The 109,493-nt window shown below is 55.7% G+C and carries 137 protein-coding genes, 3 tRNA genes, 2 other RNA genes and 1 riboswitch (1 of these 143 running past the window's edge); of the genes, 55 read left to right on the top strand and 87 right to left on the bottom strand.

All coding sequences use genetic code 11. The annotated features are described in order from the left end of the window. Positions 1-77 precede the first annotated feature (77 nt). From GKG36_RS05910 to GKG36_RS05930, 5 genes are all read left to right on the top strand, one after another. Entirely contained in the window at positions 78-311 is a 234-nt protein-coding gene (locus tag GKG36_RS05910) for a tyrosine-type recombinase/integrase (protein ID WP_223387763.1), read from the top strand. 129 nt (positions 312-440) lie between these two features. Then, entirely contained in the window at positions 441-2,036 is a 1,596-nt protein-coding gene (locus GKG36_RS05915; RefSeq protein WP_154259655.1) for a penicillin-binding protein 2, read from the top strand. Between the two features lie 102 nt (positions 2,037-2,138). Beyond that, complete coding sequence (gene secG, locus GKG36_RS05920) at positions 2,139-2,390, top strand: preprotein translocase subunit SecG (RefSeq protein ID WP_005937305.1); 252 nt, start codon at positions 2,139-2,141, stop codon at positions 2,388-2,390. Positions 2,391-2,556: 166 nt separating this feature from the next. Beyond that, complete coding sequence (rnr, locus tag GKG36_RS05925) at positions 2,557-4,677, top strand: ribonuclease R (RefSeq protein ID WP_154259657.1); 2,121 nt, start codon at positions 2,557-2,559, stop codon at positions 4,675-4,677. A 103-nt stretch (positions 4,678-4,780) separates the two neighbouring features. After that, positions 4,781-6,025: a glycerate kinase gene (locus GKG36_RS05930; protein ID WP_154259659.1), complete on the top strand. Its 1,245-nt coding sequence runs from the start codon at positions 4,781-4,783 to the stop codon at positions 6,023-6,025. Between the two features lie 228 nt (positions 6,026-6,253). Here GKG36_RS05930 and GKG36_RS05935 read toward each other — a convergent pair whose 3' ends face one another. The 5 genes from GKG36_RS05935 to GKG36_RS05955 all read right to left on the bottom strand — a co-directional run bounded on the left by GKG36_RS05935 (position 6,254) and on the right by GKG36_RS05955 (position 14,017). After that, positions 6,254-7,897 (bottom strand): CTP synthase, encoded by a 1,644-nt coding sequence (locus tag GKG36_RS05935; RefSeq protein WP_154259661.1) that lies wholly within the window; start codon positions 7,895-7,897, stop codon positions 6,254-6,256. A gap of 138 nt (positions 7,898-8,035) precedes the next feature. Next, positions 8,036-8,614 (bottom strand): ANTAR domain-containing protein, encoded by a 579-nt coding sequence (locus GKG36_RS05940; protein WP_005937320.1) that lies wholly within the window; start codon positions 8,612-8,614, stop codon positions 8,036-8,038. Positions 8,615-8,655: 41 nt separating this feature from the next. Then, positions 8,656-9,975, bottom strand: coding sequence for a glutamine synthetase family protein (locus GKG36_RS05945; RefSeq protein ID WP_005937322.1), 1,320 nt, complete (start codon positions 9,973-9,975; stop codon positions 8,656-8,658). 149 nt (positions 9,976-10,124) lie between these two features. Further along, positions 10,125-12,212: a glutamine synthetase III gene (locus GKG36_RS05950; protein WP_118527006.1), complete on the bottom strand. Its 2,088-nt coding sequence runs from the start codon at positions 12,210-12,212 to the stop codon at positions 10,125-10,127. A gap of 578 nt (positions 12,213-12,790) precedes the next feature. Next, entirely contained in the window at positions 12,791-14,017 is a 1,227-nt protein-coding gene (locus GKG36_RS05955) for a class I SAM-dependent rRNA methyltransferase (RefSeq protein WP_154259663.1), read from the bottom strand. 196 nt (positions 14,018-14,213) lie between these two features. Here GKG36_RS05955 and GKG36_RS05960 point away from each other — a divergent pair, with 196 nt between their 5' ends. Both GKG36_RS05960 and GKG36_RS05965 read left to right on the top strand, forming a co-directional pair. Beyond that, positions 14,214-14,702 carry a CYTH domain-containing protein gene (locus GKG36_RS05960; protein WP_044953662.1) on the top strand — a complete coding sequence of 163 codons (489 nt, stop codon included), beginning with the start codon at positions 14,214-14,216 and terminating at the stop codon, positions 14,700-14,702. After that, positions 14,699-15,331 (top strand): rhomboid family intramembrane serine protease, encoded by a 633-nt coding sequence (locus tag GKG36_RS05965; protein WP_005941761.1) that lies wholly within the window; start codon positions 14,699-14,701, stop codon positions 15,329-15,331. The genes GKG36_RS05960 and GKG36_RS05965 overlap by 4 nt, the downstream gene beginning before the upstream one ends. Positions 15,332-15,922: 591 nt before the next feature. Here GKG36_RS05965 and GKG36_RS05970 read toward each other — a convergent pair. Further along, positions 15,923-16,600 carry a TENA/THI-4 family protein gene (locus GKG36_RS05970; protein ID WP_173012898.1) on the bottom strand — a complete coding sequence of 226 codons (678 nt, stop codon included), beginning with the start codon at positions 16,598-16,600 and terminating at the stop codon, positions 15,923-15,925. Beyond that, a complete protein-coding gene (gene thiD / locus GKG36_RS05975) occupies positions 16,593-17,393 on the bottom strand; it encodes a bifunctional hydroxymethylpyrimidine kinase/phosphomethylpyrimidine kinase (RefSeq protein ID WP_154259667.1) in 801 nt (266 codons plus the stop codon). The genes GKG36_RS05970 and thiD overlap by 8 nt, the downstream gene beginning before the upstream one ends. Positions 17,394-17,451: 58 nt before the next feature. Further along, positions 17,452-17,558: riboswitch (TPP riboswitch) on the bottom strand. A 97-nt stretch (positions 17,559-17,655) separates the two neighbouring features. On the opposite strand from thiD, the gene GKG36_RS05980 reads away from it, so the two are divergent. Next, the gene (locus GKG36_RS05980; protein ID WP_154259669.1) at positions 17,656-18,192 is read left to right on the top strand and encodes a TIGR00730 family Rossman fold protein; all 537 of its coding nucleotides are present in this window, start codon (positions 17,656-17,658) and stop codon (positions 18,190-18,192) included. A 41-nt stretch (positions 18,193-18,233) separates the two neighbouring features. Here the strand turns inward: GKG36_RS05980 and GKG36_RS05985 are convergent, their stop codons facing one another. Next, the gene (locus tag GKG36_RS05985; protein WP_097781839.1) at positions 18,234-19,130 is read right to left on the bottom strand and encodes an NAD(P)-dependent oxidoreductase; all 897 of its coding nucleotides are present in this window, start codon (positions 19,128-19,130) and stop codon (positions 18,234-18,236) included. 15 nt (positions 19,131-19,145) lie between these two features. After that, positions 19,146-19,946, bottom strand: a complete 801-nt coding sequence (locus tag GKG36_RS05990; protein WP_154259671.1) for an aspartate dehydrogenase domain-containing protein — start codon at positions 19,944-19,946, stop codon at positions 19,146-19,148. A 108-nt stretch (positions 19,947-20,054) separates the two neighbouring features. Here GKG36_RS05990 and GKG36_RS05995 point away from each other — a divergent pair, with 108 nt between their 5' ends. Both GKG36_RS05995 and GKG36_RS06000 read left to right on the top strand, forming a co-directional pair. After that, complete coding sequence (locus GKG36_RS05995) at positions 20,055-20,627, top strand: chromate transporter (protein ID WP_154259673.1); 573 nt, start codon at positions 20,055-20,057, stop codon at positions 20,625-20,627. Further along, positions 20,624-21,196, top strand: coding sequence for a chromate transporter (locus tag GKG36_RS06000; protein WP_173012899.1), 573 nt, complete (start codon positions 20,624-20,626; stop codon positions 21,194-21,196). The genes GKG36_RS05995 and GKG36_RS06000 overlap by 4 nt, the downstream gene beginning before the upstream one ends. 127 nt (positions 21,197-21,323) lie before the next feature. Here GKG36_RS06000 and GKG36_RS06005 read toward each other — a convergent pair whose 3' ends face one another. Beyond that, positions 21,324-21,599, bottom strand: coding sequence for a hypothetical protein (locus GKG36_RS06005; RefSeq protein WP_044953661.1), 276 nt, complete (start codon positions 21,597-21,599; stop codon positions 21,324-21,326). Between the two features lie 558 nt (positions 21,600-22,157). On the opposite strand from GKG36_RS06005, the gene GKG36_RS06010 reads away from it, so the two are divergent. The 8 genes from GKG36_RS06010 to ssrA all read left to right on the top strand — a co-directional run bounded on the left by GKG36_RS06010 (position 22,158) and on the right by ssrA (position 27,686). After that, complete coding sequence (locus tag GKG36_RS06010) at positions 22,158-22,532, top strand: HIRAN domain-containing protein (protein ID WP_154259675.1); 375 nt, start codon at positions 22,158-22,160, stop codon at positions 22,530-22,532. 92 nt (positions 22,533-22,624) lie between these two features. After that, positions 22,625-23,377, top strand: coding sequence for a ZIP family metal transporter (locus GKG36_RS06015; protein WP_101956485.1), 753 nt, complete (start codon positions 22,625-22,627; stop codon positions 23,375-23,377). A gap of 273 nt (positions 23,378-23,650) precedes the next feature. Continuing rightward, an RNA gene (gene ffs, locus GKG36_RS06020) (signal recognition particle sRNA small type) lies at positions 23,651-23,749 on the top strand. Between the two features lie 77 nt (positions 23,750-23,826). After that, complete coding sequence (gene dnaX, locus GKG36_RS06025; RefSeq protein ID WP_154259677.1) at positions 23,827-25,692, top strand: DNA polymerase III subunit gamma/tau; 1,866 nt, start codon at positions 23,827-23,829, stop codon at positions 25,690-25,692. 31 nt (positions 25,693-25,723) lie between these two features. Continuing rightward, positions 25,724-26,062, top strand: a complete 339-nt coding sequence (locus GKG36_RS06030; RefSeq protein WP_097774953.1) for a YbaB/EbfC family nucleoid-associated protein — start codon at positions 25,724-25,726, stop codon at positions 26,060-26,062. Positions 26,063-26,081: 19 nt separating this feature from the next. Beyond that, entirely contained in the window at positions 26,082-26,681 is a 600-nt protein-coding gene (gene recR / locus GKG36_RS06035) for a recombination mediator RecR (RefSeq protein ID WP_005941730.1), read from the top strand. 102 nt (positions 26,682-26,783) lie between these two features. Further along, the gene (smpB, locus tag GKG36_RS06040) at positions 26,784-27,266 is read left to right on the top strand and encodes an SsrA-binding protein SmpB (protein ID WP_005941729.1); all 483 of its coding nucleotides are present in this window, start codon (positions 26,784-26,786) and stop codon (positions 27,264-27,266) included. A gap of 70 nt (positions 27,267-27,336) precedes the next feature. Continuing rightward, positions 27,337-27,686, top strand: a transfer-messenger RNA (tmRNA) gene (ssrA, locus tag GKG36_RS06045). Between the two features lie 88 nt (positions 27,687-27,774). Here ssrA and GKG36_RS06050 read toward each other — a convergent pair. From GKG36_RS06050 to GKG36_RS14560, 13 genes are all read right to left on the bottom strand, one after another. Further along, the gene (locus tag GKG36_RS06050; protein WP_154259678.1) at positions 27,775-28,035 is read right to left on the bottom strand and encodes a hypothetical protein; all 261 of its coding nucleotides are present in this window, start codon (positions 28,033-28,035) and stop codon (positions 27,775-27,777) included. A gap of 4 nt (positions 28,036-28,039) precedes the next feature. Next, positions 28,040-29,410 carry a PBSX family phage terminase large subunit gene (locus GKG36_RS06055; RefSeq protein ID WP_154259680.1) on the bottom strand — a complete coding sequence of 457 codons (1,371 nt, stop codon included), beginning with the start codon at positions 29,408-29,410 and terminating at the stop codon, positions 28,040-28,042. Further along, positions 29,400-29,612, bottom strand: coding sequence for a hypothetical protein (locus tag GKG36_RS06060; protein WP_154259682.1), 213 nt, complete (start codon positions 29,610-29,612; stop codon positions 29,400-29,402). Before GKG36_RS06060 ends, GKG36_RS06055 begins: the two co-directional genes overlap by 11 nt. A gap of 62 nt (positions 29,613-29,674) precedes the next feature. After that, positions 29,675-30,514: a hypothetical protein gene (locus GKG36_RS06065; RefSeq protein ID WP_154259684.1), complete on the bottom strand. Its 840-nt coding sequence runs from the start codon at positions 30,512-30,514 to the stop codon at positions 29,675-29,677. Positions 30,515-30,528: 14 nt separating this feature from the next. After that, positions 30,529-30,999, bottom strand: coding sequence for a DUF4355 domain-containing protein (locus GKG36_RS06070; protein ID WP_173012900.1), 471 nt, complete (start codon positions 30,997-30,999; stop codon positions 30,529-30,531). Positions 31,000-31,268: 269 nt separating this feature from the next. Beyond that, positions 31,269-31,541, bottom strand: a complete 273-nt coding sequence (locus GKG36_RS06075) for a hypothetical protein (RefSeq protein ID WP_154259688.1) — start codon at positions 31,539-31,541, stop codon at positions 31,269-31,271. Positions 31,542-31,745: 204 nt separating this feature from the next. After that, positions 31,746-32,006 (bottom strand): hypothetical protein, encoded by a 261-nt coding sequence (locus tag GKG36_RS06080; protein ID WP_154259690.1) that lies wholly within the window; start codon positions 32,004-32,006, stop codon positions 31,746-31,748. 239 nt (positions 32,007-32,245) lie between these two features. Further along, entirely contained in the window at positions 32,246-32,767 is a 522-nt protein-coding gene (locus GKG36_RS06085; protein WP_154259692.1) for a hypothetical protein, read from the bottom strand. A 72-nt stretch (positions 32,768-32,839) separates the two neighbouring features. Further along, a complete protein-coding gene (locus GKG36_RS14945) occupies positions 32,840-32,962 on the bottom strand; it encodes a hypothetical protein (protein WP_279236550.1) in 123 nt (40 codons plus the stop codon). Positions 32,963-32,974: 12 nt separating this feature from the next. After that, complete coding sequence (locus GKG36_RS06090) at positions 32,975-33,574, bottom strand: hypothetical protein (RefSeq protein WP_154259694.1); 600 nt, start codon at positions 33,572-33,574, stop codon at positions 32,975-32,977. Beyond that, on the bottom strand, positions 33,571-34,380 hold the full coding sequence (locus tag GKG36_RS06095; protein WP_154259697.1) for a hypothetical protein: 810 nt from the start codon (positions 34,378-34,380) through the stop codon (positions 33,571-33,573). Before GKG36_RS06095 ends, GKG36_RS06090 begins: the two co-directional genes overlap by 4 nt. After that, positions 34,380-34,613, bottom strand: coding sequence for a DUF739 family protein (locus tag GKG36_RS06100; protein WP_154259699.1), 234 nt, complete (start codon positions 34,611-34,613; stop codon positions 34,380-34,382). The genes GKG36_RS06095 and GKG36_RS06100 overlap by 1 nt, the downstream gene beginning before the upstream one ends. After that, a complete protein-coding gene (locus GKG36_RS14560; protein ID WP_173012901.1) occupies positions 34,614-34,763 on the bottom strand; it encodes a hypothetical protein in 150 nt (49 codons plus the stop codon). Between the two features lie 205 nt (positions 34,764-34,968). Here GKG36_RS14560 and GKG36_RS06105 point away from each other — a divergent pair, with 205 nt between their 5' ends. From GKG36_RS06105 to GKG36_RS06120, 4 genes are all read left to right on the top strand, one after another. Continuing rightward, on the top strand, positions 34,969-35,559 hold the full coding sequence (locus GKG36_RS06105; RefSeq protein ID WP_154259700.1) for a helix-turn-helix transcriptional regulator: 591 nt from the start codon (positions 34,969-34,971) through the stop codon (positions 35,557-35,559). A gap of 93 nt (positions 35,560-35,652) precedes the next feature. Further along, positions 35,653-35,976: a DUF4258 domain-containing protein gene (locus GKG36_RS06110; protein ID WP_154259702.1), complete on the top strand. Its 324-nt coding sequence runs from the start codon at positions 35,653-35,655 to the stop codon at positions 35,974-35,976. 3 nt (positions 35,977-35,979) lie between these two features. After that, positions 35,980-36,210 (top strand): type II toxin-antitoxin system MqsA family antitoxin, encoded by a 231-nt coding sequence (locus GKG36_RS06115; RefSeq protein WP_154259704.1) that lies wholly within the window; start codon positions 35,980-35,982, stop codon positions 36,208-36,210. Between the two features lie 56 nt (positions 36,211-36,266). Further along, complete coding sequence (locus GKG36_RS06120; RefSeq protein ID WP_173014051.1) at positions 36,267-37,280, top strand: tyrosine-type recombinase/integrase; 1,014 nt, start codon at positions 36,267-36,269, stop codon at positions 37,278-37,280. A 241-nt stretch (positions 37,281-37,521) separates the two neighbouring features. On the opposite strand, the gene GKG36_RS06125 is transcribed toward GKG36_RS06120, so the two are convergent. The 58 genes from GKG36_RS06125 to GKG36_RS06405 all read right to left on the bottom strand — a co-directional run bounded on the left by GKG36_RS06125 (position 37,522) and on the right by GKG36_RS06405 (position 71,514). Then, positions 37,522-37,863, bottom strand: a complete 342-nt coding sequence (locus tag GKG36_RS06125; protein WP_097774954.1) for a sporulation initiation factor Spo0A C-terminal domain-containing protein — start codon at positions 37,861-37,863, stop codon at positions 37,522-37,524. A 170-nt stretch (positions 37,864-38,033) separates the two neighbouring features. Next, on the bottom strand, positions 38,034-38,300 hold the full coding sequence (locus GKG36_RS06130) for a phage holin (RefSeq protein WP_097781834.1): 267 nt from the start codon (positions 38,298-38,300) through the stop codon (positions 38,034-38,036). 2 nt (positions 38,301-38,302) lie between these two features. Beyond that, positions 38,303-38,536 (bottom strand): hypothetical protein, encoded by a 234-nt coding sequence (locus GKG36_RS06135; protein WP_173012902.1) that lies wholly within the window; start codon positions 38,534-38,536, stop codon positions 38,303-38,305. Between the two features lie 13 nt (positions 38,537-38,549). Continuing rightward, positions 38,550-38,963 (bottom strand): D-Ala-D-Ala carboxypeptidase family metallohydrolase, encoded by a 414-nt coding sequence (locus GKG36_RS06140; protein ID WP_154259708.1) that lies wholly within the window; start codon positions 38,961-38,963, stop codon positions 38,550-38,552. 26 nt (positions 38,964-38,989) lie between these two features. Beyond that, a complete protein-coding gene (locus GKG36_RS14565) occupies positions 38,990-39,142 on the bottom strand; it encodes a hypothetical protein (RefSeq protein ID WP_173012897.1) in 153 nt (50 codons plus the stop codon). Between the two features lie 19 nt (positions 39,143-39,161). Then, on the bottom strand, positions 39,162-39,590 hold the full coding sequence (locus tag GKG36_RS06145; protein WP_154259710.1) for a hypothetical protein: 429 nt from the start codon (positions 39,588-39,590) through the stop codon (positions 39,162-39,164). Further along, positions 39,587-39,889, bottom strand: a complete 303-nt coding sequence (locus tag GKG36_RS06150; RefSeq protein WP_154259712.1) for a hypothetical protein — start codon at positions 39,887-39,889, stop codon at positions 39,587-39,589. Before GKG36_RS06150 ends, GKG36_RS06145 begins: the two co-directional genes overlap by 4 nt. Positions 39,890-39,907: 18 nt before the next feature. Further along, positions 39,908-40,897, bottom strand: coding sequence for a hypothetical protein (locus GKG36_RS06155; protein ID WP_154259714.1), 990 nt, complete (start codon positions 40,895-40,897; stop codon positions 39,908-39,910). A gap of 12 nt (positions 40,898-40,909) precedes the next feature. Next, entirely contained in the window at positions 40,910-41,902 is a 993-nt protein-coding gene (locus GKG36_RS06160) for a siphovirus ReqiPepy6 Gp37-like family protein (protein ID WP_243139002.1), read from the bottom strand. An 11-nt stretch (positions 41,903-41,913) separates the two neighbouring features. Continuing rightward, complete coding sequence (locus GKG36_RS06165) at positions 41,914-42,777, bottom strand: hypothetical protein (RefSeq protein WP_154259718.1); 864 nt, start codon at positions 42,775-42,777, stop codon at positions 41,914-41,916. Positions 42,778-42,789: 12 nt separating this feature from the next. After that, positions 42,790-46,275 carry a phage tail tape measure protein gene (locus GKG36_RS06170; RefSeq protein ID WP_154259720.1) on the bottom strand — a complete coding sequence of 1,162 codons (3,486 nt, stop codon included), beginning with the start codon at positions 46,273-46,275 and terminating at the stop codon, positions 42,790-42,792. Positions 46,276-46,453: 178 nt separating this feature from the next. Then, positions 46,454-47,065 carry a Gp15 family bacteriophage protein gene (locus GKG36_RS06175; RefSeq protein ID WP_173012903.1) on the bottom strand — a complete coding sequence of 204 codons (612 nt, stop codon included), beginning with the start codon at positions 47,063-47,065 and terminating at the stop codon, positions 46,454-46,456. After that, positions 47,058-47,621: a hypothetical protein gene (locus GKG36_RS06180; RefSeq protein WP_154259724.1), complete on the bottom strand. Its 564-nt coding sequence runs from the start codon at positions 47,619-47,621 to the stop codon at positions 47,058-47,060. Before GKG36_RS06180 ends, GKG36_RS06175 begins: the two co-directional genes overlap by 8 nt. A gap of 115 nt (positions 47,622-47,736) precedes the next feature. Further along, positions 47,737-48,246 (bottom strand): hypothetical protein, encoded by a 510-nt coding sequence (locus GKG36_RS06185; protein ID WP_154259726.1) that lies wholly within the window; start codon positions 48,244-48,246, stop codon positions 47,737-47,739. 13 nt (positions 48,247-48,259) lie between these two features. After that, complete coding sequence (locus GKG36_RS06190) at positions 48,260-48,718, bottom strand: hypothetical protein (RefSeq protein ID WP_154259728.1); 459 nt, start codon at positions 48,716-48,718, stop codon at positions 48,260-48,262. After that, positions 48,715-49,134 (bottom strand): minor capsid protein, encoded by a 420-nt coding sequence (locus GKG36_RS06195; protein ID WP_154259730.1) that lies wholly within the window; start codon positions 49,132-49,134, stop codon positions 48,715-48,717. Before GKG36_RS06195 ends, GKG36_RS06190 begins: the two co-directional genes overlap by 4 nt. 4 nt (positions 49,135-49,138) lie before the next feature. Beyond that, positions 49,139-49,540: a hypothetical protein gene (locus GKG36_RS06200; protein ID WP_154259732.1), complete on the bottom strand. Its 402-nt coding sequence runs from the start codon at positions 49,538-49,540 to the stop codon at positions 49,139-49,141. Further along, positions 49,540-49,914 (bottom strand): hypothetical protein, encoded by a 375-nt coding sequence (locus GKG36_RS06205; protein ID WP_154259734.1) that lies wholly within the window; start codon positions 49,912-49,914, stop codon positions 49,540-49,542. Before GKG36_RS06205 ends, GKG36_RS06200 begins: the two co-directional genes overlap by 1 nt. A gap of 4 nt (positions 49,915-49,918) precedes the next feature. Continuing rightward, on the bottom strand, positions 49,919-50,779 hold the full coding sequence (locus tag GKG36_RS06210; protein WP_154259736.1) for a hypothetical protein: 861 nt from the start codon (positions 50,777-50,779) through the stop codon (positions 49,919-49,921). Between the two features lie 18 nt (positions 50,780-50,797). Then, positions 50,798-51,346: a phage scaffolding protein gene (locus GKG36_RS06215; RefSeq protein WP_154259738.1), complete on the bottom strand. Its 549-nt coding sequence runs from the start codon at positions 51,344-51,346 to the stop codon at positions 50,798-50,800. 92 nt (positions 51,347-51,438) lie between these two features. Next, positions 51,439-51,515, bottom strand: a tRNA-Trp gene (locus GKG36_RS06220). Between the two features lie 73 nt (positions 51,516-51,588). Continuing rightward, positions 51,589-51,738, bottom strand: coding sequence for a hypothetical protein (locus GKG36_RS06225; protein WP_154259740.1), 150 nt, complete (start codon positions 51,736-51,738; stop codon positions 51,589-51,591). Between the two features lie 60 nt (positions 51,739-51,798). After that, on the bottom strand, positions 51,799-51,987 hold the full coding sequence (locus GKG36_RS06230) for a hypothetical protein (protein WP_154259742.1): 189 nt from the start codon (positions 51,985-51,987) through the stop codon (positions 51,799-51,801). Further along, complete coding sequence (locus tag GKG36_RS06235; protein ID WP_243139003.1) at positions 51,980-53,737, bottom strand: phage minor capsid protein; 1,758 nt, start codon at positions 53,735-53,737, stop codon at positions 51,980-51,982. The genes GKG36_RS06230 and GKG36_RS06235 overlap by 8 nt, the downstream gene beginning before the upstream one ends. Continuing rightward, positions 53,737-55,167 carry a capsid protein gene (locus tag GKG36_RS06240; RefSeq protein ID WP_154259744.1) on the bottom strand — a complete coding sequence of 477 codons (1,431 nt, stop codon included), beginning with the start codon at positions 55,165-55,167 and terminating at the stop codon, positions 53,737-53,739. The genes GKG36_RS06235 and GKG36_RS06240 overlap by 1 nt, the downstream gene beginning before the upstream one ends. Then, complete coding sequence (locus tag GKG36_RS06245) at positions 55,167-56,441, bottom strand: PBSX family phage terminase large subunit (protein WP_154259746.1); 1,275 nt, start codon at positions 56,439-56,441, stop codon at positions 55,167-55,169. Before GKG36_RS06245 ends, GKG36_RS06240 begins: the two co-directional genes overlap by 1 nt. After that, on the bottom strand, positions 56,438-56,905 hold the full coding sequence (locus GKG36_RS06250; RefSeq protein ID WP_154259748.1) for a helix-turn-helix transcriptional regulator: 468 nt from the start codon (positions 56,903-56,905) through the stop codon (positions 56,438-56,440). The genes GKG36_RS06245 and GKG36_RS06250 overlap by 4 nt, the downstream gene beginning before the upstream one ends. A gap of 56 nt (positions 56,906-56,961) precedes the next feature. Then, positions 56,962-57,750, bottom strand: a complete 789-nt coding sequence (locus tag GKG36_RS06255; RefSeq protein WP_206671178.1) for a radical SAM protein — start codon at positions 57,748-57,750, stop codon at positions 56,962-56,964. A gap of 222 nt (positions 57,751-57,972) precedes the next feature. Next, complete coding sequence (locus GKG36_RS06260) at positions 57,973-58,557, bottom strand: ParB N-terminal domain-containing protein (RefSeq protein ID WP_173012904.1); 585 nt, start codon at positions 58,555-58,557, stop codon at positions 57,973-57,975. A gap of 56 nt (positions 58,558-58,613) precedes the next feature. After that, positions 58,614-58,749: transfer RNA gene (locus GKG36_RS06265), tRNA-Lys, on the bottom strand. A gap of 711 nt (positions 58,750-59,460) precedes the next feature. Continuing rightward, the gene (locus GKG36_RS06270) at positions 59,461-59,940 is read right to left on the bottom strand and encodes a hypothetical protein (protein ID WP_154259752.1); all 480 of its coding nucleotides are present in this window, start codon (positions 59,938-59,940) and stop codon (positions 59,461-59,463) included. Beyond that, on the bottom strand, positions 59,918-60,481 hold the full coding sequence (locus GKG36_RS06275) for a Holliday junction resolvase RecU (RefSeq protein WP_154259754.1): 564 nt from the start codon (positions 60,479-60,481) through the stop codon (positions 59,918-59,920). The genes GKG36_RS06270 and GKG36_RS06275 overlap by 23 nt, the downstream gene beginning before the upstream one ends. Further along, entirely contained in the window at positions 60,474-60,959 is a 486-nt protein-coding gene (locus tag GKG36_RS06280; protein ID WP_154259756.1) for a hypothetical protein, read from the bottom strand. The genes GKG36_RS06275 and GKG36_RS06280 overlap by 8 nt, the downstream gene beginning before the upstream one ends. Positions 60,960-60,973: 14 nt before the next feature. Beyond that, positions 60,974-61,324: a hypothetical protein gene (locus tag GKG36_RS06285; protein WP_154259758.1), complete on the bottom strand. Its 351-nt coding sequence runs from the start codon at positions 61,322-61,324 to the stop codon at positions 60,974-60,976. Between the two features lie 16 nt (positions 61,325-61,340). Then, entirely contained in the window at positions 61,341-61,535 is a 195-nt protein-coding gene (locus tag GKG36_RS06290; RefSeq protein WP_044954339.1) for a hypothetical protein, read from the bottom strand. Beyond that, on the bottom strand, positions 61,528-61,692 hold the full coding sequence (locus GKG36_RS06295; RefSeq protein ID WP_005946577.1) for a hypothetical protein: 165 nt from the start codon (positions 61,690-61,692) through the stop codon (positions 61,528-61,530). Before GKG36_RS06295 ends, GKG36_RS06290 begins: the two co-directional genes overlap by 8 nt. A 63-nt stretch (positions 61,693-61,755) precedes the next feature. Then, on the bottom strand, positions 61,756-62,058 hold the full coding sequence (locus GKG36_RS06300) for a hypothetical protein (RefSeq protein ID WP_154259760.1): 303 nt from the start codon (positions 62,056-62,058) through the stop codon (positions 61,756-61,758). Continuing rightward, positions 62,058-62,282, bottom strand: coding sequence for a hypothetical protein (locus GKG36_RS06305; RefSeq protein ID WP_005946579.1), 225 nt, complete (start codon positions 62,280-62,282; stop codon positions 62,058-62,060). The genes GKG36_RS06300 and GKG36_RS06305 overlap by 1 nt, the downstream gene beginning before the upstream one ends. After that, a complete protein-coding gene (locus GKG36_RS06310; protein WP_154259762.1) occupies positions 62,279-62,572 on the bottom strand; it encodes a hypothetical protein in 294 nt (97 codons plus the stop codon). The genes GKG36_RS06305 and GKG36_RS06310 overlap by 4 nt, the downstream gene beginning before the upstream one ends. Then, positions 62,569-62,754, bottom strand: a complete 186-nt coding sequence (locus GKG36_RS06315) for a hypothetical protein (protein ID WP_154259764.1) — start codon at positions 62,752-62,754, stop codon at positions 62,569-62,571. Before GKG36_RS06315 ends, GKG36_RS06310 begins: the two co-directional genes overlap by 4 nt. Next, a complete protein-coding gene (locus tag GKG36_RS06320; protein WP_154259766.1) occupies positions 62,751-63,089 on the bottom strand; it encodes a hypothetical protein in 339 nt (112 codons plus the stop codon). The genes GKG36_RS06315 and GKG36_RS06320 overlap by 4 nt, the downstream gene beginning before the upstream one ends. Before the next feature lie 92 nt (positions 63,090-63,181). Next, the gene (locus tag GKG36_RS06325) at positions 63,182-63,646 is read right to left on the bottom strand and encodes a siphovirus Gp157 family protein (protein WP_173012905.1); all 465 of its coding nucleotides are present in this window, start codon (positions 63,644-63,646) and stop codon (positions 63,182-63,184) included. Between the two features lie 140 nt (positions 63,647-63,786). Further along, complete coding sequence (locus GKG36_RS06330; RefSeq protein ID WP_154259770.1) at positions 63,787-64,527, bottom strand: DUF6291 domain-containing protein; 741 nt, start codon at positions 64,525-64,527, stop codon at positions 63,787-63,789. Between the two features lie 71 nt (positions 64,528-64,598). Continuing rightward, positions 64,599-65,252: a hypothetical protein gene (locus GKG36_RS06335; RefSeq protein WP_154259772.1), complete on the bottom strand. Its 654-nt coding sequence runs from the start codon at positions 65,250-65,252 to the stop codon at positions 64,599-64,601. Positions 65,253-65,276: 24 nt separating this feature from the next. Then, entirely contained in the window at positions 65,277-65,741 is a 465-nt protein-coding gene (locus GKG36_RS06340; RefSeq protein WP_154259774.1) for a single-stranded DNA-binding protein, read from the bottom strand. 3 nt (positions 65,742-65,744) lie between these two features. After that, positions 65,745-66,398 (bottom strand): ERF family protein, encoded by a 654-nt coding sequence (locus tag GKG36_RS06345; RefSeq protein ID WP_154259776.1) that lies wholly within the window; start codon positions 66,396-66,398, stop codon positions 65,745-65,747. Between the two features lie 115 nt (positions 66,399-66,513). Continuing rightward, a complete protein-coding gene (locus GKG36_RS06350) occupies positions 66,514-66,825 on the bottom strand; it encodes a hypothetical protein (RefSeq protein WP_154259778.1) in 312 nt (103 codons plus the stop codon). Positions 66,826-66,881: 56 nt separating this feature from the next. Then, a complete protein-coding gene (locus GKG36_RS06355; protein WP_154259780.1) occupies positions 66,882-67,154 on the bottom strand; it encodes a hypothetical protein in 273 nt (90 codons plus the stop codon). 66 nt (positions 67,155-67,220) lie between these two features. After that, entirely contained in the window at positions 67,221-67,481 is a 261-nt protein-coding gene (locus tag GKG36_RS06360; protein ID WP_154259782.1) for a hypothetical protein, read from the bottom strand. Further along, positions 67,478-67,735: a DUF739 family protein gene (locus GKG36_RS06365; RefSeq protein WP_154259784.1), complete on the bottom strand. Its 258-nt coding sequence runs from the start codon at positions 67,733-67,735 to the stop codon at positions 67,478-67,480. The genes GKG36_RS06360 and GKG36_RS06365 overlap by 4 nt, the downstream gene beginning before the upstream one ends. A gap of 93 nt (positions 67,736-67,828) precedes the next feature. Next, positions 67,829-68,056: a helix-turn-helix domain-containing protein gene (locus GKG36_RS06370; RefSeq protein WP_173012906.1), complete on the bottom strand. Its 228-nt coding sequence runs from the start codon at positions 68,054-68,056 to the stop codon at positions 67,829-67,831. Between the two features lie 97 nt (positions 68,057-68,153). After that, positions 68,154-68,618: a Lar family restriction alleviation protein gene (locus GKG36_RS06375; RefSeq protein ID WP_154259788.1), complete on the bottom strand. Its 465-nt coding sequence runs from the start codon at positions 68,616-68,618 to the stop codon at positions 68,154-68,156. A gap of 14 nt (positions 68,619-68,632) precedes the next feature. Next, complete coding sequence (locus GKG36_RS06380; protein ID WP_154259790.1) at positions 68,633-68,779, bottom strand: hypothetical protein; 147 nt, start codon at positions 68,777-68,779, stop codon at positions 68,633-68,635. A gap of 203 nt (positions 68,780-68,982) precedes the next feature. Beyond that, a complete protein-coding gene (locus GKG36_RS06385; RefSeq protein ID WP_194167073.1) occupies positions 68,983-69,483 on the bottom strand; it encodes a hypothetical protein in 501 nt (166 codons plus the stop codon). Positions 69,484-69,495: 12 nt separating this feature from the next. Next, positions 69,496-69,693 (bottom strand): hypothetical protein, encoded by a 198-nt coding sequence (locus GKG36_RS06390; protein WP_154259792.1) that lies wholly within the window; start codon positions 69,691-69,693, stop codon positions 69,496-69,498. A gap of 253 nt (positions 69,694-69,946) precedes the next feature. Next, positions 69,947-70,873, bottom strand: coding sequence for a DUF932 domain-containing protein (locus GKG36_RS06395; protein ID WP_154259794.1), 927 nt, complete (start codon positions 70,871-70,873; stop codon positions 69,947-69,949). Positions 70,874-70,996: 123 nt separating this feature from the next. Then, positions 70,997-71,248 carry a hypothetical protein gene (locus tag GKG36_RS06400; protein ID WP_243139004.1) on the bottom strand — a complete coding sequence of 84 codons (252 nt, stop codon included), beginning with the start codon at positions 71,246-71,248 and terminating at the stop codon, positions 70,997-70,999. A gap of 20 nt (positions 71,249-71,268) precedes the next feature. Beyond that, a complete protein-coding gene (locus GKG36_RS06405) occupies positions 71,269-71,514 on the bottom strand; it encodes a hypothetical protein (RefSeq protein WP_154259796.1) in 246 nt (81 codons plus the stop codon). Positions 71,515-71,686: 172 nt separating this feature from the next. On the opposite strand from GKG36_RS06405, the gene GKG36_RS06410 reads away from it, so the two are divergent. The 5 genes from GKG36_RS06410 (at position 71,687) to GKG36_RS06430 (ending at position 74,381) form a co-directional block, all read left to right on the top strand. Then, entirely contained in the window at positions 71,687-72,295 is a 609-nt protein-coding gene (locus tag GKG36_RS06410) for a hypothetical protein (protein WP_154259798.1), read from the top strand. A gap of 96 nt (positions 72,296-72,391) precedes the next feature. Beyond that, complete coding sequence (locus GKG36_RS06415; protein ID WP_154259800.1) at positions 72,392-72,814, top strand: hypothetical protein; 423 nt, start codon at positions 72,392-72,394, stop codon at positions 72,812-72,814. 2 nt (positions 72,815-72,816) lie between these two features. After that, entirely contained in the window at positions 72,817-73,257 is a 441-nt protein-coding gene (locus GKG36_RS06420) for a helix-turn-helix domain-containing protein (RefSeq protein ID WP_206671179.1), read from the top strand. Further along, on the top strand, positions 73,238-73,696 hold the full coding sequence (locus tag GKG36_RS06425) for a hypothetical protein (RefSeq protein ID WP_005946607.1): 459 nt from the start codon (positions 73,238-73,240) through the stop codon (positions 73,694-73,696). The genes GKG36_RS06420 and GKG36_RS06425 overlap by 20 nt, the downstream gene beginning before the upstream one ends. 136 nt (positions 73,697-73,832) lie before the next feature. Continuing rightward, positions 73,833-74,381: a hypothetical protein gene (locus GKG36_RS06430; RefSeq protein ID WP_154259802.1), complete on the top strand. Its 549-nt coding sequence runs from the start codon at positions 73,833-73,835 to the stop codon at positions 74,379-74,381. Between the two features lie 46 nt (positions 74,382-74,427). On the opposite strand, the gene GKG36_RS06435 is transcribed toward GKG36_RS06430, so the two are convergent. Beyond that, positions 74,428-74,592: a hypothetical protein gene (locus GKG36_RS06435; protein ID WP_154259804.1), complete on the bottom strand. Its 165-nt coding sequence runs from the start codon at positions 74,590-74,592 to the stop codon at positions 74,428-74,430. Positions 74,593-74,607: 15 nt separating this feature from the next. Between GKG36_RS06435 and GKG36_RS06440 the strand changes: the two genes are divergently transcribed. The 3 genes from GKG36_RS06440 to GKG36_RS06450 all read left to right on the top strand — a co-directional run bounded on the left by GKG36_RS06440 (position 74,608) and on the right by GKG36_RS06450 (position 80,120). Further along, a complete protein-coding gene (locus GKG36_RS06440) occupies positions 74,608-75,888 on the top strand; it encodes a tyrosine-type recombinase/integrase (protein ID WP_154259806.1) in 1,281 nt (426 codons plus the stop codon). A 432-nt stretch (positions 75,889-76,320) separates the two neighbouring features. Beyond that, positions 76,321-78,093, top strand: a complete 1,773-nt coding sequence (locus GKG36_RS06445) for an oleate hydratase (protein WP_120079241.1) — start codon at positions 76,321-76,323, stop codon at positions 78,091-78,093. 269 nt (positions 78,094-78,362) lie between these two features. Continuing rightward, on the top strand, positions 78,363-80,120 hold the full coding sequence (locus GKG36_RS06450) for a bifunctional UDP-sugar hydrolase/5'-nucleotidase (RefSeq protein WP_005942151.1): 1,758 nt from the start codon (positions 78,363-78,365) through the stop codon (positions 80,118-80,120). A 100-nt stretch (positions 80,121-80,220) separates the two neighbouring features. Here the strand turns inward: GKG36_RS06450 and GKG36_RS06455 are convergent. Then, a tRNA-Gln gene (locus tag GKG36_RS06455) sits at positions 80,221-80,294 on the bottom strand. Between the two features lie 224 nt (positions 80,295-80,518). On the opposite strand from GKG36_RS06455, the gene GKG36_RS06460 reads away from it, so the two are divergent. The 9 genes from GKG36_RS06460 (at position 80,519) to GKG36_RS06500 (ending at position 89,433) form a co-directional block, all read left to right on the top strand. Then, positions 80,519-80,812 carry a hypothetical protein gene (locus GKG36_RS06460; protein WP_005942150.1) on the top strand — a complete coding sequence of 98 codons (294 nt, stop codon included), beginning with the start codon at positions 80,519-80,521 and terminating at the stop codon, positions 80,810-80,812. A gap of 121 nt (positions 80,813-80,933) precedes the next feature. Then, the gene (gene scfA / locus GKG36_RS06465) at positions 80,934-81,080 is read left to right on the top strand and encodes a six-cysteine ranthipeptide SCIFF (RefSeq protein ID WP_005926683.1); all 147 of its coding nucleotides are present in this window, start codon (positions 80,934-80,936) and stop codon (positions 81,078-81,080) included. 65 nt (positions 81,081-81,145) lie between these two features. Next, complete coding sequence (gene scfB, locus GKG36_RS06470; protein ID WP_165853647.1) at positions 81,146-82,597, top strand: thioether cross-link-forming SCIFF peptide maturase; 1,452 nt, start codon at positions 81,146-81,148, stop codon at positions 82,595-82,597. Beyond that, positions 82,594-84,015, top strand: coding sequence for an amino acid decarboxylase (locus GKG36_RS06475; RefSeq protein WP_154259808.1), 1,422 nt, complete (start codon positions 82,594-82,596; stop codon positions 84,013-84,015). Before scfB ends, GKG36_RS06475 begins: the two co-directional genes overlap by 4 nt. A gap of 118 nt (positions 84,016-84,133) precedes the next feature. Beyond that, entirely contained in the window at positions 84,134-85,654 is a 1,521-nt protein-coding gene (locus GKG36_RS06480) for an SPOCS domain-containing protein (protein ID WP_154259810.1), read from the top strand. Between the two features lie 138 nt (positions 85,655-85,792). Continuing rightward, on the top strand, positions 85,793-86,578 hold the full coding sequence (locus tag GKG36_RS06485) for an AzlC family ABC transporter permease (protein ID WP_154259812.1): 786 nt from the start codon (positions 85,793-85,795) through the stop codon (positions 86,576-86,578). Continuing rightward, a complete protein-coding gene (locus tag GKG36_RS06490) occupies positions 86,568-86,873 on the top strand; it encodes an AzlD domain-containing protein (protein WP_005942135.1) in 306 nt (101 codons plus the stop codon). The genes GKG36_RS06485 and GKG36_RS06490 overlap by 11 nt, the downstream gene beginning before the upstream one ends. A 68-nt stretch (positions 86,874-86,941) precedes the next feature. Further along, positions 86,942-87,784, top strand: coding sequence for a sugar nucleotide-binding protein (locus tag GKG36_RS06495; protein WP_120079248.1), 843 nt, complete (start codon positions 86,942-86,944; stop codon positions 87,782-87,784). A 299-nt stretch (positions 87,785-88,083) separates the two neighbouring features. Then, positions 88,084-89,433, top strand: a complete 1,350-nt coding sequence (locus tag GKG36_RS06500) for a solute carrier family 23 protein (protein ID WP_173014053.1) — start codon at positions 88,084-88,086, stop codon at positions 89,431-89,433. A gap of 3 nt (positions 89,434-89,436) precedes the next feature. Here the strand turns inward: GKG36_RS06500 and GKG36_RS06505 are convergent, their stop codons facing one another. Then, positions 89,437-90,096 (bottom strand): nucleotidyltransferase family protein, encoded by a 660-nt coding sequence (locus GKG36_RS06505; RefSeq protein ID WP_005942125.1) that lies wholly within the window; start codon positions 90,094-90,096, stop codon positions 89,437-89,439. 99 nt (positions 90,097-90,195) lie between these two features. On the opposite strand from GKG36_RS06505, the gene GKG36_RS06510 reads away from it, so the two are divergent. The 10 genes from GKG36_RS06510 to yqeB are packed head-to-tail and all read left to right on the top strand — an operon-like array spanning position 90,196 to position 99,378. Beyond that, positions 90,196-90,999 (top strand): FAD binding domain-containing protein, encoded by an 804-nt coding sequence (locus GKG36_RS06510; protein ID WP_154259816.1) that lies wholly within the window; start codon positions 90,196-90,198, stop codon positions 90,997-90,999. After that, a complete protein-coding gene (locus GKG36_RS06515; RefSeq protein ID WP_005942122.1) occupies positions 91,000-91,470 on the top strand; it encodes a (2Fe-2S)-binding protein in 471 nt (156 codons plus the stop codon). Further along, positions 91,467-93,758: a molybdopterin cofactor-binding domain-containing protein gene (locus tag GKG36_RS06520; protein ID WP_154259818.1), complete on the top strand. Its 2,292-nt coding sequence runs from the start codon at positions 91,467-91,469 to the stop codon at positions 93,756-93,758. Before GKG36_RS06515 ends, GKG36_RS06520 begins: the two co-directional genes overlap by 4 nt. Next, complete coding sequence (gene yqeC / locus GKG36_RS06525; RefSeq protein ID WP_154259820.1) at positions 93,755-94,462, top strand: selenium cofactor biosynthesis protein YqeC; 708 nt, start codon at positions 93,755-93,757, stop codon at positions 94,460-94,462. Before GKG36_RS06520 ends, yqeC begins: the two co-directional genes overlap by 4 nt. Beyond that, entirely contained in the window at positions 94,459-95,493 is a 1,035-nt protein-coding gene (gene selD, locus GKG36_RS06530; protein ID WP_154259822.1) for a selenide, water dikinase SelD, read from the top strand. The genes yqeC and selD overlap by 4 nt, the downstream gene beginning before the upstream one ends. A gap of 15 nt (positions 95,494-95,508) precedes the next feature. Beyond that, a complete protein-coding gene (yedF, locus tag GKG36_RS06535; protein ID WP_337679042.1) occupies positions 95,509-96,117 on the top strand; it encodes a sulfurtransferase-like selenium metabolism protein YedF in 609 nt (202 codons plus the stop codon). After that, a complete protein-coding gene (locus GKG36_RS06540) occupies positions 96,114-97,253 on the top strand; it encodes an aminotransferase class V-fold PLP-dependent enzyme (RefSeq protein ID WP_097775511.1) in 1,140 nt (379 codons plus the stop codon). Before yedF ends, GKG36_RS06540 begins: the two co-directional genes overlap by 4 nt. Before the next feature lies 1 nt (position 97,254). Next, positions 97,255-97,485 carry a DUF3343 domain-containing protein gene (locus GKG36_RS06545; protein ID WP_097775510.1) on the top strand — a complete coding sequence of 77 codons (231 nt, stop codon included), beginning with the start codon at positions 97,255-97,257 and terminating at the stop codon, positions 97,483-97,485. A 25-nt stretch (positions 97,486-97,510) separates the two neighbouring features. Continuing rightward, positions 97,511-98,566 carry an XdhC/CoxI family protein gene (locus tag GKG36_RS06550; protein ID WP_154259824.1) on the top strand — a complete coding sequence of 352 codons (1,056 nt, stop codon included), beginning with the start codon at positions 97,511-97,513 and terminating at the stop codon, positions 98,564-98,566. Next, on the top strand, positions 98,563-99,378 hold the full coding sequence (yqeB, locus tag GKG36_RS06555; RefSeq protein WP_154259826.1) for a selenium-dependent molybdenum cofactor biosynthesis protein YqeB: 816 nt from the start codon (positions 98,563-98,565) through the stop codon (positions 99,376-99,378). Before GKG36_RS06550 ends, yqeB begins: the two co-directional genes overlap by 4 nt. Before the next feature lie 73 nt (positions 99,379-99,451). Here yqeB and GKG36_RS06560 read toward each other — a convergent pair whose 3' ends face one another. Then, positions 99,452-99,646 carry a DUF3873 family protein gene (locus tag GKG36_RS06560; protein WP_005942104.1) on the bottom strand — a complete coding sequence of 65 codons (195 nt, stop codon included), beginning with the start codon at positions 99,644-99,646 and terminating at the stop codon, positions 99,452-99,454. 356 nt (positions 99,647-100,002) lie between these two features. Here GKG36_RS06560 and GKG36_RS06565 point away from each other — a divergent pair, with 356 nt between their 5' ends. The 6 genes from GKG36_RS06565 to GKG36_RS06590 all read left to right on the top strand — a co-directional run bounded on the left by GKG36_RS06565 (position 100,003) and on the right by GKG36_RS06590 (position 106,836). Continuing rightward, positions 100,003-100,962: a PhoH family protein gene (locus GKG36_RS06565; protein ID WP_005942102.1), complete on the top strand. Its 960-nt coding sequence runs from the start codon at positions 100,003-100,005 to the stop codon at positions 100,960-100,962. Positions 100,963-101,015: 53 nt separating this feature from the next. After that, positions 101,016-101,507 carry an rRNA maturation RNase YbeY gene (gene ybeY / locus GKG36_RS06570; protein WP_097775507.1) on the top strand — a complete coding sequence of 164 codons (492 nt, stop codon included), beginning with the start codon at positions 101,016-101,018 and terminating at the stop codon, positions 101,505-101,507. 46 nt (positions 101,508-101,553) lie between these two features. Further along, a complete protein-coding gene (gene era / locus GKG36_RS06575; RefSeq protein WP_154255692.1) occupies positions 101,554-102,492 on the top strand; it encodes a GTPase Era in 939 nt (312 codons plus the stop codon). Positions 102,493-102,686: 194 nt separating this feature from the next. Beyond that, a complete protein-coding gene (gene recO, locus GKG36_RS06580; RefSeq protein WP_044953693.1) occupies positions 102,687-103,433 on the top strand; it encodes a DNA repair protein RecO in 747 nt (248 codons plus the stop codon). A gap of 15 nt (positions 103,434-103,448) precedes the next feature. After that, positions 103,449-105,860, top strand: coding sequence for an endonuclease MutS2 (locus GKG36_RS06585; RefSeq protein WP_154259828.1), 2,412 nt, complete (start codon positions 103,449-103,451; stop codon positions 105,858-105,860). 109 nt (positions 105,861-105,969) lie between these two features. Beyond that, on the top strand, positions 105,970-106,836 hold the full coding sequence (locus GKG36_RS06590) for an N-acetylmuramoyl-L-alanine amidase (RefSeq protein WP_154259830.1): 867 nt from the start codon (positions 105,970-105,972) through the stop codon (positions 106,834-106,836). A 599-nt stretch (positions 106,837-107,435) separates the two neighbouring features. Here GKG36_RS06590 and GKG36_RS06595 read toward each other — a convergent pair. Beyond that, on the bottom strand, positions 107,436-108,641 hold the full coding sequence (locus GKG36_RS06595; RefSeq protein WP_154259832.1) for a tyrosine-type recombinase/integrase: 1,206 nt from the start codon (positions 108,639-108,641) through the stop codon (positions 107,436-107,438). An 11-nt stretch (positions 108,642-108,652) separates the two neighbouring features. Next, positions 108,653-109,493, bottom strand: partial view of a DNA repair protein RadA gene (gene radA / locus GKG36_RS06600; protein ID WP_082210849.1) — the 3' portion only. The gene runs 572 nt beyond the window's last position; 841 of the gene's 1,413 nt are visible here — the last part of the coding sequence; its start codon lies beyond the right edge, outside the window — the gene reads right to left on this strand; the stop codon is at positions 108,653-108,655.

Consider the following 109,493-nt stretch of genomic DNA (forward strand, 5'->3'; position numbering starts at 1 on the left):
GACCGTGCAGGTAAAATAGCCCCACAGCACAAGGCCCCGCAGACTTTGAAAAAGGTCTGCGGGGCCGCTGTTTGTTTGTGCGTGGCGTGCAGGGAAAGTTTGAGAAGGCGTACGGCAAACCTGTTCCGCGCATTACATCTCATGTGCTGCGACACACCTTCTGCACCAATGTTCAGCAGGCCGGGTTGGATGTGAAGAGCCTGCAATACCTGATGGGACACTCCAATGCCAGTGTGACGCTGGATGTCTACACGCACAGCAGTTTTGAATCGGTTGAAAGAGCCTTTGAACAGATCGCCGGCAACCTGTGATTTTCGACGTATGAAGCGGAATTGCTTACTCAATAAGTACTTTATGGAGACGGGATCTCTTCGGAGACTCCGTCTCTTTTTGTATAGAAACCACAGATGCAGCCCACTCTATCAAAAAGGGGTGAGCAGATGTCCGGCAAACGGGTATTGGCGTTGTATGCAGCTGTTCTGCTGGGGTTTGCGGTGGTTTTGTGCCGCCTGTATTTTCTGGCAGAGAACCATACCTATGCTGCCCGGGCCGAAGCGCAGAGCACGGTCCGGCTCTCGCTGCCTGCCCGGCGGGGCAGTTTTTACGATCACAGCGGCCTGCTTCTCACCGGGCTGGAAACGCGGTATCTTGCCCTCTGCTTCCCGGGCGAAAACAACTACACACGCCTGTATGCATTTACGGACAGTGCCGGGCAGGCACTTTTGTACCGGAACCGCAACCGCTCCGCACCGTTTCTGCTGGAAGTGGACCGCGACCTTTCCGGGCGCGGCATACGCTGCTTTGCAACGGCACGGCGCTGCGCAGAAGTTCCGCTGTGCCAGCATCTGATCGGCTATCTGGATGCAGAAGGCCGCGGCACTGCCGGGCTGGAAAAGGCGCTGGACAGCCAGCTGGCCGGGACAAAGGAGCATGACACGCTGGTGTGCGCGGTCACAGCACAAGGACGGCTGCGGGCCGGGGAAACACCGCAGCTCACCCGGCAGGACAGCAGTGCGGTGGGCGTGCAGCTGACGATCTCCCGCCCGGTGCAGCGTGCCGCCGAAGCGGTGGCCGCAGACACCATGACCAGCGGCTGCATTCTGGTTCTGGACACGGCCACTGCTGCGGTTCGCGCCAGCGTCAGCGTACCGGGCTATGACCCGGATGACCTTGCCGCAAGTCTGGATGCACCGGACAGTCCGTTCCTGAACCGTGCACTGGAAAGCTATGCTGTGGGTTCAGTGTTCAAGCCGGTGCTGGCTGCGGCAGCGCTGGAGCAGGGCATCCTGCCGGAGTACGAATGCACCGGTGCTGTGGTGGTGGATGGACAGATCTTCCGCTGCGCAGGCGGTGTTCCGCACGGAACGGTGGACATGACTGCGGCTCTGGAAAAAAGCTGCAACGGCTATTTTATCCGGCTGGGGCAGCAGCTGGGGGCAGAGACGCTTTTGCAGATGTCTCGGCAGCTTGGCTTCGGGCAGGAGGTGCCGGTGGCAGGTGCGCTGCACGCCGATGCCGGAAAGCTGCCGTCTGCCGGGGAGCTTGCCCAGAGCGGCCAGCTGGCAAATTTCAGCTTTGGGCAGGGCGGTCTGCTGGCATCACCGGTACAGATCGCCGCCATGATGAACACCATTGCTTCCGGCGGGGTGTACCGCACGCCTTTCTTCGTGTGTGGCTCGGTGGATGAAACTGACGGTACGCCGCTGGAAACGCTTGCACATCCGCAGTCAAGGCGGGTGATGAGTGCGGAAAATGTAGCGCTCCTGCGTAAAATGCTGCAGCAGGTGGTGGAAGAGGGCACCGCACAGGATGCTGCCGGGCTGGAAGAAGGGGCTGGCGGCAAGACCGGTACCGCGCAGACCGGGCAGTTCACACCGGATGGCACGGAACGCAAAAACTTGTGGTTCGCAGGGTTTTACCCGGCGCAGCAGCCGCGCTACACCATTGTGGTGCTGCAGGACGGGCAGGTGAGCACGGAACATTCCAGCGCCGCCATCTTTGCCCGACTGTGCGCAATGCTGGACCTTCTGGCATAAAAATGCACGGTTTCTGCTTGCTTTTTTGCGCTTGTTATGCTACTATATATTTGTATTTCTGCGTAGTTTTTGTTGAATTAAAATAAAGGAGCGTTTCAATCCATGTCTGTTATCGAAATTGTTGGCGGTGTGATCCTGCTGATCGCTTCGCTCGTCATCGTTTTCCTCACTCTCATGCAGCACACCCACGGTCAGGGCCTTTCCGGTGCCATCAACGGCAGTATGGGCGGCGCAAACAATGCCCGTTTGACCCCGGCTGATCAGATGCTGGCCAAGACCACCCGCATTGCAGGCATTGTTTTCTTTGTGGTTGCCATTCTGGCATGTCTGTTTGCAGGCCGTCTGGCAGGTTGACAAGGTTCGTGCAGCCCCGTGTAAAGGACGGGGCTGTTTTTCTGTGTTATGATAGGATGTCGGCGGCAGTCTGGCCGCTGGGCAGGGTGGGGCAGCTGGCCCACGATTGGCAGCGCTGCGGCACGTTGGAGGCTGCGGCCATGGAAGAGCAAGGAGAAAAAATATTATGGCAATGCGCGATAAAATTGAGCACGCGATCCAGAATCAGCCGTGCACCGTCAAAGACCTCAAATCCAAATTCGGCGGGGACCGCGGCTCGGACCGCAAGGTGATGGAGGCTGTGGATCAGCTGGTGCACGAGGCGGTCATCTGCCAGCGTCAGGGCGTGTTCTTTACGGTGCGCTCCGGCCGTGCAGACAAGGCTCTGCTGTGCAAGGTGGTAAAACTGGGCAAGAATTTTGCCTTTGTCATGCTGGAGGACGGCACCAGCGATATCTTTATCCCGGGCCGTTTTACCCGCGGTGCCATGCCCGGCGACATGGTGCTTGTGGAAAAGTTTGAGCACCCCCGTGTGGAGGGCAGTGATGAAGGCGAGATCCTGGCCATTCTGGAAGAAAAGAACGATCTGGTGGGCACTGCCCGCCGCATTGAGGGCCGCCTGAAGTTCGTGCCGGACGACTGCCCGGCCATCTCCATGCAGTTGATGCGTGACTGCGAGGGCGGTGCAAAGGACGGCGACAAGGTGGCCGTGGAGATCCTGCAGCGCGGCAATCGGCAGGAAGATCACCGCGTGGGCGTTGCCATGCGGTTTGGCAGCTCGGACGAAGCAAAGCGCTGCGCAAAGGCCCTGCTCTATGCGCAGGATATCCGCAGCCGCTTCCCGGATAAGGTTCGTGAGGAAGCCAAGAAGCTGGAGAACGCTGAGGTCACTGAAAAGGACACCGAGGGCCGCATGGATCTGCGCGCCCTGCCCATCTTCACCATTGACAGTGCTGAGACCAAGGATATCGATGATGCCATCAGCCTGACCAAGACCCCGGAGGGCGGTTTTGAGCTGGGTGTCCACATTGCAGATGTTTCCAACTATGTCAAGCCCGGCAGCGAACTGGACAACGAAGCGTTTAACCGCGCAACCAGTGTCTACTATGCCGATCAGGTGGTGCCCATGCTGCCCAAGCAGCTTTCCAACGGCATCTGCAGCCTGAATGAGGGCGTGCTGCGTCTGGCCTTCTCCTGCCTGATGCATCTGGATAAGGATGGCAACCTGATCGATTACCGCTTTGTCAAGTCGGTCATCCGCAGCCGCGTCAAGGGTGTTTACTCCGAGATCAACGCCTTGCTGGCCGGCAGTGCTGACGACGAGCTGAAGGGCAAGTACCATGAAGTGCTCAGCCAGCTGCCCGCCATGAAGGAGCTGTACGGCCACCGTGCCCGCCTGCGCAAGGAGCGCGGCTGCATGGATATCGAGAGCGGCGAGGTGAAGCTGATCCTCGACGAGGACGGCCACTGCATCGATGTGAAAAAGCGCACCTCCGGCGAGAGCGAAGCTATGATCGAAGAGTTCATGCTGCTGGCCAACCAGTGCGCTGCCCACTTTGCCCGCGTGAAGCAGATCCCCTTCGTGTACCGTGTGCACGAGGAACCCAATGCTGAAAAGCTGGAGCGTCTGCACACTCTGCTGCAGGCCTGCGGCATCAACGATCACTTTGCCAAGGATGTGCCCACCCCCAAGGAGCTGAGCGCCATTCTGGAAGGTGTGCGCGGCGGCCCGTATGAGCAGATCATCAATACCGGTATGCTGCGCTGCATGTCCAAGGCTGTGTATGAGGAAAAACCCAAGGGCCACTACGGTCTGGTGCTGAAGGACTACGCTCACTTCACCAGTCCCATCCGCCGCTACCCGGATCTGGCCATCCATCGCATCATGACCGCCCAGCTCAAGGGCATGGATAAGGATACCATGGTGCTGCGCTACAGCGACTTTGCCGAGAAGGCAAGCAAGCAGTCCAGTGAGCGCGAGATCATTGCAATGCAGATCGAGCGCAAGGCCGAGGACTGCTACAAGGCCGAGTATGCCCGCCGCCATCTGGGCGAGTGCTACGAGGGCCGCATTTCCGGCGTGACCCAGCGCGGCCTGTTCATTGAGCTGGACAACGGCGTGGAGGGCTTTGTGCCGGCTTCCAGCCTGACCCCCTCCGGTACCATGCTCACCGAGGGCATCCGCCTGTCCGACCCCGTCTCCGGCAAGAACTGGAGCCTGGGCGACACCATGATGATCACCATTGTGCGTGCGGATGTGAACTTGGGCAAGATCGACTTTGAGGTTGCTCCGGCAAGCACAAAGTAAGTAAAAAGATCAGAACACCTGTACGGCGTTTTCCTGCATAGGAAGAGACTGTACAGGTGTTTTTTGTCCACGGACAAGAAGCGATGGAAAAGGGGAGAACGACATGCTGAAAAACGAAACACTGCGCAGAGATGCAGATGCCATCATCCGTGCCAGCCTGAACGCTGTTCTGCCGGACGAAGCGGTGCGCCGCGCGCTGAAAAATTTCCGGCCGCAGGGCGGCAGGGTGCTGCTGGTGGCTGCCGGTAAGGCAGCATGGCAGATGGCCCATGCTGCGGTGAAATTTCTTGGCCGGGTGGATGGCGGCGTGGTCGTGACCAAATACGGCCACGTGAAGGGCACGATCCCTGGCGTGGACTGCTGCGAAGCCGGGCACCCCGTGCCGGACGAGAATGGCTTTGCCGCCACCCGGAAAGCGCTGGAACTGGTGCAGGGCTTAACGGCAGAGGATACGGTGCTGTTTCTGCTGTCCGGCGGCGGCAGTGCACTGTTTGAGAAGCCGCTGATCCCCGGCGCAGAGCTGCAGCAGATCACGGGCCAGCTGCTTGCCAGCGGGGCCGATATCGTGGAGATGAACACCATTCGCAAGCGCCTGTCCGGGGTCAAGGGCGGGCGGTTTGCACAGAGCTGTGCGCCCGCGCAGGTGTTCAGCATCGTGCTCAGCGATATTCTGGGCGACCCGCTGGATATGATCGCCAGCGGTCCGGCGGTGCCGGATACCTCCACCTGTGCACAGGCCCTTGCCATTGCGGAAAAATATCACCTGCAGCTTTCGGCACAGGCCAAGGCTCTGCTGGCACAGGAGACTCCAAAGGTGCTGGACCATGTTGCCACGCAGATCACCGGCAGCGTGCGGGAGCTGTGCAGCGCAGCAGCCAACGCCTGCCGGGAGCTGGGCTATGAGCCGGTGATCTTGACCGACAGGCTCTGCTGTGAAGCGCGGGAGGCTGGCAGCTTCCTTGGTTCCATAGCCCGCACCCACGCGGGGCAGGGCAAAAAGCTGGCCTTTCTTGCAGGCGGTGAGACGGTCGTCCACCTGACCGGAACAGGTCTGGGTGGGCGCAATCAGGAGCTGGCCCTTGCTGCAGCACCAATGATCGCCGGGCTGGATGCAGCTGTCTTTTCGGTGGGCAGCGATGGCACCGACGGCCCAACCGATGCTGCGGGCGGCTATGTGGACGGCAGCACGGCCACGGCACTGGCGCAGAACCAGCTGAACGTGTACGATGTGCTGCAGAACAACGATGCCTACCATGCCCTCAAGGCGGTGGATGGGCTCATCATCACCGGCGCGACCGGCACGAATGTCAACGATGTGGCCGTGGTGCTGATCGGAAATCAAGGATAGAACAAAGCCACCGGGAGTTCTCTGCAAAAAGCGGAAGCGGAACGGATGGAGCTGCAGCGCCGCAAGGAACTTACGGAACAGATGTTCCACGGGATGGCCCGCATCGTGGACCGGTTTGTGGTGTGTGATCTGGAAAATGACCACTATGAATAATGCCTTGCAGGATCATGGATTATATGGGTAAAAAATAAGGTGCTGTCCGCACAGACAGCACCTTATTTTTATGGTTTACATGTGCAGCAGGCTGCGCTGCTCGCTGGCGCGGAACTTGAGTGCCGCAGCAATGAATGCCTTGAACAGCGGGTGAGCACGGTTCGGACGGCTCTTGAACTCCGGGTGGAACTGTGCGCCCAAATGGAAGTCACGGCCGGGCAGCTCTACAGTCTCTACCAGACGACCGTCGGGGCTGGTGCCGGAAATAACAAGACCGGCGTCCTGCATCTCCTGACGGAACTCGTTGTTGAACTCGTAGCGGTGGCGGTGGCGCTCCCAGATCTCGGCCTCGCCGTAGCACTCGGCCATCTTGGTGCCGGGCATCACCTTGCAGGGGTATTTACCCAGACGCATGGTGCCGCCCTTGGGAATGTTGCCCTGCTGGTCGGCCATCAGGGCGATCACATTATGCTTGCCATCCGGGGTGAATTCGCTGGAATTTGCATCCTTGTAGCCCAAAACGCCCCGGGCAAACTCCATCACCATGATCTGCATGCCAAGGCAGATGCCAAAGTAGGGAACATGGTTCTCGCGGGCATACTGTGCAGCCTGGATCATGCCCTCAATGCCGCGGTCGCCAAAGCCGCCGGGTACGATGATGCCGTCCACATCTGCAAAGGCTTCCTTGCAGGCGGCCTGGTCGGTCAGGTCCTCGCTCTCCACCCAGCGGATCTCCACCTGACTGTCGTTCTCAAAGCCGGCGTGGTACAGGCTCTCCATCACGGAGAGGTAAGCGTCGTGCAGCTTGACGTATTTGCCCACCAGCGCAATGCTGCAGGTCTTGCTGCGGGTGGCAATGCGGCTGACCACCTGCTTCCACTCGGTCAGGTCGGCAGGAGGAACGTCCAGCTTGAGCTTCTGCACCACGACCTCGTCCAGACCACCGGTGTGCAGCATCAGCGGGCACTGGTACAGGCTGGGCATGGTCAGGTTCTCAATCACACACTCAGGCTTCACATTGCAGAAAGTGCTGATCTTGCGGCGGATGTCGCCGCCCACACTGCCGTCTGCGCGCAGGATGATGATGTCCGGGTTCACGCCCATGCCCTGCAGCTCTTTCACAGAGTGCTGTGCAGGCTTGGATTTGTACTCGTCCGAGCCGGAAATGTAGGGCACCAGCACCACATGAATGTAGCAGCAGTTGTCGCGGCCCTGCTCCAGACCCACTTGACGGATGGCCTCGAGGAAGGGCTGGCTTTCAATATCACCGGTCGTGCCGCCGATCTCGGTAATGACCACGTCAGCCTCGGTGGAAGAGGCCAGATTGTAGATGTAGCTCTTGATCTCGTTGGTGATGTGGGGAATGATCTGCACGGTCTGGCCCAGATATGCACCCTGACGTTCCTTGTTCAGTACGTTCCAGTACACCTTGCCGGTGGTCAGGTTGGAGTATTTGTTCAGGTTCTCGTCGATGAAGCGCTCGTAGTGGCCCAGATCCAGATCGGTCTCGGTACCGTCATCCGTCACGAACACTTCGCCATGCTGCAGCGGGCTCATGGTGCCGGGATCCACATTCACATAGGGGTCCAGCTTCTGGCTGGCCACCTTCAGACCGCGGCACTTGAGCAGACGGCCCAGCGATGCGGCTGTGATGCCCTTGCCAAGGCCGGAGACGACACCGCCGGTGACAAAGATGAATTTGGTTTGTTTCTCTGCCATAGAATTTCCTCCTCTATTTTTGTTTTTCTGAATTTTTTCCCTTATAAACCTTTGTGAATTCTTTCAGGTGAACGGTCTTGCTCTCAGCCTCTCCCAAAATGAGCCGGTGAAAGCAAGGATACTTTTCCCAATCCAATATTATACACCCATGTCCTCATAATTTTCAAGGACTTCCTGTGCAATTTCTGTGCGGTCACGACGAGTATCCATGGCCTGTTTTTCTATGTAGCGGTGTGCCTCGGCTTCGGTCATGTGCTCGTGCTCCACAAGGCAGCATTTTGCCCGGCTCACCAGCCGCACCTGTGCGATTTTTTCCTGTAAGCGGGCGTTCTCCTGCCGGGCACGCAGCAGGCGGTGGTTGCCCGCCGCCGCCATGTGCATGGCCTGCACAAAAAAGGCGGTGCTGAAGGGCTTTGACAGCAGCAATACCCCCTGCTCGCTCAAAGGCCCCAAAAGCTGCTCAGCCTGTGCGGCCTTGACCAGAAACACGACACCGGCATCTGTTTTTTCCACAGCATTGATGCACACCTCATGCCCGAATTCATCGGGCAGGGGAGAGTTGACCACGATCAGCTCAAAATCCGATTCCGTCATGCGCCGTCGGGCTTCGGCCCCGCTGGGAATGATCACCGGGCGGCTGTAGCCCATTTCGGTCAGCCGTGCAGCGATATACTCGTTGGAGCTTGCACCGGCACTTACGATCAGTGCACGTCCCATTTCCTTCGCTCCTTTCTCCTACACACTCTCTTTTGCAGGGGTCAGATGGCGTTGAAGTAATGGGTACGCTCGTACTCAACAGGGTCGGACGCGTGTTTCAGTGCTTCGCAGCGCTTCAGTTCTTCCGTAAAGTAGCGGCTGGCAAGCTGCTCGGGCAGCACTCTGCGCAAAAATTCGCTCTCCTCCGCAGCCTGCACGGCCTCTTCCAGACTGGCGGGCAGAGTCTCAAGGCTGAGGCCCTCAGCCATAGAGGGGTCGAACAGATTCTTGTTCACGGGGGCAGAGAGCACCATGCGGTTCTCGATGCCGTCCAATCCGGCAGCCAGAACCAGACCAATGGCCAGATAGGGGTTGCAGGCAGGGTCCGGGCTGCGCAGCTCCATGCGGCAGTTGTCGCCCTTTACCTGCGGGATGCGCACCAGCTGGCTGCGGTTCTGGCGGCTCCAGCTCACATAGCGGGGCGCTTCATCGCAGCCAAAGCGCTGATAGCTGTTGGGCAGAGGGTTGGTGAACACGGTCAGCTCCCGGCTGTGGGCCAGCACGCCGGCCATAAAGCTGCCTGCAATGCTGTCCGGGGCAATGTCGCCCTCAAACAGGTTGCGGCCATCCATGTAAAGGGACAGGTTGATGTGCAGGCCGCTGCCTGCCTGATCCGGCAGGGGCTTGGGCAGGAAGCTTGCATGGATGCCGCTGCGGGTGGCAATGGCGCGCACGATCTGCTTGAACATCATCACGTTGTCGGCGGTCTTGAGGGGGCCTGCGTGGTGGCAGTCGATCTCGTTCTGGCCGTTGCCGCTTTCGTGATGGCTGTGCTGAGGGCTCATGCCCATCTGCTCCATGGTCAGGCAGATGTCCCGGCGGAGGTTCTCGCCTGCGTCCAGCGGGGCCACGTCAAAGTAGCCGCCAAAGTCGATGGGGATACGGGTGGGGCGGCCCCGGTCATCATTCTCGAACAGGTAAAACTCACACTCTGCGCCCACATTGCAGGTGATGCCCAGCTTTTTGAATTTTCGGTTCACGCTGCGCAGAAAGCCGCGGCAGTTGCCGCCAAAGGGCTGGCCGTCCGGCTTTTCCACATCACAGAAGAACTGCATCACCCGGCCCTCGGTAGGGCGCCAGGGGAGGATAGTCACGGTGGACAGATCCGGCCGCAGCACAAGGTCGCTTTCCTCCACCTTCATGAAGCCGGCAATGGAGCTGCCGTCGAAGCAGACACCGTCTTCCAGAGCTTTGGGCAGATCGTTTGCCAGCACGGCAATGTTCTTCTGAGTGCCAAAGATATCGCAGAAGGCAAAGCGCACAAATTTGACGTTATTGTCCTCCACAAAATCAAGGATGTCCTGTTGGGTCGAATAGCTCATAATGGTTTCCCTTTCAAATAAAACGCCTAAAGGCCTGCCCTCAGAATGGGAGCAGGTCTTTAGGCTGGTGTAAGAAATAGGAAAAGGAGAATGGCAATTTTAAATTCCGCAGCCTACGGATGCTATTCTGCTGTTACGCTGATGAAAGATCAGACGTAGTAGAGCATCTTGCTGTAGCTGGGCAGAGGCCAATAATCCTCACCGCAGATGGTCTCGGCGTCGTCCGCAGCGGCACGCAGAGCATCCATTGCAGGCAGCACGTTGTCGTGGAAAGCAACGGCCTTTTCTGCCTCGGTGGGCAATGCCTTGGAAGCATCCACTGCATCCTGCAGGGTATCGACAGCGTCGCTCATAGCATCGGCATCAGCAGAGAGCTTAGTCAGGGCCTTGGTCTCACTGCGCACGCTGATGTTCTCGCTGACGGCCAGCTTGGATGCTGCGGTATTGGCAAGCTCGCTCATGTAGGAGTTGACGGCAGGCAGCAGCTGCTTGCGGGCCATTTCCAGCATGGTCAGAGCCTCGATGTTGATGATCTTGGAGTAGTGCTCCATTTCCACCTCGTAGCGGCTCTCCATCTCTACCTTGGTCAGCACGCCGAACTCTTCCATCAGGGCAATGTTCTTGGGCTCGATCAGGGCAGGCAGAGCAGCGGGGGTGTTCTTCTTGTTGGGCAGACCGCGCTTTGCGGCTTCTTCTTCCCACTCGGCAGTGTAGCCGTTGCCGTTGAAGATGACGCGGCGGTGGTCGCGGATGGTGCGCTTGACCAGAGCGATCACGGCGCTGGTAAAGTCCTCAGCACTCTCCAGCTCGTCGGCGTAGCCCTTCAGTTCCTTTGCGACGGCGGTGTTCAGGATGGTGTTGGCATCACTCAGGTTCTCAGCGGAACCGGGCATACGGAACTCGAACTTGTTGCCGGTGAAGGCAAAGGGAGAGGTACGGTTGCGGTCGGTGGTATCCTTGCTGAACTTGGGCAGGACATCAACGCCCAGATCCATCTTCATCTTGACGGGGCCGGCATAGGGGGAATCGGATGCGATAGCATCGATGACAGCTTCCAGCTCTTCGCCCACGAAGATGGAAATGATAGCCGGAGGTGCCTCGTTGGCACCCAGACGGTGATCGTTGCCGGGAGTGGCAACGGAGGTGCGCAGCAGATCGGCGTACTCGTCAACAGCCTTGATGACAGCAGCCAGGAACACCAGGAACTGCAGGTTCTCCATGGGGGTGTCGCCCGGGTCGAGCAGATTCTCGTGGGTGGTGGACATGGACCAGTTGTTATGCTTGCCGCTGCCGTTCACGCCCTCAAAAGGCTTCTCATGCTGCAGGCAGACCAGACCGTACTTGGGAGCGATCTTCTTCATCATCTCCATCGTCAGCAGGTTGTGGTCGATGGCAACGTTGGTGGTGTCGAAGATGGGAGCCAGCTCATGCTGGCAGGGAGCAACTTCGTTGTGCTTGGTCTTGGCGGGAATGCCCAGTTTCCACAGCTCTTCGTCCAACTCCTTCATAAACTCGGAGACCTCGGGACGAATGACACCGAAGTAGTGCTCTTCCAGCTCCTGACCCTTGGCAGAGGGGGCACCGAACAGGGTGCGGCCGGTGAGGATCAGATCCTGACGGGCTTCGTAATCTTCCTTCTTAATAAGGAAGTACTCCTGCTCGGGGCCGACGGTGGTGGAGACGTAATCCACATCCTTGCCGAACAGCTTCAGGATGCGAACTGCCTGATTGGACAGTGCGTTCATGGAACGCAGCAGGGGGGTCTTCTTATCCAGAGCCTCGCCGGTGTAGCTGACAAAGGCGGTGGGGATGCACAGCACGTCATCCTTGACGAAGGCGTAGCTGGTGGGGTCCCATGCGGTGTAGCCGCGGGCCTCGCAGGTGGCGCGCAGGCCGCCGGAGGGGAAGGAAGATGCATCGGGCTCGCCGCGCACCAGCTCCTTGCCGGAGAACTCCATGATGGCGGTGCCGTCGCCCACGGGGGAGACGAAGCCGTCGTGCTTCTCACTGGTGATGCCGGTCAGCGGCTGGAACCAGTGGGTGTAGTGGGTGGCACCCAGCTCCATGGCCCAGCGCTTCATCACGCTGGCCACAACGTTTGCCACCTCAATGTCCAGCGGAGCACCCTTGTGCAGGGTGTTCTTCAGGCTCTTATAGGTTGCGCTCGGCAGGCGCTCCTTCATCACATGTTCGTTAAAGACCTTGCTGCCGTAGATTTCCATAACATTCGCTGCCATAAATCCTACTCCTTACTTGATCTTATTTTTCTTACCCTTTCGTCTGCATTCTGGTCTGCCGCAATGCCGCACCCAGAAGTACGAAAGCTTCTTAACAAAAACGGCGCTGCGAGTCAGGAGGTGACCCACAGCGCCGTTGCTGTCTATGGTTTGATTATAGCCCCGGCGGGCCAAAAAGGCAATTGACAAATCTGACGATTCTGTACAAACGCTCTCTGCGAATTTTGGCACAACTGAGCTTGGTATGACTTTTGAACCTTTAAACCGGAACAGAACGATTTGAAATTGCCTCCGCTTGCGCTCTGGCAATATCAGCGGAAATAATATTTTTAAATTTGCAGTTCCGGCAGGCCTGCGGGCCAGCCGGAACTGTTTTTTCACGGGAGGAGTCGTTACGGACAATTGCATTTGCAAAATCTGGGCTTATCCGTTGCGTGACAGCCGCAGATGCTACTACCCGCTACGACCCCTTTTGTGAAAATGCGTTTGGAGCGGCCCGCAGGCCGCGACAAACGCCAATATAAAAATAATATTTCCTTTAAATATGCCCAGAGCGAAGCGGAGGGCATTCTAAATGGTCAGATCACCTGGAACAAAAAGAACTTCAGATAATTCGTCTCCGGCACGCCCCACAGGATCGGATGATCCGGTGCCTGCTGTTTCACCTCGATCTGCCGCAGCTGGCGGTGCGCATCCTTTGCAGCGGCGCGCAGCATCTTGATGAACAGCTCCTCGGTGGCAAAGTGGGAGCAGCTGGCAGTTGCCAGATAGCCGCCGCGAGGCAGCAGCTTCATGGCACGGTAGTTGATCTCCTTGTAACCGCGCATGGCGTTCTCCACAGTGCGGCGCGCCTTGGTAAAGGCCGGCGGGTCCAGAATGATAAAATCGTAGGGGTGTCCCTCTCTTTCCAAGCGGGGCAGCAGCTCAAAGGTGTCCTCGCACAAAAAGTCCATATTGGTCAGACCGTTGCGCTGGGCATTGCGCTGCGCCATGGCAATGGCCTCGGCGCTGATGTCGGCGGCGGTCACACGGGCAGCGCCGCCCGCAGCGGCGTTCAGTGCAAAGCTGCCGGTGTGGGTAAAGCAGTCCAGCACGGTGTGGCCTGCAGCAAGGCGTGCCACCGCCCGGCGGTTGTACTTCTGATCAAGGAAGAAGCCGGTCTTCTGGCCGTTCTCGAAGTCCACATGATAGTAAACTCCGTTCTCACAGATCTCGGTCTGGGTGCTTGCCGGGTGAGTCTCACCGGGCAGCTCAAACCAGCCTTTGTTCTGCTCAAGACCTTCCTTTGCGCGCAGAGCCTCATCGTTGCGCTCGTAGATGCCGTCGATGGTCTGGCCGTCGGCGCGCAGGACTTCTGCCAGAATGGGGAAGAGGACGGGCTTGAGCTTTTCCATGCCCACGCTCAGGGTCTGCGTGACGAGGATGTTGCTGAACCGGTCCACAGTCAGGCCGGGGAACTGGTCGGCTTCGCCAAAAATGACGCGGCAGGCGGAAAGGTCGGCGGGCTCCAACACGGTTTTGCGGTAGTTCCATGCATATTCCACCCGGCGGCGCCAGAACGTAGCATCAAAGGTGTCGTTGGCATTGCGGGAGATCAGCCGCACGCGGATCTTGCTCTTGAGCGAGACAAAGCCGGTGCCAAGGTAGGAACCCTTGGTGCTGACCACATCGGCCAGCGTGCCGTTTTCCGGCTCATTTTCCGGGGAATGGAGGATGTCGTTCTCATACACCCAGGGGTGCCCGCCCACCAGCAGGCCCTCGGCGTGTTTGTTGACGGTATACACAGGGTAAGCGCGTTCTTTCATATGGTTCTCCTTATCATGGACGAACTCCCTTCGTCCCGCGTTCGCTCGACACGCTTACCGTGCGGGTAGGCTCCCTCACTGAGGGAGCTGGCTGCGAAGCAGACTGAAGGAGTAAAAATCTACCCTTTATAATAGCACAAAATCATGTTATTATAAATAAGAAATGCCAAAAAACCGCATGAAAGAGGGATGCATTATGGAGATCGAACGCAAATGGATGGTGAAGGGCTGGCCGGAGGGGCTGCCCCTCAGGGAGGAATTTGCCATGCGGCAGGGCTATATCAGCGTGCGGCCCACTGTGCGCATCCGGGAAGAAGCCCTCACCGGCGGCAGAACGGACTACATCCTCTGCTTCAAATCCGGGGGCGGCCTTGCCCGCGAGGAGATCGAGCGCAGCATCGACAAAGAACTGTTTGATGATCTGGAATACAAGATTATCGCTAAACCTCTCATCCCGAAGCTGCGCCGCAGCTACACCCTGCCGGACGGTTCTGTGCTGGAAGTGAACCATGTGGACGAAGGCCAGCCCACCGAGTTCTGGTATGCCGAGGTGGAGTACCCCACGGTGGAAGCAGCCCTTGCATGGCAGCCGGAAAGCTGCGGCCTTGGCGATTACCTCAAGGATGAAGTGACGAACCAGCCCGGCCAGAGCATGGGCGAATACTGGGTGGAGACAAGAGGATGAAAAAAGTAAAACTCAAACTGGAACTGCAGTACAACTCCCCGGTGATCCTCACATTTTTCCTGCTGTCACTTCTGGTGCTGTTCCTCGACCAGTGGACGGACGGGTGGACGACGATGCATCTGTTCTGTGTCTACCGCTCCTCGCTGAAGGACCCGCTGTTCTACATCCGGCTGTTCGGCCATGTGCTGGGCCATGCCAGCTGGGATCACTTTCTGAATAACATGCTGCTGCTGCTCGTTGTTGGCCCGCCAATGGAAGAAAAGTACGGCAGCAAGCCGCTTTTGTGCGGCATGGTGTTCACCGCTCTGGTCACCGGCGTGCTGCAATGCGTGCTGTTCCCACGTTCGGGGCTGCTGGGCGCGTCCGGCATCGTGTTCATGCTCATCATGCTTTCGTCGCTGGCGGGCTTCTCCGGCGGCATCCCGGTCACCATGCTGCTGGTTGCAGCGCTGTACTTTGGTCAGCAGGTGTACGATATCATTTTTGTGCACGACAATGTAGCAAACTTCATGCACATTGTGGGCGGCTTATGCGGCACTGCCTTTGGCTACTACAGTGCGTTGCACAGCCGCCGCAGGCCGGCAAAAGCGGTGAAGTTTTCCAGCACGAACAGCCGCCGGAAGCGCTGAACCCACTGTGGACATAGGCTGATTTTGAAAAATTTGCAAACAGGTATTGACAAACGAAAAATCCGTGGTTTAATATAGCCAAATTCAATACACTAAACCGTTGAAGCGGAGATAACGGCGAACCATGCCTGTACAGAGAGCCTGCGCAGCTGAGAAGCAGACCGGAAACAGTTCGTCAAGGAAAGTGTGACTTTGCGTTATATTTTCCCGAAATGGACCGCTGAGGGTGCAGGGAACTGCGGAGAACTTTCGCCGCACAGTATTCTGCAACGTAGGGCATACGTCAGTTGCCGGGGATGTGTTGGCATCTCGCCAAGTGCATGGGGTCATGCCCATGAAGTCAGGGTGGCACCGCGGATAAAAGGCCAAATTTTATTCGTCCTTGACAGAAGAGAGTTCTTCTGTTAGGGGCGTTTTTCTTTTCCACTCCCTCGGCAGAAGAGCCGGGGGAGTTTTTGTTTTAGGGCTCACTTATTTCCGGCACTAAGGCTCATGCCTGTGGTTGCGGCCACGAAAACCTGAACAAAACAAATGCACCCGGTTGCTGCGGTTCTGCCCACAGGCCGGGTGCATTTTATATTTTAGGAAAAATTACAGGTCACTGCGCGGGGAAGCTGCCATGGCCCAGAAGTTCAGCTCGTGCTCCGAGCAGGCATGGAAGATCTCGCGGCAGCGGGCAAGGCGCTCGTCGCTCAGGCCTTCGCAGACTTTTTCTGCAAACACGGCCCAGTCGCGGCAGGCCGCCTCATAGCCCTTGTCAGCATAGTCCACCACCAGTGTACCATAAAGGGTATCCTGCACGGAAGGCTTTTCTTCCAGCAGTTTCTGGAAGATCCAGCCATAGCTCAGCATACAGGGCAGGCAGGCCATCATGCACTCGGCTGCGCCCTCGCCATTTTTGGCGGCTTCGATCATAGAGTCCACATAGGCACGGTTCTCCGGCCGCAGCGGCAGGCTCTGGATGCCTTCATCGGTCAGTCCAAAGTGCTTGAGATAGTGCAGGCGGGCTGCATCCTCGCTCTCATTCACGAAGGAAAGCAGGGAATAGTAGGTGCGGATGGTCTGCATATCCTTTGCCTTGGTCATGCCCCAGGCAAACACCTTGGCATATTCCCGCAGGTAAAGACTGTCCTCCACGATGTAGCCCTTGAAGCAGGCTTCATCCAGTGTGCCATCCGCAAGGTGGGTCAGAAATTCTGAGTGCAGGCATTTCTCCCACACAGGCAGGCTTTCCTGTACCAGCTGCTGCACAAAGGTCTGCTCACTCACCCACAAACTCTCCCTTCAGTGCAAACATGTGGTTCATGGGGCCGGAGCCATGGCCCAGATCCAGCATGGCAGAAAGACAGCCGGAAATGTAGGCCTTTGCGCGCTCCACAGATGCATCCAGATCATAGCCCTTTGCCAGATTGGACGCAATGGCGCTGGATAGGGTGCAGCCGGTGCCGTGGGTATTGGGGTTTGCAATGCGCTTACCGCGGAACCATTTGCCGCAGCCGTCCCGCCACAGAAGGTCGTCGGCATCATTGATCTGGTGGCCGCCCTTGCACAGCACGGCACAGTGGTATTTCTCGCTGATCAGCTTTGCAGCGGCCTCCATTCCGGCCGCATCGGTGATCTTCATGCCGGAAAGGATCTCAGTCTCCGGAATGTTGGGGGTGACCACCTCTGCCATGGGCAGCAGCTTTTCGGTCAGTGCCTGCACGGCATCGTCCCGCAGCAGCTTGGAGCCGGAGGTGGCAACCATCACCGGGTCCACCACGATATGCTTTGCGCCGTAGGTGTGCAGCTTTTCGGCGATCACACTGATCAGCTCTGCCGAGGATACCATGCCGATCTTGACGGCATCCGGGTAGATGTCGGTAAAAATGGCATCGATCTCCTGTGCCAGAAATTCGGGCGTGGCTTCAAAAATGCCGGTCACACCTGTGGTGTTCTGGGCAGTCAGTGCGGTAATGGCGCTCATGGCGTACACGCCGTTTGCAGTCATGGTTTTGATATCGGCCTGGATGCCAGCACCGCCGCTGGAATCGCTGCCGGCAATCGTCAATGCAGTTTTCATGGTTACAACTTCCTTTGCAAAAAAGTGCGGAAATGCCAGCAAGGAGGCACCTCCGCACTTTGAAGCAGCAGTATCTCCCTACGTTGGCATTGTCCAAATCAGGTCACAGGTCTGGGCAAACAGCCCACTCTCAGCCTGCTTTTGCAGGCTCCCTTTTTTCTGCGTTCAAGAATACCACAGTGCCGCTGCATTTGCAAGGGGATGGCCCTTTTCAATCGGCCCGCTGCGTGGTAAAATGGAAAAAAACAAAGGGGGAAATACCATGAACATCACGGTCTATCTTGGAGCAAATGCGGGCAATGATCCTGTGCTGGCGGCAGCTGTCCGGGAACTGGGCAGCTGGATCGGTGCAAACGGGCACCGCCTTGTGTACGGCGGCTCCCGCAGCGGCCTGATGGGTCAGCTTGCCCAGAGCGCGCTGGACGCAGGCGGCACAGTGACCGGTGTGGAACCGCAGTTCTTTGTGCAGCAGGAGCTGCAGCACGATGGCCTGACCGAGCTGATCGTCACCAAGGACATGACCGAGCGCAAGACGAAGATGATCGAGCTGGGCGATGCCTTCATCGCATTCCCCGGCGGCACCGGCACGCTGGAAGAGATCGCAGAGGTAATGTCCAAGGTCTCGCTGGGCCAGTTGGACGCGCCCTGCATCCTGTATGATCTGAACGGCTACTACGACAGCCTGAAAGCACTGCTTGCCAAAATGATCGAGAAAGGCCTTTCCACGCCGCAGCGCCAGCAGGGCATCCGATTTGCGGCGAATCTGGAAGAGATCACAACGATTTTGAATAAAGCCTAAAAGGAAACGCTTCCCCGGCCGGGAAGCGTTTCCTTTTTATATCATTCTCCCAGTGCAGTGCGGATATTTGCCAGCACCTTCTGGCTCAGCAGCACAAAAGCCTGCTTGGTGCGTCCGGCAGAAACATTCGCGCAATGCACATTCTCACGGGCAAAGAAGTCTTCACCCACCGGGCCGGCAGCGGCACGGGTGTCACAGAAAAAGTGGGTGCCCGGCAGAGCAAGCCACTGTTCCAGAGCAGCAGAGTCAAAGCCCGGGCCGATGGAAGTGTTGAACAGCACCTTGCCTGCGCCCAGCTGTGCAAATTCGTCCTTGCCCAACAGCAGTACGTTCTTGTTCAGGCAGGTGAACACCACCTCGCTCTCGGTCAGCAGCTGTGCCAGCGGCTTATAGGCCATGCCCACAGCTTCGGCATCCGGCTTGCGGGTGCGGCTGTAATAGGCAATGTCGGCACCCATGAACTGCAGCGCGTCGGCGATCATTTTGCCGGACACACCCAGCCCGATGATGCCTGCCTTCAGCCCGGTGATCTCCACCGGCTCGTCCCGCAGCATGGGCATCCTAAAACCGTGCAGGATGCCGGTGAGCTCATGCAGGACGTACTCCACAACGCCGCGGTCGCCGTAGTCCCGGATGCCCAGCACTTTGATGCCGCGGGTGCGGGCGTAGGCGATATCCACATTGGCGCTTTCCTCGGAATACAGGCTGCAGCACATGCCGATGTAACGGATATTCGGGCAGCGCTCGATCACATTTTTGCCCATGCGGGAGGTGTAGCTCAGAAGTACAGCATCGGCATCTCCGATGCGCTGCACGATCTGGTCATCGCTGGCCGGGATATCGCGGTACAGCACCACTTCTTTTGCGTACTGATGCAGCGCTTCCTCGGCGGAAGGAATCAGGCTTACCGGCTCAATGGCCACCAGTTTGTTGAACATCAGTAAAGTCCTCCTTTAATAGAAGCATACGGGGGAGGAGAGGTTGCGCAGCAGGGCAACTACGCTCCAACCGGCAATGGCGCTGGTGGAAGAGCAGATATCCACCACGGCCTTCACGCCCTCGATCTCGGCGGTGATGCGGTGGTCGTCGCCCACCCAGCCGGGTACCGAGTGCATGGTCACGCCGGTGATCTCCGGGCCGGTGGTGGCCAGCGAGGTGGCAACAGCCACATTCACGCGGCGAGGGAAGGTGGCAATGGCCTGCTTGGCATTGCCGGTGAACACGGTGGTCTTTTCGGTATCGGTTAGCAGGTGGTCGGCCCATACCGGCGTGTTGCGGAAGCCCTTGGCTCCGGTGTGGGTCTCAATGCCTGCCGTCTCGGCCAGCTTCTGCGCCTCGGCCATCAGAGTGACGGTCTGCAGCACATCAAAGCCGCCGATGGCACCGCTTGCCAGATGCACCTTGGCACCGCCCTCCACGGCAGCGGCCTTGACCTGCCCGTAAAAATCAAGGTCCGCAAAGGCACCAATGGAAATAATGACCAGGTTCACACCTTTTTTCAGCACAGGCACAGCCATGGCGCGCACAGCCTCCACCGAAGCAGTCTCCACAATGTATTCCGGCTGCAGTGTCAGCAGGGTATCCACATCGTCACACACGGCACAGCCCACCGTTTCGGCAGTCTTTTCCGCCGAAGCACGGGTGCGGCTGGTCACGCCCACCAGCTCATAGTCCGGCAGCAGACCGTTCTTCCATGCGTTGGCCACAATGTTGCCCAGAAATCCGCAGCCTACGATACCAAATTTTATTTTCATATCCTAAACTCCTTTTTCTGCTTTTTCCAAAGAAAGCAGCATATTCCATTAAAGTATATCATATCAAAACAAAAAATGATATAATAAGGCGCAAGAAAGGAGAAAGCTATGTCGAAAACAAAGGAGCTTTTCTGGACGTTTTTCAAAATTGGAGCGTTCACGTTTGGCGGCGGCTACGCCATGGTAGCCCTGCTGCAAAATGAGTTTGTAGAAGAAAAAAAGTGGGTAACAAAAGAAGAATTTCTGGACATGGTGGCAATTGCGGAGTCTACGCCCGGCCCGGTGGCGGTGAACAGTGCCACCTATATCGGCTACAAGATCGAGGGTACGGCAGGTGCGGCAGCGTCCACGGTGGCGGTATGTCTTCCGTCCTTCGCGGTCATTTATCTGATCTCGCTGTTCTTTGACCAGTTCCTCCGCCTTTCGGTGGTGGCAAGTGCGTTCCACGGCATTCAGGTGTGTGTGATCTATCTGATCCTCTCGGCGGGCCTGAAAATGCTGAAGCAGCTGGAACGGAGTGCTTTCAATATTGTCATCCTGACCACGGTTGCGGCAGCGATGGTGGGCTGTTCCATTGCAGCAGTGTCCTTCTCTTCCATTTTTTACATCCTGTTCAGCGGTGCGGCCGGGCTGCTGGTGTATGCAGTACAGCAGCTGCGGAAGGGGGAGAAGAAGCCGTGATCTATGTAGAACTTTTCTGGAATTTCCTCATGATCGGTGCGCTGTCCTTCGGCGGCGGCTACGGGATGATCTCGCTGGTGCGGGAAACGGTCTTAGGACACGGCTGGCTGACGGAAGGCGAATTCCTCAGCTTCATTGCCGTGTCGGAATCCACACCCGGCCCGCTGGCCATCAATATGGCCACCTTCATCGGTGCTTCACAGGGCGGCTTCTGGGGCGCGCTGTGTGCCACGCTGGGGGTGGTGCTACCGTCTTTTGTGATCATTCTGCTCATTGCATCGGTGCTGCAGAACCTGATGAAGTATGCGGGAGTCAACGCAGTTCTTGGCGGCGTTCGTCCCTGTGTGGTGGCGATGATCCTGGCAACTGCAGTCAACATGGCGCTTTCTACGCTGGCCGGGTTTGCAGCGGACAAGGCAGGCATTGCGCCGGATCTCCGTTCCATTGTGGTGTTCCTGCTGCTGTGGGGGCTGCATGCCCTTTGCCGCCGGAAAAAGGGCAAAGCACCATCGCCCATTGGGATGATCCTGCTCTCTGCAGGACTGGGCATCCTGTTCTGGGGAGCATAAAAAATAACGCGCCGGGTGGTTCTCGTTGAACGATCCGGTGCGTTTTGTTGTAAAAAGCCGGGCACAGGAAAACTCATGGCTCCCTGTGCCCGGCTTCAGCTTTTATTGGAATTTAGGCGCTGTGCGATCAAGCGGCAACAGAAGAAGCAGCTTCGCTGGAAGCAGCCTCACTGGAAGCGGCCTCAGAAGAAGCGGCCTCGCTGGAAGCAGCCTCAGAAGAAGAACCGTTCTCCTCTGCAACAGCGGAAGAAGCGCTCTCCTCGGCCTCAGCAGCAACAGAAGTGCTGGTAGAAGCAGCCTCGGAAGAGGATGCAGCAGTGGAGGAAGCAGAACCGCCGCAAGCGGTCATGCCAACAGCCAGAGCCAGAGCAACAACAGCAACACAAACATTCTTGAGTTTCATATCTAAAATCTCCTTGCCATACGCAAATGTATTTTGCAGAAGGCCCTACAGGAAGTGCCTTTCTGCAAGTGGATATTCTAGTCTTTTTTGCGAAAAAATCAAGAGTTTTTTTGGCTAAGAAGTGAGATTTCAATGATAATCTACGATTTTGTTATAATTTATCGCTAAAAGTCAAAGAGTTTTTGTTAAACTGATCGAAGCGCAGAGAAACTCAGGAAAGAATTTTTTACCGCGTTGTAATCACTTTGTAATTTCTTTCATTGTTTGTTCACTTAAATCAAGACGGGAATGCATGTTTCTTAAAGAGAAATAAAGAAATGCAAAAGTGAGGATGATGCGGCTCCGGAAACGGAAAAGAACCATTTGTCACCTGACAGTGGACCTGCGGAGAAAGAAAAGATGGTAAACTTTGTGCAGCGAACCTGAACAAAAATATCAAAGAATGACAAGTGTTATTTGAAAGTGATTTTTATTGGACATAAAAAGTGGATAATACAGACACAGCAGGGGATGAACGGGCTCCCTGAAAATAAAACATGTGTTTTGGAGGAAATAAAGATGAAGTACTATGTTACATTGACCGGACTCAACTACCGCTTCGGCACTCAGCCGTTTACAGTAGGCCAGAAGGTAAAACTGGTCAAAGAGCCGGAGAATGACTTTGACCACGAAGCCATCCGCGCAGAACTGCCGGGTCTGGGCAAGGTGGGTTATGTGGCCAACAGCACTCACACCGTGCTGGGCGACTGTTACAGCGCAGGCCGCATCTATGATAAGATCGGCGCTGCTGCCACCGCAAAGGTGAAGTATGTGCTTGCCAATGCGGTGGTATGCAGCGTAAAGGCAGCGGATATGGGGCAGACTGGCCTGCCGCCGGTCGATCCGGCTACGGGTCTGCCCTTTGGCAGCGAAGAAGATGACATCGCATTCTGACAGAAAAGCCCATCACACTGTATTTTGTGTGACGGGCTTTTCTGCACCTTTTTGCTTCGGCGCACATACACCGGGCAAAGGGGGAATGTATCGTGAACCAGATTGTTTTCACTGCGTGGGTGCTGCTGTTCCCGGCGGCGTGCACTACACTGGGGGCAGCAGGCGTGTTTTTGCTGCGGCGGCAGTCGCGGCCCTGCACGCAGCGCATCCTGTGCGGCATGGCAGCGGGCATCATGCTGGCGGCCAGTGTGTGGAGCCTGCTGCTGCCTGCTATCCAGCGCGGACAGACTTTGCCGCTTCCGGCATGGATCCCATCGGCAGTGGGGCTTGTGCTGGGCGCAGTGGGCCTTTTGCAGGTGGAACAGTTTGCCGGGCAACTGCTGGCAGGCGGGGCCGGGCACGGCGGACGTATGGTGCTGGCTGTAACATTGCACAACCTGCCCGAGGGTATGGTGGCGGGCCTTGCCGCTGCACTGGCATTGACCGGGGAGCCGGATGCCATCAGCGGTGCACTGGCGCTGAGCCTTGGCATCGGCCTGCAGAATATCCCGGAAGGTGCAGCAGTCAGCCTGCCGCTGGCCCATAACGGCCGCACCCGCAGTCAGGCGTTTTTTGCGGGAGCGGCTTCCGGGCTGGTAGAGCCGTTGGGGGCATTGCTTGCCTTTGCCCTGGCCGAATGGGTCAGTACTGCGCTGCCGTGGCTGCTCAGCGCGGCGGCGGGCTGCATGGTGTGCGTGACCGCACAGGAGATGATCCCGCAGGCCGTGGAGGGCGACGAGCCTGTCGGTGTTGTAAGCATCGTGCTGGGATTTGCGCTGATGATGGCACTGGATGTGGCATTGTAAGAAAAAAAGGCTGCTGCAAAATCAATGCCGTTAAAATAACAGGATAAAAGCAAAGCGCAGTACAAAACGCGAAAGCGCAGAGAATGTACTGCGCTTTTTGGATTTTAGAGAACATCACATTTTCTGACGTTGGGATATCCTATTTGATCGTTTCATGCGTGGGCCGTGAAATGATACCTCCCACCCCTTGCAATCTGCCTGCGTTTATGGTACAATATTCTGGCATTCAGAAGGATGTGTCGGACAGCGCCTGCTGCGTGGTTCGGCATACGGATGCGGGTCCTGTACGATGGATTCGCTGTGAACCAGGTCAGGTGGGGAACCAAGCAGCCTTAAGCAGTGCGTTTGTGCGTTTCAGTAAGCCTGCATCCGTATGCCGAGTTACGCAAGGCGGGGACAAAACCCCGTCAGCGCTGTCCTTTTTATTTTGCAGGAAAGGGGAGAGAACCATGTACCGTGCCTTGTACCGCAAATGGAGACCGCAGCGTTTTGAGGATGTGGTAGGCCAGCGGGCCATTGTTACTGCGCTGAAAAACCAGATCACGGCAAACCGTGTGGGCCATGCCTACCTGTTTACCGGCGTGCGCGGCACCGGCAAAACCACCTGCGCCAAGATCTTTGCAAAGGCAGTCAACTGCCTGCATCCGGTCAATGGAGACCCCTGCGGCGAGTGTGAGATCTGCAAGGGCATCGATAACGGCAGCATTCTGGACGTGGTGGAGATGGATGCGGCTTCCAACAACGGTGTGGATGATATCCGCGACCTGCGCGACGAAACAGCTTACACTCCCAGCGCCTGTAAATATAAGGTATACATCATCGATGAGGTGCACATGCTGTCCACAGCGGCATTCAATGCGCTGCTCAAAACGCTGGAAGAACCGCCTGCCCACGTCATCTTTATTCTGGCAACCACTGAGATCCAGAAGGTGCCCGCCACCATTCTTTCCCGCTGCCAGCGGTACGATTTTACCCGCATCGGGCCGGAGGATATCGCCCGCCGGGTGGAATACATTGCAGGTGAGGAAAAGCTGGAGCTTTCGCCGGACGGTGCGGAACTGATCGCCCGTCTGGCCGACGGTGCACTGCGTGATGCGTTGTCCATTCTGGATACCTGCGCAGGCGTTACGGCGAAAATCGATGCCGATGTGGTGCGCCGCATGGCAGGTGTGACCGACCGCAGTTATCTGTTCCGCATTTCGGACGCACTGGAAGCGCAGGACGGTGCCACAGCACTGGCCCAGCTGGCACAGCTTCGCCAGCAGTCTGTGGATGTCAAGCGTCTGACGGAGGAATTGATCGCGCATTATCGTGCTTTGATGCTGGCAGCATTGCCGGGCGGGCAGAGCCTTCTGTCCGGCGTTTCGCCGGAGGAGGAGGCTTTGTATCTGGAAAAAGGCCCGCAGCTGGGCCAGCGGGAGGCCATTCGTGCCATCCGTGCGCTGGGCAGTGCGCTGGAACATATGACCCGCGGCAGCGACCAGCGGATCGAGCTGGAACTTGCACTGTTTGGCTTATCCGAACCGCCCCAGCAGCCGCAGGCAGTTCCTGTGCAGGCCGCGCCTGTCCGTGCTGCAGCTCAACCCGCAGCGCCGCAGCCGTTTGCCTCGGCAACTGCTGTGCAGCCCTTTGCAAGCGCTCCGACTCCCCAGCCGCCAATACCGTCCGTTCCTGTGGTGCAGCCTGCAGCGGAACCGAAACCTGTAAAGGCAGAACCTTCCGTGCCGTCGGAAATATCTGTAGAGCAGACTTCACCCGTCCAGACCGAAGAGCTGCCGCCGCTGCCGGAGGAACCGCCCGCGCAGCAGGCCGGAATGCTGCCTTGGGACGAGCCTGCCGCGCAGGCCGCACAGCCAGCTGCACCCGTGCCGGCAGAGTTGGAACCTGTTCCGCAGCCAGAACCGCCCAAACCTGCACCCACGCCCGCTGCAAAGCCTGTGCCGGAAAAGCCACAGGATGCCGGGCAGGAAGGGACTGCGCTGTATCCGTACTGGCCGCAGGTGGTACAGCAGCTGCAGGAAAAAGATCCCATGCTCTACACCTATCTGCGCAAGTCCAAGGCTTACTTTGATGGCACCCGCGTGCTGATCGACGGCGGCAAGACCTTCCGCGATTTTATCCGCGCCAACAAGGACAGCCAGCGCCTGATCAAAAAGCTGATCAAGGATGTGTCCGGTACGGCGGTGCCCATTGGTCCCTATGAACCAAAGAGCGCTGGCAAAACGGTCTCCAACGCAGAGCAGTCGCTTCGTGCACTGGAAAAGCTGGGGTTGGATGTGTCCATTGAGGATTCCGCAAGGAAAACGAGATCATAAAAATACATTGCATCAATAAGGAGAAACGATTATGAAAGCAAGAATGCCCGCAGGCTTTGGCCGCCCCGATATGAACGCCCTCATGCGTCAGGCACAGAAGATGCAGGAAGATATGAAAGCCAAACAGGCCGAGCTGGAAGCTGCCGAGTACACCGGCAGCGCTGCCGGTGAGATGGTCACTGTTAAGATGAACGGCAAGCACGAAGTGCTGTCCATCACCATCAAGCCCGAGGCTGTGGACCCGGACGATGTTGAAATGCTGGAAGATATGGTGGCTGCTGCCATCAACGCAACCGTCAAGCAGGTGGACGAAACTGCCGAAGCTGAAATGGGCAAGCTGACCGGCGGCATGAACATCCCTGGTCTCTGATCCGGCAGGAGGGAAGAACATGGGCTATACTGCTGCCCCGCTGGAAAAGCTGATCGAAGAATTCAGCAAGTTTCCGGGGATCGGGCGCAAGGGCGCTACCCGCATGGCGTATCAGGTGCTGAGCATGTCGGACGAAGATGCCGCCGCACTGGCGGGAGCCATTCAGGGTGCCCACACCAAGCTCCATCGCTGCCGTATCTGCCAGAATTATACAGAAGCGGATATCTGCCCCATCTGTGCGAGTGCAAAACGCGACCCTTCTGTGATCTGCGTGGTGGAAACGCCCCGCGATGTGCAGGCGTTTGAACGCACAAGGGAGTATCACGGCTTGTACCATGTGCTGCACGGTCTGCTCAGCCCGATGGACGGCATTACTGCCGAACAGCTGTGCGTCAAGGAACTTCTGGCCCGCCTGGGCGACGGCAAGGTGAAAGAGGTCATCATGGCCATGAACCCCACGGTGGAGGGTGAAGCCACCGCCATGTATCTGGCAAAGCTTATCAAGCCTCTGGGCATCAAGACCACACGTCTGGCCTATGGCCTGCCGGTGGGCGCAAGCCTGGAATACACTGACGAAACCACTTTGTACCGTGCACTTTCTGGCCGTGGTGAGCTGTGAATTGGGAAAAATTTACAATTTCTTCAAAAACAGCCCTTGCAAAACCATAAAAAAATGGTATACTGATACAACAAACCACAATGGAGAAAGGAGGCGCGCGGAATGGCACCCACTAAGGAGCGTCCGGCAACAAAAACCATTGCCACAAACCGTGAAGCGCGCCATGAATACTTCGTTCTGGAAGCGCTGGAAACCGGTGTTGAACTGAAAGGTACGGAGGTCAAGAGCCTGCGTGCCGGAGGGGTCAACCTGAAAGACAGCTGGGTCGATATTGAGGATGGTGAACTGCTGGTAAAGGGAATGCATATCAGTCCCTACGACCACGGAAACATGTTCAATCAGGATCCGATGCGCGTCCGGCGCCTGCTGGCACACAAAAGTGAGATCCGGCGGCTGCATCAGCAGTGCAAGCTGCAGGGATATACCCTTGTGCCGCTTTCGCTCTATTTCAAACATGGCCGCGTGAAAATGGAAGTGGGCCTTTGCAAAGGCAAAAAGCTCTACGATAAGCGTGCCGATGCCGCCCAGCGCGATGCAAAGCGTTCCATTGACCGTGCTATGAAGTCCAACGGCAAATACTATTGATTTTTTCAGACCGCTTCCTGAAGCGGAACTTTTTCAAAGCTTTTTGCACACCGCAAGGTGTGCTTTATAAGGGGGCGTAAAGGTTTCGACGGGGAGAGCGAGGTCTGGGCAGCGGGTAGCAGTGGGGGAACTGCTCTATAACTCCTCCAAAAAATTAACTGACAATAACAATTCTCAGTTGCTCGCAGCCTGAGTGCTGCGCGTTCCGCCCACTCTTGTGTCGTGTGGGGCCGGGGCGTCCTTTAGACACAGCACCTGAACGGACTTAAGCTTTGCGGACCGGCAGGAACTCATGAAGCTACCAATGCGCTAGCCTGACGATCGGCGTGGCGCGGCGGGAATGTTGTAGATCGCCTGCACCCGGAGATACCTACACTGAACTCTTTTCGGACATGGGTTCGACTCCCATCGCCTCCACCAGAAAAAAGCGCCTAGATTCGTTAAAATCTAGGTGCTTTTCTTTGCTTATACCACACTATTTACCACGTTTTCGGATTTTAGTGTGTTTTTATCCCTGTCTGATCTCGATTTTCCAGCTCTGTTTTTCAGGCGGCAGCGGTGCGCTCTCTTTGTCGTGGTTCCAATGCCGGTCAACGTCGCACAGCTCCAAAAAGCCATCTTTCAGGCGGTAACAGGCTTCTTCATCCGGGGCAGTATGGCAGCAGGGGCATTGAAAGCTCTCGTTTTCCTCGCTGTCTCTCCATAGCTGCCAGTCATAGACAACAAAAGTCTTTTTGCAGTTCGGGCAGATAAGATGCAGTTCAAGCATGATTTTACGCTCCTTCTCTCGGATTGAAAATAAGAATGGTCAAGGCATAGGCCGCTGCGTCTATCGTGTGGTTGTCACGATCTGGCACACTGGGCAGGAAATTGCCGTCTTTGTCCGTGTCGTACTCGTATTGCGAGAACTCACGGTAGATGTTGGGCGTGCGCCTGGGGTCAACAACAAGCGTCCTTTTTTGCAGCCACTTGATGCGGTAGTTCACACAGCCGGGGCGCTTGATGCAAGGGCGAGCCTGCAGGCCGTATTCCCGTAGATCGTGCACGCTCTTGGGTTCTGCACAGTCGCAATAAATAACCTGTTCCGGGGCCGTTTCTGCGCCTGTGATGGGGTTCTTTCTGGTTTCGCCCACATGGTCAAGGCTGTGCGCCCTGATCTCAGCGGCAAGGGCCTCATTCGACAGGCCGCGCTTGTAAATCTCATCCGCAAAGTAGATGGTTTCGGTGCTGCGGTCGTAGTACAGCGCCACAACGGCGGCAGGGTCAGACGCAAAACCGAAATCACAGCCCACATAGCGGTAACACTGCATTGCAAGCTCTTCGTCCGCGATCTCTCGCACTTCCAGCGTGGTGAACACCTCGCCGCCGCTGCCGGTAGGGATGCCCAGATACTCATGATCGTACACTTTGGGATTCAGAGCTTGGATGCGCTGGGCTTCGTTCAGAAACACCTCTCCCAGCCATTCAGGCGGCACCTGGGTGTAATCCGTGTGCAGGGTCAATGCTTCCTCGTTGGGCTGCTGGACGAACTTATTTGCCCAGTTATTCAGGGACACAGGCGGGTTGAAGCTGCGGAACACCACAGGCTTGCCGCCACGGCCTACAGACTGCATTACAGAGCGTACAAAATTTTCACCGGGCAGCTCGGAAAATTCCTCGAACCATACCCACCGAAAGAAGCCCTTTGCAGGCTTGATGGACTTGATCTTGCTGTTATCGTCCAGCCCTCGAAAGATGATCTGTGCGCCTGTAGGAAGGTAGGTGCAGCGCATAGGGGACACAGTGCAGGCCCACAGGTCAGACACGCCCAGCGCGTCAATAGCCCATTGGATTTGTGCAAACACGGATTCCCGCAATGTGCTGCCCCACCGTCGGAACACCACAGCAGAGCCGGTGCCGGTGGGGTCTTTCTGGATGCCGTCCACGATCTCCAATGACACAAAGGACGATTTGCAGGAGCCGCGCCCACCGGGAAGATTGTAGTAGGTGTGTGCATCGGCTGCTATATCCGCGTGGATAGCGTGGTATACAGCCGCTTCGTGCTCGGTGGGGTCGATGCCCTGCACGCGCTCAAACGTGGCAGCTCTGGCCGCTTTCCGGGCCTGTAGTGCCCGGATGCGCTTTTCCAGTCGGTCAAGCTCCATTCGCTTCCACCTCGTCCAGCAGCTTTTCCAGCTCTGCCAGCTTCTTCTGCTGTTCGTCAATGCGGATGCAGTTTAGAACGCTGTTGCAGCAATTTGTGATAGCTGTTGCCCGCTGCGGGTCGATCTGGTTATTCAGCAGCATATTTGCGATCTTGGACAGCGTGCGGCGTACCTCTGCGGGAGTTGAAAGTTTGATCTTCAAATATACTCACCTCGATACAAAAAGGGCGCACAGGTTGCCCCATGCGCCCAGATGATGCCATATCAGGCGATTGCCTGATAATAGATAGCCTTTGCCTTGTTTTCCAGAACAAACGCGTCGTAGTAAATACGGCCCTCTACCAGACTGCCAGACAGGAAAGGCGGGTCAAGGTGAATCTTGTACTCTGCCAGCTTGACCGGGGCCACAGTAGCCACGGGATGCGCGATCATGAAGCCGAACTTCTCGGGCAGGCGGTTGGACGCGATCTTGACCACGTTCAGGCCGTCCAGCTGGGCAATAACGCCCTTCTTGCGCAGTTCTGCACCAATGTCCTGATTGTCAAAGGTGGCCTTGGACTGCTTCAGGAGCGTGTAGGCGGTGGGTGTCAGAATGAGCACGCGGTCAGATGCGGGCACCTCAGCATCATCCATCTGGGCATTTGCCGTGATGATCTGCGTATAGATGTTTTCAGCGGTCAGGGCTGCGGCTTCCGGCTTAATGCCTGCATTTGCTGCCATCACGCTGTAAACATAGGAGTCAATCTCCGGGAACACCTTCTCACGCTGCTGGCGTGCCAGAGCGCTGGCTGCCGCAACCTGCATCTTGGTTTCGTCCGTGTCCATTTTGTCCACCTCGAACGTGAAAGAACGATCTTTGTTGATCGTGAATGTCTCGGTGGTGGCCTGCAGGGTGCTGATCGTGCCATACTGGGACTTGTTGCCGTCCAGAATGGGGCCGTTGCGGTTGAAGTCCTCCATATCGGTGGTTTTGACCTTATACAGCTTGATGGTCTTTGCACCGTCAAAGCTGAAATCCTTGTTGGTTACAAGGCTGGTCTTGCTCTCGGAGTAAAACTGTTCGTCTGTATATGCCTGGAACTGGGTTGCTAACTCAATAGCCATTTATAGATCCTCTTTCAGTTGTTCAGACCGAAAGCCCGCTTTAACTCAGCGTCTTTGTCTTTGCCCTGAGAAAGCCACATCGGCGGGGTGTCCACCTTTGCACCGGTGGTCGTGGTGGTGACGGTGTACCCGTTGCCGGTGACGCTCTGCACCGCCTTTACAGCAGTCTTGAACGCTTCCGGGTCGCTGGTGTCCAGCTTATCCAGCAGCGCCGTGCTGATATGGTTATCAGTCAGATACTGCTTGCAGGCTTCCCGGGCTTCCCACTGGTTGAAGCGCTGGCTTTTGGCTTCCAACGCTTCCTCGCGGGCTTTCAGATCTTTTTCTCGTGCGTCAAGGTCGCCCGCGCGCTCGGCACTCTTGGAGCGCTCACGGGCAAGCCGATCTGCAACGATGGAGTTTACTTCGTCTTGGGTAAAAGTCCGTCCAGAGCCGTTATTTTCGGCCTGCTGGGCGGCGCTGGGGGTAGGGTTGGGATTCTCCATTGATAGCACCTCATTTTCCGTATGAGTAGACGTAAAAAGCAGCAGGCGGCAAACCTTATGCCGCGCATGGTGTACCGGGGAAAGGAAAAGCCCGGTGCAAGGGGTATGTCCGCTCCTGCAATGCTGGGCGCTCTGATCGTGGGTCATGGCACACCCACAGCCAGACCGTGCAGCAAAGAGCAGTCAGGAGCCGGACGGCGCTATAAGCCGCCTGCTATGCTCAGTATACCACATTGCGTTGTAAAATGCAAATATAATGCTATACAATGTCACTTTATTGCCGCATTGCGTTTTTGCTTGGACAGCAGCAGGCTGTATTGTCCGTAGGTCATGCCCATAGCATCAGCCATTGCGGCAGCTTCACCCAGTGACAGCGGTTCGCCGTGTTCCGCATGGTATGCGGCCCATGCCAGAGTACGGACGCGGGCCCGTTCCTTTTCGTCCTGGGCTTCCCATGCTGCACATTCAAGGCAGCGGCTTTCATTGGCAAAATGCCACATCACAGCCCCACAGACAGGGCACTTCTTGAGCTTCTTCGTCATGGTATAGAATGACATCCGGCAAATAAAAAGAGCGTGCAGCAGCCTTTCCGGGGCTGTAACACGCTCTCAGGGGTGGGGGTGGCGCTATGTACTCCACGCACCACCGTTAAATTTTACGCGTTGTAATGGTCTAAAAGAGCGTTTGTATCACGCTGCTATTGTACCATAAAACGGACATAACTGCAAGAATTTCACCGTGTAGTGTCATTCTTCGGCTGCTTCCTTCTCGTAGTCGTTCAACCATGCTTCCACAGTAGGAATATTCATCGGCGGCGGGGCAACAACGGTGTTGGTCGCTGCATCTGCGATAAAGAAAGTGAAAGTGTGCTCGTCAAAACGGACGTCCAGACCAAAAGTATGGGCACGCTTCATCTGCTCAATAAGCCGGATCATCTCTCGCTGTTCGTCCTCGTCCAGCTTCTCAAAAGCCACGCACAGGACTTCTAAAGATTCTTCTCTCGTCATGTTGCAAGCCCCCTTACCGGATGCCGTTGAACCACATCACAGCGGCACCGAGGAAACAAACCAGGGCGAACGGGCCCACGACAGAAAATTGAAAAGCGGTGTAACCAATACATTGAAAATTCCTCTTCTTTCTGATAAAATGAGGGCGGGAAACATTACTGCAATGCGTTGTCCCGCTATTTGCCGCCCCTCCCTGTTGGCGCAGGGAAAGGCGGCTTTCTGTTTGTCGGCGGTCTTAATCAGGACGGCATGGAATCGTCTTTGACAGACTTCACGAGTTCTGTAAACTTCTCCGGGGTCATGTCGTGGGTGAAATCCGTATAGGCTTCAACGCCGTTCTTCACACCTTCCTGCTCTGCCTGCGCCATCAGATCAGCGGCCAGCAGTGCAATGGTGTTTTTATCCACGGTGCTGACGGGCAGGTCATTCAGAGCGTTCATCAGGGCATTCGCCGCATTAACCAGCGGTTCACACTGCATACGGACTTCACGCGGGATGATGAGCAAACCTTCTTCGCCCAAAGAAATGCCGAGAATGTCAACGCTGCAAGGCTTCACACTGGGGGCTTCTTCCTCGTCATAAAGCAGCGTTGCGATGATCTTGCCATCAGGTTTGACCGTCAGCAGGTCGGATGCGTCCGGGTTGGCGCTTTCAAACACCAGCGACACATTGCCCAGCCCATCGGGTACAATGTTCAGCAGCTTCTCACCCTGCAAGCACTCAAGAATGGTATCGCGGTCAGTGGAAATAAACGACTTCATGGTTTCGTCCTTTCTTCGCCACTACTGGCGAAACAAAAAATTATAAACACGGCCAGCTTAGGCCGGGTCGGCTTAGTTGGTGCGGGTCATGCGCTCCACATAGACCCAGATCAGGCGCAGTTTGCGTAGGTCGGCTTTTTCTAGCAGCTTCACAATAGCGTTGGTGTAGCTGGCACGGTCGGTGTTCTCGTTCACAAAATCACCCCCTCACGCGCTCTTGCTGCTGTCGCTGATCTGGGCGGCAGGCTGGATGCCCTGCGTCAGCTGGGGCAGGGGCGGTGCCTGCAAGGCTTTCACCGGGGCTTTATCCATAGCAGTCACAAAACCGCGATAACGGTTCCTTGCAAGCTCGCTACGCGAACTCTGGGTAAGTGCTTTGATCTGCGTTGCAGGCGTTCCGTAATAGTTGCGCACGGCTTCCGGCTGTCTGTCAAACATGGCCTGAATTTTCGCCTTACCGCCGCCGTGGTGAGTTCCTTCCCCGTCCGTATAGCCGATGCAGGCCGTTTCCCAGACCTCTTGCATACTGCGTGCCGTGTCCAGTGCATTTTCCCACATCCGTTCCGGGGACGGCAGCGCGTCAAGCTGGATGTCCCGGACGGCAGTTGTCCAGTCGCGGAGAAAATAGTTCAGGCACTTGCACTTAGCCAGCGCAATAAGAAACGCCTGTTCGGCAATGTCGTCCGGTACGGTGCCCAGGTTGGCCGCGTATGCTTTCAGCTGGGCGGTCACTCGCTCATCGGAAAGATGCTCGCCAAAATAGGCCATTCGCGCCTGCATAAGCTCCTGTAATTTTTCGGTCGTCATTCGATCACTCCATTCTTTCTTTTTAGGTCGTTGATAATACGGCTGATCTGGTCGCCAGCGCTTTCAAACTCTGGCACGGTGCTGGCGGGCTTGTCCTTATCCAGCGGATAGAACTTTAACCAGCCTTGCCGGGTGGCCTGCTTGATGATCTGCACCCACTCGCACCGGTGAAATTCTTCATCCAGCTGCTGGCACAAGCTGCGCCGCATGGTATCGGTCAGGCTCTTGCGCTTTTCTTTGCGCATACGGTCATAGTCCTGAAGGGCCTGCAGCAGCTCGCCGTCACCATCGGCAAAGGTTGTGAAAATATCCGCCGGGGGAGTATCAGGCTCGCCAGCCGCGACAGCGGCGTTGCTCTCCTGTTCTAACCTACACTTCTCTACACTATCCTTCACTATGCTATACTGCGGCTCCTGCTGGTTTCCGTTTTGGTTCCTGATTGGTTCCGAAATGGTTCCATTGTCAGAAAGGATGTAACGCTTTGATGCTGATTCTTTCAGCAGTGCAAGCTCGTTTTGAAACATAGTCTTGCGGTAACGGTCACTCTTGAGCGTGTTGTTTACCTTCCAGTCAGTCACAACAAGCACACCGGAACTGAACGAAATTACATAACCAGCGGCTTCCAACTGCTTCAAATCACCGGTAGTGCATCCGATGGTGCGCACGATGGTGCGGGGACTTGAAACAAACCCGTCATCATCGGCACGCATACCCAAATGAAAGTAGAGCGCCTGCGTTTTGGGCGGTAGGTCAAGAAAAGCGTCGGTTTCCACCACGTCCACCGAAAACATTCTTTTGTTTGCCATCATGCACCCTTCTTGCTCTTGGGAGACGGTTCAAAGAAAAACTCTCCGATCTGCTCCCGGGGAATGTTCAAAACAGCGGCCACGCGGGTGATCTCGTCGCTCGTCCAGGGCTGGTAGCCCTTCATGCGGGCCGTCATGGTACTCTTTGCCATGCCTGCGGCCTGCGCCACATCCCCTTGCCGCAGCTCCATTTCCGCGAACCTTACGCGGAGCCTGTGAAACGGTTGATACATTTAGTTCACCTCCTTCAAATCGTCAACGGTCACGCCCAGAGCTGCGGCCACGTGGCCTGCGGTAGTGCGCCATACGGGTTGACCCTTACGCATTTTCCATATAGCATTGCGTCCAACGCCTGCCTTTAAGGAAAGTTCCTCGGTAGTCAAGTTCTGACGCGCCATCTCCGCTACAACTTTCACGCGATCGACTGTAATTGACTTCGACAATTTATCTCACCTCGATTCAGGGACTTTTGTCCCTCTATAGCGTATTATAACAGGGCTTTTTGTCCCTGTCAATGGTTAAATTAGGGCTTTTTCTTCCTTTTGAAGAAAAAATATGATATACTACACGCTAAAGGGGGAGTTTTAGATGACAATCGGAGAAAGAATCGCCGAGGAGAGAAAGTTTGCTGGATTGACGCAAAAAGAACTCGGCGCACAAACTGGCATTGACCCATCGACAATTCGCAAATACGAATCCGGGAGACTTAACCCCAAAATTGAAACAATAAAGAGAATCGCAGAAGTCTTGAATATAAACTGGTATGTACTACTCGGAGAAGATGACGATTTACAGGGGCTTGTAAAGGCCGTTGATTCTGTTGAATATGATCCTGAAAAAGAGCGGCCAATGGTCGATGTTGATGGGAATCTTTATCTACAAGACTTAAAAACATTGGACGACTTAAAAGATCAGCAATTTAGAAAAGATCACGCGGGGCATGAGAATTGTTCACACTTGCAGATTACTGACATTGAACGAAAAAGACGCTATCTTGATGAACTGTTTTTTTGTCTGAATGACAGCGGCCAGAACTTACTAACAGAAATGGCAAAAGCTATTTGCATGTTGGACAATTACCGGATACAAGTTCTGTCTTTGTCTGGCTTTTTAACGTATGAAAAAACTATAGCTGATAAATTATCGCCACCCAGCCCATTATCGGATGATAAAAAATAAAGCCCACTGCGCAGAGCACAGCAGGCAGGGGCGTGTCGCAAAATTGCGCAACCCACTGACGGGCAATCATTGACATAGAAAGAAGGTGAACCAATGGAATTGACCATAGAGAACCTGCGCACACTGGCTCAGGGCGGGCAAATCTTTCTGACAGCCCACTCACAGGCCCGGCTTTATGAGCGCGGTATCCTGCTGGCAGACATTCGGCAGGCCATCCAGAGCGGGAAGATCATCGAATACCGTCCGGATGATTACCGCTGTCCGTCCTGTTTAGTGCTGGGGGTCAATCTGGCAGGCCGCTGGCTGCACGTTGTGTGCGGTGTTCATGAGGGTGCACTGTGGATCCTCACAGCCTACTGGCCAGATCTCGACCACTGGAACGCAACGTATACTGAACGAAAGAAGAAAGGGGAATAAATTATGACTTGCTTTTTCTGCAAGGGCGAAATGAAGCCCAGCACGACCATTCACACGGTGCAGCTGAAGAACTGCGTTGTGGTTATCAAAAATGTTCCCTGCATGGAGTGCGAACAGTGCGGTGAAGTCGTGCTGTCTGCCGATACAGTGGAAAAGATAGAGCGCATTTTGCAGACGGTCGAAAAGGCTGTTGCTGAAATTACCGTGGTCAACTTCCCGGATTGTGCAGCATGAGCAGGCGAACGAACAGCGCCGTTTGGCAGGAAGCTTACAGCCGGTGGCGGGTGGCGGTGCAGAAAGACGGCGTGCGCCGGTATTTTTACAGTAGCACTCCCGGCCGCACAGGCCAGCGGGAAGCGAACCGCAAAGCTGATGCGTGGCTTGAGGACGGCATAGGCGCGAAGGTGGGCAGGGTAGAGGATGTGTATAAACTCTGGATAGAGGGCTTAAAGCAGACCACCAGCGCAAGCAATTATGAACCGATCGAGAGCCGGTGGCGCACCTGGGTGCTGCCGATCATCGGCAAAAAGCGGGTCAATGCCCTTACAGATGCAGACTTGCAAGCCATCATCAACAAAGCCCACGCGGCAGGCAAGAGCCGTAAAACCTTGCAATCACTCGCCGGGGATCTCCGTGCCTTCTGCAAATACTGCCGCAAAAGCAAGCTGTCCACCTATCTGCCAGAGGATGTGCAGATACCCGCCGGGGCGCGTCTGAAAGGCAAAAAGGTCTTGCAGCCAGATGATCTAATAAAGCTGTTCACGCTAGATACAACGCTTTACCGGGGCAAGCGCGTGCCAGATGATTTTATTCATGCGTACAGATTCGCGGTCTTGACCGGCCTGCGTCCGGGGGAGCTGGTGGGCTTGCGCTGGGCAGATATCAAAGGGAGCACAGTCAACGTTTCCCGTGCCGTCAACGTAAAAGGGCAGGTGACGCGTGGAAAGAACGAAAATGCTTGCAGGTCGTTCGTTCTGCCCGATGTTGCAAAAGCCGTCTTGGATGCCCAAAGGGCTGTTACCGGGCATTGTGAAAGCGTGTTCTGTCTGGAAACAGAGCGCCGGTTTTATAAGCGCTGGAAAGTGTTCTGCGCTGCCAACGATTTGCAGCCGGTCAGCCTGTACGAATTGCGGCACAGCTTTGTTTCCGCAATCAAGACGCTGCCCGCCGGTGAGGTCAAGGCGCTTGTAGGTCACTCCGAAGATATGGACACATACGGCATTTACTCCCACGCCCTGACGGGTGAGGATGTGCAGACCGCGCAGGCCGTCAATGCGGTATTTATGAAGCTGTTACACGGCTGAAAAATACCACAGTTTTTACCACACTTTCGGATTTTAGGGAACTGGGTGCGGTTCTATGTGCAGAATTTAAGCCCATAGCAACGCCACATTTTCAGCCTGAAAATTGCGATTTTTTCACGATAGAACGGCGGGAATTGGTTCGACTCCCATCGCCTCCACCATGAAAAAAGAACGCCATTTCGTTAGAAATTGGCGTTCTTTTCTTTATCATGGTAACGTTTTTGGTAACACTATTAAGTTTTCAGGCTGCTCTCACCAGCGCATTATACAGCATTTCAATGAACTGTACCGCGCTTGGGCATCCGGTCAGCGGATAGCCTGCCAGCTGCTGCACATACTCCGGGTTTGTGAGCCATGCACCTTTAGCTGCCCGGCGGACAGCACTTTGAATCGCTTTTGGCTCACACCTTCTGCGGTCGGCGATAGGGGTATAGATATCTTTCTCCACGGCCTGCAGGCGGTCTTCCTGCTCACAGACCAGCTCAAGACACTGGCACAGGATACTGTAGGCGCTCAGGTTACGTGTAATGCCCATCGGGCGCAGCAGATCATTGACTTGAGTGGACAATTCGGAAACGATCATAGTTGACACATCCTTTCTATGCGTCAACTCTAACCGAAAAATACTTAAAATTTACCAATTACGTCGATATACGTCGTAAAGCGTCGAAACATGCCAAACAAAAACAGCCCCGAGGAACCGTCAGGCTCCCCGGGGCTGTTGCTATGTATGGCTATTTTGGGCAGGGCGGCTTACTTCCCCTGTGCCTTCAGCTTGTCGTAGGTCTGGTCTGCCTGAAGGGCTGCAGGAGTGAAGCTGTTGTTCTTCCACCACGCGACCAGCGCGGCCACGGTGGTGATGCCGGCGGTGACCAGCTGCTCCACGGTCTGGCTCTCGATGGGCAGCACGGGCTTGCCCAGTGCAGACAGCACCTGATTGGTCAGGGCCAGCAGCAGGCAGGCGGTGCGGGCAATGGTACCTGCGGAGATGGTGGGTGCGTTGTAGGTGTGTGCGTTCATAGTCAGTTCCTTTCTCTTTCGTGTTCGTCTGCTTCTAAATCAGCGATGCGGTGGTTGGCCACCTTCATCTGCTCTTCCAAAATGGGGACGCGGCGGGCAAAATTGTTGTGTTCCCGCACCTCGCGGGTCAGCTCTTCCAGCTTGGTGTCGGTCACGGCCTGACTGCGGCTGTTGGCGATCAGCACGCCGATCAGGGTCACCGCACCGGCAAGGATGGCTGAGATGATGCTTTCCACTGGTCTCACCCCCTCACAGTGTCCACCGGCTCTTGTTCGGGCGGGTGTCTACGTGCACCCAGCCCTTTGCCCGGCCTGCCTTGACCGGGTAGCGGCCCACGCCGCCCCAGCCGGGCATCAGGCTCTCTACGTAGGCGGCCACAGCCAGCGGGTCGGTATCCTGCACCTGAATGTCAGCGGCCCGGCCCAGCAGGTGCTGGCTGGATCTTGAGCCGCCCACCCTCGTGTTGTGGCTGGCTGTGCGGTAGCCGCTGGTGATGGTCACCGGCTTGCCGAAGTGCTCCCGGATGCACTGCAGCAGCACCACAAGGCCTTCGTCAATGAGGATGGTGTCGGTACCGTCGCGGCAGCGGAACTCCCGCACACGGAATGCGGGGGAGAGCTGCTTTGCGCCGTCCTTCTTCAGGCTGTACTGTTTGATCGCCATATGGATCACGTCCTTTCACGGCCCGGTCAGGCGCTGGTCTTTTCGTTCAGCATCTCGGTCAGCTCGGCATATTGCTCGTCGGTCAGCTTGGCGGCGGCGTAGAAGATATCCAGCTTCTTTTCCATACCGGCGGTCTGGCCGCGCTCGATCATGCGCTTGCAGGTGTTATAAAGTGCCATAGTAGTCATTCCTTTCTGTTTATGCGGTGGTTTCATCATCGGTCACGCCCAGCTCCAAAAGAGTTAGGCGGTAGTCCTGGTCAAGGTTCAAAGCGTCTGCGTCGGCAAGAGCGGCATTCAGCGCCGCCACCGTCTCCGGCAGCTTGTCCTTTGCTTCCTGCTTTTTGCGTTCTTCTTCCTGCGCGGCCAGCTCTTCGGCGGTGTAGCGGATGTATCTCTGGATGGGTACCTTTTCCACCCATTCCTCCTGCGCCTGTACGCCGAGCACATCCACCACCCGCTGCACGTCCATGCCGCCGTTCGGATACTCGGTCACGGTCTCCCAGTGCCACTGCTCCTCCACGCCCTCTACGGCAGGGTGGGTGATCTCTTCAGTGCTGGTGGTCAGATACCCAAGCGTCAGGTCCGGGTTTTCCACGACCGCGCCGGTCTCGTCAAGGATCTTCATTGTGTCACCTCCATGGGGGTCACATATTTGCCGATTCGCGAGTAAGATACTTTTCCGTCAGGACTTTCAGCCGACAGCATCCACTGTCCGCCGGTCTTGCCGGAGTCACTGCGGTTTACTTTTACGCATCCATTTTCGTCCAGCTGCATCGGGGGCACAAAGCTACCGTCGCTGCGCCGCAGGTGGAGTCTGATTTTGCAGGTTTTCCACTCTTCCGGGATGGCAAAGTGCAGACTGGTCGGGTGACCCTCACTGCCAAACTGCAATGTTGCCACAGTGTCAAATGTCACAGGGATCATCGCTCAAAACCTCCTTTCTCAGGCCACGCGCCGCCAGATGTGCACATAGTAGGCGGCAGGCTGCACGGTGGCGCTGCGGCCGTAGATGGCATTAGACTTGGACGCATCCAGACTGAACTTATATACATCAGAAAAGTTATTGTATTCGCCCGTAGTTGCGATCTCGCTGCCGGCAGTGAATGCGCCGGATACCTTATGTTCACCCTTTTTTACATCCGCGACAAAAGAGCCTGTGATGTTCGGCAGTCCGGCCTCCACGGTGGTGCCCGCTGCGTGGCCGCTGCCAGCACCCATCAGTACCCGGTTCTGCGCAATCTCCTGCCATGTACCGCCGAACAGTGCGGCAGGGCTTGTACGTGCGGTGCTCTGGTAGATGCTGCCCACGGGAAAAGGATCCACGCTTTTCAAGCTTTTCAACAGCGCATCCACCTCGGCACGGGTATAAAAGCTGCCACCCCTCATGGATTCGATCACGGCCTTCCACTGCTGCACCAGCGTGCCGGTGGGGATGCCATGCACACCATCCCGCATCACGCCGCAGACGGTCTCATCTGCGCGCGTGTCGTAGATGTCGGCGGCGGTAACGGCGGTGGAGCCTGCAGGGCGCTTGATCTCGGCAAGGCAGAGGTCGTAGATCAGCTCGGTGCGGGTGATGGCCGGGGCAGCAGGCCCGGCAGAATTCGGGACACCTTCCAGCACCTGCAGGCTGGTCTTTTTGGCGGCGGCATCGTAGCGCAGCACGATGCGGTCAATGCGGCTGCGTACAGGGTCCGCTTCGGTGAGCACCACGGTGGTGGGCTGCTCCATGATGATGCTGCGGCCCTTGAACCGTGCCGGGCGCACCCATGCCTGACCGGCGCTCACCTGTACGCTCAGGCCGCCCTGTGCCGTGACGGCAAAATCCTCCTCGGCGCTGTATACGCCGCTCAGGCGGGTGGCGAGGTAACCCGAAGCGTCGTCGGCATCGTAGGTGATGCCGTTTTCGGGGTAAGTAATGATATCAGCCATAAAGTCCTCCTTTCAGGTCTTGTGCCATGTGGGTGTGCCCAGCCGGATGGTGCGGGTTGTGCCGCTGTCCTCGCTCTGGGTGATGATGTCGGCTACCCGCACCATGGCAGTGTAGCCCAGCTGGGGCAGGCTGGCGCTCAACACGTCGCCCACCTGCAGGGTGTCGTCGTCCACGTCAAACTCGATGGACCCGGTGCGCAGCTGGGCCAGCAGCTTTTCGCCGCCCCGGTCAGCCAGCTTTGCCAGATAGCTCTGGCTGGTGCTGGTCTCGCCGTCCTCCGGCTGCACGTCACGGGCATCGACGTACATTTCCCGCCGGTCGGAGCCGGTAGCGTTCACATCGCCCACCCAGACGGTGGCGCGCTCGTCACCTTCGCCAGCGCCCTGCACAAGGGCGATGTTGGCGTAGTCGGTGTCGGCAAAGCTCCACCCGGCATTCAGCAGGTTGCCCCACCGGGGGCTGTAGCGGCGGTTTGGGTCGAAGGTAGGCCGGAAGCACTCGAAGAGCAGCTTTTTCTTACTGCCCTTGCCGTCCAGCACGATGCGGAACCCCAGATCACAGGCCTGCCCGATGGTCTTGCAGTAGTCGAACACCGTACCGCCGGAGGTCTGCTTTTCAAAGGTGGTGTCAAAGCCGTACTCGGTGCCCAGCGCAAGGCGGGGCCATGGCTTTGCGGCGCTCACAAGACTGCGCATGGCGGCTTCGGCGTTCTGGTTCTTGATGCTCACCGCAGACACCCGCTTGGTCAGCAGCCATGTTGCCGGGTAGCCGCTCACGACCAAATTCGAGTCCTCGTTCTGGTTGGCGCGGGAGCAGATGCGCATGGGGATGCGCGGACTTTCGTCGCTGCGCACCAGCCAGCGACCCTCCTGCAAAAGCTGCAGGTTCTCGGTGGTGGGGCGCACCTCAAGGGTAAAACTGCCCTCGGAGTAGTAGGGGCTGTCCCAGTAAAAAGACACCCACACATCTACCCAGCCCACGCGGGCAAGGGTGTCTGCGTCCAAAACGTCTATTCTCATAGCGGTTCGGGCAGGATGCCCGCCTCCATCGGGTAAAAGCTCACGGATGCCTGCAGGTAGCCGGAGCCGTTCTCGGCCTGCATACTCAGCATGTTATCGCCGGGCTGCAGCTCGGTGAGGGTGCTGTCCTCGTCCAGCTTTGCAAAGATGTTCTCGGTCACGCCTGCCCGGGTCAGGGTGCAGGCCAGCCGGTCGGATGTGCTGCGGTAGATTTCCAGCGTCTCGTCCGGCTGCAGGGTCAGGTCAAAGCCGATGAAGGCCCCGGTCTGCAGATCCACCACCTTGGGGTGTGTCACCGGCATGTCGCACCGCAGGGTGGCCGTGAAGGGCACCGGCAGCGAACCGTCGTTGCGCAGCACTGCCGCCGTGCCGTCCCGTTTGATGCCGTAGATGTGGCTGTCGTAGCAGACAGGAAAGCGGAACGCCTTTTCGTACCCGCCCAGCACGCTGCTGACGGCATTGAGGTCGTACCAGAAGGGCTTTTCGCTGTAGAGCATGAGCGAACAGCGCGGCTGCGGCGTGTAGCTGGAAAAGTAGGGCGTTTTCTGCAGCACGAACCGGGTGAAATAGTGGTCGCCAAAGTACAGGGTGCCCTTGGTGAAGTAGGGCAGCTTTTTGCTGAACGCCCGGGCATTGTCCAGCGCATACGCGCCCCAGAACACCACATCGAGGGTGCGGGACACGCCGGAGACGCTCTGACCCTCCACGGTGTCGCCAATCTGATTGACACCCTGCGCGGTCTGCAGGTCCACATCCACCCCGTTCAGCGGGTCGAGAACGTAAGGGGCATCGTAGTCCCAGCCCAGATGCAGGACGGCACCGGCATCAGTCACGATTTTGAGATGGTCCTTAAATAGCACAGTGTCCTCCTTTCATCGTTTGCGGGCCTTGGCCTTGTCGGCTTCCCAGCGGGTCTCGCGGGCAAGGTCGGCGGCGGTCTGAGCCTTGCTCTGGATGTACTGATTGATGGTGGTATCGCCCTCGCGGTGGTAGCTGCGGGCGGCGGACACCACCTGTGCTGTGCCGGATGCAGCCACGGTGCTGCCCAGACGCATGTTGTCGGAAAGCACCAGCGCCCCCGCCTGCCGGATCATATCGGCAAGGGCAGAGTTGGTCTTTTCCAGCGCCTTGGTGTTGGCGTTGATGGCATCTTCCAGACTGCCGGTGCCGGTGGTGATGTCCACGCTGCCCATGCCGCCGGAGCCGGACGAACCGCCGCCAGAGGAACCGCCGCCGTGGCTTACGTTCTTTTTGGAGCCGCCCATGCTGCCCACGATGGCCGCAATGGCAACGCCCAGCGCGACCGCTGCCGCTGCCACGATCAGGCCCATCGGGATGCCGAAAACAGTCGCGCTCAGCGCGGCAGAAATGGCGGTCAGCATTCCCTCAAACGCTGCGCCGATAGTGCCTACCATGGTGGCCACGCCCGCAAAAATGGTGGGGAAGCTGGACAGCAGACCGCCGCTCAGGCCCTGACTGATGGCAAGGGCCGCATTGCTCAGCGGTGTTTTTAGCCCGCCGAAGATCTCTATCAGGGTGGAGCCGAGGCCCTGCGCCTGCTGCCAGACCTCAGAGAAGCCGCCGGTCAGGCCGTTCACGATCTGCCCGCCAAGGTCGATAGCTCCCTGCACCAGCTGATCGCGGGCACCGCCCAGCGCTTTGTTGAGCTTAGTCACGATGCCAAGGGCAAAATCATTGACCTGCTTTTTCTGGTCGGCAGTCAGACCGCCGTAGATGGTGCTTGCCACCCACTTGCCGATGCTCAGCCAGTCCTGATTCTTGACGGCGGTGTACAGATCATCGAAGGTGCCCAGCACGCCGGTATCTGCTTCGGTCTGCAGCTCCTTCCACAGGCCGTCAAAGGTGTCTGCGCTGGACTTTTTGATCTGCTCTGCCACCTGCACGGTGCCGTCTGCGGCGACGGTCTTGATCTTCTCCACCGTCACAAGGGCACCGTCCACCACGTCGTCGTAGACCTCGGTGATGACCTGCTTCTGGGTCTCGGTGCCGTCGGTCAGGGTCTCGGTGACGGTCTGGGTGGTGGTCTTGACCCCGTCTGCCAGCGTCTCAAAGGTGGAAGTGACTGTCTTGGCGGTCTCGCGAACCGTCTCCATGGTCTGCTTGACGGTCTTGGTGCCGTCGGCGGCAATGCTGGTGACGGTCTTGATGTCCTTCAGCACACCGCCCACCATCTGCCGGGAAGTCTCGGTGATGACCTGCTTTTGCTGTGTCTTGCCGTTGGAGAGTGTTTCGGTGATGTTTTCGGTGGTGCGGGTGATCTTGCCGTCGATTTCGGTCGTGGTGTCCGAGATGGACTTGACGACGGACGCAGTGACGGCTTTGGTGCTGGCGCTGGCCTTTTTGCCGGAGGTGCTGACGGCAGATGCGGCTTTGCCTGCTGACTGGGAGATGGTGGAGGCGGCTTTCTGGCTTTCAGCCGCTGCAGCCTTTGCTTCGTTCTGGCGCTCAGTCCAGCTCTTGTTGCTGATGCCCTTGCCTGCCAGTGCGTCCTGATGCCGCTGGTCACGGTTCATTCCTTTGCCGTTGTAGGCTGATGCCACCGCAGAAGCAGCGCCGGACGCGACGCCGGTGGTGGCGGCATTGCTGGCCGTTCCAACGAGGTTGGCGATCAGGCCGGACACCCACGAGGTGAGCTTGCCCCACATGCCTGCAATGCCGTTGATGATGCCCTGAACGATGTTCTCACCAATATGGCCGAACTCGTCCATGTTTCCGTCCCAGACACCCACCAGCTTTGCGATGCAGGCGAGGGCTGCTTCGGCCAGATTTTCGATGCTGCGGATGATACCGTCCACCAGCGTGGTCAGCATAGCTGCACCGCACTTGAGGATGTCCGGCAGATGGGCAATCAGGGCAGCTGCCCATTTGGCGATCAAGCCAGCCGCCGACGTGATGAGCTGGGGCAGTGCTGCGGTGATGCCGGTGATAATACTCTCAACGAATTGGACACCCTTATCCATGATGTCGTCAGCGTGGTCGCCAAGGTAGTTCACCAGCTCGGAGATAATGAGTGCTGCGCAGACGATCAGCTCCGGCAGGTTGTCGATGATGCCCTGCGCCAGAGTGCCTAGCACTTCGCCTGCGGTGTCCAGCATTGCGGGCATGGCGTCAGTCAGGCTTTGGGTCAGCTGAGTAATGATGTCCACGCCGGTCTGCATCAGGCCGGGCAGCTGCTCGGCAATGCCTGCCGCCAGATCGGAGATGATCTCTCCGGCAGCGGCCAGCATGGCTTCCGGCCCGCCCTCAGACAGGGCGGTGGTCAGCTGGGTGAGACAGTCTGTGCCCCACTGAGTGGCATCGCTCAGAGAGGATTCCAGCGAGTCATACAGGGTGATGCCAAAGTTCTGGGCAGCCGTCTGCATGGTCTCCACCTTGTGCTGAAAGGTGTCGGTCATGGTCTCGTAGGCGGTCTCGGTAGCGCCTGCGCTGTTCTGCATCTGGCTGAGCACATCGTTGAAATGTTCAGCGCCGCCGGATGCCAGTGACAATGCACCGGTGCCTGCTTCCACACTCGACCACAGACCTGCAAAGGCAGTGCTGCTGCCGCCGACACTCTGATACAAAATCTGCAGAACATCGCCTAGGCTCTTGCCCTCAGCATTCAGCTGAGCAAAGCTCTTGCCGGTCTGTTTCTGCAAAATTTTGCCGACAGTAGAACCGGCATCGCCAAGTTCGTTGAGCATGGACTTGGTGTAGGTGGTGGCTTCTGCCGTGGCAATACCATTTGCGGTCATGACGGCCAGACCACTGGACAGATTTTCGACGGTCACGCCATACGCTGCAGCCAGAGGAATGACCTTGCCCATGCTGGACGAAAGCTCATCCACGCTGGTTTTGCCCAGATTCTGGGTGGTCAGCAGCACATCCGATACATGGGTGGCCTGATCTGCACTCAGGCCATAGGCATTCAGCGCGGTGGTCAGGATATCGACCGCCGAACTGCTGGAAGTGAAGCCAGCAGCAGCCAGCTTGGAAGCCTGTCCGGCAAAAGCTACGGCGTTTGCCGTATCCTGTCCGGCGCTGATGGCCTGATAGGCTGCTTCGGCAATGTCTGCGGCGGCAACGCCCATGCTGCCGGATGTATCAAGGATCTGTTTGTTCAGATCGCCCACAGAGACCTTGCTCGTGTCGGCGATGGTGCTGACCTTGGCAAGGGCTGTCTCGAACGATGCACCAATATCGACCGAGGAAGTCACCAGCTCGGCCATTTTGCTGCTGGCCGATTTTACAAAGTCAGCGATCAGATTACCAGCAGCCACCGTCATGCTGGAAATGCCATTGGTAAAACCGCTGGTATCCAGTTTGGTGTTGCCGGTAACGTCAAAATCAAATGCCACTGTGTCCACCTCTCATTCGGAGCGCGGGCACAAGGGCACAGGCTGTTATAACTTGATCTCTACCTCCCGCTTACAGGCGGGATTTTTGCATTTGACCCACACACCGGCAGCTGTGGCGTGCGGCTCTGCCCACACCGGCAGCGCCCGGCCGCAATAGGGGCAGGGCACCGGGGCGCGGCTAGTGCCGAAACCGCGCAAGGAACGCAGCGTCATGCTCTTCGACGGACACGACACGGGCTGCACCCCCTCTCAGCTCAGCAGGCAGGGCAAAGCGCTCCTGCAGGTCGGCATAGTGGGCACGCATGGAGCCTTCGTATTCCGAAAGATCCATGGTGCGCCAGCTCATGATCTTTGCCATGAGGGTATCCTCCGGCAGGGCGGCGAACAGCGCCCGGAACCGGAACCAGTGCACCTTTTCGCGGGTCAGGTCGATGCCGTAGGCCTGCTGGAATGCCGCCACGATGTAACCGGCATCACACTGGTAGTCGAAGGCAAGACCGGAAGAGGGCGCGGTACTGCTTTCAGCTGCGGCGCTTTCGGCTGCTTTTTCGCCCGCCTTATAAAACTCGATCATGTACCCGTAGGCGTCGATGATCTTCTGAGGGTCGTTCAGAAAACAGTGTGGGTCTTTGTAAAAACGCCAGAGGGCGCTGACCGCAAAACCGATGGGATCATCTCCTGTCTGGCCGCGCACATAGGTGTTGACCAGCCAGACCATGGGCCGGAAATCCGGGATGATCTCGTGTCCATGCCACCGGGTGGGCAACTCGTCCAGCAGCAGATCAGACATGGCGCTCTGCGGCGATCTGCAGTGCGTATGCCGCCAGCTGCTGCATGGCATCAGGATCATCCCGCAGGGCATTCATAGCCTGCCGGGCATCGATCAGCTGCTCGGTTTTCTGCTTTGCGGATACCTGCGCATCCACCCGCTCCACCATCCGGGAGGCAGGCGGTGCGGGATAGCTTACAGGCGGATTGTGCTTGTCCTTTTTGGCCTGTGCGCGGCGCTGCTCGCGGTTCATGGGTTGGGCGGCTCTGGCGGTATAGCGCTGTTTCTCGGCGGCGAAGGCATTGCCCAGCTCCTCGATCACGTCATAGATGGGGGCCATGTTGTTTTCATCCAGTCCCAGACGGGCGGACGAGCCTGCACCGAGGATCTCGTCGATGCAGTCCATGGCAATGCGTGCCTGTGCACGTGCATGGTCGCCCAGACGGACACCGCCGCGCCGGAACTGCTCCGACTCCTCGGCGCTCCGGCGCTGCATCCGCTCGTTGGCATCCTCAAAGCGGTCAAGGTCGTTGGCGTTCATTAGGGAAAATTCAAATTCCTGTCCACAAATAACCATGTTCTGGCTCCTTTCAGTTGAGCCGTGCCCCGGTTCTGCCCCGGAGAAAACTAATCACGGCATAAAAGATCCCCGTTCCGGTGTGGAGCGGGGAAAGATGCTGTTCCGGACGGGGTCAGCCGCCGGAAACGGTAGTGTAATCAAATTCGTCCGGCGTGCCGATGGCCTTCACGTCGCAGGCAAAGGTGGCCTTGGAACCGGCTGCACCGCCTACGTCGCTGGTGACGATGATGGCGGCGCTGCCTTTCTCGCCCTTGCCGGTGCGCAGGCTGAAATAAATGTAGGGCACAATGACATCGCTGCCGGTGCCGTACACGATCTTGTGGCTCAGCACAAAATCCTGAAAAGCATCACCCACGCAGCGGTCGCCGTTGACGGTAAGGGTGCGCTGGGTGCCGGTCTTTTCGGTGACGTTGCCGGTGCGGATGTACTGGGAATCCTCGGTGGTGGCGTTCAGGGAGCCGGAATGCTCCTTCACATGGTCGGCGCAAACCACCCACTGGCTTTCCTTGGTCTGGGTGCTCTCGATCTGGAAGGCGAGGATGAAGTCGTTCGCCGTCTCAATGCCGGTATAGGACGCGCTGGGCGTGATGCCGGACTTGGTAATGGCTTCAGATACAGTCATATCAAAACTCCTTTCATTTGGGCATGTAGTAGGTCAGACGCATTTGCAGCTGCATCTTACAGCTGCCCGCGCTGTTTGTGACGATGTAGCCGCTGTTCGTCACGGCAATGCCGGTAGGGGTCTTGCCCCCGCCGCAGGCCGAGAGGTCGGGCAGGTTATGGCGGGCATCCTGCTGCATGACCCACTCGGTGAGCTGCTCGAAAAAGCCGCTGTTCTGGATGTTAACGGAATCCATCTCGCTGTACTCACCGCGAGACAGAAAGAGGTAATTCTTCGCCATTTCCCAGCCGGAGATGTACTCGGTGATGATGGGATCACCGGGGCTGTCCTCGATGGAAAATGCTGTGGATTCTTCTTCCAGCCCGGCAATGCGGAAGGCTGCACCGGTGGCTTCCTGCTCGTCGGCGATCAGCGGGCAGGTCTTGAGCCATGCCCGCAGGGCGGCAATGGTGGGCTTTACGGTTTCGCTCATAAGTGACCCATCCCTCCCCAGAATGTGGTGACAGCCTGTGTGGCAATGTAGGCAATGGCTTCACCGTAATCGGCCAAAGCACGCTGTCCCCAGTAAGAGCCGCGCAGCCCATTTTCACCGTGCAGACATTCGCCTTCAGGGTGAAGATAGAACTGCCTGCGTGCATAAGGCGTGTTATAGACCAGCAAGCCTTCGTCAAACTTGCTGGCTTGATTCACGCTGTTTTTCAATATGCCGGTATCGAAGGGCACGTACTGGTCGATGAGAGCGGCGGCTTTCTGCGCGGTGGCAAACTGTGCTTTCTGCAAAGCAGCGGTTTTCTCTGCGCCGAAATTTGTCCGCCAGTCCAGAGACATCTGCACACCGTCTGCCCGGAAGTGATATCCGGCAGGCTGCTCAAAAATGGGCTTGCTCACAGTATCAGCTCCCTTCCACGTGCCAGTGGGGCAGCAGCGGCTCCCGGTCGTCCGAGACAGCCGCTGCCGTACAGCACAGGTGCGTTTTTTCGAGTTTGGCGTACTCGGCTTCGGTCAAGGCAGGCACCGCGCCCTGCACCAGCTTCCAGCCGCGTTTCAGGGTCCAGTGCTTGGCCTTTTCCGCCGCAGGCAGAGCCGCCCACTGAGCGTAGGGCAGATAGCCCATGGTGCACACGCTGGCCGGGATGCGGATGTGGGTGGTGCGCTCCGGGTCCTTGGCGGTGCCGGAGCCGGAGGTGTAGCGGCATTCCCGCCAGCTGCACCCCGGGAACACCCAGCACACCAGCCTGTCCGTCTCGGTGGCAGTGTCGTGGATGAGGTTCACAACAGTAACGGCTGTCTGCATCACAAAATCCCCCTGTACAGCAGATCGTGCGGGTCACTGCCCAGCGCGGTGCGGATGATCTCATAGGCTTCCTGCCGGGTGGCCGCGGTCACGCTGGCATTGCTGCCAAAGGTGACGCTGTAGCCGTCGTTGGAGACGCTGGCAGCACCCGGTACAGCGCCCGCCGCAGATGCAGCGGCCAGCAGGCCGACGATCTGGGCACAGGCATCCGCCAGCGCTGCCCGGCAGGCCTCGCACCCTGCGGCGTGGCTCTCTGCCCGGCCAAAGGTGGCGGCATCGATCATGCGGGAAGCACGGCTGCACAGCACACCGAAGGCGGCTTCCGGCACTGTGCCGCCTGCAGCTGCATACTGGTCATAGGTGCAGTAGAGCATGGCCTTACGCCTCGATGCGCTTGATGTACAGGGTCTTGGGCTTGGACACCTTGATGCCGTACACCTTGCGGCCCTGCACAGCGGATGCGCCGATGTACTTGCCGGAACCGCCCAGATCCTGCAGGTGCACCGGGGTCTGCCACTCCATGACGCGGTGGCACCAGTTGGGATGGCCGCAGATGAACTCGGTGGTGGTCTTTTTGGTGGCCACGCGGGTGGCGTTCTCAAAATCCATGTTGTTGGACTCGTACACCGCAAAGCCCGCGATCTGACCCACTGCGCCGGTCTGCACCAGCTGCTGGGACAGATCGCCCTGCTTGATGAAGCGGTCGTCCTGCATGAGGATCTCCAGATACTCGGGGCTGACGATCATCCAGCGGCCTGCCTGCGGCACGCCGTTGCGGCTCAGGGTGCGCTTTGCAGCCAGAGCCTCCTTGTAGGCGGTGGAAGCAGTGCAGGCGGTCTTGGTGGCGCTGATGTTGGCACCCTCTGCACTCTGCAGTGCCTCGATGGACTTTTTGTCGATGGACAGAGCCATGGAGTAGCCTGCGCTGTCCAGACGCTCGGCGGTGATGCCGTCGGGCACGGAAGCGGCGTCGAAGCCGTCGATGATCTCGTTCACGGCCTCGTCGTTGTCGATGTCCAGATCCAGATAGGTGGTGGTGCCGGCATCGGCATCCACGCCGTTTGCCTTGTCGTAGGCCTTGACGGCAACCTCAGTGTCGCGGACAGGGATCTTGACCTTACCGGCCTTGGGGCTGCCCTCGTAGCGGTTGTTGAAGATGGTATTGTCGCGGGTGACCAGAGTCGCACGCAGCTTTGCATCTACCAGAGCGGAATAACGCTCCTGACTTGCATGTGCCATAGAAATCTCCTTTCGTTGTTACAGGTTCAGTTCAGGGTTCAGGGATTTGAAAGCGGCTTCCACACCATCGCTCTCGTTGGCGGGAGGGGCACCGTGCTCGGCGCCGGTGGAGACCACAGCCACACCGGCTGCGCCGTCCTCGCCGAACGCCCAGGGGTTGGCCTTGGCGGCTTCGTCCAGCGCCTTGGCAATGTCGGTGCTGCGGTCGGCAGAGCCCTTCAGGGCGTCCAGATCCAGCAAAGCACGCACTGCCTTGACGCTGCGGCCCTTTTTGCCCAGGATGGCGGCGTCCAGCGCGTTATCAAAGGCAAAGCCCTCGGCCTGCGCCTTCATGTCGGCCTTCAGCTTGGTGACCTGCTCCTGCAGGCCTGCCACGTCCACGCCGTCAAAGGCTTTCAGGCCGTCCTGTGCGGTCTTGAGCTGGGCGTTTGCGTTGTCCAGCTGGGTCTGCAGGGCGGTGGCTGCAGACTTCTCCCGGTTGATGTCTGCGCCGTTCTCCTGCATGATCCAGTTCAGCTGTTCATCGGTGATGCCGGGGATCTTGTTCTTCACGTCTTCACGCTTCATGGTGGAAACTCCTTTCGTGTGTGAGACCTCAGTTTTTTACACTGTTCTCTGTCAGTATTCGGTCGTGGGCGGGGTACGCGCCGCCCGCCGCATGGCACCGTTTGCAGGACTCGAACCTGCCGCTTCCGGTTTTGGAGACCGGCGCTCTTCCGATATGAGCTAAAACGGCATGAAAAAAACCACTGTTGTGCCTTTTCGATAGCATACAGTGGTTAAAATAGGGCATTTCCATGAATGAAAGCTTACTTTTTGGGGTGCGGGTGCGGCGTGTATTTGTCGTCCTGCGCCTGCTGCACGGCGGATGCAATCATGAAGAACAGCCGGGCACCGTTCAGCAGAACAATCTCAAGCAGCGCGAGGATCATCAGAGTGATAAGAACTGTAGTAACCATAGTGTACCTCCTGAAAAATGGGCAAAAGAAAACCACCGTCCGGGTGGATGGTGGTTAAGGTTATTCGATGCCGGGCGGGAGCTTGCCAATCCCTTTCAAAGCTTCATATGCAGCACGGGAAGCAAGCTGTTCTGGCGGGGCAGGGCTGTCCAGCATGTCGCACATTTCATCATACTTGTGGTCGATCGGATGTTCAAGAAGCCACCTCTGCATTTTTTCAATGCGTTCCGGTGTAAGCCAGTTACTCATAGTATTTCACTCCATTTTCCTGAAGGTCTCCAATAGCCTGTCGGATCAGCTTCTCTGCCTGTTCAAGAAGCTTTTCGTCTGACAGTTCCGCGCGAGGGATATTTTTCAGCCGGTTTATTTCGGCATTCAGGCCCCAAACAATGCCGTTTGCAGCGGCAGCATCATAATTGATACTTTTCTCAACAGCATAGATATGACCATTGTGACCGATGGCCGTCATGAGCTTCAAATTTTTGTTTCTTGTGAAACTCAACAAATCACCGTGCGAGAAAATACCGCAGGCAGGGTGTGTGTGGATAACAACATACGGGGTATCAAAGTTGGGCAGCTGAACAGAACTTCCCTCGGCGCTTCCCGTGATGTCCTTCGTCAGCGGCTTCATCTTGATATCGAACACCCTGCCCACTTCAACATTTTCCGGCTGCTTTGAAGCGACCATGAGAAGTCGCTTGTGGGCGTTTTTCAGCTGTTGCTGCCCGGCGGCATCCAGTGTGTCACAGCTGAACGCCTTAACATTTGCAATTGACTGCATTGTAACAGGTTTCGCCTTTGTGTTCAAGCTGCTGTATGTAGAGGATGCCTTCCGCACCTGTGCGCTTGCTCTGCTGGCTTCGCTCCTGCCGAACTTCGGCACGCTGACACGGGCGCTGTCCACACGGCCACCCGTGGCCTGTGCAAACTCTGCAAGGCTCTGGCGGGCCGCTCTCAGGCGCACAGCGGCGTCGGTGGGGTCCAACCCGGCGGCGTCCTCGGCCAGATACCGCTTTTTCCAGCGGCGGACGCTGCGCTCCCGGGCACGCTGCATCTGGGATATCTCGTAGGCGGTGTACTTTTTGCCGTTCCACTCGATGTTCCGGGCGTTCAGGGTTTCCAGCTGCTCACGCGTCCACGCGGGCGGGTCGCCCAGCTCCGGGAAGCAGGCAAAGAACTGGTGTCGGCAGTTCCAGCCGCAAAGCCCTGCTCCCGTGCCGTAGCCGGTGGCGGCTTCAAAGTCCGGGTAGTGCTTGCCCTTGTAATCGACCGCGCCGCCCCGGTGGAACTGCCTGCCCTGCCACTCAGCGTGGGAAGGTCGTGCCCCGCCGTGGGCGGTGGTCTCGAAGAACTCCACGCCCATCTCGTCGGCGCGGGCCACCTGCAGCTTGCCAGCTGTCTGGTTCACGCCGGTCAGGATGGCACGGCGGGCGGCCACCTCGATGCTGTCCTTATGCCCGCTGGGGTATGTGACCATGGGCATTTCGTCTGCAAGGCTGTCCACAGCCTGTTTGACGGCGGCTTTGTAGTCAAAGGCACCGGTGCTCACTTTGAGCCACGCAGCGTCCAGTGTGCGTTCAAAGGCCCCTGTGACAGTGTTTGCCGTGGTGGCGGTCAGATTCTGCCATGTGCCGCAGGTCTGCCGCGCGCCGGCATCCAGCAGGTTGTTCAGGGCGGCACTCTCTTCAAAAGGGGGCGGCTCCATGTCGTAGTGGTAATAGATCGCGTCCTCCCGCTCCATGGCTTCGGTGGCGGCCTGCAAAAGCAGCTTGCGGATGGCCGTTTCGCTCTTGCCGGTGTACTTCGCCAGCAGCTTCACCACGTCGTTGCGCAGCGCCTCGGTCTGCTGGTAGCGCCACAGCTGCCAGTTAGCCGTGGGGGTCAGGGCTTCCATTTTGGAGATGCGCCGGGCCACGTCCCGCAGGATATCATCCTCGACCTGCTGCCAGAGCTGCACAAAGGCATCCGGCATCTGGTCGAGGTAAGACGGCGGCAGCATCAGGCACCCCCGAAGGTGAGGGCTTCAGGGCTGCGGTTCTCGGCATCCGCTTCGGCGGCAATGGCCTTGGCATCGTCCTCGCTGTAGCCCTCAAACTCCACCAGATACCGCCAGAACGGGAACTTGCCTGCGGTAACGTAGCCCCAGTACATTTGTTTGCGCTCTTTGGGGTCGGAGATGATACTGTCGTCAAAGTCAAAGGTCACGTTGCAGTCGCCCGGCGGGGAAACGGCTGTGCCGCTGTTCCACTGGGCATCCAGCAGCTTGCTGATGGAGTATACCAGATCGGTCAGCGCATTGCCCAGCGCCCGCTGCAGATCCTTGACGGTAGTGTAGCTGCGCTGCTTGCTGCTCCTGATCTCCTCGGCGGTCTTGTCCACGTTCTGTGGGTCGGACAGGGTGCCGTAGGCAAGGCCGCACTGGAACTCCACCCGCTTGAGCATGGTATCCATCCCCCGACGATAACTTTCATCGCGCAGGGCAGGGGCAAACACCTCGTAAAAGTTCCGGCCATTGGCCCCGGAACTGCCGTTCAACCAGTTGCGGTAAAGGCGCTGCTCACGCTGCGGCATAACGCTCTCGCCGTTGATGTCGGGCCGAAGGGCGGTCTGGTCAACGTCAAGGGCCAGCTGCCCGCCGTCATACTCCCACAGCAGCCGCCCATACTGTTCATCGGCATCATGGATGGTGTCAACAGCAGCGGCATAAACGCTCACGCCCAGCGGGGAGTGCCGATCAGTGGAATTTCCGCTGGACACTCTGAAATAGCCCCAAAGCGGACGGTCTACATCGGAGAACTCGGTGTGCGGCGAGATCGCGGCCCATTCCGGTACATCGGTCAGCGGCACCTCGATGCCGAGGTCTGTACTGGTCATTGAGCGGAACGCCTTGACCGTGATGCTGTACGTGCTGCCGGAAAACTCGTGATCTTCAAGACGAGTGTAAATGCGGTTGCCGCGCACCAGATGGTCATAAAAAATAGCCCCGGTCATGCGGCCAGAGCTGTCAAAGCGGGTAGGGCAGAAGCAATCCCCCTGTACAGCATCGATCTGGATGCGTCCCTCTGCATCGAGGAAGGGCCGGAACAGGATGCCGCCCAGCGCACAGCCGTATTCCACCGGGGTGCGCAGATCTGCAATGAAAGGCTGCAGCATGGTGTTGATGCTGTCGGCGCGGGCACTGCCGGAAACAATGCATTCCATTTCAAGCGTGGTCAGACGGGCCAGCTCCGATGCAACACTCTGGGCAAGCTTCAGGCTGTGCAGGGCGTTCTTGCCGCCGTGGCACCACGGTCCGCCGGTATCGTACATCTGCGCCCACAGGATGATCGCATTCTCCATGCTGTAGGACACGCTGGCGCTGACAGTAGTATTTTCACCGAACAGCAGCCGTGCTTTCTCCCGCAGCCAGAAAAGCAGTCTGTCAAACATTACTTTCGTCTCCAATCTGCCCAGCGGATCAGCGGGGCCAGTATCGTATAGCAGAAATAGCGGATGTCGTCCATGGCGTGGTCGTTCTCCTTCACGACGCGGTCCTCTTTGGCTTTGTCGTCCCACGAGTACAGGCCGAACTCCCGGCGGGATGCCGCGCAGCTCTCGTGGATGGTCACAAGCCCGGCCTGCATCAGGGATGCCACGCAGCGGATGCCGTTCAGCACGTCGTTGTCTGCAGGGATCACCAGATACTTGCCGTGCCGCCGGATGGTCTCGATGAAGGAAGCGGCGGACGGGTCAACCACCACCGCCTGAATGTAATAGCCCTTGGTCAGGCGTTCCAGCTCGGCATAGTGCTCTTCGTCCGTGCGCTGCACACGCTCGGCACGGCTGTCAAAATAGCTTTCCTTGATGCGCAGGGCCTTGCCATCATGAATGACCCACAGGCCCATGCTGCAGGGGTTGTGGGTGCCGTAGTCGATGGACACATAAAACTGCCCGTCGATGTGGGAAGCATCGCCGTGGAAGAGATAGGTGTCCTGCCCGGCGGAGAAGAAAGGGTATACAAGACCCTCGGCAGCTTTCCTTTTACCGAGGATATCACGGGCATACCAGACCGTGCTGCGGTCGTAGGTTGCAAGCACAGCCCGGAGCTGGTCGTCCGAAATGCTCATGTTATCGGCAATTGTGAAATGCCCATAGTTGAAGCCGTATTCTGGGTTCTCGTTCTGCTTCTTTTCGTGCAGATTCAGGATATTTTCATAGTACCAGTGACCCTCTGCCTTGGGGTTCAGGTCGTGAAATACCTTTCTGTCCGGGCTGGACAGGGTACGGTCGAATACTTCCTTGATGAAAGTTTCGCTGCATTCATTGGCTTCGGTGATGTACGCGGTGCCGTAGGTGTTGCCCTTGATCAGCTTTTCGTCACCGGCTTTGCCACCACCGGACACCAGCACCACCTTTTCACCGGTGGCAGTCTGGATGTACAGACAGTCGCGGTTCTGGTAGGTGCCCTCACGGCAGCGGCCCTCAAAATAGTTTTTCAGGCCGAAGCCGTCACAGTCCAGAATGTTCAGCCGGGCCGTTGCAGTTGATACGCCCGCAATGAGGTGTATTCTGCTGGGATGCTTTTCCAGAATAGTGCAGTAGGCCATAGTGATAAGCACGTTCTTACCGCCGCGTTTGCCGCCCTCAGCCACATTGAACCAGTGGTTGAAGCAGTTCCAGAAGAAACGCATCTGGTTTTGTGAAAAAGGTGCAGGGATGTTCATGTCTCAAAATCCTTGATATCGCGGTCAGGAACGGGACGCTGCAGCAGATCTGCAAGCGTCTGCATGTCGTTATTCTGGGCTTCGGTCGTGTTCTCCTGCGGTTTGTCCTTCCACTTGTCTGGCTTCCGGTTTTTCAAATAAAAAATCTGGGCCGTGACGTTTGCAGGCACAACGACCTGTTCCTCTGCATACTCAATGCGTTCTTCTTCAAGCCGCTTTTTTCCATCCACCATGACCTTTTTCAGCTTGATGGGCTTTTTTACGGTCACGGTGCGTGTCTTGCAGCTCTCGAACAGCTCATTTTCCACAATGTAATCAGCGTTTTCCCGCCCTACTTTTAAAGCGTCGGAAATGTCGGGAAATCGGCTTTTCCATTCATTCAGGGTATCGCGGTGTATTCCAATGTTCTGAGCTATTTGTTCCTGCGTCAGGCCGTCTCTAGCCCATCCACGAAGCAGCGTCAACCCTTCCGGCTCTAACCACTGCTCATACTTACCTTTGCGGCCAATCGCAGATCACCTCATTTCAGACCAAAGGTCTCGTTCACATAGTCACGCTTCGTTTTGTAGACGTTGAGCATTTCGCTTTCAAAGCTTTCCCCTCTGAGCCTTCTGGAATTGGCTGTGTTCTGGTACAGCGACTGAAAGCACATCGCTGTACCAGTTTTCTGCATCTGAGGGGTCTTTGCGGGCTTCCCACCATGAAGCAGGTGGTTCAGGTTATACTCATTCACCTTGAATCCGGGAAGGTCAGAGACACCGCAGCAACAAAGGCTGTCTCCCAGTTCTCTTGTTCTGTTTTCTCCGCTGTAAAGAGCAAGGCCAAGTTCATGCGCCCTCTGCTTCAGCTTAAGAATATCGCCCTCGATCAGGGCTTTCGGATAGGTATAGTCTCCCGCAACCTTAACAAGGCCCGGTCTTTTGCTTGCAAACTTCATGCCCTCGACAATAACGCCGTAGGCACCAGCTGCCTTGAACTTTTCAAGGTTTTCGTAAACTTCTCCGTATACCTCATGCATGTACGGCTGAATCCTGACGATCAGGCGCTTCACACTCGGAGCAACCTTTCTCGCAATTTCCAGACGTTCTTCAAACGATGGTGCGCCTTCTTCGAGCTTGTCATAGCTGCTGCACACCATGCTGATCTGCACAACGCAGTTGCACTTCTTCAGCAGTTCGAGATATTCAGGCTCTGCGATGATCCTTCCCTTTGTCGAAACAACAAAGGGGTATTTGGTTTCAGCAAAGACGCGCAGAGCGTTGTAGCTCATGCGGTAATAGCGCTCACAAGGCTGGAAAGGGTCGCTCACGCCCCCCAGTGCAACGGAATATTCCAGTCACACCAGTTGGTCTCAGACGTTCGCTTTCCCTGAATCCAGCTCATGAGGGCTTTCACGCCTTCACCTTTCTGCACCTTGCTGATGTCATACTTTCCGTTCCGCTGCACAAAGCAGTATTTGCAGCCGTGCGTGCATCCCTTGTAGGTGTCGAAACGGATAGGCATATCGCACAACCAGCATTGCGACCCGCAGTTAGGCATCTTCATCCTCCATAACGCCGCGAATACAGTTCAAGATGGCTTTTTCAAGCGGCTCCTTCGTGTTCTCGCTGATGTATCCCTTGATTTCTTCCTCGCACTCAACGGGGAACGTGAAGGTCACGGAAAATTCTTTCTTTTCCGAAGCCTTTGTGAAACCGTCCTCCATAAGGCTGTCAATGTAGGATACGCCGGCATCATCGTCCTGCGGAATGTCAAAATCAAAGTCGAAGTCGCCAAAATCGACTTCAAGCAGCTCCCGTTCCAGCTTGGAGAAATCCCAGCCGGTCATTTCGCCGGTCTTGTTCGCCAGCAGGCGGTATTTCTGTTTCTGCTCTTCCGTCAGGCCGGTGTAGCGCACCACGTCGGCCATGTCCACATTGAGCTGCATCAACGCAAGGCGGCGGGTGTGACCGCTGAGAATGACGTTGTTTTCGTCAACCTCGATGGGATCAAGTGCGCTGCACTGCTTGATGCTCTCAGCGCAAGCGTCTACAGCTGCAGGGGAGATCACGCGCGGGTTGTTCTCATACGGCACCAGATCTGAGACCGGCATTTTCAGCAGTTCTTTCTGAATCATCTTTTTTCTCCAAATAAAAAGCCGTCCGGAAATCCGAACGGTCAAAATATCGAATGTGCCGCCAGCTGGATTTGAACCAGCACCCATGGAATGGATGTGCGCAGTGGTTGGCTGTGCAGTGATGTTCCCGTGGTGTCACCAACGTTGTCCCGCCTTAAATGGGCGGCGCTCTGCCAATTGAGCTATGACGGCATATAAGCAGCACCCATGCATTCAGTTTGACGGACAGGCGTAAAACGGGCGGGTGCCGCTGCATCTGGAACTTTCGCGGCCAGATGCCCCGCTATGCTTTGCACAGCCGTCCCCCGACTGTACATTGCATGGCGCTCTGGGCAGGCCTTGAACCTGCAACCTACGGTTTTGGAGACCATCGCTCTGCCAATTGAGCTACCAGAGTAAAAAGCCGCCCTTGGAATCGAACCAGCCGTGTCTACACACACGCGCCGCGCTCCAAACTGCGCTCAGGCGGCCATATAAAAACAGCTCCGGTTCTCCGCCGGGGCTGTTGGTTGGCGCACATCCTGTCAGGAAAGCTACACCTTGGCAAGGATTCTAAGGCCTTTTCTTGGCACGGGAGGTTGCACGTGCGGCCTTTCGGGTTGTCTGGTTCATGCGCCATACGGTGCGATACGGCGGAATCGAACCGCCTCCTGTCTCTCATGAGCGGCAGGCTGCCTTTGTTTCAGTGTATCGCATAGAAGCAGTCCGCGAAACGGAAGAGAGAAAAATGCCTGCAAAGCCAAAAGGAGGAAATTATCATGGAGGTTCGTTTCGGAGACTGCGTAGAAGCGGCGCTCCGCTGTGCGCGGTTCCGCTTGTACTGATTTTACCTTACTGCACCCCGTTTCGGGAGTGCCGGGACATCACAAAATAAACGGTGTTTTTCTATGCAATTTGTACAATTCATACAGTGCTGAAGTCTAGCCAGATCTCTGCAAGAGCTTTGCAACCCCGGTTAATACGCTTCCGGACAATATCAACACCGGAAACCCCGGTTTCATCGGCAATCTGATCCTGCGTTTTTCCATTAACGTAAAAATCTACGATCGCATTTGCGCACTCTGTGGCAACGACAAGGCAATATGCCCGCTTTGTTGCCTCGTTCTGCAACGCTGTCAGCCGCTTCACCATCTCCCGGTACCGCGTCTGCTCCTCAATGATATCCACAGCAGCATTACCGATTTTGTCTCCGTTTCCTGACGCAGTAGGCATACCGGAAAGGTTCTGCGTAATCTTTGTAGCACTGCCATAGATCCTGTGAATACGTTCAAGTTGCCTATCCACGTCTATCTTGTAGTCCCTGCACTGTTGAAACCATGCCTTGACATCGCGGTAGTCTACACCGTCTCGCTTTTCATTTTCAGGTGCACATGTGAAGATCATCTTTTTTCTCCTTTACTCCCTCCAAAAATAGCAACACTCCGGGCGCTGCGAACGGGACGCGGTACTCTGCCAAATCCGCAGGGATTATGTACTTTCGGCCAAACAGGCTCTTCATGTCGCGCCAAACGGCCCACGGAACGCGGTAGAAGCATCTGCCGCTGAAAGAACAGAGGACAAAGGCAATGCCGCCGAGGGCTTCTGTGCGGCTCAAACGAAGCGCTTGTGCAGTCAATACGCGGTCAAAGGTCATTCGATCGCTATCTGTGTGCTTCGCTTCAAAATTGATGGCCCTGCCGCCTTTGAGAATGCCCTTGTAGTCCGGCTGGGCCTGTTTCGTGTAGCAGGCAAGGAACCGGCCAGCACGGTCTGGGCTTCCGATCGGACGCATAGGTTCTGGGGTCTTTTCGATGTCTGCAAGGCCGATGGATCTGTAATAGGCGCAGGCATTGTCAATGATGTGCTCAAAGCCTTCGCCCTCTGCGCGGCTTCTTGCACCGGTATAGCTGCGGCGAATACTGGCCGCCGTTCTTCGGTTATTCATTGCTCAATTCCTCCACATAGCGCCAGCTCTGGGGCGGGCGAGTGATCTCCACAGGCCGCATACCGAACCGTGTACTCTGCAAGCCTGTGAATACCCGCAGCTCGCGCGGCTGGTCATAAATCTTCAGGTCGGAGATATGCCACGCCCAGCCGTGACACTTGTTCAGGTAGCGGACAATGCGGTCTCTGTCCATGCAAGCCATTTCTTCGACATCATCCGGGGCGCGGCATATCGGTGCAAGCTCCCAAATCTTGTCGCAGACGAACTCGCCAATGACCGTACCATCCAACCGCTGCCAGCCTCTGCCGGGGACGATTCGCAGCCACCCCATCTTCGACTGTTCTTTCGTGCAGTAGATGTAGCACTTGAATGGAGGCTTCACGCCCTCCGGCTTCGTCTTGCGTACCTCCACGGTCTTTTCTTTCAGGACGATCTTGCTGCACCATACCGGCTGGATGCTCAACAACACAGCTTTCACGCTCGCGCCTCCTCTCAGTAATACTCGATTTCTACCAGCGAGGTAGACACCAGTTCAAAGCGGCCATCTTCCAGAGGGATTTGCAGGAGCTGATACTCACGCTCAGCAGATAGCTTTGGGTCAGGCAACAGCTCGCCAAAGTCCTCCACGGTAATGGTGTACTTCGGCTTACGCCTACCGGCATAGCCAACTTTTTCAATTGCAGGGGAGTAGACCGTGACATGGTAGCAGGGGTGGTCAGCAGTTTCAGCTTCAGTTTTAGTTTCAGCATCAGCAGATGTCGAACTACAGGATGTAAACCACAGCGTCACAATTAGCAATGCTGCTGACACGATAAAGCAGATCATTCTCTTTTCGGTTTTCATGCTTCACTTCTCCTCCTCAAAAGTCCCAGTCGGAAGGAACACCGAGACGGCATTCTCCATCGCCATCGTTACTGGTCGGCTTATCGAACGGGCACCCCGGGCAGCCATTTCCAGCCGCCAAATGGCAATGGCAAAAATCCATCAAATAATGGGCCATGTCCTCCGGACTCATAGTGTCGGTTTCAGGGTTAGATTTCGCTTGATCATTCATCGTCGCCCCTCCAATACTCCACAAAATAGGTCAAAGTAGATTTGCCGCTGCGCTTTTCCTTTCCCACGCGGACGGTGTAGCCGTTCATCGACAGGACGACGACCAGCGCTTTCCGGTCCTCCACCTTGTCGCAGTCAATCTTGTAATGCTGTGACATGTATTCATCCTCCGTGCCGCTACTTGTATAATCAGCAGCGGTTTATGTAACTGTGTTTGTATTTCAGACCTTGAGATCGCTTTGCGGGCGTTCCAGCCAGTCGCGGACGGTATCTTCGGACGGCGCGCCGTCGTCGCACAAGGCCAGAACCGCCGGAACCAGCTTCCGGGCCATTTCTTCGTCATCCATGTCACGGATAGCGTCTCCGATCGTGGTCTGATCGCTCGTTCTGATTTCCAGCGCCAGCTTCACGACGGAGCCGTCCTGACGGGTCCACGAGCAAATAAGGCTCTGGCCGCCGATCTTTTCCAATGTGGTCAACATCGTATCGCGACAGGCGGCGATAATCGTTTCAGCTCTTTCCATTACCTGTACTCCTTTCCGGTGGCCTTGTCCCTCAGCGGGATGCGGCCTATGATCTCGAACCCTGCGATACCGGCCATCTGGCGCAGCAGGGGAACGATGTCTCCGATTCTGTCAAGCCGGGCGGCTTCCTTCTGGTACTCGTCCCGGCAGATGTTGCGCATGGCTGCGGTCGGTGTCGGGTCTGCATAGTGCTCAGCATTCCGTCCCATATTTTCCTTGCTCATGTCCTCACCCTCTCTCTTCCCACAAACACGCCCGAGAACAGGCGTTCTCCGATGGTGTAGTGATAATACCAGTGTCCTGCCGGAACGTCGTCTGCCGTGCCATCTGCCGGTCTGAGCACCATCGGATGACTAGCGACCTGAACGACATACTCACCGCCCTGCACAAGCCGCTGCATCCAGCTTTCTGCAGGTGCAGCATCAACCCGGCTTCCATCCATGCAGCAGACCGCTACGGCAGGCGGAACAGGGGACAGCATCGTGAAAAGTGAAAGCTGTTCGACTTCAATCACGGCGCACCTCCTACTTTGTAGATCAGAGCCACAGCAAGCATCCAAATCATAAAAGCGGTAGTTGCTGCAAGAGCTATGGGGTGATCGCGCAGCAGCCAGACAAGCGCATAGCAGACTGCCATAATAGCTGCAACAACAGCAACCATAAATGTTGCGACAAACATTGCGAATCCTAATGTCATAAGTTCTCCTTCGGAAGTTCAGGCATCGGCATCCAAAGAGGAAAAGTATCCGGTGCACCTGCCACAAAATCCCACTTTGCGGCCTGTGCTGCCTTTGCCCAACGATAAAATGCGATGACCTTTCCGTATGCAGCATCATTTTCTGTCGGCGGCTCTTCTGCGGTCTTGCGCCAGCGCTGGGCATCCGGGACGACTGCCGGTTCATCTTCCAGCACATCCATTGCGTCCATAATCTGACACGCGCGGCATCTTACGCCGTTGTAATGTTCGCAGCCACAGCAATATGCCGCTTTGATGTTTGCAATGGCTTTTTCACGGTCGATAAATTCACTCATTTTTCAATCTCCCTCCTTGTCAGTTCGCTCGCCAGCAACCTTGCAGCTTCACGGGGGGCAGCGGTGATATCGGCCTGCGATCCTTCCCCCCCTCACTTCACGGACGGGTTCACACGCTCAACCAGCTCACAGCCGGGCACTGCCGTGCCGGTCTTGAGCAGGGCCGCAATGGCCGTCTTGTTGGGTGTGCGGGTGGTCATCTCGGTCATGTACTCGGCAGGGACGGCAGCTTCATCCAGCACGCAGACGGCCTTACTGCGGCGAAAGCTCACCGCGCACCGGTCACTGCTGAAGTTCTGCCCACCCAGAGCATCGGTCAGATAGTGCTTGAGACTGTCGATCTTGCGCTTTGCGGCCGCCTTGCGGTCAGCAAAAGCCTTTTCCTGTGCTTCAAAGGCCACAACATCAGCTTCGAGGTTCTTTACCCAACAGGCGATGTTGTCAACCTTCTCGGCCTTTGCCATGTTCAGCTCTTCCAGCCGGTCGATGTCCATAACTTCGCCGGTCTCCTGATCGATGCAGTCCAAAATCTGCGAGTTGATCTCATACAGGTTCATAGTGCTTTTTACCTCCATTCGTTCAGAGCACGAGAAACGGCCCTGAACGGCGTTTTGCGTTTTGTGGTATAACTTTGCCGGTTTACCCTAAAACCATGCTCAGAGGGCCGCGTATGCCGGTCTGAGCGCGTGTGTACCGGCTATTGCTTTTTTAATGGCCTTCGCCGGGCTGCGTCTGCCAGAAAATTCTTTGCATTTTCGGCTTCCTCTGCCGGGCGGCTTGCCATGAACGCCCGGTTGCGCGGGGCATTCGCCTTTTTTGCTTCATCCCTATCACGGGATATCCACCCGGATGCTGCAGCCTTCCAGTTCTTCATGGGATTCCGGCCCACCTTCCAGCCGTTGGACTCGTAGTAGGCATGGAACCGAATAGCCTGCCCTTCTGTGCCACCCTTCTCCGCAAAGTAACTTTTCACCGTTTCAACATCCGGCGGTGAAAACCTGCTTTTGGGGGTAGGGGGCAGCGCTTCAGCGCTACTACTCTCAGATACTTTAGTATCTGAGTAATTATTAGTTTTTAATTTTAGGGGGCTATCGGTTTCCGTGGGTTTCTCGGAAAACCCACGGGTTTTTATGGGTTCTTCTGCAATCCAATCGGTTTCAGCGGCTTTTCTAGGCCTGCCGCCTTTTCGACCATTTTGTCTATTCGCTAAAATAGAACGCCTGTACGTTTCAATATTTCCGTCAAGCGCTTCCCGCTGAGATTCAAATGCCACCTGCTCGATAGGCTCAAGGCCTTCCGGTTCGCTCCCGGTTTCCACATAGGCCCGCATAGCGTTCACGACATGACGGAACTCTGCATCGGGCAGAATGTCCAGTAACTTGAACGATGTGAACAGGATCAGCAGCCCTTTCGGGCGAGCCATTTCGATATCGTCCACCACAAACCACCTCCTTTCCGTTTTTGAAAACCCAATGGTTTTTGTAAAAACCGATGGGTTTTCTTGGGTTTTTACAGGTCAATGATCTTAACCTCGACCCCATAGCCGATAACGTTCCGGCACTGCTGTTTGATGCGGGGAATCGCAACAGCACTGCTTTTGAGGAACTTTTTCGTGCTGGGGGTGCAGGCCAGATACAGCGTAACGCCGTCCAGACTGGCCTTGGTTCCGCGCAGGTTGTCAGCAATGAACTTGTCACCGTAGACCTCAACACGGCGAATAACCTCTCCCCAGTTCGCAAAATCCTTGCCCGGATACTTCGTAGGGGTGGCTTCCGGTTCAGCCTGCGGGCTGTTCTTGCTCTTGAGTTCGTTCAGGGCATCCAGCATTGCCGTCATGCAGGAGCTGCACACATTGATCTCGTTCTGAAGCTCAACAAGGGCACTGTTCAGGCCCACCAGCTGGTCAATGGCCTTCTTCATGTCCTCGTTCTGCCGGTACAGGCGGCTGTCGATAGATTTCAGCAGGATGTAAACCCGGCTATCATCCGGGGTATCATTCGGTACATCCTCAAGCATGAAGTCGTATGCACCGTTGCGGATATTGACAACTGCCGACACGGAACGACCGATAATGGCTGCGACCTCTGCATCTGACAGGCCCTTACTAAGAAGAAGCTTTGCATTGCGCACCTCTTCCGGCATAATATTTCTTTTTGCTGTCATTTTTCTCTCCCTCATTTCTGCCGCTCAGAACGGCAAATCTTCATCATCGTCGATAACGGCAAAATCGTCCGTGCCGGTCTCAGCCGCCTGCTGGGCGCTCTGAGCGTTTCTAGCTTCGCTGGCATAACTTTCCGTCTGTTCATCAAAACCCCGCGTAGACGTGCTGTCAGGGGCTTTCGAGCCGCAAAAGCTGACCTCACGCACCTGAATCTCATAGGCAGTGCGGTTGTTGCCCTGCTTGTCCTGATATTTCCGGGTCTGCAAGCTGCCATTGACGGCGATCATGCTGCCCTTGTCGAAATACTGGGACACGAACTGTGCCGTTTTGCCCCATGCAACGCAGGGCAAGAAATCCGTCTCGCGCTGGCCATTTGCAGAATAGCTGCGTTCGCAGGCGATATCAAAAGAGCAGACTTCCTTGCCGCTTGTGGTGGTGCGGAGTTCCGGGGTGTGGGTCAGGCGGCCCATAATTGCGATCATGTTCAGCATAGATCAGCCCTCCTTCGGCTGTTTCTTGGCACACGTCCAGCACAGGACGCGACCAAACTTCTTCTTGGTGCTTGCGGCGGTCTCTGCTGGTTCAACGGTGCGGCCCTTATAGGTCACCGGCTGAAGTGGTTTGCCGCAGCAGGCGCAGATAAAGGGCTGTTCCTGTGCGGGCTGCTGCTTCGGAGCAGGAGCTTCACGCTTCGGAGCAGGCTGCTTCTGCGGCTTGTTCACACCTGCGGGGTTTCGACCTTCTGCCGCATGATACTCGTCCGTGTCGGCATCCTTGGTATCGTCGATGCAGAACAGGCCGTTCAGGGCATACTTGCGGGCGTAGCTGCTAGATGTTCCCGTCACCTGTGCAGCGTCCATCTTGGTTTTTTGCTCCGGCTCTCTTGCGTATGCCTTCACGGAAATGCAGCCACCATCCAGAGATTCCAATTTTGCAGTGGCTTCGATGTAGTGCCACCCCTCAAGAACCTTCGGTTCATCGGAGAGCGTAAGCAGCAGGTCATGAGCCTTGAGAATAGGCTTCACTGCTTCCAAAATGTCCTCACAGGAACGATATCTGTACCCGCCGAAGGTGTTCATCTGCCCTTTAGGGGCCTTGAGTTCGCTCTGCACAGCGGCCAGAGCGGCGTAAATGCTTGTGCTTTCCATTACTCTTCATCCTCCTGATCTTCGGTCTGTTCTGCCCCTCGCGGCAGGAAATAGTAATCATCCGGCGGCTCAAGTGCCGGGCCGTAGCCGTCAAGGGCGAGATCATACATCGGGTTCATACTGCCACCTCCGGTGCCGGGTCAATGGCGGTAGGGGAGATGTCTGGTGCGGGAATCAACTTTCCAACGGTCAAACGCTGCGGAGCAGGGGAGTGCTGCGTTTCGCTTGCGGGCTTTCCGAACTTGACATCCGCGCCCAGATCTTCAACCTCGACCGTGACGCGCAGGCGGTGCAGACCGGTAGTGTCGTTGAATGCACCCGAAACGCTGTCAAGCAGCTCGTCAACGATGCCGGGGACGTACTTGCCGTCCATAAACTTGCCGTCACTCGAAAAGCGGCCCTGAATCTCAACATAATTTTTTTCCATCTTGTAAAACCTCCGAAAATGTGTTATCTTCGGATTGATGTGACCTGTAAAATCCATCAACCCTTGCAGCCTGCCGGTGCGCCAACACCAGCGGGCTGCTTTTTCTTTTGTGCGGCCATAATCTCTTTGATGCGGCCTTTGCCGTAGGTTCCGGCGCTTGCCGTGAAACGCTCGTTGTCATCCACAAGGCCCTGATGGATTGCCTCTGCCCGCTCTTCCTGCTGGCGGATAAGTTGCTCTGTGCGCTCCCGGTAGCTCGCTTCGAGAGCTTTCACCCTGATATGTACAGCGCGGCACTCCGGGCACCGCTCCGCGCGGCGGCCCCACATTGCGCATCACCTTCCCGCAGTCAACACAGATACGTGTATAGATCATATTGTTGTTGACTGCCATGTTCAGCCCGCCTTCCTGCCGCTCTTCACGGTATTGGCCTGCGGCTGGTGAATCTTGCGGGGCCGCTTCTCACGCGCTTCGGCTGCAAAGCCCTGCAGCATGAAGAAGATTGCCAGCAGGATCAGCACCATAGCCGTAATGAACGCACCGTCCGAAATGGTGCCGCCGGTCTGACAAGTGCCCTCGAGGCCCATGCTGTACAGCAGGCCCGTCGCAAAGCTCCCCATTGCCAGCCAGTACCAAACGCCAGATTTGATTCTCATGCGGATTCTCCTTTCTCAACAGTAGGGAAGAACAGCTCCCCGATTTCATCCTGCGGGATATCAAGCGTCTTGCAAATTTCTGCGATCTCAGTGCTTGTCCAAGGCTGCTTCCCGTTCATCCGCTTGCTCATTGTGTCAGTTCCGATGCCGATTGCATTTGCAATCTCCTGATCCCGGAACCCGCAGCTGTGAAACCGGCCCCGCAGCTTCCAATACGGAATCTGCTGAAACGTTCCCTGTACGACCTTCATCATGCTTTTTTGACCTCTTTTCTTTGATGTGTGCCAGCCGTTCAGGCTGGTTCTTGTCCCAGCGGGCTTCCCGCCAGTATTTGTTGCGCCCGTTCATCAGTCGGTCTCCCTTGTGCTGACCTTTCTCAAAGGCGGCTGCTCCGGGTTGTCCCGGCTCTGCTTGTAGCGCTCAACGTCCTCAACGCGGAAGTAAAACTTGCTCTTGCTGCCCTTCTCGCCGTGAGAGTAGGCATCCAGAAGACCCTGCTTCCGAAGCTGTAAGACCCGCGAATAGCAAACGCCAAGCGCTTTGGCGGTCTCCTGAGTGGTGTAATATTTGGTCACGATATCGGTTCTCCTTTCTGTGGGTGGCTCCCACGACCATTTTCGTGGCGTGACGAAAATGGTTTCGACCATTGCCGGAGGTCATCATCAGGTGGGGTTATTCAGGGCGAGTATTCCACGCTTCAATAGTTCGTTGCCTGCCCAATTCCCCGCGATGTTCATAAAAATCGCGGGTAAATGTGATATTGCATTTCGGACATCTAATCCGAATGCCCTCAGTATTAGATTCAGTGATGGTCGTATGCTCCTGCCCGCAGAAAGGGCAAGGCTTCAGCGTTTCCTTCTCCTTAAACATCTTCACGCCAGCCACGGTGTAGTCAGCCGCCAGGCCAATATAACCGTGAGAAAAAGCAACGACCGGGTGCCATGCGCCATTGTAGTAGACTTGCAGTGCATCGCAATGCGTCTCGGCTTCCGCGCCGTGAATCCACTGGCCAGACCGGCGGCATCCCTTCCAGCGGAACCAGTTGTAACCTCTTGTGGGTACAACATAACTAACGCTGTCCGCATCAGCTACTTCCCGGATGCGCCTGCCCCGAGCTGCGTTCTCGTAAATGTCCATCGTTCAGCCCTCCCTTACTCTTTGACTTCGCACACATCGGCCAGCTCGTAGATGTCTAGACCGTGCCCGGTCTCGTCGATCAACCGCTGCACTGCCACGTTCCGGGCATCCACCGGGTCGATGGCGTTGACCTCGTAGCAGTCCCAGAACCTATCAGCCATGTTGTAGACGTACACCTTATAGCGCTTTTTTTGAGTTAATCCTGCAATGTTTTTGTCCTCCTGTTTGTTTGGTGGTACTCTCTACATTAGTTATTATACTACTTTTAAATTATTTTGTAAATAGTTTTTTATATTATTTCAGTATATTTTTATTCATAGGGAGTAAAAAATTAAGCACCAGCCTTTCAGCCGGTGCCGGATGGTCATTCTTTCGTGGGTGTTGCGGTGATAACCAAAGCGTCTTCAGCATCTTCAAGAGTAGTGCATGATGTCCTTTCAGTTGGGATATGCTCTCTCAGCCACTTCATGCTCATGTCGTGGTCGATAAAGGCCATGGTGAGACCGTGTCTTATTTCGTTGCCCATATAGGTATAGATCAGATCCATATCTTCTTCCGAGAAATCGGTGTCAAGAAAAGCATTGACCCCCGAAAGCATAAATTCGTGGAAGCGCCGGTTTCGCCACTCCTGCGAATACGGTGCGGTTTTGAATGCTGCCCGTGAAAGCCATTCCAACACCTTTGCTTCGATATCTTCAACGTAATGACAATCCTCTAAGATGAAAGACTGGTTTGTGCGCGGGTGAGCAATAAACTCGTACCCTACATCGTCAGAATCACGGATGAAACTGCCGGGAAAGCATTCAAGAAGCTTTGCACGGGCTTCTTCTACATCGGCAGCTCTCTGGTGTTCTTTTTCATTCATAGTTTTCACTCCTTAATCAAACTCCGGCATTGCAAGGATGATCTTCTTGCAGTGTTCCTCACTGACCCTGTACGGCTTGTGCCGAAGGGTGTTATCCTGCATGATTTGCCAGTAAACCATTGTCGGCAGCTCAAACAGGGCGGTGCAGCGCGAATACAGGCGCACGGCCTGATTCCTGATTTCTGCGTCAATTTCATCACGTCTTGTCATTTTCAATCAACCTCCGATTTTCTGATTTCCTCGCGCAGAACTTCGTATTTCCGCTGGTGCCCGCGCTTTTGGCTGTGCCTGATGCTGGCCCAGAATGATTTTTTGCTTGCAAAGCCGAGGGCTTTTGCACAGTCTGCCGGGCGACCACTGCATAGCAGCCGCCCCGTTTTTCTGTCCCAAACGGTATACCATGCGTAATACTTTTGTGTGTTCATAAAAGCGCCCGTAAGGCCAGATAGCACAGCCTTTTGATTTACCGGGCAACAGCCTTTGTCATTGCATCGATCAGCCAGTGACCGCCCATGACGTTGTTCCAGTTGTTGGCCTGATAGTTCTTCGTGTTACGGTGAGGAGCGCTGTGGGTAACAAAATCGCTCATGGCGTTCACCGCGCCCCATGCGGTATTGCGGAACTTTGCAAGGTCGGGGGCCATCACACAGACCATGTAGCCGTCCTTCATCTCCTGCACATGGCGCTTCTGGATGTTGCTCATGTCATCCGCTTCAGGGAACAGCTCGTCAAGGATCTTCCGCAGGCGCTCGTCAGATACGGTGGTGTTTGCCATCTGATCTGCCCGCTCAGCCAGAGCGTCCATGTACTTTCCGGCCATCTCAAGGCACTGCTGCGCTTCCACCAGCTTGGTGCTGATATCGCCCACATGGCGCACGCTCCACGCCCGCTGTGCCGTGTTCAGGGCGAGGTTCAGGGTGTTATTGCAGACCACCCGAACAGGGGTCATGCAGACGCGGACAGCGCCGGAGCCGTCATGTGTGTTGGAGAAGCAGACATAAGGCTCTGTCTTATCTCCGCAGATTTCGGAATCGGGCAGCTTTGCCAGCAGCCAGATCTTCTTGCCGTCAAGCAGGCTGCCCGCTGTCTCGTAGTGGACATCGCCACCAATCAGGGCATCCGTGAAGGCAAATGCATCAGCGTTCTGCACAATGCGGTACTTGTCGCTGACAACGCCCAGCACCTTGTTGTCAGAGCTGCGCACATTCGCCTTGTAGCCGGGAATCGGCTCATAACCGCCGTTCAGCCACATATCGCGGGCCTCAACCGTCCAGTCCAGACCGGCCAGACGCAGGGCATCAGCGCTGGTGGGCGCTTCCTGCACCATCGTTCCCAGACCGTGCCAAGGCTTCTCGCGGACATAGAACATCGTTTCAACATTTGCAGACATATTTTGTACCTCCAAAAATTATTGTGTTGTGCGGTGGCTCCCGCGACCATCCCAGTAACGTCACCGGAATGGTTTCGGCTGCTGCCGGGCAGCCATCATCAGGCGGGTCAATAGATTTCCCTTTCAAGCCTTAAACTCCGGGCATACAGAGCCACGGAAGTGAGTGAGACGGATTGCGTGCTTCAGCTCTCTGTCGCTCATGAAGGGGGTGCAGAGCTTGCTGACGAACTTGATTGCCCACCACAGGCCTTCAACAGTCTGACGGTCAAGGACCGCCCGGCGCTCGGTATCGGTCTGGGCGGCGTAGTACCGCGCTAAGGTGTTATTGCAGTCTGCAACAAAGTTGTCAGGGATGTTGATAGAAAGTGCGTTCATGTTCAGCCATCCTTTCATCATCAAACAGTGGGCATTACGCGGGCCACATAAGACCGGCGGCGGTCGTTCATGTAAACGCAAAGGTGAACGGTGCTGACATACTCGCCGCTCTCGGCGCTGTCCATCTCGCAGAGCACATCCTGCCAACCGAACACATCAGCGCCGGAATAGCTCATAGCTGCAATGAAGCAGGTCTTGCCAGATTCCTTTGCTGCGAACCGCTCTGCCTTCTTGATCTCGGAGATTTTCAGGTTGAAGTCTTTCATCGTTTTGTACCTCGCTTGTTGATTTTTTACTGATATGGTAGTATTATTTATGTAGGATATCTGCTCTTTACATTTGCAATTATACTACTATACAATTATTTTGTAAATAGTTTTCTATTATTTTTTCGTATTTTTTTATTCTTCATTAAATTTTTATTGCGAGGTGCTATTTATGGGGAACATTTCGAGGATTCGCGATCTTGCCGACAAGAATGGAGTATCCATTTCATTCCTCAGCCAAGCTATCGGAAAAAGCTCAGGATATCTGGCAAACGCAACAAGCCGCGATGCAGATGTCCCTGTGAAGTACCTCCCTGCACTTGCAACAGCGCTTGGAACGTCTGTTGACTACCTTCTTGGAAAGACGGATGATCCTTCTGCAACAGACAGTGACATGCAGATAAGTGACGATTATGGAACATTCCAGTATGATAGGTTTTACGACCTGTGCAAGAAGCAGGGGAAGATGCAGTCACACCTCTATGATCTTGTTGGCCTGCCGTCAAAAGCTGGCAGCAACCTCAAGCGCACCAAAAAGGTGAGGCCCGAAATCCTTGAGGTGTGGGCTGCAGAGTTGAACACCAGCGCAGCATACCTCAACGGTGAAACCGATGATCCTTCCCCTGTACCAGCCCCGGCTGCCCCTGAGCAAAAAGAAAAAGCCCCCCAGTCAGACGTTGACCGCCTGATGGAGGGCTTGAATGCCGAAAGTATACGGAAGCTGAGAGAATATGCAGAGCTGCTCCTGCTTGGGCAGGAAAAAGAAGAAAAGAAACCTTAAAGCGCAGACATCCTACTATAATAATAGTGTAAAAATGTATAAAAGTGTTGTAAATATCACTTATAAGTGATATAATAGTATAGCCGCAGACAGGATGTGGTCAATCTGAACGACGTATTGTTTCAAATGCTGCTAGAAGATCTTTTTGAAAGATATGGCAGCATGCTTTCTATTCACCAGCTTTTTATACCAGAACTTGTTCTCCTTTTGAGAAGAGGCGGAATTGAGCAACAGTTCATGTCAAGACTCTCTGATAATCTTGCAAAACTCCGGGATTATGGAGATGTTTGTATTCGCAAGAAAAAATCAAACATGGAATATCTTGTCGGACAATCTCCTTTGTGTTCCATGCGCTTTTTACTTCCGGGTTCAAACATACGTGTTCTATTTGTCTATCAGAATGAAATGGTTTACCTTCTAACCGCTTTTCATGAGCGCGCAGGGCATCAAAACACCGCTTATCCCAAATATACTCCTATTGCAAAGCAGCGCTTTAATGAACTTAAAAAGGGGGACTGATTATGTCTTGCAGAGCAACTTTATCTGATTTAATCAAAGCCATTACCCAAAACATGTCCGCTGCTGAGATGGCAAAAGCCGCAATAAATATTCAAATCCAGCAGATGATTCACGATACCCGCATGGAGAAAGGCTGGACACAAAAAGACCTTGCTGAAAAGATGGGGGTAAAGCAGAGCCTTGTTTCCCGCTGGGAGAGCGGAGAATGCAATTATACCATCAACACTTTGATTGACATTGCCGATGCTTTGGGGCTGTCGGTACAGTGCCCTTTGAAGCCCGATGAAAGAATCATGTCCACCGAACCTGAAAATGTGAAGTCTGATGCTGCAAACAACACAGCTTTTAAAACGCCTGACTTTTCTTCGTCAAGGTTGATTCGGTTCCCTGAAACACCTAAAAAGCCAACCGGAGGTGCACACAATGGATGCAAAGCAGTTTGAAGCTGACATTCAGTATCTTGGAAGCTTTCTTACGGAATGCTCTTTTGATAATAATATCATTGATGCTGTGTCGCAGTGTGAATTAACGCATCAGCTCTCCGTTTCTATCAGTGAGCAAGTTCCAATTGATGATCCTTCTAAGAAGGCTGCTTATGTCAGGCTCATTCTTGACGGCGTTTATTCATTGCAGGATGGCTCAGAAGCTTCCTGCAAGTATCACATGGTTATACACGGCAAGTTTATGATTGATAAGAGCGTACCTGACGAAGATTTTGAAACAAAATTGTGGTTCAACGGCTCTGCAGCGGTGTATGGCATTGCCCGTTCAAAAATGGAGGTTATGTCCTCTATGGTTCTTAATCATGGAAAAATCGAGCTTCCAATGGTCAATATGTACGAACTGCTCAAAGCTCAGTTTGAAAAAGAAAACAAAAGTTAATCCTCGTTCTATGTTTATCCTCCGGGAATGACGGGGTGCCATGTGGCGTAGAATATCATTCACTTGTAAGAGCGGGGTTTGCTGAGCGCAAGCCCTGCTTTTTGTTTTCCATTTTCTTTTTTATAGGGAGTTTACAATGGGAATTTTCAAATGGTTGAAAAAGGCTACAAAGGTCATTGGCAAGATGGCTGTTGAAGCAGCGGAAGAAGATGAACGTTCAAAATACTCACCAAATCCTGAGTGGATGGGGCAAATGGATCTTGTCAACTCTCGTGCGAATGCAAGGATATTAGCCCCTCAGCTTTTGAAACAGGCTCAAGATTGTGCCAGAATCCTCTCGTCAACCACTGAACCGTCAACGTTCTTTATGAGATACGATTTTTGCGTTGGTCGGCTTATGATGCTTGAAGATTGTAAAAAATACGGAGTGAATGCTGCTACCACCGATTCGCTGAACAAATACACAGATTTAGACTTCAGGGATGGCGCAATAGAAGAACTTATACATCGAACCCAGATAAAGTATTCTAACAAAATACTGACGCTCAAGACATCAAAGGCAAAGGAAAACTGGGCAGCAAAGTATCATCAGGCTTTTGAACCCTACCTTTCTTATATGAGCGACCGGCAAAAGACAGCCCTTGGCGAAGCAAGCGCTGAATTATTTGAACTGGCTGGAAAATAAAAGGCCCCTCGGCAAAGCCGAAGGGCCAATGTATAAAGGAACCGTTTCAATCAGTCCCTTCATGTGAGAGCTGGGTTCTTCGCAGCGCGGCAGCGTATACTTCCAGCTTTTTGCGGTTATCCTCTGAGAGAGTTCTGTACGCCTTTTCAATGTATCGCTCGTCCTCCTCAACACCCGGGGTGTTTCCGAGAACAGCCGTTTTATCCTGCATCTGCGTGTTACCTCCATGGTTCCATTTTTTGTTTTGTTGACCTCGCCAAAGCTCACAAAACAACTGCTCACAACCATATGTTACATCAAACGGTTGTTACTGTCAACAAATATCAAAAAATTTGATGCTTTTGCAATTTCAACCGAAAGGAGCAGAACGATGAAAAAGAGAACGAACACAGCGTTTTGGGTCGAAAAGGAAAAGCGCTGGTGCATCGCAGTTCAGAAGAACGGCACCCGCAAGCGCTTTTACAGCAGTACGCCGGGCCGAACAGGACAACGGGAAGCAAACGCAAAAGCGGATGCATGGCTTGATGATAGCATCAGAGACGGAAAAAAGAAGGTCAGCGCCCTTTATTCAGAGTGGGTGGAAGAGCTGAAGCTCACCTGTGGCACATCCTATGTTACGCAATGCAAGCGTTACGGGGACTGCTATATCCTGCCGACCTGCGGGAACATCCGCATTGACGAGCTGACCGAGGGCGACCTTCAAAAGGCAATCGACGTTTCGTTTCGGAAGCGATCCCAGAAGAAGAACCAGCGCAAGCCGATTTCAGACAAGCCATTGAGCCGCAAAACGCTTATGACGATTCGGGCGGCGGAAACGGCCTTTGTCAAGTGGTGCAGAAGGAACAAGTACACGACACTGCATCCTGATCTGTCTATCCCGAAGAATGCGAGAATGGGAAAACGCACAATTCTTCAGCCCACCGCTCTGAAGGTGCTGTTTAGCGTAGATACCCGTACCTACTACGGAAAGCCGGTATTTGACGAGTATATCTATGCCTATCGCTTTGCCGTTTCCACCGGCCTGCGTCCCGGAGAGCTGATTGGCTTATGGTATGGAGACATCAAAGGGAACACGGTCAACCTTCGGCGCAGCATCAACGTGCACCGGGAACAGACGACCGGAAAAAACGAAAACGCAATCCGCTCTTTTGACATGGGCAAGGAAGCTCGCGAGGCATACGAGGCACAGGTGCAGCTTCTGAAGGCTCAAGGTATACTTCTGAACTACAATACCCCGCTGTTTCAGATCCCGTCAGAACACGCGCTCTATCGCCGCTGGGAATCCTATCAGGAAGCAAACGGGCTTGAGCCGAAAGTTTCACTTTACGAGCTGCGGCACACCTTTGTCAGTGTTGAATCCAGCGTCCTGACTGACAGCCAGCTGAAGATGCTCGTGGGCCATAGCAAGAACATGGACACTGCCGGAGTGTATCGGCACGAGCTTGACGGTCAGAGGGAAGATCTTGCTGCCGCTACCACCGCGGCATTCAAAAAGGCACAGGCCTGACTCTGGTAACAGTTTTGGTAACACTCTTTTTTGTAAACGTAGCAAAATACATGGGTTACAAACCAACCCCACTACATTTTTAGCAAGTGTTTAGGCGCGTTGCAGATATGTTTTTGACGCCACTCAATCATTTTTTATTGTTCGACTCCCATCGCCTCCACCAACAAAAAGCACCTAGATTCGTTAAAATCTAGGTGCTTTTCTTTTTGCTGAAACTGGTTTATAAAGCACTCTATAGCACAGAACGATTCGCTATTAGGGCGGCTTTTGTCACAATTTGTACGTATTTCCAGCAAAACAGAATGATTGTATAAAATTTATACACCCGCTAAAGTTTGTTTGTTGTCTGCTGCGGCGGCGCGGGGTATACTGTTGCCATAAGGACGGCGCAAGGATGCCGAAAAAAGCAATAAAAAGCAGGGAGGCTTTTCTATGTACTATTCCAGTGGCAACTATGAAGCATTTGCAACTCCTAAAAAGCCGGAGGGTGTCGATCATAAATCTGCATATATCATTGGTTCCGGTCTGGCCGCACTGACAGCTGCATGTTATCTGGTGCGTGACGGCCAGATGAAGGGCGAGCATGTGCATGTGTTTGAGAAAGACCCCATCCCCGGCGGTGCCTGCGACGGCTACAAATACGATATCGGTTACGTGATGCGCGGTGGCCGCGAGATGGATAACCACTTCGAGGTCATGTGGGATCTGCTGCGCTCCATTCCGTCTCTGGAGACCGAGGGTGCCAGTGTGCTGGATGAGTACTACTGGCTGAACAAGGAAGACCCCAACTATTCACTGTGCCGTGCTACCGTCAACCGCGGCGAGGATGCCCACACCGATGGCAAGTTCGGCCTGTCTGATAAGGGTGCTATGGAGATCATGAAACTCTTCTTCACCCCCAACGAGCAGCTGCAGGATAAGAAGATCACCGATTTCTTTGATGATGAAGTGCTGAACTCCAACTTCTGGCTGTACTGGCGCACCATGTTTGCCTTTGAAAACTGGCACAGTGCTCTGGAAATGAAGCTCTACCTCAAGCGTTATATCCACCACATCGGCGGCCTGCCGGATTTCACCGCCCTGCGCTTTACCCGCTACAACCAGTATGAATCTATCATCCTGCCCATGGTCACTTACCTGAAGGACCACGGCGTGCAGTTCCACTATGAGACCAAGGTCGTGGACGTGAAATTTGATATCAATGGCAAGCGCAAGCAGGCAAGCAGCGTGGTTGTGGAGCACGCAGGTGAGATCAGCACCATTGACCTGACCGAAAATGATCTGCTGTTCATCACCAACGGCGGCTGCGTGGAAAGCTGCACGATGGGCGCACAGGACAAGGCAGCAGGCTTTGATCCCACCATCAAGCCGGGCAACGGCTGGGACCTGTGGAAGAAGATTGCTGCACAGGACCCCGCATTCGGCAATCCTGAAAAGTTCTGCTCCGACCCCGAACATTCCAACTGGGAAAGCGCCACCATCACTACGCTGGACGACAAGATCCCACAGTATATCCAGAAGATCTGCAAGCGTGACCCGTTCAGTGGCCACACCGTCACCGGCGGCATCGTCACCGTTAAGGACTCCAACTGGCTGCTCAGCTGGACGCTGAACCGTCAGCAGCAGTTCCGAGACCAGCCCAAGAACCAGCTGTGCGTCTGGGTCTACGGCCTGTTCAGTGATAAGCCCGGCAACTACGTCAAAAAGGCCATGCGCGACTGCACCGGCAAGGAACTGTGCATGGAATGGCTGTACCACATTGGTGTGCCCGAGGATCAGATCGAAGAGCTGGCCGAGCACAGTGCCAACACCATCCCGGTCATGATGCCGTATATCGATGCATTCTTTATGCCGCGTGCGATGGGCGACCGTCCTGATATCGTGCCGGAGGGTGCTGTCAACTTTGCCTTCCTGGGTCAGTTCGCCGAGACCGGCCGTGACACCATCTTCACTACAGAATACTCCATGCGCACCGGTATGGAAGCTGTGTACACCCTGCTGGACATCGACCGCGGTGTGCCCGAGGTCTGGGGCAGCACCTATGATGTACGTGCCCTGATCGATGCAACGGTCAAGCTGCGCGACGGCAAGAAGATCACCGACATGGATCTGCCGCTCATCCCGCGCCTTGCCATGAAGGAAGCTTTGAAAAAGATCGAGGGTACCGACCTTGAGAAATTCCTCAAGGAATACAATGCGATTTGAGCTCGTTGCTCTGATCCATTTTTGAATCCCCTTTGAAAACAGCCCGCTTTTGCAGTCAAGGACTGGCTGCAGATGCGGGCTGTTTTTTGCCCTGAAAAGGAATAATGTTGCACAAAAAGTGTGACTTGGTACCGTGAATTGTGAACAAATTGTGCGATTCCGGGTTGTTCTTGGGTGTTTTGTGTGTTATGCTTAATATAACAAGCGTCGGGCTGGTTCTGTGCGCCCGATAAAAACAAAAGAGAGTTTTAAGAGGAGGTCGTTTTTCCATGAAACAGCTTATCTCCCGCCGCAGCTTCCTGAAAGCCGCAGGTGTCACCACAGCCGTTGCTGCCGTAAGTCTGGGCGCACCCGCTGCGTCTGCATGTTACCCCGGCAGCTTTAAGGACATTACGATCCTGTACACCAACGATGTTCATACTTACATCGACAAAAAATCGCCGGAACTGACCTATGCTGCCATCGCAGCTTTGAAAAAGAGCTATCAGGATGCAGGCAAAAATGTCCTGCTGGTAGATGCGGGCGACCATATTCAGGGTACCGCATATGGCTCCATGGACGAAGGTGCCTCTATCATCCAGCTGATGAACGCCGCTGGCTACGATGTTGCTACGCCCGGCAACCATGAATTCGACTACGGCATGGCCCGTGCAAAAGAGGTAATGGCTGAGGCAGATTTTCCGTACCTCTCCAGCAACTGGGTCAATCTGCCGCTGGGCAACCGCGTTCTGCCGGATGTCAAATACTTCACCATCGGCGGCCGCGTGATCGCATTTGTGGGCATCACCACGCCCGAGACCTTCACCAAGTCTACTCCGGCTTACTTCATGGATAAGAGCCAGAGCCGCTATATCTATGATATTCTGGGCGGTGACGACGGCCAGAAGCTGTACAAGGCTGTGCAGAAGTCCATTGATAAGGCCAAGGTTCTGGCTGACTACGTGATCGGTCTGGGCCATCTGGGCGTTGATCCTTCCTCTTCGCCCTGGACCAGCAAGGAAGTCATCGAGCACACCTCCGGCTTCGATGCATTCATCGACGGCCATTCTCACACCAAGATGGAGTGTGAGTGGGTGAAGGATCTGTCCGGCAAGGCTGTCGCCCTGACCCAGACCGGCTCTTATTTTGCAAATGTTGGCGAAATGACCATCAAGGCTGACGGCTCCATTGCCACCCGTCTGATCTCCTCTTACGAAGGCTCCGACAGTGCCGTTGCCGATATCCAGAACGCATGGGTCGCTTCTGTGGACGACATGCTGGGTGAGAAGATCGCTGTTGCCGATACGAACTTCTACATCTCCGACCCCGAGACTGGCAAGCGCCGCATCCGCATGGCAGAGACGAATCTCGGCGACTTCGTGGCCGACGGCATTTACTCCTACTTCAATGAGGTGGAACAGCTGCATTGTGACATCGCTATCATGAACGGCGGCGGCATCCGCGCCGATGAGAAAGCCGGCTACTGGACCTTCAAGACCTGCAAGCAGGTCAGCCCGTTTGGCAATGTGGCCTGTCTGATGTCTGTCACCGGCAAGCAGATCCAGGATGCACTGGAGTTTGCAGCCCGCTTTGCCGGAACGGAAAAGGAGAACGGCGGCTTCCTGCATGTGGCAGGCGCTTCCTACGAGATCCACGCCGATATCCCCAACACCGTGCAGACCGACGAGAAGAATGTCTGGATTGGCAGTGCCACCGGCACTCCGCGCGTGCAGAACGTGAAGATCTACAACAAGGCTTCCGGTACTTATGAACCGCTGGACGAGAGCAAGACATACGCTCTGGCTGGCATGAATTACACTCTGCGCAATCTGGGCGATGGCTTTGCCATGTTTGATGGCGCAGAGCTGATCAAGGACTATGTGTCTGAGGATTACCTTGTGATGTCTACCTATGCCATGACCTTTGGCGGTGTAGATGCAGAGGGTCTGCCGCATTTGACCACCGCAAACAGCCCGCTGGCCGATTACCCGGGCTATCTGCTGGATTACGAGAATCCCTACGGCGCAGGCCGCATCAGCATCCTGTAATAACTGCATAAAAATGGGCGTACCGTCGCAAAGACGGTACGCTGTTTTTGTATAACAATATAGAACAAAAAAACCATCCGGCATAAACCGGATGGCTTTTTGGTTGGGGATGAGAGAATCGAACTCCCACAAGTAGAGTCAGAGTCTACCGCACTACCACTATGCAAATCCCCAATATTCGATTGCGTTTCGCAGTGTGAGCCGCTCAACGTGTGCTATTATACGCGGAAAAGTGATACTTGTCAAGCGTGATTTTGAAAAAATTGCAAACTTTTTTAAAATGCGCGCACCAGCGGAGAAGTTTCTGCTTTACCATAAACTGGCATATTCTGCACCGGTCTCTTCATATACTAAAATGTACAAACCTTCAAGATACACAAAGAAGAGGAGGACGGCCTATGCTGGAACGAACCCATGCCCAGAACACCCAAACTTTGCTTTCGAGCCGCATCCCGCGGGATACCGAGCACGAACGTTATCACCCAGAACTGGAAGAAGAGCTGAAGGAATGTCTGTTCTGCCTGCGGCGCAATGAGATGATGTTTGATCTGGAGGTGGATACAGACCTGATCGAGCAGCGCATTTACGAGCGGCAGGCGCTTTTGTGCCGCTACCGGTACTTACTGGCCAGGGCGCGGGAGCTGGGGCTGCACACCGTCCTGACGAAGTATCAGCCTGCTGGACAGGTTTGACAGGTTGGCAGCATAAAAATCTTGACAGAAAGCCCCTTGCGTGTTATCATAAGCAAAGATAAATGCGTACTGGGCTTTGTCCGGCGCGATGAAATTTTGAGAGTTAGAGAGGTTTTCTATTATGGAACGTATTAAGACCATTGCTACTCGTGACCTGACCAAGAGCGTTAAGACCGGCGGCTGCGGCGAGTGCCAGACTTCCTGCCAGTCCGCTTGCAAGACCTCCTGCGGCGTGGCTAACCAGCAGTGCGAGAACAGCAACAAGTAATTTTTGCAACCCCCTGCCGCCTTTGCCGGGCGGCATTTTTTTGTATAATTGGAATGGAGAGTAAAATGGTACACCAGTATCAATTGAACGGCTATAACATCGTGCTGGACACCTGCAGCGGCTCGGTGCATGTGGTGGACGATGTTGCATACGATATCATTGCCATGTACCCGGAGCATACTGCTGACGAGATCGTTTCGGCTATGATGGCAAAGTATGGAGACCGCGAGGATGTCACGGAGGAAGATCTGCGTCAGTGCATCGATGATGTGACCAACCTGAAGGAAGCAGGCAAGCTGTGGACCCCGGATACCTATGAGAATATGGCTTTCGACTTTAAAAACCGCAACACCGTGGTCAAGGCCTTGTGCCTGCATGTTGCACACACCTGCAACCTGAACTGCTCCTACTGCTTTGCTTCGCAGGGCCGCTATCAGGGCGACCGTGCGCTGATGAGCTTTGAAGTGGGCAAGCGTGCCATGGACTTCCTGATCGAAAACTCCGGCACCCGCCGCAACCTTGAGGTGGACTTCTTTGGCGGCGAACCGCTGATGAACTTTGATATGGTCAAAAAGCTGGTGGCCTACTGCCGTGAGCAGGAGAAGATCCACAACAAGAACTTCCGCTTTACCATGACCACCAACGGTATGCTGATCGATGACGATGTGATCGATTTCTGCAACAAGGAGTGCCACAACGTCGTTCTGAGTCTGGATGGCCGCAAAGAGGTCAACGACCGCTTCCGCAAGGACTATGCAGGCCATGGCAGCTACGATACCATCGTGCCCAAGTTCCAGGAGTTCGTGAAGAAGCGCGGCGACAAGAACTACTACATGCGCGGCACCTACACCCACTACAACACCGACTTCACCAACGATATCTTCCACATGGCCGACCTCGGCTTTACTGAGCTGAGCATGGAGCCTGTGGTGTCTAAGCCCGGCGATCCCAGTGCCCTGACCGAGGAAGATCTGCCCATCCTGAAGGAACAGTACGAGATCCTTGCCAAGGAAATGATCAAGCGCAACCGCGAGGGCCGCGGCTTTACCTTCTACCACTACATGATTGACCTCACCGGCGGCCCCTGCATCTACAAGCGCATTTCCGGCTGTGGCTCCGGCACGGAGTACATGGCTGTTACTCCTTGGGGCGATCTGTACCCCTGCCACCAGTTTGTGGGCGACCCCAAGTACCTGATGGGCGATATCTGGAAGGGCGTTACGAACACTGCCGTGCGCGATGAGTTCAAGCACTGCAACGCCTATGCCCGCAAGGAGTGCCAGAACTGCTGGGCAAAGCTGTACTGCTCCGGCGGCTGTGCAGCAAACTCCTACCACGCTACCGGCAACATTACCGGTGTGTATGAGTACGGCTGCGAGCTGTTCAAAAAGCGAATGGAATGCGCTATCATGATCAAGGTCGCTGAGAATCAGGAACTTGCCGCCAAGGGCATCGAGGTGCCTATTGAGCTTGGTTCTACCTGTAACGCCTGTGCTGATGGCGAAGCCTGCGAATGAGCACGACCACGCCTATTGTGGATTTTGTGCGCCGTTACGCACAGTCCGGCACCTCGCGGCTGCATATGCCCGGCCACAAGGGCCAGAGCCTTTTGGGCTTTGAGCCGTGGGACATTACCGAAATAAAGGGTGCGGATGAACTGTATGGGGCTGACGGCATCATTGCCCAGAGCGAAGCCAACGCTACCCGGCTGTTCGGCACGGTGCATACCTATTACAGCACAGAGGGCTCGTCCCAGTGCATCCGTGCAATGCTGTGCCTTGCACTGCAGGCTGCGCCCGCAGCCGGACAGCGCCCGGTCCTGCTGGCAGCGCGCAACGCTCACAAAGCGCTGTTGTATGCGGCGGCGCTGCTGGATTTTGATATCCAGTGGCTCTGGCCTGCGCCGCAGGATGCCGGTGCACTTTGCAGCTGCCCGGTGTCAGCTGCAAAGCTGACAGGTGCGCTGCAGGGTTTGGCACAGCAGGGCAAAAGGCCCTTTGGCGTCTACATCACCAGCCCGGATTATCTGGGCGGCGTGCAGGATATTGCAGCGCTGGCCGAAGTGTGCAAGGATTTTGGCGTTCCGCTTCTGGTGGATAATGCCCACGGTGCATACCTGCGTTTTCTGCCGCAGGGCGGTCAGCATCCTATTGCGCTGGGCGCGGCCATGTGCTGCGACTCCGGCCATAAAACGCTGCCCGTTGTCACTGGCGGCGCATACCTGCATCTGGGCAAAAATGCCCCCATTCAGGACGAAGCCGCTGTGCGCAATGCACTGGCATTGTTTGGTTCCACCAGTCCGTCTTACCTGATCTTGCAGTCGCTGGACAAATGCAATCAGGTTCTGTCGGAAGGCTATCCGCTGCGGCTTTTGCAGTGCTGCGGATATTTGACCCGCCTGCGCCGGGAGCTGAACGAAGCCGCTGCGGCAAAACACTGCCCGGGGCCGCTGGCACTGGAAAGCGAACCTCTCAAGGTCACGCTGGATGCTGCTACACTGGGCATGACCGGCACAGAGCTTGCAGAAGCGCTGCGCAGCGCAAAGGTCGAGTGCGAATATGCCGACCCGCGCTATGTTGTGCTGATGTTCACCCCGGCAAATCCGCCGCAGGACTTTGAACGGCTGACTTCTGCCGTTCTCCACATTGTGGAAAACCTTCCGGGACCGTTCCCGCTCCCGGAAAAAAACGATCGTGAGCTTTTGGAGCTGGAACACGAATTGCACACCTGCTGCAGCATCCGGCAGGCCGTGTTTGCCCCGCAGGAGCAGGTGCCCACAGAGCAGGCGGTGGGGCGTATCTGCGCTATGCCGACGGTTTCCTGCCCGCCTGCGATCCCCATTGTGGTCAGCGGCGAGAAGATCACACCGGCTGCCGTCCGGCTGATGCAGAAATACCATGTAATGCAGGCGGCTGTCCTGCGCAAAACGATCTGATTGTTTCAAAAGGCCCAAAGGCATCGTGTGTTTTGCACGGTGCCTTTTTTGCGCGCATATCCTGCAAAGCATGTGCATACTTTTCCAGTAGAGACGGACAGGGAAAGGAGCACACTGCATGGAACTGAAGATCTTTCGGGATACGCTGCCGCAGGCAGGCACGAGCTGCACCGTCAAGGCAGAACTTCCGCTGGAAACCGAGATCCTGATTTCAGATTATCTTCCGCCGGTGTTCAAGCTGGTCAAATGCTTTGCAAAACCGGTGGTGCTGCAAAAGCAGCTGCAGCCCGGGCGGCTTACATTGGAAGGCTATCTGCGCTGCACTGTGTTTTATCAGGGCGAGGACGGGGCCGGGCTTTGCCAGACCGAGCAGAAGCTGCCGTTTACAAAGCAGCTGGAGGTGCCGGAATTCTCCTTCACCAGCTGGATGGCCATGGTAGAAGGGCAGACCGAATACCTCAACTGCCGGGCGGTAAACCCGCACCGCATCGAGGTGCGCGGAGCCTATGGTCTTGTGGTTACTATCCATACACAGGATAAACAGGAACTGATCACGGCGCTGGCCGATGGCGGCATTGAACAGAAATTGCAGACGCTGAACGGCGTGCGCAGCACCGCGGTGCTGGAAAAGCTGGTCACTGTGGAAGGGGAGCTTGTGTTTGCAAAGCCGCCCGCAGCCATTCTGGATATTACCGGTAGCGCCGCCGTGCGGGAGGTAAAGCTGCTGGCGGGCAAGGCAGTGGTCAAGGGCGAGGTACGTGCCCAATGCGCCTGGCGTGCGGAAGGCGAAAGCAGCCTGCAAAGTCAGGCGGCATCCCTGCCGTTCAATCAGGTGGTGGATCTGGAAGGCGTAGCAGAGGACTGCAGATGCATGTGCGTGCTGGAGCCGGTGGGCTTTGCCCTTGCGGAGGGCGAACAGGAAGCCAGCGGCCAACTGACAGCCAGCGTGATGATGCATTTGCACGCATGGCGGCCCTGCCAGCTGCAATACGTAGCGGATGCCTTTTCTACGCAGTTTGAAACCGCCGTCACGCCGCAGGAATTGGCAGCAGAAGATCTTGCCTGTATGCTGAACGAGACAGCATCTTCCACGGTCTCCGGGCCGCTGCCAGATGCGGATGCTCAGCTGCGCGCCTGCTTTGTGTCTTATGGACCAGCGCAGGTAACACCTTACCGCGATGGCTGGGCCTTTACGGTGCGTGCCGTTGCCACCGCCTTTGCCGAGAACAGTCTTGCCGAGCTGGAAAGCTACGAAAAAACACTGGAGCTTGTCTTTCCGCTTGCAGTAGAAGCCCCGCCGGGTGCACAGTTCAGCCCGGAATGCTGGCTGAGCACCGAGAGCATCCAGTGCAGCTGCACTGGCGGCACATTGGAAGTGACGGTCACCGCCCGTGCCGAAGGAGCCATCCTCTGCCGGAGCACACATCCGGGCATCGGCAGCATTGAGCTGGGCGAACCGCTGACGACTCCGGACCCGGAGATCGCACTGCGCATCTACTATGCACAGGCAGGGGAGGAGTTGTTCGGCATTGCCAGACGGTTCCATGTGTCACCGGCACAGATCCTGACGGCAAATGGGCTGGAAGCCGGTACGCAGGTCCTGCCGCAGGCAATGCATTTTCTGGTGCCGGGCGCATAAATCGACGAAGAACGCTGCCTTTTCAGGCGGCGTTTTCCTTTTGTGCCGAAAAGAAAGTGAAAAAGCCCTTTCTTCTCTGTGTGCGTGAGAGTATAATAAAAAGCGGTGTTTGAAATAGGAAAGGAGTAAAAAACAAAGATGAATTCCAAAAGTAAGCTCCTTGCCCCGGAGCTTGTCAATGCAGAAAGGCCGGTTTGGGCTTTCAGCAAAAAAAATTTCTGTGAGGGCATGCGGGATGGCGTTCCCATTGCGCTGGGCTATTTTGCTGTTTCCTTCTCGCTGGGCATTGCGGCCCGCCGGGCAGGTTTTACCCCGTTTCAGGGCTTTCTGGTCAGCCTACTGAACAACGCTTCGGCAGGCGAGTACGCTGCATTTGCCATCATCATGGCCAATGCGACCTATCTGGAAGTGGCTATCATCACACTGATCGCCAATGCGCGCTATCTGCTCATGAGCTGCGCACTGGCCCAGCGCTTTGCGCCGGGCACACCCTTCTGGCACAGGCTGCTCATCGGTTATGATGTGACAGACGAGCTTTTTGGCATCACCATTGCACGGCCCGGCAGCCTGAACCCATATTATACCTACGGTGCCATTCTGCTGGCGGCACCGGCTTGGGCCATCGGTACGGCGTTGGGCATCATTGCGGGCAATCTGCTGCCGCTGCGGGCTGTCAGTGCGCTGAGCGTTGCCCTTTACGGCATGTTCCTTGCCATCATCATTCCTCCGGCGCGTAAGAGCAGGGTGGTAGCTGCACTTGTTGCCATCAGCTTTGCGCTGAGCTTTGTGTGCAATTACCTGCCGGGTATTTCCGCTCTTTCGGAGGGCACGCGCACCATTTTGCTCACAGTGCTCATTTCCAGCGCTGCAGCAGTTCTTTTTCCGGTAAATCCAGAAGAGCAGGAGGCAGGGCATGACGCATAATCATTACATTTACATTGCAGTGATGGCGTTGGTATCCTATGCCATCCGCATCCTTCCGCTCACACTGATCCGCAAGCCCATCAAAAACCGCTTCATTCAGTCGTTTCTGTATTATGTGCCCTATGTGACGCTGGCGGTCATGACCTTCCCGGCCATTGTCAACGCGACCCAGAGCCCGGCTGCCGGTGCCATGGCGCTGGTGGTAGGCATTGCAGCTGCTTGGTTCGGCGCAAGCCTGTTTCAGGTATCTGTGGCCTGCTGTGCCGTCGTGTTCGTGCTGGAACTGTTCCTTTAAAATTTCTGTGCCCGGCAGGCTGTCATGCTTCTGGGCACTTTTTCATTGCCCTGCAGGAGGAAATTATCATGAAAAAAATTCTTATCACCGGTGCAGGCGGCTTTGTCGGCTCCCGCATTTTGCAGCAGTGGCAGGGAAAGTACGAGCTTTGCGCCCTTCCAAAAGGCTTTTTCTGTACAGCCGATGAAGCTCTCACCCGTGCACAGGTGGAAGCTTTGCATCCGGATGTGATCCTGCACACCGCCGCTCTTTCCGATACCAGTTACTGTGCGCAGCATCCGGCAGAAGCTTACCGTGCCAATGTGGAGCTGCCAGTCTGGCTGGCACGGGCTGCGCAGCAGACGAAGGCAAAGCTGGTGGCATTCAGCTCGGATCAGGTCTATGCTGGTGTGCAGCAGCAGGGGCCGCTGCCGGAAACACTGGCCCTGCATCCCGCAAACATTTACGGCCAATACAAGCTGGAAGCAGAGCAGCGTGTGCTGGAGCTCTGCCCGGACTCGGTCCATCTGCGTGCCAGTTGGATGTATGACCTGCCCGGCTATGGGCTGCCCATCCGGGGCAATCTTCCGCTGAATCTTCTGCGTGCCGCGCTGAAGGGAGAGGCTCTGCGCTTCTCCCGGAACGACCACCGCGGCGTGACCTATGTGCGGCAGGTAATCGAAAATCTGGAGCCTGCCATGGCGCTGCCAGGCGGCGTATACAATTTTGGCAGCGGCAATGCCGAAAACATGGTATGCACCGCCCGGCAGTTTGCCGAAACGCTGGGAATCGCTGTGCAGATCGAGGAAGAAAGCTGGGGCCGGAACCTTGTGATGGACACCACAAAACTGGAACGCTTCGGCATCCGGTTCGACACCACGCAGCAGGGCATCCAGCGCTGTTTAAAAGATTACGGGCTGAGAACGCTGTAAAATTTCCATATCGCACAAAAATCAAATAAAACAAAACAAAAAAGCAGGAGTTCTGCGCGAAATTCTTCCGACCAAAGCGGAAAAAACGCACAAAGCGCCCTGCTTTTTGTGTTTCTCAGCGGGAAACAGCCGTTCGCAAAAAAGTCATACTTAATTTACAAGGATACGCAGTTTTGCTATAATAAATCCGCTTTTTTGGTAAAGCAGTCGAAAAGAATGATTTTTGTCAAGATTTGAGGAGAGTGGAACATTTGAAGGAAGTCAAGCTCGAAGAGTCGGCGTATCAGTTCGACGCAAAAATGTCCCTGAAACAGGCGATCCCGCTGGGTCTGCAGCATGTCTGCGCCATGTTTGTGGGCAACCTGACCCCGCTGCTGATCATCACCAGTGCCTGCGGCATTGCGGGTGGTGAGTTCGCAGATCTGCAGGTCACGCTGCTGCAGAGTGCCATGTTCGTGGCCGGTGTGGTCACACTGGTGCAGCTGTTCACCATCGGCCCCGTGGGCGGTAGCGTGCCCATCATCATGGGCACCAGTTCCGGTTTTATCGGCGTGTTCAACAGTGTTGTCGGCAGCATGGGCGGCGGTGTGCTGGCCTATGGTGCCATTATGGGTGCATCCATCATCGGCGGCATCTTTGAAAGCGTGCTGGGCTTCTTCCTCAAGCCTCTGCGCAAGTTTTTCCCGCCGGTCGTCACCGGTACGGTTGTGCTTTCCATCGGTCTTTCGCTGATCTCGGTGGGTATCAATTCCTTTGGCGGCGGCAACAGCGCAAAAGACTTCGGCTCCATGGAAAATCTGCTGCTGGCCCTGTTCGTATTGGTGGTCATTCTGATCTTCAAGCACTGGACCACGGGCTTCCTCAGCTCTTCCGCGATTCTGATCGGCATTCTGGCCGGTTACGTTGCGGCCTTTGTCATGGGTCTGGTGCTGCCCACCACCGGTGTCACTGCCGATGGTGTAGAGTTTACCAAGGCATGGGTGCTCAACTGGAATAAGGTGGCACAGGCCTCTTGGTTTGCCATTCCCAAGCTGATGCCGGTCAAGATCGTGTTTGATATGCGCGCTATTATGCCGGTGATGATCATGTTCGTTGTTACCGCTGTTGAGACCGTGGGTGATATCTCCGGTGTCATGGAGGGCGGCATGAATCGTGAGCCCACCGATAAAGAGCTGTCCGGCGGTGTGATCTGTGACGGTCTGGGCTCCTCCTTTGCGGCTCTGTTCGGTGTACTGCCCAACACTTCCTTCAGCCAGAACGTGGGTCTGGTGGCCATGACCAAAGTGGTCAACCGCATGGCTCTGGCCTCCGGTGCCATCTTCCTGATCCTGTGCGGCCTGATCCCCAAGCTCGGCGCACTGATTTCCATTATGCCGCAGGCCGTTCTGGGCGGTGCTGCCGTTATGATGTTCTCTTCCATCGTGGTCAGCGGCATCCAGCTCATCACCAAGGAAAAGATGACCCCGCGTCAGCTTACCATCGTCTCGGTGGCTCTGGGTGTTGGCTACGGCATGGGTGCCAACAGCGGTATTCTGGCACAGGCTCCGCACGCTTTCCAGCTGATCTGCGGCGAGTCCGGCATCGTTCCGGCTGCGTTCGTGGCGATCCTGCTGAATGTGCTGCTGCCGAAGGATGACAAGGCAGTATAAAGCTCAAAGCTTTTGCCGGGCCAGCGCTTCCAATTGCGCAAGTGCTTCGGGCGTGTCGGCATCGGCCAATTCATTCCGATCCGCAATGTAAACGGTGTGAACATGCGCGGGATATTTCCGAAGCAGAACACTTCCGCCCATGCCCTGCGGCAAGGTGAGCAGTTCCTGAAAAAGTCCTTTTTCAAACAGAACGGGACTTCCGGTAAGGGGAGACGGGTCGTTACGGACCCGGAATCCCAGACGGAAGATCTCCCGTTCTGTTTCTTTTTGCCGTTCCAGCCGAGTTCTTTGATCCCACCCGGAGATGCCTGCCATGGCTTCCACTGTCTCGCGGCACAAAAGCGGCTGGTCTCCCGGCAGGAACATGCAGCCAAAAAGCTCCGGAACCTGTTCCAGCAGCGCAGAAAGACCCAGCCGCACCGTATCGTTTCGACCAGGCAGATCATGCAGCAGCACCGGAACATTGCGGGAGCGGCAAAGCTGCGCAACTTCGTCCGAACGTGTCACCACGATGCGGGCCGAAAGCTTTGGAGTATCGGTCGCCGCAAATGCGCGGCATAGCATCGGTTCCCCGCAGAACGGCGCAAGGAGTTTGTTGGAGCCGAAGCGCTGGCTCAGACCGGATGCCATGATGACACAGCCCACCGGAAGAAGTTCTTTCATATAGTACCACTCTTTCTGAAACGAATTCACAATAGTATTATATCGAAATCTGTGTTAAAATAAAAGAACAGAGAAAAAAAGAGAGAGGAACCTGCATCTATGATGACGATCCGAGAATATAAGCAGGCCGAAAGTCTGGAAGAAGCGTGGCAGCTGAACCAGAAAAAGGCCAACCGTGTGCTGGGCGGCATGATCTGGCTCAAAATGGAGAACATCAATGTCGGTACAGCCATCGACCTGTCCGGTCTGGGACTGGACACCATAGAGGAGACCGAGGACAGCTTTTCCATTGGTGCCATGGTTACACTGCGCCAGCTGGAAGAGCACGCCGGTCTTGCTGCGTATACCCATGGCGCAGTAAAGGAAGCGCTGCGGCATATCGTGGGCGTGCAGCTGCGCAATCTGGCAACTGTGGGTGGCAGCATCTACAGTCGGTTCGGCTTTTCTGATGTGCTCACGCTGTTTATGGCCATGGACTGTTCGGTAGAGTTGTATAAGGGTGGGATCATATCCCTGCAGGAGTATGCTGAGCGCCCTTATGACCGGGACATCCTTGTGCGGCTGATCGTTAAAAAGGAAGAAGCAGAATTTTTCTATCAGTCCGTGCGCAACAGCCAGACTGATATCCCGGTGCTTACCTGCGCTGCCGCCCGTCTGGAAAACGGCAGCTATCGCATTGCGATCGGTGCGCGGCCGCTCAAGGCTGTGCTGTTTGAGCTGCCGGCAAAGGCGGGTGTTTCTGCGCAGGAACTGGCGCAGAACTTTGCCGATGAAGTAAAGCAAAAAATTGTCACTGGCTCCAATATGCGCGGCAATGCCGAGTACCGCCGCCATCTGGCAGGCGTTCTGACAAAGCGTGCTGTTCTGGAACTGGAAGCACGCACGGCACAGGAGGAAAATTAAATGCAGATCACTCTTACATTGAACGGCATCAAGGTCACAGAGGATGTGGCTGCAGATATGCTGCTGATCGATTTTGTACGTGCCCACGGCTGCAAGAGCGTCAAGCGCGGCTGTGAGACCTCCAACTGCGGTCTGTGCACGGTGTTTCTGGATGAGAAACCGGTGCTGTCCTGTTCGGTACTGGCAGCGCGTGCCAGCGGCCACAGCATTACCACACTGGAAGGCCTGCAGGAAGAAGCCGCGGAGTTCGGCGGCTTTATCGCGGATCAGGGTGCAGAGCAGTGCGGCTTCTGCAACCCGGGCTTTATCATGAACGCGCTGGCCCTCTTCCGCGAGAATCCGTACCCCAGTGAGGAAGAAGTGAAGGAATATCTCTCCGGCAACCTCTGCCGCTGCTCTGGCTATGAGGGCCAGCTGCGCGGCATCATGAACTTTCTGGCATGGAAAAAGCAGAAGGAGGCCGCAGAATGAGTACCATCAACAAGCCTTTCCGTAAAAAGGATGCCATGCAGCTGGTCACCGGCCAGCCCGTCTATATGGACGATGTGATCCCGCAGGACTGCCTGATCGTAAAGCTGCTGCGCTCTCCGCACGCAAATGCCATCGTCAAAACTATCAATACGGCTGTAGCAAAAAAGGTGCCCGGCATCGAGGCGATCTTTACATGGGAGGATGTGCCGCAGGATGCGCCGCGCTACACGCAGGCTGGCCAGACCTATCCGGAAGCCAGTCCGCGTGACCGCCTGCTCATTGACCGCCATGTGCGCTTTGTGGGCGATGTGGTGGCCATTGTGGCCGGTAAGGACGAAAAGTGCGTGGATAAGGCTCTCAAGCTCATCAAGGTGGAATATGAGGTTTTGGAAGCAGTGTTGGACTATCACACTGCCAAGGACAACCCCATTCTGGTGCATCCGGAGGACAACTGGGCCAGTCTGTGCCCGGTGGGAGCCGACAACAAACGCAACCTCTGCGCCCATGATGAATGCGGAGCCGGTGACATCGACGCAGTGCTTGCGGCCAGCGATGTAGTCATTGACCACATTTACCACACCAAGGCCTGCCAGCAGGCCATGATGGAGACCTTCCGCACCTACTGCTCCATTGATACCTATGGGCGGCTGAATGTGCTCAGCTCCACGCAGATCGTGTTCCATGCACGGCGCAATATTGCGAACGCACTGCATATTCCCAAATCCATGGTGCGCGTGGCAAAGCCCCGCATCGGCGGCGGATTTGGTGCCAAGCAGACGGCGGTCAGTGAGGTGTATCCGGCTTTTGTGACTTGGAAGACCAAAAAGCCCTCCAAGATCATTTTCAGTCGTGTGGAAAGCCAGATCGCATCCTCGCCGCGTCACGAAATGGAGATCCATGTGCGGCTGGGTGCCACGAAGGACGGCGTTGTGAAGGGCATTGATCTGTACACCCTTTCCAATACCGGTGCTTACGGTGAGCATGGCCCTACGACCGTGGGCCTTTCCGGTCACAAGTCCATCCCGCTGTACGGCAAGGCAGAAGCCTTCCGCTTTATCAGTGATGTGGTGTATACGAACCACATGTCTGCCGGTGCTTACCGCGGTTACGGCGCAACGCAGGGACTGTTTGCCGTAGAATCTGCTGTCAATGAACTGGCTCATAAGCTGAATATGGACCCCTTTGAGCTGCGGCTGAAAAACACCGTACAGGAGGGCGATGTGATGCCCGCCTACTATGGGGCTGTCAACACCAGCTGCGCGCTGGACCGCTGCCTTGTCAAGGTGCGGGATATGATCGACTGGGAGCACAAATACCCTGCCCGTGATATGGGCAACAGCAAGGTGCGCGCTGTCGGTATGGGCATGGCGATGCAGGGCTCCGGCATTTCCGGCATGGATGTGGGCAGTGCCACCCTGAAACTGAATGACGACGGCTTCTACACCCTGATGATCGGTGCAGCCGACATGGGCACCGGCTGTGACACTACACTGGCGCAGATCGCCGCCGAAGTGCTGGACTGCCCGCTGGACAATATCACGGTCTTCGGAGCTGATACGGATACCTCGCCCTATGACTCCGGCTCCTATGCGTCCAGTACCACTTACATTACCGGCAAGGCCACCGAAAAGTGTGCCATGAAGCTGCGCGGCCAGATCTGCAAGCTGGGCGCAGAGCTGCTGGAATGCACCGAGGACGAGGTGGAATTTGATGGAAAAGATGTTTTCAAGAGCAAAGATCCCACACAGAAAAAGTCTCTGAGCGAGATCGCGTATGCTTCTCAGTTCGGCCATATGGTTCCGCTGGAAGCCACCGAAACGCATACTTCGCCTTTGTCGCCGCCGCCGTTCATGGTTGGTGCTGCTGAGGTGGAAGTGGATACTGAGACCGGCGAGGTAAAGCTGCTGGAATTTGATGCCTGTGTGGACTGCGGCACGCCCATCAACCCGAACCTGACCCGTGTGCAGGCTGAGGGCGGTCTGCTGCAGGGCATCGGCATGACTCTGACCGAAAACATCACCTACGATAAAAATGGCTATCCGGAAGAGAACTCTCTGTTCCAGTACAAAATTCCGGCCCGCACCGATGTGGGCAAGATCAAGGTTGAATTCGAGAGCAGCTATGAACCCAACGGACCCTTTGGCGCAAAGTCCATCGGCGAGGTGGTCATCAACACACCGCTGCCTGCCATTTCCGATGCCATCTATAACGCTATCGGCACCCGGTTCTATGAGCTGCCCATCACACCGGAAAAAATCGCCATGGCAGTTGCAGAAAAGCAGAAATGATCGACGAAAAAATTTTTCCGTTTCTTGCGGAGAAGGGACATGTTATTTCTCTGGTGGGCGGCGGCGGAAAGACCACACTGATGTACAATCTGGCTGCGCACTGCGCCCGCAAGGGCTGGCGGGTATTGGCCGCTACCACCACCCATATTATGCAGCCGCCCGGCGGGGTCTGGGCACAGACGGATGCAGAGCTTTTCCGCCTGTGGAAGTGCGGCAGTTATGCCGTGGCAGGAACCGCTGCACACGGCGGCAAATTGACGGCCCCGCCGCAGGCACAGCTGGAGCGCTGGATGACCCTTGCAGATATCGTGCTCATTGAAGCGGACGGCGCAAAACGGATGCCCTGCAAGGCACCCGCTACGCACGAGCCGGTGCTTTTACCGCAGTGCGATACGGTTCTGGCCGTAGCAGGGCTTTCTGCGTTGAGGCATCCGCTCCGGGAGGTCTGTTTCCGGGCAGAGCTTGCCGCAGAGCTGCTTTGTGTTCCGCAGGATGCGCAGTTGACACCGGAACTTCTGGCAAATCTGCTTGCAAGTGAAGCCGGTGGAAGGAAGGCTGTAGGGGATCGCAGCTTTTATGTTGTACTCAATCAGGTCGATACAAAAGAGCAGGCTGCTCTGGCCCGGCAGGTGGCTGATATTCTGAAAAAAATTTATCGGATTTCCTGCGCTACGTCTCATTTCGAGAAAGGAGAACGTGCATGAGCAAAGAAGGCAAGATCGTGTTCTGCACCGGCGGCGGATGTACCGCAAAGCTGGGAGCCGGAGCGCTGAGCCGTATTCTGGAAAAGCTGCCGCGCGGTGCAAGAGACCCGAGCCTTCTGGTCGGGTACGACAGCCGGGATGATGCGGCTGTATACCGCATAACAGATGATATCGCGCTGGTACAGACAGTGGATTTTTTTCCGCCGATGGTGGATGACCCCTATACCTTCGGCCAGATCGCAGCGGCCAACGCCCTGAGTGATGTCTATGCCATGGGTGGCGAGGTGAAGACTGCACTGAACCTTGTCTGCTTTCCTGAGAGCATGGATCTGAACATTCTGGGGGAGATCCTGCGCGGTGGTGCAGAAAAAGTTGCCGAAGCAGGAGGAAGCCTGGCGGGCGGGCATTCCATTGCCGATACAGGTGTGAAATACGGACTTTCGGTGACTGGCCTTGTGGACCCGAAAAAAATGTATACGAATGATTCCGGCAGGCCCGGCGACAAGCTGATTTTAACAAAAGCTCTGGGCGTGGGCCTGATCTGCACGGCAAACCGTGTGGGCGAAGCGGCACCGGAAGATATGGCCGGTGCCATTGCGTCCATGACAACGCTGAACAAAAACGCTGCCGAGATCAGCCGAAAGTATACGGTCCACGCGGCAACCGATGTGACCGGTTTCAGTTTTCTGGGCCATCTGCACGAGATGATGGGCGGAAAGCTTTCCTGTATCATTGATGCACGGATGGTGCCGGTTCTACCGGGAGCCGAAAAAGCGGCAGATGATTTTTTGTATACCGCTGCCGGACAGCGCAACCGCAACCATACCGGCCCATATGTCACTTTTGAAAATGTGCCGTTTGCAATGGAAGAGGTGCTGTTTGACCCACAGACTTCCGGCGGACTATTGCTGGCCGTGTTGCCAGAAGAAGCAAATGCGCTGGAAGCAGAGCTGCAGGCCGCTGGCCTGCCCGCAAAGATCGTGGGTGAGATCATACCCAAAACCGAACAGGAAATCACTGTAAAATACTGATGGAGGCCTACAATTATGATGCTGAAAGTTGATGCCCGTGGTGACGCATGCCCGCTGCCCGTTGTAAAAGCTAAAAAGGCGATCTCTGAACTGAAGGGTGCCGGTGAGGTGGAAGTGCTGGTGGATAATGAGATCGCCGTGCAGAACCTTACCAAAATGGCCCAGCAGAAAGGTTATCAGTACAGCGCCGAAAAGCTGGCCGAGCGGGAATACCGCGTGCTGTTCACGGTCGGGGAAGCGTCCGAAACACCCACTGAAGAAGCACCGGCCTGTGCACCGGACACCCGCACGGACACGGTGGTTGCCATCAGCTCTGATAAAATGGGCATTGGCGCAGATGACCTTGGCAAGTCCCTGCTCAAGGCCTTTGTGTTCGCACTTACCCAGCAGGATCAGCTGCCCAAAACAGTGCTGTTCTATAACGGCGGCGCGTCCCTGACCTGTGAGGGTTCGCCCATGCTGGATGACCTGAAGGCACTGGAAGCACAGGGCGTGGAGATCATGACCTGCGGCACCTGCCTGAATTTCTATGGCCTGACCGAAAAGCTTGCTGTTGGCAGTGTGACCAACATGTACACCATCGTGGAAAAGCTGACGCAGGCAGGCAACGTGGTGAAACCGTGATCTATCTGGATAACGCTGCCACAACCCTGCGCAAGCCGCCGCAGGTAGAGCAGGCTGTGCTGGACGCAATGCGCACGGCAGGCAATCCGGGACGGGGTGCCCATGAGCCCACGCTGCACGCAAGCCGTCTTGTTTATGCTGCGCGGTGCGCAATGGCAAAGCTCCTCCACGCACCAGACCCGTCCTGTATTGCCTTTGCGGCAAATGCAACGGAGGCCTTGAACATTGCATTGGGTGGTCTTTTTGCACCGGGCGATCATATCATCACAACGGTATGTGAGCATAACTCTGTTCTGCGGCCGCTCTACCGGCTGCGGGAACAGGGCCTGCAGTTCAGTTTTGCGGGCGTGGATGAGCGCGGACGGCTGCAATATGATGACTGGGATAAGCTGGTTCAGCCCAATACAAAAGCGCTGGTCGTAACAGGTGCTTCCAATGTGACCGGCAACGGAACAGATCTTGCAAAAGCAGCGGGTTTTGCGCACCGGCACGGCCTGCTGCTGATCGTGGATGCGGCCCAGACGGCGGGTTCACAGCCCATTGACGTACAGGCACTGGGCATTGATGTGCTATGCTTCACCGGGCATAAGGCGCTGCTTGGCCCGCAGGGAACAGGCGGCTTGTATGTGCGCCCGGGGCTTTTCATCCAGCCATTGGTAGTGGGAGGCAGCGGCGTACACAGCTTTGATGAACAGCATCCCGCACAGATGCCCACCGCTCTGGAAGCCGGGACGCTCAATGTTCCGGGTCTGGCGGGCCTGTGTGCCGGTGTAGAATGGATTCTGGCTCAGGGTGTGGAAACGCTGTGTGCAAAAGAAACTGCACTGGCGGCGCTCTTTTATAAAAACATTCGAGATCTGCCGAACGTGAAGATCTACGGCGACCCGGAAATGGCGCTGCACGCTCCCATTATCTCTCTCAACATCGGAGACGAAGATTCAGCCCGCATTGCAGATATTCTGTGGGAGGACTACAGCATCTGTGTGCGTGCCGGCGCGCACTGTGCACCGCTGATGCATAAAGCGCTGGGCACGGTGGAGCAGGGCGTGGTACGGTTCAGCTTTTCGCATTTCAATACGGAAGCCGAAGTGCTTCAGACCGCAGCCGCTGTTCAGGAGCTTGCACAGGAGATCTGATATGCGCATCAAAAAAACTTATATTGTTCTTTCATTCCGCACGACGCTGGATGCCATGGAATGGGAAAAGCAGTGCCTTGCGGAGAAGGTTCCGGGCAGGCTCATCCCACTGCCGCGCGAGATCTCCGCAGGCTGCGGCCTTGCCTGGCGGATGCTGCCGGAAGAATTTGAGCAGTGGCAGAACCGGCTGGACCCGGCACGTTACGATCAGGCCGCAGCAGTAGAACAGTAATAAAGATAAAACAGGAGAATGACGCATGGGTAAAATGCCGCTTTATACAATGCTGCAAAAAGCCCGTTCTGCGGGCGGCTGGACGATGGTGGCCCAGTTAGAGGGCGATGCCGCGGGGAGCCAGCTGCTTTTGCTGGAGGGCAGGCCTGTGTGGCAGAGGGGAGACAGCACCGTACTGCTGCAGCACCTGACAGAACTGCAGGGCTGCACAGCAGCTGGTATCCACTCTGTTGCAGGCACAGACATCTTTGCGGAGCGCTTTGGCGCGGTGCCGCAGCTGGTAGTCTGCGGCGGTGGACATGTGGCTGCAGCCGTTGTGCAGCTTGCAAAGCTGCTGGGCCTGACGGTCCTTGCAATGGATGACCGCGAGGAATATGCACAGCAGCTGCGGCTGGCCGGAGCCGATAGAGTGCTCTGCCTGCCGTTTGATAAAGCGCTTGCGCAGGTACCTGACGGCGCAGAGACTTATTTTGTGGTCGTCACCCGGGCACATGCATTTGATGTGGACTGCCTGAAGGTGATATTAAAAAAGCCTGCAGCCTATGTTGGCATGATGGGCAGCCGCGGGCGTGCCGCACTGGTGCGCCGTCAACTTCTGGAAGCCGGTATCGATGCCGAAAGAGTGGAGGCGTTGTACGCCCCCATCGGGCTTTCCATCGGCTCACAGACGGCAGAGGAGATCGCACTTTCCATTCTGGCACAGATCGTATCGATCAAGAATGCGCGTCCGCAGACGGAGGGCTTTTCATCTGCCCTTCTGGAAGCCATGGCTCAGACAGATGCCGCCGGGCAGCAGGCGGTGCTTGCCGTGATTGCGGCGCGGCACGGCTCTACGCCGCGGGAAATCGGCGCAAAAATGCTGGTTCGCACAGACGGCTCTATTGTGGGCAGCGTGGGCGGCGGTATTATGGAGCACCGCACCATTCTGGCTGCACAGGAAATGCTGACGGGAGCTGCTCCGGCGTATCAACGGCTGCATTTTTCGGCAGACGGCAAAAATGATGATGCAGCAATTGCTGCCTGCGGTGGGTCTATGGAGATCGTATTGACTCGACTCCAGCCCGGAGAGGAGATCAAATGAAGAAGGATGCACTGATCCTTGTGCGCGGCGGCGGCGACCTTGCTACCGGCACCATTCACCGGCTGTGGAGCGCAGGCCTGCGTGTGCTGGTGCTGGAAGCGGAGCATCCGGCGGCGATCCGGCGGCAGGTTTCTCTGTGCGAAGCCGTTTATGAAGGTGAGACCGCCGTTGAAGGTCTGCGTGCGGTACGGATCGAAACTCTGGCGCAGGCAGAAGAAATCTGGAAACAGAATGCCGTTCCTGTTCTGGTAGACCCGCAAGGAAAAAGCATTGCGCCCGCAAAGCCGGATGTCCTTGTGGATGCGATCCTTGCCAAAAAGAATCTTGGCACAACGCGGGATATGGCACCCCTGACCATTGCACTCGGCCCCGGTTTCACGGCCGGGCAGGATGTGGATGTGGTGGTGGAGACCAAACGCGGCCACCGGCTGGGACGCATCATTCGGGAAGGCAGTGCCATCCCTGATAACGGCATTCCCGGAATCGTTGGAGGCTACGGAAAAGAGCGCGTGATCCATGCCGGCACGGCCGGTATATTTATGGATCTCCGCAAAATTGGAGATATCGTGGAAGCGGGTGAGACCATTGCGCAGATCCGCACGGCAGATGGTGCCATGATTTCTGTGACCACGCAGATCACGGGCATTCTGCGCGGACTTCTGCGCAGCAGTTATCCGGTAACGCCCGGTTTTAAGGTGGCCGATATAGACCCCCGCAAAGAGGAACTTTCCAACTGTTTTCTCATTTCGGATAAGGCCCGCTGCATCGCGGGCAGTGTGCTGGAACTTGTCTGCGCTCAACTGTGGAAATAAACCTGTAAAAAGCAAAAACCTCCGCTTCCCAGCGGCAGTACCGACAGGGAAGCGGAGGTTTCTATTTTTCATTTCAGTTGCGGTAACAGCGGTCCTGACCTACCAGCCAGTCCTCACACAGGCGCTGGGCTTCCTCCAAACTGCGGCTCTCGCAGTCGAAGAATGCACCGTGCATCGAGCGATAGGAGTAGTGAACTCTCGGAATACCGTTGCCATCCTTGAAGCGTTCGCAGCGTTCTTCACCGGGCATCAGAAAAAGTTGTTCCATGGTTCCTTCTCCTTTGATTTCAGTATTCCGGAGCGGCCGGCCGGGTGCAAGCCGCACAACGCTTGCTATTGTAGCACGCAGGGGAGAAGTTTGCTATTGTCTTTTTGGCCAAAGATATGTTTTGTTTTTCTCTGTGGTTGTGGCACAAAAGGGCTTGACAAGATCATTCGTACAGGATGCATTCCTGTTCCTGCATTTTCTTTTTTTGCCGCTGACGCTTTGCATGGGCAGCTGCCTTGGCGTATGAAAAAACCGATGGAACGGATGAAAATATTTTGTGTACTTTTCACAGTTTTCTTCTCGAGATTTTGGTGGTACAATAGAAGCATTAAAATATATCCTTTCAGGAGGAGCACATGGCAGAAAAGAATATTGAACTGGATAGTGTAGAGGTCGCCGCAGCTGTTTTTGGCAACTGCGACCGGAACATCCGTCTGCTGGAGAACGAATTTTCTGTTACGGCGGTCTGCCGGGGCACGCAGCTGCGGCTTTCAGGCGAACCGGCCAATGTTGCCGCGGCCAGCCGCGCTGTGGAGGGAATGCTGCTTCTGATCGAGAATCATACACCGCTGGAAGACCAGACCGTGCGCTACTGCATCAGTCTGGCGCACGACGGAGCAGAAAAGCGGGTCAAGGAACTGACCGAAGATTTTGTTACCGTAACGGTCAAGGGACGGCCGATCCGGCCCAAAACACTGGGCCAGAAGGAATATCTCAATGCCATCCGCACCAATGCCATCACCTTTGGCGTTGGCCCGGCGGGTACCGGCAAGACCTATCTGGCCGTTGCCATGGCGGTAAAGGCTTTTAAAGCCAAGGATGTTTCCCGCATCGTGCTCACCCGCCCGGCAGTGGAAGCAGGTGAAAAGCTGGGCTTTCTGCCCGGTGATCTGCAGCAGAAGGTAGACCCTTATCTGCGCCCGCTGTATGACGGCCTGTTTGATATGCTGGGTGCCGAAACTTACGAGCGCCTTGTGGAAAAGCAGATCATTGAGGTTGCACCGCTTGCCTATATGCGCGGACGCACGCTGGATGATTCCTTTATCATTCTGGATGAGGCACAGAACACCACACCGGAGCAGATGAAAATGTTCCTCACACGTATGGGTGTCGGCTCCAAGGTGGTGGTTACCGGTGATGTGACCCAGATCGATCTGCCGGAACGCACCCGCAGCGGTCTTGTGGATGCACTGCACGTGCTTAAAAATGTAAATGGGATTGCACAGTGCTATTTTACTGAGAAAGATGTTGTGCGCCACCGTCTTGTGCAGGAGATTATCAAGGCTTACGAAAAGGCTGCACACCCTGAAAAATAAAATCACCAGAATTCATATAAAGCCATCAAAAACAGAAAGGAGTGGACTGATTTATGTCCAATAAAGTTTTGATCACCAATTCACAGAAGGCCGTCAAGGTTCCTTCCGGTCTGCGCATTCTCATCCGCCGTGCCTGTAATGCCGTGCTGGAGTATGAGCATTTTGAAGCTCCTGCAGAGATCAGCGTGACCTTTGTGGATAACGCCGCCATTGCTGAGCTGAACAACCAGTACCGCAACAAGCCCATGCCCACCGACGTGCTGAGCTTCCCTCTGGGTGTAGACGGCAAATATGATGTTGACGAGAACAACGGCTGCAAAATGCTGGGTGACATCGTCATCAGTATGGAGCGTGCACAGGAGCAGGCAAACCTCTACGGCCATCCGCTGCAGCGTGAGGTGGCGTTCCTGACGGTGCACTCCATGCTGCACCTGCTGGGCTACGACCACGAAAATGGCGGTCTGGAAGCCATGCGGATGCGTGAGAAAGAGGAAGCTGTTCTGCTGCAGCTGGGCCTGCCGCGCACCGTAAGCTATACCGAGTAATAGATTCACCGTGCGGTTGCCGCACAATACAGACAGGAGCTAGATTTTGAGTAACGCTACACCCATTCAGGGGCATTATGATACTTCTTCCGTTTTTGTGGCTGTCATTGGCCGTCCCAATGTAGGCAAATCCAGTCTGACCAACCTTCTGGTTGGCGAAAAGGTAGCCATCGTCACTTCCAAGCCGCAGACCACCCGTACCCGCATTACCGGCGTGATCACCCGCGGGCCGCTGCAGTATGTGCTGCTGGATACACCCGGTGTGCACAAGGCACGCAACAAACTGGGTAAACGGATGGATAAGACTGCCAGCGATTCCATTGCAGATGTGGATGTTTCCATGATGCTGTTTGAGCCTTACGGCGCACTGAATGAATCGGAAATGGTGCTGGTGGATATGCTGCGCAGCAGCGGCGGCCCGGCAATTGCAGTCATCAACAAGACCGACCTTGTCAAGGAGCCTGCTGATCTGGAAGCCCGCAAAGAAGAGCTGAAGGCATTGGGTGTATTCGACGATATCTACACCATCAGCGTCCGTGATAACGACGGCTGCGAAGTGCTGTTCGATGCTTTGAGCCGCTATGCTGTGGAAGGCCCGCATTATTTTGATGATGATGCCTACACGGATATGCCGGAAAAGGAGCTTGTGGCGGAGGTCATCCGTGAAAAGGCCCTGCTGTTCATGCGCGACGAGATCCCCCATGGCATTGCTGTTGTGGTGGAGCGCTTCAAAGAGCGCCCGGGCACCGACCTGATCGATATTGATGTAAATATCTACTGCGAGCGCGAAAGCCACAAGGGCATGGTCATTGGAAAAGGCGGTGCAATGCTGAAAAAAATTGCCAGTGCTGCCCGTGCAGACTGCGAAGAGTTTTTGGGCTGCCGCGTCAATCTGCAGTGCTGGGTAAAGGTAAAATCCGATTGGCGCGATAACGAGTTCCTGCTGAACAACTTTGGCTTCAAGCAGAACACCAATAACCGCTGACACTTGCCAAAGCAGGACAGAATTCCCTTGGATGAACGGTTAAAATAAACCTGACACTATCCGTAACAGGGAAGAGGTGCTGCAAATGGATGCACAAGCAAGCTGGCAGGCGTTTGCCTGCACGGGAAACATTCTTCGTTATCTCGATTATAAACAACAGCGGCCGGAAGAAACCCCGGCAGAGGACCAAGAAAATGGAAGCCTTTGTAACCACGGGTCTGGTGCTGAAGGAGACCCGCTATAAGGAATCGGACCGCATTCTGACGATCCTGACACCGGAACTGGGCGTGATCTCGGCAGCAGCGCAGAGCAGCCTGCGGCTGAAGAGCAAGCTGTTCAGCGCGTGCGGGCTGTTCTGCTACTCCGAGTTCACACTGGTGCCGGGCCGCAACATGTACACTGTGCGGGAAGCAGAAGTGAAAAATGTCTTTCACGGCATCTCGTCCAGCATTGAGGGCATGAGTCTTGCCATGTATATGGCTGAAATGGCAATGACCCTTTCGCCCACCGGGCAGGAGGCACAGCGGGAGCTTCGGCTGCTGCTCAACTGTTTCTATATGATCAGCGAGAGCAAAACGGATCTGCGGGTGATCAAGGCCGTGTTTGAACTGCGTACCATGAGCGAGTGCGGCTTTATGCCGCAGATCGTGTGCTGCCGCGATTGCAGCGCCTATGATGGTGCTGCGTTCTATCTGGATGTGCAGGAAGGCCATCTGCTCTGTGCAGACTGCGCCGCAAAAGCAGGAAAGACCTGCAACCTTGATCAGGGCGCACTGTATGCGCTGCGGCACATCTGCCTTGTGGACGACAAAAAAATATTTGCATTCAAAATTTCTGTGGGCAGTCTGGAAAAGCTTTCCGCAGTGGCAGAGCGCTATGCACTGACCCACATGGACAAGCCTTTGAAAAGCTATGACTTTTTAAAGACCCTGCTGCCCTGAGCATAAAGGGAACCTATGGAAACAAGTTACTTAAAAACTCTGGAACTGGATAAGATCGTCGCCCGTGCCGCAGAGGGCTGCGTGTGCAAGGAAGCGCGCGAAATGCTGCTTGCCACTCAGCCGCAGTGCGACCCGGACGAGGTGCGCTATGCGCTGGAACAGACCGATGCCATCAACACCCTGCTGATCAAAAACGGCTCCCCGCGCTTTGGCGGCGTGGAGAATGTCAGTCAGCTGGCGGCCCGCGCCGTAAAAGGCGGCGTACTTTCAATGGGCGAGCTGTTGATGGTGGCTGGTGCACTGCGCAATTTTCAGAATCTTTCAAGCTGGTATGGTGCTTCGGAGCACGACGCTCTGCCTACAGACGATCTGTTCTATGCGCTGGCACCGCAGCCGGGCCTGGAACAGCAGATCTCCAGCGCCATTCTGGCACCGGATGCCATGGCAGACACGGCCTCTTATACCCTGAACGATCTGCGCAAAAAGATCCGCGCAACGGAGAACAGCATCCGTGACCGTCTGGAGAGCATGGTCCGCAATATGGATACCTCCAAGTATCTACAGGAAAGCGTGGTTTCCATGCGCAATGGCCGGTATGTTGTGCCGGTCAAGAGCGAATACCGCGGTGAGGTGAGCGGCATTATTCATGATGTTTCGTCTACCGGAGCCACCGTCTTTGTGGAGCCGCAGGCCGTTGTGGAAGCCAATGCCCGCATTTTGCAGTACCGTGCGCAGGAAGCGCAGGAGATCGAGCGCATTCTGGTGGCCTTTACCGCACAGGTGGCCGCCATTGAGCCGCAGTTCCAGTACAGCTACAAGGCTATGCTGGAGATCGATGTTCTGCTGGCAAAGGCACGGCTGGCTTTGGATCTCAAGGCATTCAAGCCTGCTGTCCGCACCGACGATTCCTTCTCGCTGATCCGTGCGCGCCACCCGCTGATCGATCCTAAAAAGTGCGTGCCTGTGGATATTGCTCTGGGCAGAGATTACGATTCGCTGATCATCACCGGACCGAACACCGGTGGCAAAACTGTCACCTTGAAAACAGCGGGCCTGCTGTGCGCCATGGCGCAGTGCGGCTTTCTGATCCCGGCTGACGAGCGCAGCGAGATCTGCGTATTTGACGAATTTCTGGTGGATATCGGCGATGAACAGAGCATTGAGCAGAGCCTTTCCACCTTCTCCGGTCATATGAAAAAGATCACCGGCATTCTGGAGCTTGCCATGCCGCACACACTGGTGCTGCTGGACGAGCTTGGTGCCGGTACCGACCCCGCCGAAGGTGCTGCGCTGGCTGTGGCCATCATTGAAGAGCTGCGCCGCCGCGGCGTGCTGCTGATGGCCACCACTCACTACGCTGAGCTGAAGGTGTTTGCTCTGGAAACCAAGGGCGTTGTCAATGCCAGCTGTGAGTTTGATCTGGAAACGCTGCGCCCGACCTATAAGCTGAGCGTCGGCGTGCCGGGCAAATCCAATGCGTTCCTCATCAGCGAAAAGTTGGGCATCCCGGAGCGCGTGATCGAAGCGGCACAGCAGCATCTTTCCGCAGAGGATAAGCGTCTGGATGCCGTTCTGGGACAGCTGGATGATCTGAAGCTGCAGCTGAAGGAAAGCCAGAACGAGGTGGAAGAGCTGAAAAATGAAGCTTCCCACCAGCTGGAAGCCGCGCAGAAAAAGCGTGATGAGCTGATCCGTCAGGGCGAAAATGAACTGGAAGCTGCCCGTGCCAAGGCTCGTGCGCTGGCACAGCAGGTGGAAAGTCAGGCTTACGCCCTGACCGACGAACTGCGTCAGCTGCAGAAGGACGAGCGCATGAGCACCCAGCAGAAAGCTCAGCGCGCCCGCGAGATCGCCAAAAAAGAATCGGAAAAGCTGTTTATCGGCTCCGAGGCTGTGCATAACCCCGTCAAGGAATTTGTGCCGCTGAAAGAGGTCAAGGTAGGGCAGGAGGTCTGCATTGCAGAGCTGAACCAGCTGGCCACCGTATTGGCCTTGCCGGATAAAAACGGCGATGTTCTGGTGCGTGCAGGCATCATCAAGACCAAAGTTCCGCTCAAGGGCTTGAAACAGCCGGAAAAGCTGGTCAAGGAAAAGAAACCGCAGACTAAAGCACAGCAACGCTATTCCCGCCTGACCGGCGATGCCAACCGCCCGAACGGCAGGGTAGAGAGGGTACAGCGTTCCGCCAAGATGGAATGCAATCTGCTGGGCCTGACGGTGGACGAAGCGCTGCCGGAGGTGGATTCCTTTATCGACCGTGCCATCCTGAACGGACAGACAGTGGTTTATCTGATCCACGGCAATGGAACCGGTGCGCTGCGCACAGCTATCCACAAGCATCTGCGCGGCAACCGCATGGTCAAAAGCTTCCGTCTGGGCCGTTATGGCGAGGGTGAAAGCGGCGTGACCGTGGTAGAGCTGAAATAAAGAAAAAGCTATCCGAAGGATTTTTCGGGTAGCTTTTTCTCACATTGAAGGAATTTGCAGAGCAGAATCGTATTCTATAAAGAATGCTAATATAAGGATGTAAGCCAAAATGGCAAAACGATATTCCAATGCCGCGCACTCAAAAAGACGAAAACAGACTTCTCATGTGCTCAAAAATACGGTCATTCTGCTTTTTTGCGCAGTGGGCATCTGGTTTGGCAGCTCACTCTGGCATGCAGCGCTGACTCTGCAGACAGCTCAGCCAGCGGAAAGCATCGCCGGTGAAGAATTCCGTCCGCAGGTCGGTGATCCGCCTTACCGCGTGGTGATCGATGCTGGGCACGGTGGTACAGACCCGGGTGCAAGGGGAGTGATCGAAGAAAAAGATATGACCGCAGCAACCGCCTCGGAACTGATCCGGCTGCTGCAGCAGGACTCTAATTTTATTCCGCTGCAGACCCGTGACAGCTTTGATGAAACCGCTACGCCCGCCCAGCGTGCCGCCAGAGCGGACGAACAGGCACCGCAGCTGCTGCTTTCCATCCACGGCAACTCAGCTGCAAATGGCTCCACTGCATCCGGCTTTGAGTGCTATCCGACAGTGCCGGGCCGGACTTGGCATCAGGAAAGCTTTTACTTTGCGCAACTGCTTGCCAAAGGAATGCAGGCTGCAGGAGCATCTCTGCGTGGGCGCGGGGGAGTCCGATACATTTATTATCTGGAAAACGATCAGAAGCAACTGGTGGAAAGTACCCACACCGAGGTGCGTGCAGAGCGAAGCTTTACGTTGCTGGAAGATGTAAATTGTCCGGCAGTGCTGGCAGAGCAATGCTTTGTAACGAATGAAGCAGATGTTGCACAGTTCGGCAGCGAAGAAGGTTGTAAAAAAACAGCCCGCGTTTATTACGAAGCGATCTGTGCATACTTTGGCACCCAGCCGCAGGCCGAGCAGCTTGCCGGATTCACTTTAAATTAAAAAGTATCAGCATAGCATCACCAAGGGAGAAGAAGCGATAACATTCTGAACCCAACACCATACAGCCATCAGTATTTTAAGACCGCTGAACTCATAACCAGAAGAGAAGGGCGGTCTTATTTTTTGATTGCATAATTTTCGTATAATGCACGTTATGCGAAATGCGGGGAAGCGAAAAATCTCTATTTTCCTGAATCTGGCCTTTTTCCGCGACCTGCGGATCTGCAGCCATCTGTAATACCGTATGATTCAACTTTTGCGTTTTTTATATTTTTGTGTCTCATTAGTATTTTGGTGCTACAATCTTTTTATGGACTTACAAATTACAAAAGCTGCACAGTCTGCCGCTGCCATGCGCGCTTGCATTTTATTTTTCCAGATTCTCTTTTTATGTTGATATAAGTTCTGTGATCATTCTGATCTTTTTATTTTTCTGTGAACGACCATTTGCTCGTGCGATTTCAAATCGCTGGCCAGATCACAGCTTATCATTCCATTATTTATATAAATATATCTATAAAAATACCGCCGATGACATGTCCGCACCTTGGACGCGTCACAGACGGTATCGTTCCATTTTATGGGTATTCTTATGTGGTTCAGAAATTTCCGTTTCCAGCGTTCGCATCAGGCTTCATTGCAAGCACGGAAGCATCCAGCCCGATGCCATCCTGAGCCGCACCCTCAAAGGCTTTCATGGGCACAGACGAAAGTTCCTCATCCAGAGCTGAATCCTCTACTGTCTCCCCTGTTTCCTTTTCTGTTGTATCCAAGATGTGAGAAGATGCTTTGGGCTTTTTGACCTTGCCCAGCGGGTTTTCTTCAATAGCCGCGCGCACCTGAAATTCCTGTAGGTGCGTATAAATTTGTGTGGTAGACACGTTGCTGTGGCCCAAAAGCTGCTTGAGTGTAAGGATGTCTACATTGCCGGTCTGATACATCAGTGTTGCGGCAGTGTGGCGCAGCTTATGTGTGGAAAAGCCTTTTAATCCGGCTGCTTTCATTGCACCGGTCACTAGCTGTTCTACCCTGCGGTTCGAGATACGCTCTTTGCGCCGTCGGGTAATAAAGACCGCCTTTTCCTGCGGCAGAAGCCCCTCCATCGTATTGCGTTTGCCCAGATACAGCCGCAATGCTTCCATGCAGGCATCATTCAGATAAACCATGCGCTCCTTGTGGCCCTTGCCAAACAGGCGTATCTGGCGGTTTTCCAAATCAATGTCGTCCAGATTCATGCCGACAAGCTCTGCCAGACGCATTCCACAGTTCAAAAACAGCGTCACCATGCAATAATCCCGCTCCGGAAAATCGCTTTGGGTCTGCGTGCTTTCCAATAACTCCATGGACTGCTCCGCCGTCAGATATTTGGGCAGTACCTTATCCTGTTTGGGTGGGTGGATGGCCGCAGTCGGATCTGCATCCAGCCGGTTGACCTGATTAACCAGGTAATCATAAAAGCCGTGCAGGCTTGCCAGCCGCCGGGCCGTTGAGGACTTTTTGTTGCCGCACTCGCGGTTTAAAAAGTACAGATATTCGTAGATATCCTCCTTTGTTACGGAGGCCCAGAATGCGGTGTCCAGCCCTTTGGGGTCGATATCCTTCATCTCGCTGTCTTCGGGCACAAGCCCACGGCGGCGCTTCATAAAACGGCTGAATCCGCGTAGATCACAGTAGTAGCTGAACGCCGTGTTTGCGCTTTTGCCCGCGATCACTTCCAGATAGCGGACGTATTCTACAATGTCCGGCGCAGCATCATCGAAGGGCTTGTGCTTGCCGGGATTTTTCTCGTCCAGATAGATCGACATTGTTTTTCCTCTTATAAACGGTCAGATTTCAGGGCATTGATCGCATCGGTGATATAAGCCGCGCCGATCAGCTGCATTCCAGGATAATCTGCCGGACTCAGATGATTCAGGCTGTGCTTCGGGATCACCGCACGTTCAAAGCCGATACGCTCTGCCTCATGCAGGCGCTGTTCCAGATTGGGTACGCTGCGCACTTCACCGCCAAGGCCGACCTCGCCAATGGCAATCAGCTTATCGCTGACGGGCCTGTCCAGCAGCGAGGAGACCATACTCAAGCAGACAGAAAGATCACAGGCAGTATCACGCAGCGCAATGCCGCCCACGATGTTGATATATACATCCAGGTTTCCAAAGAAATACCCTGCACGCTTTTCCAGCACAGCGATCAGCAGATTCATGCGGTTGTAGTCGTAGCCGCTGCAGGCACGGCGCGGTGCTGGAAAATTGGTTTTGGTTGCAAGGGCCTGAATTTCGCTCAAAATGGGACGGCTACCCTCCATGGTACAGGCCACACAGTTGCCGGAAACGCCAAGAGGACGGCCTTCCAGCAGCATCTGTGAAGGGTTTTCGATCTCAGCAAGGCCCTGCCCCGTCATATCAAACATGCCCAGCTCATTGGTGGAGCCATAACGGTTCTTGGCCGCACGCAGGATGCGGTACGGCAGCATTTTATCGCCCTCAAAGTAAAGCACCGTATCCACGATATGCTCCATGACTTTGGGGCCTGCAATGGCACCGTCCTTGTTCACATGGCCCACAATGAACATGGGGATCTCCTGCTTTTTGGCCACGGCCAGCAGGCGGGCCGCACTTTCCTTGACCTGACTTACTGTACCGGCGGAGGACGAGATA

Origin of the sequence: Faecalibacterium sp. BIOML-A1, from assembly GCF_009679715.1 — a bacterium.
GTDB classification, from domain to species: Bacteria; Bacillota; Clostridia; order Oscillospirales; family Ruminococcaceae; genus Faecalibacterium; species Faecalibacterium taiwanense.

Coding starts and splice junctions, on each gene's coding strand:
- GKG36_RS06595 (WP_154259832.1), bottom strand. CDS start 108,641: ATGTCGATCTATCTGGACGAGAAAAATCCCGGCAAGCACAAGCCCTTC.
- GKG36_RS06355 (WP_154259780.1), bottom strand. CDS start 67,154: ATGTGGGGCCGCCGCGCGGAGCGGTGCCCGGAGTGCCGCGCTGTACAT.
- GKG36_RS06405 (WP_154259796.1), bottom strand. CDS start 71,514: ATGAAAGACTTCAACCTGAAAATCTCCGAGATCAAGAAGGCAGAGCGG.
- GKG36_RS05990 (WP_154259671.1), bottom strand. CDS start 19,946: ATGAAAATAAAATTTGGTATCGTAGGCTGCGGATTTCTGGGCAACATT.
- GKG36_RS06010 (WP_154259675.1), top strand. CDS start 22,158: ATGAAGTACTATGTTACATTGACCGGACTCAACTACCGCTTCGGCACT.
- GKG36_RS06435 (WP_154259804.1), bottom strand. CDS start 74,592: ATGCAGGATAAAACGGCTGTTCTCGGAAACACCCCGGGTGTTGAGGAG.
- GKG36_RS06565 (WP_005942102.1), top strand. CDS start 100,003: ATGGCAGAAAAGAATATTGAACTGGATAGTGTAGAGGTCGCCGCAGCT.
- GKG36_RS06390 (WP_154259792.1), bottom strand. CDS start 69,693: ATGACAAGACGTGATGAAATTGACGCAGAAATCAGGAATCAGGCCGTG.
- GKG36_RS06515 (WP_005942122.1), top strand. CDS start 91,000: ATGCAGATCACTCTTACATTGAACGGCATCAAGGTCACAGAGGATGTG.
- GKG36_RS06550 (WP_154259824.1), top strand. CDS start 97,511: ATGGGTAAAATGCCGCTTTATACAATGCTGCAAAAAGCCCGTTCTGCG.
- GKG36_RS06110 (WP_154259702.1), top strand. CDS start 35,653: ATGGAATTGACCATAGAGAACCTGCGCACACTGGCTCAGGGCGGGCAA.
- GKG36_RS06335 (WP_154259772.1), bottom strand. CDS start 65,252: ATGACAGCAAAAAGAAATATTATGCCGGAAGAGGTGCGCAATGCAAAG.
- GKG36_RS06485 (WP_154259812.1), top strand. CDS start 85,793: ATGAATTCCAAAAGTAAGCTCCTTGCCCCGGAGCTTGTCAATGCAGAA.
- yedF (WP_337679042.1), top strand. CDS start 95,509: ATGATGCTGAAAGTTGATGCCCGTGGTGACGCATGCCCGCTGCCCGTT.
- GKG36_RS05940 (WP_005937320.1), bottom strand. CDS start 8,614: ATGGGACGTGCACTGATCGTAAGTGCCGGTGCAAGCTCCAACGAGTAT.
- GKG36_RS06285 (WP_154259758.1), bottom strand. CDS start 61,324: ATGAAAACCGAAAAGAGAATGATCTGCTTTATCGTGTCAGCAGCATTG.
- GKG36_RS06350 (WP_154259778.1), bottom strand. CDS start 66,825: ATGGAAAAAAATTATGTTGAGATTCAGGGCCGCTTTTCGAGTGACGGC.
- GKG36_RS06460 (WP_005942150.1), top strand. CDS start 80,519: ATGCTGGAACGAACCCATGCCCAGAACACCCAAACTTTGCTTTCGAGC.
- selD (WP_154259822.1), top strand. CDS start 94,459: ATGAGCAAAGAAGGCAAGATCGTGTTCTGCACCGGCGGCGGATGTACC.
- GKG36_RS06480 (WP_154259810.1), top strand. CDS start 84,134: ATGGAACTGAAGATCTTTCGGGATACGCTGCCGCAGGCAGGCACGAGC.
- GKG36_RS06230 (WP_154259742.1), bottom strand. CDS start 51,987: ATGAGTAACTGGCTTACACCGGAACGCATTGAAAAAATGCAGAGGTGG.
- smpB (WP_005941729.1), top strand. CDS start 26,784: ATGGCACCCACTAAGGAGCGTCCGGCAACAAAAACCATTGCCACAAAC.
- GKG36_RS06080 (WP_154259690.1), bottom strand. CDS start 32,006: ATGACGAGAGAAGAATCTTTAGAAGTCCTGTGCGTGGCTTTTGAGAAG.
- GKG36_RS06180 (WP_154259724.1), bottom strand. CDS start 47,621: ATGGTTATTTGTGGACAGGAATTTGAATTTTCCCTAATGAACGCCAAC.
- GKG36_RS06295 (WP_005946577.1), bottom strand. CDS start 61,692: ATGTCACAGCATTACAAGATTGACTGCGACAAGGTGGAGGACCGGAAA.
- GKG36_RS06200 (WP_154259732.1), bottom strand. CDS start 49,540: ATGCAGACAGCCGTTACTGTTGTGAACCTCATCCACGACACTGCCACC.
- scfB (WP_165853647.1), top strand. CDS start 81,146: ATGGTACACCAGTATCAATTGAACGGCTATAACATCGTGCTGGACACC.
- GKG36_RS06125 (WP_097774954.1), bottom strand. CDS start 37,863: ATGATCGTTTCCGAATTGTCCACTCAAGTCAATGATCTGCTGCGCCCG.
- GKG36_RS06345 (WP_154259776.1), bottom strand. CDS start 66,398: ATGGAAAGCACAAGCATTTACGCCGCTCTGGCCGCTGTGCAGAGCGAA.
- yqeC (WP_154259820.1), top strand. CDS start 93,755: ATGATCGACGAAAAAATTTTTCCGTTTCTTGCGGAGAAGGGACATGTT.
- GKG36_RS05995 (WP_154259673.1), top strand. CDS start 20,055: ATGTCGAAAACAAAGGAGCTTTTCTGGACGTTTTTCAAAATTGGAGCG.
- scfA (WP_005926683.1), top strand. CDS start 80,934: ATGGAACGTATTAAGACCATTGCTACTCGTGACCTGACCAAGAGCGTT.
- GKG36_RS06420 (WP_206671179.1), top strand. CDS start 72,817: ATGTCTTGCAGAGCAACTTTATCTGATTTAATCAAAGCCATTACCCAA.
- GKG36_RS06445 (WP_120079241.1), top strand. CDS start 76,321: ATGTACTATTCCAGTGGCAACTATGAAGCATTTGCAACTCCTAAAAAG.
- GKG36_RS06560 (WP_005942104.1), bottom strand. CDS start 99,646: ATGGAACAACTTTTTCTGATGCCCGGTGAAGAACGCTGCGAACGCTTC.
- GKG36_RS06440 (WP_154259806.1), top strand. CDS start 74,608: ATGGTTCCATTTTTTGTTTTGTTGACCTCGCCAAAGCTCACAAAACAA.
- GKG36_RS05945 (WP_005937322.1), bottom strand. CDS start 9,975: ATGAGCTATTCGACCCAACAGGACATCCTTGATTTTGTGGAGGACAAT.
- GKG36_RS06155 (WP_154259714.1), bottom strand. CDS start 40,897: ATGGCTGATATCATTACTTACCCCGAAAACGGCATCACCTACGATGCC.
- ybeY (WP_097775507.1), top strand. CDS start 101,016: ATGTCCAATAAAGTTTTGATCACCAATTCACAGAAGGCCGTCAAGGTT.
- GKG36_RS14565 (WP_173012897.1), bottom strand. CDS start 39,142: ATGGCACTTTATAACACCTGCAAGCGCATGATCGAGCGCGGCCAGACC.
- GKG36_RS05930 (WP_154259659.1), top strand. CDS start 4,781: ATGCTGAAAAACGAAACACTGCGCAGAGATGCAGATGCCATCATCCGT.
- GKG36_RS06385 (WP_194167073.1), bottom strand. CDS start 69,483: ATGAATGAAAAAGAACACCAGAGAGCTGCCGATGTAGAAGAAGCCCGT.
- GKG36_RS06235 (WP_243139003.1), bottom strand. CDS start 53,737: ATGCTGCCGCCGTCTTACCTCGACCAGATGCCGGATGCCTTTGTGCAG.
- GKG36_RS05950 (WP_118527006.1), bottom strand. CDS start 12,212: ATGGCAGCGAATGTTATGGAAATCTACGGCAGCAAGGTCTTTAACGAA.
- GKG36_RS06365 (WP_154259784.1), bottom strand. CDS start 67,735: ATGATGAAGGTCGTACAGGGAACGTTTCAGCAGATTCCGTATTGGAAG.
- recO (WP_044953693.1), top strand. CDS start 102,687: ATGGAAGCCTTTGTAACCACGGGTCTGGTGCTGAAGGAGACCCGCTAT.
- GKG36_RS06115 (WP_154259704.1), top strand. CDS start 35,980: ATGACTTGCTTTTTCTGCAAGGGCGAAATGAAGCCCAGCACGACCATT.
- GKG36_RS06070 (WP_173012900.1), bottom strand. CDS start 30,999: ATGGAGAATCCCAACCCTACCCCCAGCGCCGCCCAGCAGGCCGAAAAT.
- GKG36_RS06095 (WP_154259697.1), bottom strand. CDS start 34,380: ATGGCAAACAAAAGAATGTTTTCGGTGGACGTGGTGGAAACCGACGCT.
- GKG36_RS06090 (WP_154259694.1), bottom strand. CDS start 33,574: ATGACGACCGAAAAATTACAGGAGCTTATGCAGGCGCGAATGGCCTAT.
- GKG36_RS06205 (WP_154259734.1), bottom strand. CDS start 49,914: ATGCTCTACTGCACCTATGACCAGTATGCAGCTGCAGGCGGCACAGTG.
- GKG36_RS06100 (WP_154259699.1), bottom strand. CDS start 34,613: ATGTATCAACCGTTTCACAGGCTCCGCGTAAGGTTCGCGGAAATGGAG.
- GKG36_RS06130 (WP_097781834.1), bottom strand. CDS start 38,300: ATGAACGCACACACCTACAACGCACCCACCATCTCCGCAGGTACCATT.
- GKG36_RS06005 (WP_044953661.1), bottom strand. CDS start 21,599: ATGAAACTCAAGAATGTTTGTGTTGCTGTTGTTGCTCTGGCTCTGGCT.
- GKG36_RS06315 (WP_154259764.1), bottom strand. CDS start 62,754: ATGACATTAGGATTCGCAATGTTTGTCGCAACATTTATGGTTGCTGTT.
- GKG36_RS06500 (WP_173014053.1), top strand. CDS start 88,084: ATGTCCCTGAAACAGGCGATCCCGCTGGGTCTGCAGCATGTCTGCGCC.
- GKG36_RS05980 (WP_154259669.1), top strand. CDS start 17,656: ATGAACATCACGGTCTATCTTGGAGCAAATGCGGGCAATGATCCTGTG.
- yqeB (WP_154259826.1), top strand. CDS start 98,563: ATGAAGAAGGATGCACTGATCCTTGTGCGCGGCGGCGGCGACCTTGCT.
- GKG36_RS06185 (WP_154259726.1), bottom strand. CDS start 48,246: ATGACTGTATCTGAAGCCATTACCAAGTCCGGCATCACGCCCAGCGCG.
- GKG36_RS05915 (WP_154259655.1), top strand. CDS start 441: ATGTCCGGCAAACGGGTATTGGCGTTGTATGCAGCTGTTCTGCTGGGG.
- GKG36_RS06290 (WP_044954339.1), bottom strand. CDS start 61,535: ATGAATGATCAAGCGAAATCTAACCCTGAAACCGACACTATGAGTCCG.
- GKG36_RS06190 (WP_154259728.1), bottom strand. CDS start 48,718: ATGAGCGAAACCGTAAAGCCCACCATTGCCGCCCTGCGGGCATGGCTC.
- GKG36_RS06065 (WP_154259684.1), bottom strand. CDS start 30,514: ATGGCTATTGAGTTAGCAACCCAGTTCCAGGCATATACAGACGAACAG.
- GKG36_RS06050 (WP_154259678.1), bottom strand. CDS start 28,035: ATGCTTGAACTGCATCTTATCTGCCCGAACTGCAAAAAGACTTTTGTT.
- GKG36_RS06475 (WP_154259808.1), top strand. CDS start 82,594: ATGAGCACGACCACGCCTATTGTGGATTTTGTGCGCCGTTACGCACAG.
- GKG36_RS06425 (WP_005946607.1), top strand. CDS start 73,238: ATGGATGCAAAGCAGTTTGAAGCTGACATTCAGTATCTTGGAAGCTTT.
- GKG36_RS05985 (WP_097781839.1), bottom strand. CDS start 19,130: ATGTTCAACAAACTGGTGGCCATTGAGCCGGTAAGCCTGATTCCTTCC.
- GKG36_RS06105 (WP_154259700.1), top strand. CDS start 34,969: ATGACAATCGGAGAAAGAATCGCCGAGGAGAGAAAGTTTGCTGGATTG.
- GKG36_RS06360 (WP_154259782.1), bottom strand. CDS start 67,481: ATGAGAATCAAATCTGGCGTTTGGTACTGGCTGGCAATGGGGAGCTTT.
- GKG36_RS06245 (WP_154259746.1), bottom strand. CDS start 56,441: ATGAACATCCCTGCACCTTTTTCACAAAACCAGATGCGTTTCTTCTGG.
- GKG36_RS06380 (WP_154259790.1), bottom strand. CDS start 68,779: ATGGCTGATAGGTTCTGGGACTGCTACGAGGTCAACGCCATCGACCCG.
- GKG36_RS06340 (WP_154259774.1), bottom strand. CDS start 65,741: ATGCTGAACATGATCGCAATTATGGGCCGCCTGACCCACACCCCGGAA.
- GKG36_RS05955 (WP_154259663.1), bottom strand. CDS start 14,017: ATGAAAGAACGCGCTTACCCTGTGTATACCGTCAACAAACACGCCGAG.
- GKG36_RS05965 (WP_005941761.1), top strand. CDS start 14,699: ATGAAAAAAGTAAAACTCAAACTGGAACTGCAGTACAACTCCCCGGTG.
- thiD (WP_154259667.1), bottom strand. CDS start 17,393: ATGAAAACTGCATTGACGATTGCCGGCAGCGATTCCAGCGGCGGTGCT.
- GKG36_RS06240 (WP_154259744.1), bottom strand. CDS start 55,167: ATGTTTGACAGACTGCTTTTCTGGCTGCGGGAGAAAGCACGGCTGCTG.
- GKG36_RS06545 (WP_097775510.1), top strand. CDS start 97,255: ATGCGCATCAAAAAAACTTATATTGTTCTTTCATTCCGCACGACGCTG.
- GKG36_RS06410 (WP_154259798.1), top strand. CDS start 71,687: ATGGGGAACATTTCGAGGATTCGCGATCTTGCCGACAAGAATGGAGTA.
- GKG36_RS06140 (WP_154259708.1), bottom strand. CDS start 38,963: ATGGCGATCAAACAGTACAGCCTGAAGAAGGACGGCGCAAAGCAGCTC.
- GKG36_RS05960 (WP_044953662.1), top strand. CDS start 14,214: ATGGAGATCGAACGCAAATGGATGGTGAAGGGCTGGCCGGAGGGGCTG.
- GKG36_RS06145 (WP_154259710.1), bottom strand. CDS start 39,590: ATGAAGATCCTTGACGAGACCGGCGCGGTCGTGGAAAACCCGGACCTG.
- GKG36_RS06325 (WP_173012905.1), bottom strand. CDS start 63,646: ATGAACCTGTATGAGATCAACTCGCAGATTTTGGACTGCATCGATCAG.
- GKG36_RS06590 (WP_154259830.1), top strand. CDS start 105,970: ATGGCAAAACGATATTCCAATGCCGCGCACTCAAAAAGACGAAAACAG.
- GKG36_RS06430 (WP_154259802.1), top strand. CDS start 73,833: ATGGGAATTTTCAAATGGTTGAAAAAGGCTACAAAGGTCATTGGCAAG.
- GKG36_RS06085 (WP_154259692.1), bottom strand. CDS start 32,767: ATGAAGTCGTTTATTTCCACTGACCGCGATACCATTCTTGAGTGCTTG.
- GKG36_RS06495 (WP_120079248.1), top strand. CDS start 86,942: ATGAAAAAAATTCTTATCACCGGTGCAGGCGGCTTTGTCGGCTCCCGC.
- GKG36_RS06175 (WP_173012903.1), bottom strand. CDS start 47,065: ATGTCTGATCTGCTGCTGGACGAGTTGCCCACCCGGTGGCATGGACAC.
- GKG36_RS06075 (WP_154259688.1), bottom strand. CDS start 31,541: ATGACGAAGAAGCTCAAGAAGTGCCCTGTCTGTGGGGCTGTGATGTGG.
- GKG36_RS06400 (WP_243139004.1), bottom strand. CDS start 71,248: ATGAACGCACTTTCTATCAACATCCCTGACAACTTTGTTGCAGACTGC.
- GKG36_RS06505 (WP_005942125.1), bottom strand. CDS start 90,096: ATGAAAGAACTTCTTCCGGTGGGCTGTGTCATCATGGCATCCGGTCTG.
- GKG36_RS06150 (WP_154259712.1), bottom strand. CDS start 39,889: ATGATCCCTGTGACATTTGACACTGTGGCAACATTGCAGTTTGGCAGT.
- GKG36_RS06320 (WP_154259766.1), bottom strand. CDS start 63,089: ATGAGTGAATTTATCGACCGTGAAAAAGCCATTGCAAACATCAAAGCG.
- GKG36_RS06510 (WP_154259816.1), top strand. CDS start 90,196: ATGATGACGATCCGAGAATATAAGCAGGCCGAAAGTCTGGAAGAAGCG.
- GKG36_RS06260 (WP_173012904.1), bottom strand. CDS start 58,557: ATGATTCAGAAAGAACTGCTGAAAATGCCGGTCTCAGATCTGGTGCCG.
- dnaX (WP_154259677.1), top strand. CDS start 23,827: ATGTACCGTGCCTTGTACCGCAAATGGAGACCGCAGCGTTTTGAGGAT.
- rnr (WP_154259657.1), top strand. CDS start 2,557: ATGGCAATGCGCGATAAAATTGAGCACGCGATCCAGAATCAGCCGTGC.
- GKG36_RS06395 (WP_154259794.1), bottom strand. CDS start 70,873: ATGTCTGCAAATGTTGAAACGATGTTCTATGTCCGCGAGAAGCCTTGG.
- GKG36_RS06490 (WP_005942135.1), top strand. CDS start 86,568: ATGACGCATAATCATTACATTTACATTGCAGTGATGGCGTTGGTATCC.
- GKG36_RS06215 (WP_154259738.1), bottom strand. CDS start 51,346: ATGAAGCGTGAAGACGTGAAGAACAAGATCCCCGGCATCACCGATGAA.
- GKG36_RS06305 (WP_005946579.1), bottom strand. CDS start 62,282: ATGAGCAAGGAAAATATGGGACGGAATGCTGAGCACTATGCAGACCCG.
- GKG36_RS06270 (WP_154259752.1), bottom strand. CDS start 59,940: ATGATCTTCACATGTGCACCTGAAAATGAAAAGCGAGACGGTGTAGAC.
- GKG36_RS06450 (WP_005942151.1), top strand. CDS start 78,363: ATGAAACAGCTTATCTCCCGCCGCAGCTTCCTGAAAGCCGCAGGTGTC.
- GKG36_RS06375 (WP_154259788.1), bottom strand. CDS start 68,618: ATGGACATTTACGAGAACGCAGCTCGGGGCAGGCGCATCCGGGAAGTA.
- GKG36_RS06520 (WP_154259818.1), top strand. CDS start 91,467: ATGAGTACCATCAACAAGCCTTTCCGTAAAAAGGATGCCATGCAGCTG.
- GKG36_RS06210 (WP_154259736.1), bottom strand. CDS start 50,779: ATGGCACATGCAAGTCAGGAGCGTTATTCCGCTCTGGTAGATGCAAAG.
- GKG36_RS06055 (WP_154259680.1), bottom strand. CDS start 29,410: ATGGAGCTTGACCGACTGGAAAAGCGCATCCGGGCACTACAGGCCCGG.
- recR (WP_005941730.1), top strand. CDS start 26,082: ATGGGCTATACTGCTGCCCCGCTGGAAAAGCTGATCGAAGAATTCAGC.
- GKG36_RS06300 (WP_154259760.1), bottom strand. CDS start 62,058: ATGGAAAGAGCTGAAACGATTATCGCCGCCTGTCGCGATACGATGTTG.
- GKG36_RS06030 (WP_097774953.1), top strand. CDS start 25,724: ATGAAAGCAAGAATGCCCGCAGGCTTTGGCCGCCCCGATATGAACGCC.
- GKG36_RS06585 (WP_154259828.1), top strand. CDS start 103,449: ATGGAAACAAGTTACTTAAAAACTCTGGAACTGGATAAGATCGTCGCC.
- GKG36_RS06225 (WP_154259740.1), bottom strand. CDS start 51,738: ATGGTTACTACAGTTCTTATCACTCTGATGATCCTCGCGCTGCTTGAG.
- secG (WP_005937305.1), top strand. CDS start 2,139: ATGTCTGTTATCGAAATTGTTGGCGGTGTGATCCTGCTGATCGCTTCG.
- GKG36_RS06275 (WP_154259754.1), bottom strand. CDS start 60,481: ATGAATAACCGAAGAACGGCGGCCAGTATTCGCCGCAGCTATACCGGT.
- GKG36_RS05935 (WP_154259661.1), bottom strand. CDS start 7,897: ATGGCAGAGAAACAAACCAAATTCATCTTTGTCACCGGCGGTGTCGTC.